The organism is Flavobacterium qiangtangense, from assembly GCF_042658345.1.
Classification (GTDB): domain Bacteria; phylum Bacteroidota; class Bacteroidia; order Flavobacteriales; family Flavobacteriaceae; genus Flavobacterium; species Flavobacterium qiangtangense.
The window spans coordinates 1-115,343 of sequence record NZ_JBHSQB010000004.1 but is presented as its reverse complement, the minus strand read 5'-3'; the positions used below and the strand labels follow the sequence as shown (position 1 = coordinate 115,343).

The following is a 115,343-nucleotide window of genomic DNA, read 5'->3' as shown; positions in this document are numbered from 1 at the left end:
ACCGTTCCTGGTTTCAGTAATGTGGAAGCTTTAGATTTGGTTTTGCAAGATAAAACAGGCGGAAAACTGGACAAATTTAGCGGTGTTTCTCAAGAGTTTATTGGCGAGTTAATGAAACGTCCAGAAATTGCCGTGGCATTTACTTCTTTCAAGGCTGATTATCCGCAATTGCAATTGGATATTGATGATGCAAAAGCAGATCAATTAGGCGTAAAAGTGAAAGATATTTTACAGACAATGCAGGCTTATTTTGGTAGCGCACAGGCTTCTGATTTCAACAGATTCGGGAAATATTATAGAGTTGTTGTTCAAGCTGATGTCAATGACAGAGCAGATCCTTCGGCTATTAATAATGTCTTCGTAAAAAATAAAAATAGCGAAATGGTTCCGATGAATACTTTGGTAAAACTAAAACGTATTTATGGTTCTGAAACTGCTTCGAGATATAATTTGTTTAACTCAATTTCGATTAATGCGATTCCAAAACCTGGTTTTAGTTCTGGTGATGCCATCAAAGCAATTGAAGAAGTTGCAGAAAAACAATTGCCAGCCGGTTACAGCTATGAATTTTCGGGACAAACGCGTGAAGAAATTGCTTCTGGAGGACAATCAGCAACGATTTTCCTACTGTGTTTGGTGTTCATTTATTTCTTGCTTGCCGCACAATATGAAAGTTATATTTTGCCTTTGGCGGTAATTTTATCAATCCCAACAGGAATCTTCGGAGTATTTGTAGCCATCGGATTAACTGGAATTGAAAACAATATTTATGTTCAAGTTGCGCTCGTGATGCTTATCGGATTGCTCGCCAAAAATGCGATTTTGATTGTAGAGTTTGCCGTCCAAAAACGAAAATCGGGACAATCTTTGGTAAAAGCTTCTATCGATGCGGCGAAATTACGTTTACGACCAATTATCATGACGTCGCTGGCTTTTGTTGTCGGCTTAGTTCCTATGATGAGCGCCACCGGACCATCAGCTCAAGGTAACCATTCAATCAGTATTGGTGCTGCCGGCGGTATGATTTCTGGAGTAATTCTCGGACTATTTATCATCCCGGTTTTATTTATCGTTTTCCAATTCTTACAAGAAAAATTCAGCGGAAAACCAATCGCTGTCGTTAATAACGAAAAAAAATTAGCGGCTTAATTATCTCAAAAAATGAAAAAACACATCAATAAATATGTAGCTGTTTTGGTACTAATTACCACACTGACAGCTTGTAAAGTCTCTAAAGATATTGAGACGCCAAAAGACGCATTCCCTGAAAATTTCAGGGATGTGACTTACAATGATTCGACGAGTGTTGCTGATTTAAGTTGGAAAGAATTCATCACAGAAACTTCCCTTCAAAAATTAATCGACAGCGCCGTGACTCGAAATTTTGACTTGCTTACTGCTCAAAAAAATATTGAACAAGCGCAATGGCAATTGACACAGGCAAAATGGGGAAATATTCCTGAGCTGAATCTTCAAGTTGCTGCAACTTCAAATAGACCTTCAGATAATAGTTTGAACGGTTTGAGCACCAGCAGTTTCCTAGGAAAAAAACACATCGAAGATTACAATGCCGTTCTCGGACTTTCTTGGGAAGCAGACATTTGGGGCAAAATCAGAAGCAGAAAACAAAGCGCTTTAGCCGAATATTTACAATCGGAAGAAGCTAAAAAAGGTTTGCAAACTACAATTGTTGCCAATGTTTCAAAAGGGTATTACAACTTGCTGATGTTGGACGCGCAATTGGCTATCGCAAAGAAAAACTTGACATTAAATGACAGCACAATTTTCGTAATCAATTTGCAATTTGAATCTGGCCAAGTCACTTCGTTAGCGCAACAGCAAGCCGAAGCACAACAGGCAATTGCCGCACAATTAATTCCAGAATTGGAACAAAATATTGCCATTCAAGAAAATGCTTTGAGCGTAATTACAGGAAGTTTTCCAAGCAAAAAAGAACGAAATACAACCTTAAATGCAATTGGTTTACACGAAGATTTGAAAGCCGGAATTCCAGCTTCTTTGGTAAGCAGACGACCTGACGTGAAAAATGCAGAATTGGCTTTAAGAGCTTCAAATGCAAAAGTCGGGATTGCAAAAGCATCGATGTATCCGGCCTTAAATATTACAGCTTCCGGCGGTTTGAACTCCTTTGAATCAAGCAATTGGTTCAATATGCCGGCTTCCTTATTTGGAACCGTGGCCGGAAGCTTAACCCAACCTTTATTGCAAAAAAGAAGATTGAAAAGCCAGTATGAAATTGCCAAAATCGAAAGAGAAAAAGCGGTAATTAATTTCAGAAAGTCGGTATTGGTGGCCGTTGGCGAAGTTTCAGATGCTTTGGTAAAAATCGAAAAACTGAAAGAACAGCAAACAGTCGCTTCAAGAAGAGTGGCAATTTTGCAAAAAGCAATAAAAAACTCAGATATGCTTTTCAAAAACGGAATGGCAACGTATCTGGAAGTCATCGTGGCGCAAGGAAATTTGTTGCAAAGCGAACTAGAACTGGCCACTTTAAAACGTTCACAATTAGAATCAGATATTGAATTATACCGAGCTTTAGGCGGCGGTTGGAAATAAAAATAAAAGATTGTTTTAGATTTTGTTTTGTTTCTTAAATCAATTGCCCGAAATCAAGTACGGCAATTGATTTTTTTTTCAAAAGAATCTCAACCATTCAATTTATAAACTAAATTTATAAAGATTTAATACAACACAAATTTTAGAAGCAAAACTATATAATATTTATTCTGTGAAAATTTGTGAAATCTGTGTTTAATAACTTTAAAGTATGCAAGATACCTTTTTCTTTCAAGCAATGATTTATCTGGCCGGGGCCGTAATTATGGTTCCGATTGCAAAACGTTTGGGACTTGGTTCCGTACTCGGATATTTGATTGCAGGAGTTGTAATTGGCCCAGCCTTTTTACAGCTTGTCGGCACCGAAAGTCATGATATAATGCACTTCGCAGAGTTTGGAGTTGTGATGATGTTGTTTGTAATCGGCCTCGAATTAGAACCTTCCCGACTTTGGCGCATGCGAAAAAGAATCGCTGGAATGGGCGGTTTGCAGGTTTTGGGAACTACGTTAATTGTGTCCATAATTGCAATGATTTTAGGTTTGGATTGGAAAACCTCTTTGGTTTTAGGAATGATTATTTCCATGTCTTCCACGGCAATTGTAATGCAGACTTTGGTCGAAAAAGGCTGGATGAAAACCGTTGCCGGAAGAAGTTCTTTTGCGGTTTTGTTGTTTCAAGATATTGCGATAATTCCAATGCTGGCACTGTTTCCTTTATTGGCAAATCCAGAATTGAAAGCCGTTTCGACAACCATTGTGAGCAAAACTTTTATGGATAATTTCCCGCAGTGGATTCAGGCAATTTTGACCTTATCTTCGATTTTAATTGTTGTTCTTACGGGAAAATACCTTCTCCGTCCTATTTTTAATATGATGGCGCGAACCAAAATGAACGAAATGTTCACGGCGACGGCTTTATTGTTAATTGTAGGAATTGCGGTTTTGATGACATCCGTAGGATTAAGTCCAGCTTTGGGAGCATTTTTGGCAGGCGTTTTATTGGCGAATAGCGAATATCGACACCAACTTGAAATCGCGATTGACCCATTCAAAGGATTGTTACTAGGATTATTTTTTATCTCCGTAGGAAGTTCGATTGACTTCGAATTATTACTTTCAAATCCAATGCTGATTTTAAGTTTGGTCATCGGATTAATGGCTATCAAAATCTTCGTGCTTTATATTTTAGGAAAATCGTTTAAAGTGGGTTATTCCCAAAATTTCATCTTTAGTTTTGGGTTAAGCCAAGTCGGAGAATTTGCTTTTGTATTGTTGAGTTTTTCGTTCCAAGAAAATATTTTAAGCAAGGAAATTACTGATTTGATGATGGCGGTTACGGCAATTAGTATGGCTTTTACACCACTTTTGATGATGTTCAACGAGAAAGTTTTACTGACTTCAAAATGTTCGATGGCACCAGATGACGACCGTGATGAAAACGACGTGGAAGAAGAACACAACTCCGTAATTATTGCTGGTTATGGCCATTTTGGAAATACAATTGGACGATTTTTGAGAGCCAATAATGTTTCAACAACCGTTTTAGACAATAACAGCGACAACGTAAATACACTCCGAAAATTAGGCTTCAAAGTTTATTACGGAGACGCGACGCGCCACGATTTATTGGAAATTGCCGGCGCAAAAGAAGCACAGATTGTGGTCATCGCAATTGGTGACAGAGACGAACGCATGCTGATGATTGAAATGGTTAAAAAGCACTTTCCGCATCTTTATATTTTGGTACGTTCAGAAAACCGAGACGATGCTTATGACCAGATGAACGCTGGAATTATGCACATTTACCGAGAAACTTTGGACACAAGTCTGCGTGTTGGAATTGATGTTTTAAAGCTCTTGGGTCACGATAATTATGAAGCGACAAAATCAGCGCAGACATTCTTCCACCACGATGAAAAAACGCTGAAATATCTGGCGAGTATGAAAAATGACGATAATTATATTGAAGCTGTCAGAGAAAAAATTGAGGAACTAGAACAGTTAATTATTGCTGATAAAGAAGTTATTGCGATTGAAAATGGAGAAAATAACGCGGTGGCTTAATTTATTCCGATTTTGTTGTCAATGCAATCAATATAGATGCAATTTTTCAAGAAAATTTTGTTACCCAGCATTCCTGTCATTCCCGAAAATTTCATCATCAGATATTGTTTTTCGGAAAAACCTTCGACATAAGTTACTTCGTTCAGTGGAATTTCTTTGCTATTCAAAAGTAGTTTATTTTTACAATTTGCAGTGTAAGACGTGAGTGTATTTTCCCAAGATTTGGCTTTTTCAACGACAACTTTTGAATTTGGAGATTTTAGTTGCTTCCAAATTTCTTTATTGGTCAATAATTCATAAGCACTTGTTCCTGAATCATATATAAACTTTTCCTCATTTCCATTTAAAAATGCTTTTATAATTATTTTTCGCTTTTTGAATTTAAAATCTGAAAGATTATTCTTGAATTCTTTTGGTTTTTCTAAAAGATTGAAAGCAACTTGACTTCCTTTTAGATTAATCGCCGTATTTCTATCTTCAAGGATATCAGCTCCAATCGTGCCAATTATTTTGATGGAATCATTCTCTTCATCTAACTTATCATTATTAAACAACTTGAATTTATCCGAAGAAATTTGGGTATTTCCTATTTGAAAAGAAGTTTTCGCTCTGTTATTTTTGACTGAAATTCCTTTGATATTCTTAATCGAATTTGAATAAAACAGCGTGTACGGAGAGCCAGTGTCAAACTGCATGTAATATTTTGAACTGTCGTCAGGAAATTTTACTGGAATTAATAATACATTTTTGTCAGTTCCCAACCAAGTGATTGGAACCCGCCCGCTTTCATTTTTTACAGTTAAATAATTGTCTTCTGGCGTAAATTTTTGGTCAAAATACAAATAACCTCCAACCACTATCAAAATGATTAACGCAATTATTGCGATTGCAATCTTTTTAAAAATCTTCATGTTTTTTTTCTGCAAGATTCGGGTTTAAAAACCAATTTTCGCACAAAAATACTGCGTCAATTTTACGACAGTTTTATGACATTTGTTACAAGAAACTGTATTTCAACTTAATAGCCAAGTCGTTTTTCTGATTCAAACTATTTCCGTTTATTAAAACAACGAGAAGCTTTAGGCAAATAAAAAGAATCAACGGAATAAGAAATAACGGAAATTTTACAGAAAAACTTTTTTGAATAAACGGACAAATAATCATGAATACCGAAAGAGTTGCTGTCAAAATAATTTGGATGCTGACGATGCTTTTGCCAAGTTCTTTATTAAAAGCATCTTTCGACTTGTAAGTCAAAATTAGCGGTAAAATAATTCCCGAAAAAGGAATAACAAGTCCTGATAATACCGAAAGATTGATCAGTTTTGCTCTATCGATATTTGTAGTTTCTTGGAAAATTAATAGCTCTTCGGGCTTTGTTTCTAAAGCTTTGGCAATTGCTTTCAGCGTAAAACCTTTTGGCGCATTTCCTGCTTCTAGACGCTGAATGGTACGCAGTGAAAGCCCCGATTTTTCAGAGAGTTCTGTTTGCGTCAAACCCTTTGATTCTCTTAAAACTTGAATCTTGTTTTTCATGTTTTAATTGCTTAACTCGGCAACTTATCCTTCAAAATTCCATATAAAAAAGTCCCGATTAAAGCGCCAATCAAAACGATTCCGATGCCGTAAAAACCTGCGCCAATCAAGATAAATATTGGTCCGGGACACGTTCCAATCATTCCCCAACCTAGTCCGAAAATAGTTCCTCCGATAATATAATTTTTGAAACCTTTTTCTTTGTCTGGAATAGAAATTGGAGTTCCGTCGAAACCTTTTATGTTATTTCTTTTGTAAATCTGAATTCCGATAACGCCTACGAAAATTGCGGTCATTATGATTCCGAACATGTGAAACGACTGAAATTGAAACATTTCATAAATTCTGTACCACGAAACGGCTTCTGATTTTGTCAAAACAATTCCGAAAACAATTCCGATAATTAGATATTTTATAAATTTCATAGCTTAAAAAATTAGAGGAAGTAAAAAGTGAGAAGCAATCAATCCGCCGATAAAAAAGCCAATTACGGCAATCAAAGATGGCAACTGAAGATTACTCATTCCGGTGATAGCGTGGCCTGAAGTGCAACCTCCGGCATATCGTGCGCCAAAACCAACCAACAATCCTCCGAATAACATAAACGCAAAAATCTTTGGAGTGAAAATATTTTCTGTCGAAGTAAATTTCTCAGGAAGCAGATTTCCGTTCACCGGCGTGTCGATTTTCATTTCTTGCAACTGCGAAATCGTCTGCGGATTAATCTGAACTCCAGAACCGTCGCTTAAATAATTCACGGCAATGAAACCGCCAATCATCGCTCCTAAAACTACTACTAAATTCCAACGCTGTGATTTCCAATCGAATCTAAAGAAATCTGAGAATTTTCCAGCTCCAGAAATTGTGCAAAGTGTTCTTAAATTTGATGACATTCCGAATGTTTTTCCGAAATAAATCAATGCCAACATTATTGCTCCAAGCAAAAATCCTGAAATATACCAAGGCCAAGTGCCGTAAAAACTATACATAATTATGAGTATTTGCGCAAAAATAAGAATTCGGTTTCAGCTGACGGTAATTTCCTTCATAAAATTAAGTTGTAATAAATATACAGTTTCCAATCAAGATAAATAATTAGCTGATTATGAATAATTTTTCAATCTTATTTCCTTTTGACTTGACGACTTTTAAACTTTTGACTTACTTCTGAAAATAAACCCTTATTTTTGGACGGAATTTATTACATACAATGAAAAAATTTGCGATTGAAATCAAGTGGGGAATCCGTTACACTTTTTGTTATTTGGCTTGGGCCATTTTTGAAAAAGTTTTGGGCATTTTCGGAGAAAATATGAGTTATTATATGTTGTCTTCGGTCTTATTTTATCTTTTTGCCAGCATTATTTATACCGTTGCCTTGAAAGAAAAAAAGACAAATTATTTCCAAAACAATATGGATTGGAAACAAGGAACTGCCACCGGACTTTATATGACGATTGTAATTGCGGTCTTGATGCCACTGACACAAGCGTGTTTGCATCAAGTAATTGCACCAGAATTTTTTGAAAATATGATTGCCGTTTCTAAAGATAAAGTTACTGCAGAAAACTACTTTAATTTGAAAAGTTACATAATGCAAACTGTGTTTTTTACGTTATCCGTTGGGATGGTGATTTCGGCAATTGTTTCGTATTTCATTCAGACTAAAAAGCAAAAATAAATAACCGCAGATTACTTCGTCCGTTCGCCATATGGTCTCGGGTCGCAGATTTTTTAAATCATTAGACGCTATTAAATTAAAATCTGCAAATCTGCGTTAGAAAAAATATACAAATGAAAATAAAATCTCTGTTACTTATTGTTTTTGCAGGAATCTTGATGGTTTCTTGCATCAGTGCGAAATCTACTTTAAAGAATGTGGACGAAAATGCGCCCGAACCAACTTTGACAAAAGAGGGCTGGTTTTTAATAACAGAATATGCCAAAGACAAAAAATACGGCTACGATAAAAATTATCCGATAAATGTCTTTTATAAAAATGTGAAGGATGAGGAAATCAACCAAAATCGATTTCTAGATGCGTTGACTGGTCCAAAAGGCGAAACAATTTCGTATAAAAAGTTGGAAAGCTGTTGTCCATTTCCTACTAAACGAGGGGAATCTGGCGCAGGATTTTTAGATATTTATGAGGTTACTTATCCGGGATTAAAAAAACCTATAAAATTATATTTTAATATTTATGAAAAGGGATATTTATTTGTCCCTAAGGGATTTGGATTGAAGAAATAAAATTTTTAAATATTTGAAGAGTTACATTTCTGTTGCGTTTTTTTATATAAAATGTAAGAAAAATTAATTATTTGGAATACATATTTTATTATATTCGTTGAATAATATTTGGCAAGGTTTCGAGTAAACATTTAGTTTATGGTGAAAGTTTGCTCTTCTTTGTTTAAAATTTAATTTAAAAGCAATTTTTAGAAAAACAAAAATGGAAGATAATACAGAAATTATAGATTGGTATCTAAAACATAAATCTTTATATCGCACACTTGCAAAAAAAGTAGAAAGTATAATCGTTGAACTACTTGAACTTGGAGGTAATGAATATCACGCTACAAGTAGCAGGGAAAAAGATGTGGAGAGTTTTTCAAAAAAAATTATTAGGAAAGAATATTCTAATCCAAAAATTGAAATGACGGATCTATCAGGAGTAAGAATTATCACATATGTTGAATCACAAATAGAACCGATAAGAAGAATTATTGAAGATAACTTCAATATAGATTGGGAAAAAAGTTCAGATAAAAGTGAAGATCTAGGAATTGATAAAGTTGGCTATAAGTCTGTTCATTATGTGGGCCAACTGAAAGAAAACAGATTAGAACTTCCTGAATATCAACGTTTAAGAGATTTGTTTTTCGAAATTCAGATTCGTACAATTTTACAACATGCCTGGGCAGAAATTGAGCATGATAGAAATTATAAATTTAGTGGTGTTTTGCCGAAGAAAATTCAAAGACGTTTTATGCTATTAGCGGGACTTCTCGAAAGCGCAGACTCTGAATTTAATTCTATATCTATTGCAATAGATGGAATAAGTGACAACGTAAATAAAGAAACCAAAAAAGGTAATCTAGATATTTTAATAAATTCAACAACATTGAAAGAATATCTTAGAATAAAGTTTTCTAAACTTGGTGATATATTAGAACATAATTTTATTTCAAACAAAAGAGAAATCTTAATTATCAATGAACTTGAAAAATTTGGATGGAAAAAATTGGAAGATATTGACAAAAATATCCCCGACAACTTCATCGAAAATATTAAAAAAAATGTGACAGGTACAAACTACAATGGAATTACTACATGGCTAATGATTATAAATAATCCTGATAAATTTTTTCATGAAGTTTGGGATAAAGACCATTGGTCCGTATTAAGTTTACAAACCAAAGAATTTTTAGAAAAAATTTATTCAATTCAATTAAATAAATATTTTCCTGGAACCTAACATCCAAGAAGAGTTTGCTTGAATTTGGGCTAAAGCCAACATATTGATCGCGTCAATTAAGTTTATATGCTAATTATTCCGAAACATTTGTTAGGCAATGTGCCCCAGCTGGCGCGAGCGTCTCGCTCGTGTCAAAAAAACAAAATATTTTTTGAATTATCACGAGTAAGAAAGTTTAAAAAAAAGCCTTTAGTTTCTCAAATAGCCCCGATTGGCAGCAGTAGCCTTTTCTTCCGTTTTCGGAGAAAAGCAACTGCAAAAAGCGGGAAAATGGTTCGCTGATAAATCACTGTCCGTTCGCTTCTTAAACTTTTCACAGAAAATATCTTTAGATTGAATTTATTCGTAAATTTGCAGCTTCAAAACAACACTTATGAATTTACAAGATATTCCACAAATTAAACATTTAGACAGTAAGAACTTTTTTCTTTTGGCAGGTCCGTGTGCGATTGAAGGTGAAGAAATGGCTTTGAGAATTGCTGAAAGATTGGTTGAAGTTACTGACAAATTACATATTCCTTACGTTTTTAAAGGCTCTTTCAAGAAAGCAAATCGTTCAAGAATCGACAGCTTTTCTGGAATTGGTGATGAAAAAGCATTAAAAATCTTGAGAAAAGTATCAGAAACTTTTGGAGTTCCAACGGTTACTGACATTCACACAAACGAAGATGCGGCGATGGCGGCAGAATATGTTGACGTGCTTCAGATTCCTGCGTTTTTGGTTCGCCAAACTGACTTGGTTGTTGCTGCTGCAAATACCGGAAAAGTCGTGAACTTGAAAAAAGGACAATTTATGAGTCCGGAAAGTATGAAACATGCGGTTCAAAAAGTTTTGGATTGCAATAATGAAAAAGTAATGGTAACCGATCGCGGAACGATGTTTGGCTACCAAGATATGATTGTGGATTTCAGAGGAATTCCAACAATGCAACAATATGCTTCGACAGTTCTTGACGTGACGCATTCATTGCAACAGCCAAATCAAACTGCTGGCGTGACTGGCGGAAGACCTGATATGATTGAGACTGTAGCCAAAGCTGGAATTGCTGTGGGTGTTGACGGAATCTTCATCGAAACACATTTTGATCCGGCAAATGCAAAAAGTGACGGCGCTAACATGCTTGACCTCAAATATTTTGAAGGTTTAATGACGAAGCTTGTTGCCATCAGACAAACCGTAAATAATTTCTAATACAAATAAATACCCCTCGCTTTGAAACACCCATTTTTAATGGCTGTACTAACTTTTTGTGCTTTTTCACAGTACACCTTTGCCCAAGAAACGGCAACGACTCCTGAAAAATACACTGCCCACAATAAAGGAAAATTCTTTGTTACTTGGGGCGGAAATAGGGCAAATTATACCAAATCTGATATTCATTTTAAAGGCGACGATTACAACATCACGATACACGACGTGAAAGCTGAAGACAAGCCAAAAGGATACCATATTGACTATTTGAATCCGGCGAGAATGACGATTCCGCAGACGAATTTGAAATTTGGCTATTTTATTACTGATCATTATAATATTACAATTGGCGTGGATCACATGAAATATGTGATGAATCAAAACCAAATTGCCAATGTTTCTGGAAATATAAATCTTCCTGCGAGTGAGGAAAGTTCTATTTACAACGGAACTTACAACAATACTCCTACTGAAATGACAAAGGATTTCCTGCAATTTGAACACACTGACGGTTTAAATTATATTCACACTCAGATTAACCGCGTGGACGACATTTCAAAATGGTTCAGCCTTCCAAACACTGATAAATTTCAGATCAATTTAACCGAAGGAATTGGTGGCGGATTGCTTTATCCAAAGACAAATACAACGCTTTTAGGCAAAGACAGACACGACGAATTTCACGTTTCTGGTTATGGAATTTCTGCGCAGGCCGGAATCAACTTTACCTTTTTCAAGCACTTTTTTATACAAGGTGAATTGAAAGGTGGTTATATCGATATGCAAGATATTAAAACCACGAAAAGTGATGCCGACAGCGCTTCACAGCATTTTGCTTTCTTAGAAAGAATTATTTCTGTAGGCGGAATTTTCAGACTTTAAGAAGTTTAAATCCAAATAATAAAAAATCCTTCGAAATTTTCGAGGGATTTTTTTTGCCATTACATTTTAATTCATTTACTTTGCTATTCAAAGTACTTTTTTATGGAAGCGAATAAATATCTTAATGACATTTCAGAAATCAAGAATATGATGAACCGTTCTTCGCGTTTTATTTCGCTGAGCGGTATTTCTGGAATCTTGGCCGGAATCTACTCTTTAATTGGTGCTTGGTTGGCTTACAACACAATTTATTCTGATACGCTTTTAATGGGAAGCTACCGAAATTTAGTTGTCACGCAAGAATCTATATACAAGCTTTTGGCTATCGCAACAAGCGTAGTTTTTTTGTCATTGATTACCGGAATTTTCTTCAGCTATAGAAAAGCACAAAAACAAAACGAGAAATTTTGGGATTCGTCTTCAAAGAGATTGATCATTAATTTTATGATTCCGATGGTAACAGGAGGAATTTTCATTTTGTTTTTAATCGAGAAGGAAATCCTGGGATTGGTTGCCCCTCTTACACTTTTGTTTTATGGGTTGGCTTGCGTAAACGCCAGCAAGTACACACTTGGAGGCGTTCGCTATCTCGGAATTACAATGATTGTGTTAGGATTGATTTCCACAAAATTCATTGGATACGGACTATTATTCTGGGCTTTAGGTTTTGGATTCTGCCATATTTTTTACGGCGCCGTGATGTATTTTAAGTATGAGAAAGAATGATTTCTAGATTATAGAATTAAATTTGCATCACTTAAAAACAACAAATGAAAAACATCATCCAAAATATAAATAAAGCCTTTGACCACAGAATCAGACTGGGAATAATGTCTGTGCTGATGGTCAATGAATCAGCCGATTTTAATATGCTGAAAGAACTTTTGGGTGTCACCGATGGAAACTTGGCAAGCCACACGAAAGCCTTAGAATCAGAAAATTATATTTCCATCGAAAAGCAATTCATTGGCAAAAAGCCGAACACCAAATACATTGCCACAAAGGACGGAAAAAAAGCCTTTAAGGAACACATCGAAGCTCTTGAAAAATTGATTCAGAAAAGCTAGCGCCTTTTTTTTATCTATTAACTTTGAAAAACAAAGTACTTTTAAATATAAAATTATGAAAGATTTATTCATCGAAAAATTGTACGAAATCAGCAAAAAGCCGTACCAAAAATTCTTCAAGAAAAACCAACCTTGGAATATTTCTCAGCAAGAATTTCTTCAATATCCGCAGGAAACACTTGGCTTTCATCTTGGCTGTTTTCTCCTAAAGCATAATTTCGATATTCAGCCAAAACTTGAAGATCACGACGTCATTCACGTGCTAACAAACACCGGGATTTCTGTCCCAGAAGAAATTGGGATGCAATATTATTTATACGGAAACGGCAAGCGAAGCCTTTATTTATATATGGTTATGCTCACCGGAACACTTTTTTATCCTTCAAAAATAAAGTATTTCAAGAACCAATATTTGCGCGGTCAAGACGCGTTGCAGTTTCATTATCTCGACTATTCAAAAATGCTTTTGGTTCCGGTTAAAACAATTCAAGACGCTTTTAAAATTAATTAACTTTCTAAATATCAATCAAATGGAAAATCAAAATTCTTTCTTTCAGTCTGCTACCGCCAAGGTAATTATGGTGGGACTTCTCACGCTGGTTTTATTAATTCCGCTATCTTTTGTACAGCGATTAATTTCAGAACGCGCCGAGCGAAAACAAGAAGTTATCAAAGAAATAACTTCCAAATGGGGCGAAAGCGTGTTGCTTTATGGCCCAATTATCAAAGTGCCTTATCTTGTCCGCACGCCCATTTCAAAATCATCTGAATTTACTACAGAAACGCACTACGCCTACTTTTTTCCAGATGAATTAGACAGCAAAATCAATGTCAACACCACAGAAAAACAACGCAATAATTATGACGCCGTAGTATTTTCTTCCGAAATGAAATTTAAAGGTAATTTCTCGATGCCTTCCTTTTCAACCCAAAACATTTTGCCCGAAAATATTCTTTGGAATAAATCGTCTATCATCATCAATACCAGTAATTTAAAAAGTATAAAAGATGGAATGAAGATTAACCTGGCCGGCAAAACTTTAGATTTTAACACGTCTGAAAATAACGCCAGTTCGCTTTCGCAGTTAGAAACCCAGCCCATCAATTTAAGCGATTATTTCAGCGGAGAAAAAGCTTCCTTCAACTTTAATGTTTCTTACAACGGAAGCCAACAATTGATGCTGATTCCCATCGCCAAAACAAATGCAGCCAACATAAAATCCAACTGGAAATCACCAAAATTCTCCGGATTTTTTCTCCCAAATGGCGACGAAAAGAAAACAAACGCCTCTGGTTTTGAAGCCAACTGGAAAATCCTGGAATTCAATCGTCCGTTTGCGCAGAGTTATTTCGGAGTGCTTCCAAACCTTGAAAAATACGCTTTCGGCGTTGATTTCATCATTCCGGTTGACGAATATCAAAAAAACGAACGCGCTTCAAAATATGGTTTCTTGGTCATCGGCCTCACATTTCTCATCTTTTTCGTCATCCAATCCATCAGCAAAATCAGCATCCACATCTTCAATTACACAATGATTGGACTCGCGCTCATCATGTTTTACACGCTTTTAATCGCAATCACAGAACATTCCACGTTTTTAACCGCCTATTTAATCGCCGGAACTTCCGTGGTCGTCATGATCACGCTCTACTCCATTTCACTCTTAAAACACAGAAAATTCCCACTGCTCATCGCCTTTTCGCTCACCGCACTTTACACTTTCATCTTCGTCATCATCCAACTAGAAAACTACGCGCTTTTGGTGGGAAGCATCGGATTGTTCCTTATTTTAGGCTTAATCATGTACTTCTCCCGAAAAATAGATTGGAACAATTTAAAAAACTAGCTTTAAATTTGAAGCGAAAGGTCAGTCCTTTATCAGCCATCCATTTTCCTGCTGGTCGGCACTATCTTTCATTTTTATAAAGAAAAAAATGAAAGGATAGTCGCCACCATCAGGGCTATCAGACTAACTTTTTTGACTACTTTTAAACTTCAGAACAAATGCGCATAAAAAAAACCTGATATAAGACTATCAGGTTTTTGTGTTTTATTTCAGTAACCTTTTTGTTCGATTATTAAAGATGCTTATAAAATTTACAAGTTTTCCAGCGCCCGAACACGTAAAACAAAAATTTAATACCGTAACATCAACATTGTTAAGCAATTCTTTAGAGACCTTCTCGCCTCCACAACCATCATATCCGCCAGTTGCTTTAATCAAGATCGGATTGCCCTCCAGATAAAAGGCCAATGCCATTTGGTCGATTTGCAAATCTAGCCACTTAATTTCTTCCTCACCCAAATTTAGCTCACGTTGAAATTCATAAACCATTTTCAGCTGTGAAATTGAATTCATTTTAAAGCCTAAAAAATCACCCTTTGGTTTAGAAACTTCGTCAATAGAAAAATTCTTCGGAGTGTAATTTAACAGATTGTTAAAAATAGTATATCTATCGTCCGCAACGTCCTGAGATTTGACCGTAATTGTTACTAGTGAAAACAAAAATACTAATAGATAGTTTCTCAAAATTTGCAGGCTTTTTAATTCAACAATTCTCTAACCGTAATATAATTATCCTCTTCCATTTTCCAAGAATCACCTTTTACTTTAATCGTTTCGCCAATTTTCACGGCACGATATTGTTTTGGATCTTTTAAATTTGGAATGCTGATTGTAGCAAAATAAATTCCGTCTTCTGTGGTCAAGATTGCTGTGTAGCCGTCTTTTCCTTGGTTGATTTCCTTCACTTCTCCTTCCACCGAAATGATGCTCTCTTTTTCCTCTTCTTTGCTTTCTTCAGTTGCTTCAGGCGTTCTCACTTTCACAACTTCAGTTCCGTCTTCGGTAACTGTTGCTTTTTTATTTGAATTGCAACTTGCCATTGCGGTGATTGCAACGACCAAAATCAAGCTTCTATATACTTTTTTCATATTATTTTGTCTGATTATTATTTTCTATAAAGTTAGAAATTCATTTCTACAAGCCAAAGAAAAACCGCAGATTCGCAGATTAAATAATTGTAATCAGCAAATCTGCGGTTTCTTTATTTTTCAGAAATTTATTCTCCATCCACAAACGCTTGCAGGTATTTGAATCTTTCGGTCAATTTTCCGTTTTCTGTGATTTTTGCGCGTTGCAAGATTCCGTCTTTATCTCCGTTAAAAAATGATGGAATTACGTGTTCCATAAACATTTCGCCAAATCCTTCGCTGGCATCTTTTGGCAATTCGCACGGCAAATTATCCACAGACATCACCACGATCGCACCCGGATGAAAAACGTCAACTTCTTTGTGTTCGCTTGGCAAATACCCAAAAAGTGGTTCTGCGATCGTCGAAGCCTTTATAGTGGACGCAATTGGTCCGTCAACATCGCAAGAAATGTCGGCCACCACTTTTATGTTATTGTCTTTTGATTTTAACATTTCTTGAGTCAAAATTACCGGTGCGCCGTTTCCATAAAAATGTCCGGCCATATAGATATCGGCCACTTTTGTAAATCTTTCAAAATCAGAAGTATATTGTTCAGGATTTTGGTAGAAATCTTCCTTGGTGCTCTCGCTTCCGTCGATTCTTTTGTTGTAATCCAAGACGTCGATTTGAACATAAACTGGTCCGTCGTATTTTTTAGACAGAAAATTTTCAACCGAAACTTCCTTGATTTTCATCGCGTCTAAAATTTCTTTTGCTCCCATTCCTACTTTTCCGTTTCCGGTCAAGACAATTTTTATTGGTGGCAAAACTGGTCTTTTTAATTTTGAAATCAGTTCCTCTCGGTTAGAAAGTGTTTCCGCTTTTGGAAGCGTAAACAATTCAAATTTGATCCCAAAAGCTCTGATTCCGTTGTAAGCGCCAACGATTCCGGCATATCTTCCAAAACCAATCAAACGTCTGTTGTCTTTGTCAACAATGGTTTCGTGATCGTATAAATCGATATTTTTTTCAAGAATTGCCTTTAAAAGTTTCCTGTTGTGCAACTGCTTTTTGATGGTATGTGAGAAGAAAAAATATTTTTTATTGGGAATCAAAGCTTCCACCGGAACTTCTTTTACTCCAAATAAAACATCGCAATCTGAAACATCATCGGTAACTTCGAGTCCGTTTTGCTTGTATTCTTCGTCCGTAAAAACCCTAATCTCAGAAGATTCTACTTTTATCTGCGCTTCCGGATGTTTTTTAATGAGTCTTGATGCTTCGTCTGGCGTGAAAACTACGCGTCTGTCTGGTGGATTTTTTCTTTCTTTAATAATTCCGAATTTCATAATCTTTTTAAGAAATTAGTTTGTGGTAGTTTAATAGTAGTTAGTTTGCATTACGATTATTGCATTAATTTAACAAAATTAAATTTTAAAGCATTTTGTTATCACTACAACGTTGTAATTTGTTCCAAATATAACTTTTACTTGAAAGTCGTGCAAGCCTTTTCTTAAATTATTTATAAAACAAAAGACCTGATTTATCATTTTGAAGACCAGTATCTTATCAAAAAATAGTAATGATTCCTCACAATAAGTTCGTTTTTATTATGTTAAAGTACCATACAAAACTTATCTGTTTTTTTATATTTGCTTTATAACTACCACTATCAATGACTTTCCACAAATATATATACATTCCGCTTTTGGCAACCACCTTGTTTTTAAGCTCGTGCCAGGAAAAGGAAAAACATCTTGCCTCTAACGATACTGAAAATGCCGATTCTGACGCTCTTTCTGCGTATAAAATCAAAGCAAAAAAATTAAATCCAGATTATATTCTGGCCAAACAAAAAAGCTTGGACCTTTTTTTCGAGAAAAACTGGCCCAATAATTCGATGAACGGAGGCTTTTTAGTCGCAAAAAACGGACAGATTATCTATGAAAAATATGAGGGGAATTCTAATTTTTCAAAAGATGAAAAGATCGATCAAAACACGCCGATTCACATTGCGTCTGTTTCAAAAGTGCTTACGGCAACGGCAGTGCTTCGTTTGATTGACAGAGAAAAATTGACTTTAGAAGATAAAGTGAGTTCGATTCTGCCTGCTTTTCCTTACGAAGAAATTACGATCAAAATGCTTTTGAATCACAGAAGTGGCCTTCCGAATTATGCTTATTTTGCTGATGATACGAAGATTTGGCCTCGAGCGAAAATGTTGCACAATCAAGATATTTTGGATCTTTTGGCAAAGCATAAATTTGGGCTGTATTTTAAACCCGATAGAAAATTTGGGTATTGCAATACCAACTATGCCATTTTGGCTTTAGTGATCGAAAAAGTGACCGGAAAGAGCTACCGCACGGCGATGCAGGAAATGATTTTTGAACCGCTTGGCATGAAAAACACCTTTATTTTTGACTATGAAAAAGATAAAGAAACAGCGAGCCAATCTTATAAGGGAAATAAAATCTTGTATGAAAATAACCATCTCGACGATGTTTATGGCGACAAAAATATCTACTCGACGCCAAGAGATTTGCTGAAATTTGACATGGCGACGTATTCTGATAAATTCTTAAATTCTGTTTTGGTCAGCGAGGCTTTTAAAGGTTACAGCTATGAACACAAGGGCACAAAAAACTATGGCCTTGGGATCAGAATGCTGGAATGGGAAACGGGTGAAAAATTGTTTTATCACAACGGTTGGTGGCATGGAAATACCTCTTCTTACGTGAAATTAAAAACGGATACTGTTGCTATTTTCGCATTGTCGAATAAGTATACTTTGAAAACTTATAAAGTCTGGAAACTGGCGCCTTTGTTTGGGAAATATCCAATAAAATTAGACAAAGACGATGTGGCCAATTAAGGACTTGCAATTGCGAATAATTTGATTACTTTTGTGGCATACAATTTGCGTTATAAGCAAAAAGTTCTTTTAAATAATGGGGTCGACTGGTTTTGACAGCAAGTCGAATTGAAAAGTAAGCACGTCGAGAACTGGGACAATTCTCGTAACTAAATGGTCCTAACACTTTTACACGGCGAAAATAACTACGCTCTAGCTGCATAATCTGAATTATAGTAAGATTAGCCTTGTTCCTACCAGGTAGGAAAGCAAGATTCTCCTTGAAAGCCTTGGTTTGTGGCGTTCTTTAAAGGGGAACCGTAAAAATAAACCTAGAAATAGTTAAGCTTTGGGACTGTTTTGACACTAAAGAAGATAAGCGTCAAGTGGCTGTTTCTGGCCAAGCTTGATGACGAAAATTTAATCAGGAAATAAACGCGTAGAAATCTTTTTAGTTGCTTGTTTGGACGGGAGTTCGACTCTCCCCGACTCCACAGAAAAAGGGAAAAATCATTTAATTGATTTTTTCCTTTTTTTTTTAAAACTATTCTTTTAAACCTCAGCCTATTTTATCAAATGGATCTGATTTCAAGAAAAAAAGTCCGGACTTGCCGGACTTTAATTTAACTACTTCTTTTTTTTACTTCCTGCTGTAAGTATCCTCAGCAATAATGTTACAATGAAGCTTGCCAACGCTCCTACCATACCCAGTAATACCGTCCTTAAAATATCCTCTGAGGTTAAGTTTGGAAGTGCGCTCAGCACTGTTCCAGCGATTGTTCCTGAGCGCAATGCACTATAACTTTCCATCAGCTTTTACTATTTTTCTTCTCGGTGATGCTTTCTTGGTGCCGTTAGTTTCTGCTTCTATGGTAACTTGGCTAACTGCAGCGATCACACTACCAGCGACCGCCAAATACCCAGCAACGGATAACACCAAAGTTGGCAGTACTATTGGCGTACCCAATAACGCACTGCTAACGGCAAACAATATCAGACCGAATGTTCGCAACGACTTAAAAAATTTCGGGGTTGGCTTTGTAGCCCTATCAATTATGTTCATATTCTCAATTTTAAAAATTATACAATATCAATTATTTGACTAGATACCGCTGACGCTTACGATGCTCAATGCATTGTAGGCTCCATTTTTCAGTGGGTACATCTCTGTGTTGACAAGCTGGTAGAACTCAATGCCGATAACGGCAAATAGTACTTTGGTGCTTGCCGCCGTAACATTGTTTTCCAAAACAATCTGTTGAGTAATCGGGCCATCCAAAGGAAGAATGTCTGATTCTGCCATCTGCGTCACTGATGTCTGCGCCTCAAAATCTACTTCAGTTCCGGCGGTACGCAATTTAAAATGCGTGCTTCCTCCTGGCGCGTTTATCATATCTCTCGCCACGAACGGTTCGAAATTCACACTGACCAGACCTGTCACACGGTCTATATTTGCAACATAAGGAGCAAATAACGTTGTAGAGAGTACACCGCCTGCGTTAAACTCAAAACCCGTTAGCAATTCTGCCTCCCCATCAATGACATTTCGCAGCACCCTGATACTTACCAGATCTGCCTGAATTACTTTTATCATCGCTTTTGTCAACCTGCTGACCATCCTGCTGTCTGAAGCATTCAACAGCAACGTTCTGATCGCATTTCGAAGCACCTTGCCGGCTTTTCCAGCTCTGCCGAATTCCATTCCGTTTTCTCTGGTTCGCTGATATGCTGGATCGTTTGCGATTCTACTAGGATCTACTCCCCCTTTTTCTCGAGCGATATAACCGTCTTTTGATTTATAAAAAGTAATATCCCCGATAGTACCTTTTAACTTGATAATTCCTTTTTGCCTTGCCATGTGTTTTAAACTTTAGATTTGTTAAAAAATGTTTCCATCACTTTCGTTGCAACTATCTGTGGATGTGGCACAAAGATTCAATAGTTACCACGACATTTGCAACAGGCATGGGAGCAGACGACCGCTTAAGTTCTTTTTCTTCCTTTTTTGTGCACTTATTTTGACCTATTTCACTTAAATTTCTTCTGCCTTTTTTAACCGACTTCTGAACACCTTCTGAACTGCATGATCGAAAAAGTACCAAGTTTGCATTTTAAAAATCAAAGTACCCCATGAAAAAAAGACATTCCCGATTGTGTCTTTATCCTAAAGACATCCAGCTCGTTACCGGACTTTCCTATAAGCAATCTCGCCTTTATCTTCAAAAGTTAAAGTTTCATTACCGGAAGGAAAAACAACAGTATGTTTCTATTGCAGAGTTCTGCTCTTACGCCGGACTTTCGCTAGAAGAAGTGCTTGATTGCATCGGCGAGTAGCCAGCCTCAATTGTTTTTACATCACTACTTACTGTTTTAAAAAAAATGAAAAAATTTGCTATGTCTTTCAAATTTTTATGGCTAAAATCTTTCTGCCTATTTCGTGCATCATCCATGCATCATCTATGCATCATCTGCGCTTCAACCCTACTTCATCTCGAAGGCTACTCAATTTCTTATTTTAGGCTTCTTTTTTTTAGGTTTTTCCTTGCATTCAAGACCGTGCTTCATTAACATTTTTATTTTCCAAAATTTGAGACTATAAATTCCAGAATTACGCCCACCACCCTATTCTGCGGTTTGGTAAATTTTCTAGGTTTGCCTTGCGTGACAAACTAACTAATGGTATCTCAAATGATCACTCGGCCATGGCAATAGAAAAAAATCCCACGTCGTACCACTCTATCGGACAAATGTTTTATGAACTATCTGTTGGCAACACCTCCTACCGACTATTATCGCAAGGAAATGACCCTGCATTTGAAACATTAGCTGGTGAGTTAAATAGTCTTGCATTGAGATTGGAAAAACTTTTTAGAACAGATCTTGTGCGTGTTTCCCACACTCCATATCAACACCTTTCCCAAATTATTTTACTACTTGACAAAGAGTTTAATATTGTTACTATGAACAAAGACGCTCTTGAAATTCTCCGCTATTCGAAAGAAGCTCTTTCTGGTGCTAATTTTAAAAAAGTGCTTGCGGAACAAGATCATCCGTTTTGGCTACATCTAGAAAAAAAGCTGATGGCAATAGATTCGTATTATACCACAGCTAACCTTCTTTTACTTACGCAAGACGTAAAAATATATCCAGTTTTCTGTACGCTCTCAAAACTCGCCTCGGACGAGCTTACAATTATCACGACGCTTAAAAACAATTTTGAGCGTTTTCATATTTCTGAATTACAAATAGACTCAGTGAATCCAAACCATAATGAGCTGGAGCTACTTCAAAAATTACACACTTATATCATTGAAAATTTAGAGCATCCACTGCCCCCGCTTCGCGAACTGGCCAACTTATTTGGAAGCGAAGAACATCGCCTAAAAACTGGTTTCAGAAATCATTACCAAAAGAGCATTTATAATTTTTATCATGAGGCAAGACTACAAAAAGCGCATTCAATGATTCAAAATACAAACCTGCCTTTGAAAGAAATACCCTATTTGACCGGGTTTCAGTCTTACCTGAATTTTTACAAAGCTTTTAAGAAATTGTTTGGCTATACGCCAAGTAGCTTGTCCCGACCGGATGCTACTCCGGAAGAACTTTCAGCAGACTCTTTTTAGACTATCGAATTTCTAGAATTGCATAGTTTATTGATTTATTATTTTCCAATTTTACTCTATCCAATACTTGCGACCATGAATGCAACAATTAAAAATAGCGCTATACAACTGATTGCTTACCTTTATGCTTTTCTCTTTATTTATGCCGCCTTTAGCAAACTTTTAGACTATGACAATTTCATTGTTCAACTTGGGCAATCTCCTATCGTAAGCTCGTTTGCTCTTGTCTTATCTATCTTAGTACCATTCGCGGAACTTTTACTATCATTAGGACTTTTTATAAAACGTTTTCGGCTTTTTGCACTTTATTCTTCGATGACGTTAATGGTCTTGTTTACCGCTTATATATTTATCATCTTAAATTACAGCACTTATGTTCCGTGTGCCTGCGGTGGTGTACTGGAGAAAATGAATTGGCAACAGCACTTCGTTTTTAACCTGCTTTTTGTATTTATGGGAGCAGTTGCTATCACTATAAACTCTTTGAAATGGCACACATTTGCGGTTGTTTTTGGCTGTATGGTTTCCGGCTCGTTATCGATGTACCTACTTTATACAATATCTGAAACGGCGATGAAATACCAAAATTCGTTTGTCAGACGATTTCCGCCTCATTTGGTTGACCCGCTAAATACTGCTGAACTAAAATTTAATTCTTATTATTTTGCCGGCGCAACAGATGGCATTCTATATCTGGGGAACACGACCGCACCGCTTCTCGTTACCTTACTAGACAGCACGCTTCAATTTATTGGGACGAAAACCATTGCCGTTTCTCCTGAAAATCCAAAAATGTTCCGACCTCAAATTAAAATCGCGGGTTCTCATTTTTATCTTTACGAAGGATCTGCTCCTTACCTCTATCGAGGAAACACGAATGACTGGAAAGCCTCGTTAAAGTTGAATGATGGCTATTTTTTTTCACAGCTACAACCATTAGATTCTAGTAAAGTAGTATTGCGTTACAATGACCCAGAAACCGCCGCAAATATTATTGGCATGGTTGACCTTTCAGACTTCCAAAATAACGTCTTGCGACCTGATCTTCTTGAAAAGCAATTGGATGGCACCTTTGACACTGACGGTATGATTTTAACCGACCTCCAGAACAAGAGCGCACAGTATGTCTATTATTACCGTAATGCCTATGTAAGCACTACCGAATATTTACAGATCAAGAGCATTGGAAAAACCATCGATACGATAAGCCATCCCGATCTCAAGGTCGTCAGCCTGAAAAATTCTGGTACTAAGACGTTCGCCAAAATGCCACTTCTTGTCAATCGAATTGCTTCCTCAGATGCCGGCTGGCTTTTTGTCAATTCTCAACTAATGGGTTACTATGAACCCGAGGCTATGTGGCAAACGTCAAGTATTATTGACATTTATAACATAGAAACCAACGCTTACCTGTCAAGTTTTTATCTTGATCGCTTTGATGGACAGCAACCAAAAAGTTTTATGGTAATCGGCACTAATGTTTATGTTTTGGGTGGTACCCAAATTACACGTTATCTATTTCGAAAAACACTTGCTCAAGGAAGCGAGTAAAAATATACATGGCCAGTATCAGGGGATGATCGAAAACCTGTGATAGAGTAGATCCCAATTTAAATCACTTTTATTATGAACAACAATTTTTTAAAAACAGCAAGCCTTCCTTTCGCGGTAGCGATTTTAGGCATCGCAGGAGCGTTTACTACGACTTCCATGAGCAGTTCAAAAGTTTTAGCAAACCAACAAGGGCACCAATTTATTTCTGCTTCAGTACCTTGTAAAGAGGTTAAAATGTGCCAGACTGAAAATAATGGCATCCTATGTAGAGTTAACGACGCGGATCTTTCGAGTCCCGTACTAAAAGGTAAGATCACGCCATCTGCTGCATCTTGTCCTGTTACACTTTATAGAATCCAGTAACACAGAAAAAGCCGTTTCGAGTGAAACGGCTTTTTTACTTGTCCTTTTTAAAATTTAATAGGTTCACCCCATTTTGGCTTTTCTTCTCCTTTGAGAAAGTGATTGAACCATTCCATTGTCTTCTGTGTTAAATCTTTCTGATTGTGCTTTTCGCTCATGGCGTGCAATTCTTTTTCATACACTACTAAAGTGCATTGCTTTTTAAGATTACGCAGGGCAACAAATAATTCCAATGACTGCGAGGGATTTACCTGCCCATCGTTCTCTCCTACCCACATCAGCAGTGGCGTCTGTATGTTCGTCGCAAAACGAAGTGGTGAATTCTGCATGTAGCTATCCCAGTTTTCATAAGGCGACACCCCCATCCGAGGCTGGTCAGTTGTATAGCGCCAAGAATCAAAGAGCATATCGTTACCGTTCACTGAAAAATAGCCGCTTATAAAATCTGACATGCCCGAGCCTGCCACCGCTGCCGAAAAAATAGTGGTCTTTGTAATTATAAAATTGGTTTCGAACCCTCCAAACGAAGCTCCCATCAATCCTATCTTTTCCGTATTTATCGACGCTATGGTGATTGCTTTTTCTACCGCTGCAGTTACACAATCTACTGCCGAGACACCTGCTTTTCCTTTTTTATAGTGTATATCTGGACATAGCACAAAATAACCGCTTGCTGTCATCAATGATGGGTTAAAGCCAATCGGGCTGTACAATGACGGATTAATATAATCCATCAGTCGGTGCGACTGCTTTTCATACACATATACAATCATAGGGTATTTTTTGTACTGATCATAGTCGTTCGGATAGTACACTATTCCCTGCATTTGCTTTCCTTCGGCGTCATGATACTGCAATCGTTCAGCTTTTCCCCACTTATAGTTATTTTGCTGCTGGTTGCTTGTCATGACTGTGTTATCCTGTCGATGCTTAACGTCCCTAACTATCAACCGTGGGGCGTTCTCGTAGTCTTCTTCGACAAATCTAAAATACTTTCTGTCTTTTGAGAATGCAAGCCGTGTATTTTTCTTATTTGATAATATCAATGTGTCTATTTTTTGATCACGCATTTCGAAAAATCCCGTCTTAGTATTGTCAATTGCGCGGCCATATAAGATTACAGGATTTTCAATTGCTACCACTGCTGCCTTTTGGAAATGAAATTCAGTTTCATTATCAACTTTATAAAAGCGATATTCCATGCCACTTTCCCTGCCTTTTGTAAGCCTTTTTTTCTTTGCTGTTGCAGGGATATATTTCCAAATGTCGTTTTGATCATAATACAACATCGATTTGTCTCCCGGTGCCCAAAAAGTAGGGCCTGCGGGTGGGTGCCATCCTGTGCTGTCGTAATCTTTACGTTTAAAATTAGCCTGACTGTCCTTACTTATGCAGATGTGCCTGCCCGATCGAATCTCGTATTGCCACCAATTACCTTCCAAAAAATAGGCAATGTATTTTCCCGCTGGCGAAATTTCCAAACCTTGTTCACTACCTGTGAAATCTTTTAAGATCAACTTACGTTGACCACTCTCAATGTCTACTATGTAAATATTTCGGTTCGGTTCGTGTTCCATTGTGGGGTTGTTCTCAAAATAATCGTAAGTGAGTGCATAGTTTTCACTCCCCGTCAAAATAACCACTTCCGTATTTTTATCACTGATTACCTTTATTTCTCTTTTGGCGGGCATCCAAACTGAAAAAAGAAATTCTCCTTCGTCTAACTTCATTTTCGTTCTTGGAAACGACTCGCTATCGAAACTGTTCCAAATTTGCACACCCGACTGGCCTCTAAATACTTTTTTATTCTTGTGCCTCAAGCTTACGAACACCCGTTTTCCATCCGCTGCTATTCTTAAATCCTTTCCAAAAACTGGCGCCAATTCCATTCCGTCCGTCATTTCAGCGACGCTTTCATTACTAATACTAAGCCCTTTTTTTAAAATTGCATCGTAGTAAAAAATCTTCTCCGGAATCCGAAATGCCGCGCTATCTTGTTTTATTGAGGCGAATGCTACTGAGTTGCCCTCTGGACTTATGGAAAATGCGTCAAATGCATTTTCGCCAACGGCGATCGGCTTACCAACTGTCATATCTTGCCCCAAGGCAGTGTAAAAAACTTCATACCTCCCATCAACTTCCTTACAATAAGCGAGGAAATCAGCATTTTCAGAAAGCGCATAATCGGTAATCCTATCGTCACTCCATACATTCACGCCATTTTTTTTCAAAACGGCTATTGTCTTAATGTTCCCAATTTCCTGTTCCACGAACAGTAAAGAGCCTTCATTTATCGGCTGAAAATCTGACACACTTGGCACTTGTTTAGAGCGACCTTCTTGCAGTGAAGTGATGCTGAGGGATTTATCCGGCAAAATACAGGCGAAGGTTTTTTCGTCTACGAACCTTCCCTGTCTTGCTCTTGGGAAGCAGTATTTTATTTCATTTTCGGTGCTTTTTACGAACAATGTATCTGTGCTATATTCATACTCCAAACGGTATGCCACCCAATTGCCTCTCGTTGCTATTCCAGTGGGTTGCATTGTATGCCATTTGTCAAAGTCATCGACTGAAAGTATTTTCTTCGTTTGCGCCTGAGCCAGCGTGGCAATTGCCATCATCAGCCACAATACCGCTTTTCTACAGTTTGTCTTTCCCTGCTTTTTCATGCTCTGTTTGTTTTAATAACCTTCATTTTGAGGTTGCAGGTTTTGATTTAACATCAGTTCTGATTCTGGCAACGGAAAGAGCGCGTTGAAAACATTCCAACCCGGCTTTATGGCATTCAAGACTTGATTTAACTTTTCTGTTCTTTTTAAATCGAAAAAACGGTGGCCGAATTCTGTAAATAATTCCACTCGACGCTCTCTTAACACCGCTTCCAAGATTTCGTCTTGTGTCTGTGCTGCGGTATCGCCTAATCCTGCCTTTTGTCTTATGACGTTGAGGTCGTCGATGGCATTGCTCAATTCACCCTGCCTTGCCCTTGCTTCGCTGCGAATCAAATAAAGCTCTGCCACTCGCAATACTTTTGAAAACTCTGTTTGTGTCATCTCGCCTTCGCCAGCCTTGTATTTAGAAGCTTTGTAATGTACCATCGTGCCGTCTGTGATTTCCTCTATCCACAAATTCCTCCTCTGATCGCCGGGCTCAAAAGCATTTATGATGCCCAAATTCAAGGCATTGTCAACTGGCGGATTGGTTATAAAATTAAATGTGAGCGCCTCTAATGTATTTCCCGGACTGTATCCAGCCGAAAACTGAAAAACCGTACCCGTCGATCCTATCAGAAATGTTTCTGAAAGGCTGTCATCTAAACCGTATGTGCTTTCTTCCAGCAACACCGCGGAAGCTTGATCGGCAGCTTCTGCCCAACTTTCTTGATATAGGCAAATTCTTGCGAGCAATGCATGTGCAGCAAAACGATTTGCGCGGGTGCGGTTTGTCACCACATACTCGGCGGGCAACAGTGCCACCGCCTCGAGCAAATCCTGCTTTGCATTTTGATAAATCTCAGAAACACTTTTTTTGTATGCCGTGCGGTTTATGTTATAATCTGTTGTTGTGATATAAGGCACATTGCCGTATGTGTTTGCTAGGTAGAAATGAAGGATTGCGCGAATGAAAAGCGCCTCTCCTTTAATTTGATTTCGTTCAGCGGTTAACAAGCTTTCTGAATGCTCCACGCCATAAATGACTGCATTTGCTCCATATATTTGATTGTATGTGCTATTCCACATGTTTTTTACCGTGGCAGCGTCTGGAAGGAGACCGTTAGAATGGTATAAAAATCCGTCTTCGCTTGTTGTAGCGTAGTAATCGAGCTCATCTGCATATAAACCTAAGCCATATGAGAGACCCGTTTTGGAACCACTCAGCATTCCGGCGTCACGCATCTTAGCATATACTTCGGCGAGCGCGGCCGTGGCCGTGCTCTTGTCTTCAAATACTAAAGGTGTTGAAAGTTGTGAATCTGGTACCTCAACTTCCACGAACGAATCGCATCCCGAACAGTAAAATAACAACATCATCAGGCACAGGCAACATAAGATCGTTGCCTGAATGCGTTTCAAAATAATCTTTTTTTTGTTTTTCATATTGTTTGCTTTTTAAGTTAAAAGGAAAGCCCGATGCCGGCGGTAATCGTACGCATTGGTGGCAGGTATCCTCCGTTTGTAAATTCGGGATCACCTCCTTTGAAGCGTGTCCATGTTAAAAGGTTCTGAGCTTGCACTGTAAGTTGGCATGCCACACCCGTTGTTTTTTGTACTGGCATCTCCCATACAATCGATACATTTTTTAAGCGTATAAAAGAGGCATCGCCCACTATTGCATCGCTGGCGCCGTATTTGGCACTGGCCATTACGGCATCGGAATTGAAACCAGCGGTATAGATTTGGGTGCTTCCCGTTGCACCGCCCAAAATAGTATGGTCTAACACTGCGGTAGCTTGGTTGCGCATGTCGCCGCCAAATCCCATACTGCGCGAGAAGTCACGGTTTTGTTGTTTTACAAACTGAAATAGAAAATCTAGACGAAGCTTTTTATATCTAAATTCATTCTGGAATCCTCCATAATATTTTGGCGAAAAATTAGCAACTGCGGTCTTATCTAGATAATTGACGGTACCGTCACCATTGGCATCTGTAAATTGATACAGTCCCGTTTGCGGATTTATTCCCTCGTAATGATATAATTTTTGAATGTTCAATGATTCGCCTAATTGGTATTTTTCTGCATAAGTTGAACCTTCCAACCCCGGAAAAGAAATGAGCCTATTTTTTGAAAACGTCAAGTTGAAAGAGGTCGTCCAACTGAAATCCGCTGATTCGATATTTGCTGTACGGAATGTACACTCCAGACCTGTATTGCGCACGGTTGCATCTAGGTTTGCCTGAACTGTCTGAAAACCTGTCGTTCCCGGCAACGGAATACCTGTCAACTGATTGGCTGACAGATTGCGATAGTAGGCGATGGTTAACATTATCTTGTCTTTAAAGAGGCCAAGCTCTAGACCAGCTTCTAATTTTTCATTGGTTTCCCATGCAAAATTTGGATTGTAAAGGCGGCTAGGCTGTAACCCCACCATTCCGTTATAAGACGTACCGGAACTGCTGTATGTATCACGGTATTGGTAATTTCCTATCTGGTCGCTTCCCGTAAGGCCGTAGCTTCCTCTAAGCTTTCCGAAACTCAGTAGGCTTTGGTCTGAGAATAACTTCTCTTTGTGAAACAGCCATGCCAAGCCTATCGCACCGAAATTGGCAAACTGCCTGCCTGGACCAAAACGACTGGAACCGTCGCGCCTGCCCGTCAAATTTAAAATCAGCTTGTTATTAAAGACGTAGTTCGCTCGTGCAAAAAAAGCTTGGTATCGGTATTCTGATTTATCGCTTCCCATTGTGATGGTCTGCGAGGCGGCCGCGAGATTTCCTATCAGACTGTTGCTTGAAAATCCGACGCCCAATTGTACCAGTGATTCCCCCTGCTGCGATTGAAAAGTGCCACCTCCCAGTATGTCGATACGGTGCCTTTTGTATTCTTTTTGCCAGCGCAACTGAGGTTCAATGATCCAAGAATTTCTACTTGCCCGGGTTACTCCTATGTATGAACCTTCTGGCCCAATGCCCATAGCGGGCATGTACATTGTGGACGGATTTAAATTTCGTTCTGTCAATTCGGTGGCGGTGTACCCCAAGCCTACCGATGCTTCCCAACCTTCTGCTATCGCATAGGCCAATTTTAAATTTGAGAGCAGATCGTCGGTGTTTGAGACGTACGTTCCCAGTATGTTACGCAACGGGTTGTTGAACGTACTGTTCTCCCAGTTGAGGTTGCCGCCTGCATCATAGAGTGCGGGTGCATTTGGCGCTAAACCAATTGCTTCTGTGGTAAAATCTGTACCAGGCAGGTTATTGTCTTGTCTTGTCAGTCCTGCTGCAAAGGCCAGCTTTATTTTGCTGTCGGCACTCTCATGGCTTAGGCTGGCTTTTACATTCCCTGTCTTGTATTTAAAATTTCCTTCGAAGACAGTGGACTGTTCTGAAAAACCTCCGCTGATCAAAAAGGAAGTGTGCTCGCTTCCGCCGCCTATCGAAGTGTTCACGGTGCTAAATTCTGCCATACCACCTAACAGCGTTTGCTGCCAGTCAGTATACCTGTTCTGATCCCATGTTCCGTTCACGTCGTAGGCATATTCAGGATATTCGGTGATGCCGTCGTTTGCAAAGGCCTCGCGACGCATGGCCAAGTATTGTTGGGTATTCATCAATTTCATGAAACGCGTGGCTCGCCCGGCGCCTCTTGTAAAACGAGCGCTAAACGCCGTCTTGCCTCCTTTTGCTTTTTTTGTGGTGATCAGCACCACTCCATTTTCCCCACGGGAGCCGTAGATGGCTGTTGCATCAGCATCCTTCAATACTTCGATGCTGGCAATCTGTTCTGGTGGGATGCTGTTTAAGGGACTTGGCTTTCCTGCCAACACACCGGAAGTAAATCCGTCGGTCAGGGATTCTGAGTCGTAAGGCACGCCGTCTATGATGTACATCGGGCGGTTGCCATCTGCTCTCAAGCTGTTCTGCCCTCTGATCTGAATTTCGAAACCGCCACCAGGCGTGCCGGTGTTTTGGGTGATGCTTACTCCTGCCATTCGCCCCTGCATTGTGGCCAAAACATTGGCTACCGGTTGGTTTTTAATATCGTCTGCGGTAATGCGCGCGATGTTCCCTGTTCGCTCGCTTTCCTTCACTGAATAATACCCTGCATTTACTGTCACTTCTTGCAGTGTTTGGACATTTGAAATTAGCGTGGCATTTACGATCGATCCGTTGGCCGTGAGCTCTTGATTGGCATAGCCGAGAAACGTAAAAACAAGTACGTCACCCTTTGAAGCATTGATCACATAACGCCCCTCGGCATCGGTCAATGTCATTGTCGCAGTCCCTTTAACGGCCACCGACACACCTGCAAGTGGTCCTGACGCATCTGTGACCGCGCCTGTTACCTGACGCTGTAAAAAGACATTGTTTATTGCAGCGATGCCCAAAGGGCTGTGCGCGAAGGCGCTCCGGGTGTTGCTGAGGGTGCACCCGACAAGTACGTAGCAGAAAATGCGGTGCCCGTACCCAAATAATGAATGGTTTTTCATAATTTTGGAATTGGTTATTAGTTAGTAACTGTAATCACGGTTCCCTGTGAATTTTGCCGATGCAGCAGGGGACTTTTTTTCATAATGGGTGCAAGGTTTTGGGTTTTAGGTCCAAGGCTTGCGGTGCGTAGTTGATTTTACATAGGCTATATATTTAGATTTTTAGACCCCTTAGATTGTTAGACTTCTTTGACTGTTAGATTTCTTTAAAATATTAGCTTCTTTGACTGTTAGACTTCTTAGATTTAGATTTTAGTTTAGTAATGCTATTGCCTTTCGACTTTTGACCTTGGACTTTTGACTTTAGTATTTCATACATTCCTCACACACCATCCGTGCTTTATCCCTCCACCATCATCCAATCATCCAACATTCGAACAATCGAATCAGCTAATTCGCCAATTAACTAATTTTCTAATTATCGCTCCCCTACACCCTATACCCAAAACCCTATACCTCTCAAAAAACAACGCACCCGCGCCCGCCTATTAACTAACCCAAACTTTCTATCTCTAAAAACTATCCGGCACAGCGCAGGCGATTGTAATATAATAACGTCATCGCGTGGAATAGCTTGTCCCGAACCTTCGGCAAAGCGATCTCATCGAATCATCAAAGAATTCAACAATCGAATTATAGAACAACCCGACTGCGAAAAAAAAAAAAAAGGAAGTGTCGCTTGAACAAGCTGAAGTAGTGCCTTTTCTCAATTCTCAATACTCTGTACTAAAATCTAGAAAATAAAAAAGCGTGGGTACTCAGCTTACTGCGCCGATGGTACTGGTATACCTTGCAACAATAAGTGAGCCCACGCCATAGAGCGTGAGCATCATACTTATCATCTCGTTGCTAAAATTACCAGTTTTACGGCGCGAGATTCAAAGCGAATGCTTCAAATATTTTATATGAAGAATCGCAAAATTACATTTAATCTATAATTTATATTACAAACATAATTAAAAAAAACAATACGGTATGATATAACATACCATTATTTTTTCCAATAAGTATGACTTTTAGCATTATCTAACGTAAATGCTGTGACTGAGAAAGAAAAATTAGGAGAAGAAGTGAGAAAACTGCGTGAAAAAATACCTAGTTCAGATTATAACAAGGATTACATTTCACAACAAGAATTAGCGGATAATAATATCGGCTTAACAAAACATTTTATCGGTACAATTGAACGAGGCGAAGCTAATCCAACTCTGGAAAAATTGGTTTATTTAGGAAAATCTCTTAATCTTAAAACCATCAATATCTTAAATATTGAAATCAATATTGATAAATTCATTAAAGAGAATAAAAAGAAAAGTAAATAAAGTAACTCTTAGGCACTAAGATGTGATTACATCATTTTTTAGATAATAAATTCTTCTTTTATAGTATTCAATTCCGGAATCACACACTACAACATTTTAAAAATTCTATAATTATACCGACTTTTAAATTCATCAAGCAAACCAAACCTTGATGGTTGGTATTATGGAATGGTATGAAATTTTGGGTTTAGTAATTTTATGGGTCTTAGGTTTAATTATTTCTATTAAAATTTCTGAATGGAGAAAGAATTACTTTCATAATGACGTGAAAGTTAGGAAGAAATGAACAGAAAATATTTAATATAGTTAATAAAGCGAAATTTCATTTCTCATATTAAAAAGTAGGTCTCCTAGATTCCTATCTTTTTCCTGAAGAACAGCAATATTAATTCGTCGGTCGATTAATAACACCAAATAATCTTTCAAATAATGAAAATCATTACCATCTTTCTCTAAATAAGTCAACAACGCTTTAGATACTGTGTCAATGATTGCATCTTTAAACTTGCTAATAGTTTCAGTAGAAATACCGATAAGTGATAATTTTTTATCAACTTCAATTTCTTCTTCAGAAGTAGGTAGTCCGCCAAATCCTATCGCTTTTTGATATTTAGATAAGATAAATGTGCTCTTCAATAAATCAGAAGAATTACAGGCTAAAATGAAAATTTTTTGAGCTTCAAAAATTTTCATTTCTTCACGACTTGCTAACGATTTTTTTTCATATAAAGGAAGATTTTCACCACCATAAATCTTATCATCCCTACCGTGTCCTAAAAATAATATATTAGAACCTTTAGCTATATTTGATATAGTTCTTTTGGCTATCTCATACGATTCGTCAGTTGCGTGAATTTCAATCAAATTAAATTTGATAGCTTTTGAATTCAAAAAATCAATAATTCCATACAAAAATTTTGTAGATGGGTCTACTGAAATTATTATATGTATCATTCGTTATTTAAATTATTTAAATCTATTAGATGCGCTACTGTTAATTCAACAAGACTTTTTTGGAATTCAATACCATTCGGTAAATCTTTATCGATTTCATTGGCTATCTCTGATAGTTTTTTCCCTTTGAACTTAGGGTATACACTTGTGAATGTTTCCTCACCGTGTTTTTCTAAATAACTAACCAAATGCTCTTTAAAATAAAAATTCTTTTGCTGAGCTGTAAAAAGCTGAGTTAATTCATCAGGAATTCTTGTCCTATCGATAAAATCATCAATCTTTAGCTTTATAAGTTTTTTAACTTGTTCGGGAGTACTAAATGTTTTTGCAACCTTATCCTGCTCAGCGGAATACAAACAAAATTTTGCCCTTCTTAATCTATATTTTTTTGAAGTGCATTCATTCTTAATCCATTTTAATAATTCGAACCCATCAAGATTAGCATCTTTAAAATCATAGTCTGAAGCAACTATATCATAACTTTCATTTACTAAATTTTCAGTAATATAAGATTGAATTTTTGATTTATCAAGTATTGCATGTCCCGAATTTTCATCTTTAGTTTTAAAATCATCATTTAAATGCAAGAATGTCTCATTTAGATCGAACCCTAAACGTTTTAGTTTTTTTCTCAAATTATCAATCTGAGAATCTAATTTATTATCATCAATGTAAAGAAGTCGTTTTATACTCATAAAGAATTAAAAGTTATTTTGAATGTTGCGCCAGATAATGAAATATTATTTCCAATAAACTCTATTTCAGACCCCATTTCATTTAACAAATTTTTTGTATAATAAAGGCCAATTCCAGATCCGCTTAATCCAGTTGGAGGAATATCCCTGACAGATAGCTCAAAAATTCGTTTTGGATCAGGTTCAAATTTATCTGATAACCCTTTTCCATTGTCAGAAATATAAAGTACCATTTGTCGGTTATTAATCTTTTCAAATTCAAGTTTAATAATATTCGCCCCCCATTTTACAGAATTGCTAAGTAAATTATCAATTATTATGGACATATTCAAAACACTTAAATTTTTAATAAGATGAGCACCATTAGTCACGAAATTAAATTTCAGTTTATCTGAAAATGTATCGCCATACAGTTCTATATATTCATCTATATATTTGACTATATCAACTTCTTTAGTTTCAATATCTTCTTTTAAATCTGCTCTCGTAACAAATTCTGCCATTTTAAGTGATCTTTCAGCGCTAATTTTAAGAAAACCTAATCTTTTTATTAAATCTTGAATCTCAAAATCATTTTCCGTCAGATCATCTATTATATTTTCTATACCGTCCCTAATATCAATATTATTAATCTTTATTGTATGTATTAGTCCATCTGCATCTGGACTTAAAGTTCTTCTGGTTGCTAACAAATAAAGATTTTTTTCTTTCTCAATAGATAAATCTCTTTCTGCCTTTGTAACTTTTTCTTTATAAGAGTCTGCTGTTTTTTCTGCTTCTTCTTTCTGTAATTTTATATTTTCAAGTTGTCTTTTTAGATCTTCAATTATACTTGTCTGACTTTCAATGATTTCTTTATAAGATTGAAGTTCCGCTATAGCTTTAGTCGTAGCATCACTAGTATTGTATCTTGATAAATCATTTATTTGCTTTTCTAAATCCTTATTAGTTGTTGCTTTCCTTTGTAAAATGCGATTTAATATATCTCCATCAATTTTTTTATTTTCAAAGTCCGAAATTAATTGTTCAAATTCTCTTTCCGCATTTAACCTTTCTTCATTGATTTTATCTAAAATAAGATTTTCATTAATATAAAGTTCGATTACGCTATCCGCTTTTGCAGCAATAATAGAATGAATACTTTCGTAAACTCTCCTTTTTTTTGTCACATCATCCTCTCTATATTTTAAGTCATCTTCATTAGTTTCTCCAGAAATAATCTTTTTTTCGATTTCACTAATTTTGTTTCTATCTTCTTCTGGTATACTATCCCAGTCTAGACCATCTACTACATATTTTTCTAATCTTCTGAAAATTTTAAAAAAATAGCCCGCTTTTGTTTCAGTAAGTTTTTTATAGCTTTCATTCTTAACGATACCTTCTCGGCTTGAGATTACTTTAAAAGCATTTTCATGGTCTAAAATTTCAATTCTTCCAACCAATTCCCTCTGACTAAGAAATCGATTATAACCTTGGCTTTTCCTTTGTTCAAGATTTAACCAATCATCTCCTGATTCTCCATAAGGCGGAACACGAAAACCATTTAGAAAAACGTAAATAGAACCATAATCCACTGATCTGATTCCCATTTGCTTTGTAAAAAAAGCTTTCGTATAAGGGTTTAAATAATAGAGAATTACTTTTATATCTTTAATTTCGGGAAAAAAAACATTTTTCTCTTTAATCCAAAAAACCGTCTGCCCTTTGTCTTTCAATTCTGTATAGATGACTGTACCATTATCTATAATTCTACTTTCAATACTAGTCGCTTTAAAATCTAACTTATCAAAAATTGTGTTTTCAACTTTTCCAATGAATTTATCACTGCTATCTTTTGCAATATTCTCTACAATAAATTCAGGCGCATCGAGATAAATGCCAAAATCGTTATTTTCAAATGCTTGATTAGGATTAATTAATTTTTCTAAATATTTTTTTAATTCGGTTAGTTTATCTGTATTCCAATAGGTTCCTTTACTATCTTTAATTTCATAAACCCAATTGCTACGTAACTTAATTATTTCTAATAAAACTCCATGTTCAAAGGCTTCTATGTTTCGTAAAATTAAATCTTCCTTTGATAAAGTTTCAAGTTCTAATTCTATACTTTGAATTTCTGCAGTATTGTCATCAATTTCAAATTTTTTCCAATCAATTTTCAAAAGCAGATAATGATTTGTATTTTTCTTTTTTGTATATAGGTTTAGGTATTCACCCAATCTATCACAAGAAAATCTTCCAACCCCCTTTGCTCCAGCCATCATCCTATTATGCTGCCTATTATTTGTTTTTTTTTCAGAATAGGCAATATTCAACCATTTATTTTGGATATCATCTAAGTTCATTCCTACTCCTGTATCTTTGATGATAAGTCTAGATGTTAAGTCAGAAAATGATAATACCTTTTTATCATCGTTGTTTTTTAAATTAAAATATTGCACCTCTACTTTTTTAGCATCAGCGTCAAATGAATTTTTAACTAATTCTAAAATAGCAATATTATCGTCATTGATAAGGTCTTTACCAATTATACTTTTTAGTTGAATATTAGTTTTGAAATGCAAATTTTTATTTTCTTCCATTAAACTATAAGTTGTTTTAAGACTAATCCGCTCTGTTCTCCAAATAATGGCGGGATAGCGTTTCCAATTTGCGAATATCTAGGAACTTCTTGAGTTCTTCTTTTGCCTCCAGTAGTATATTTACCTCTAAACTGATACCAATCATTAAACGATTGGATTCTTGCATATTCCCTAACTGTAAAAATGCGAGGCTCACTGTAGTGAATGTAGTCATCAGGAAGCGTAGTGATTGTGGCAGTTGGAGTTTGTCCAGAAAGCGGAATTACTGTTCTTTTCTTTAGATTAAACAACTCTTTAATTTCATCTGATAAGGTTTTGTTTTTTTCAGCGTTGTTTAAGATATATTCAAACTTTTCTAGTGTAGGATTGGAGTGTTTTGCAAATCTATGACTATCCGGTATTGTTGTTTCATCTATACCTTTTCTCAATAGCTTTTGATAATTTGAAGCAGCATTTCCATAAAGACCTGCTTTAAAACTGGCAGTATCTGGGGATTGGACTTCTTTACCTTGCCTCAATAAATCTGAAATTGCCTCTTCTAGATTTGTAGTAACTCCAATTTTCTTATTTATTAAAAATGATTCTTTGTTAGTTTCTAATGTTTTAAAAAAAGAAGTTGCTCTCATTTTTTTTACACCAGCTTCCTTTTTAATACCAACTAAGATAAATCGCGTTCTTTTCTGTGGAATTCCATATAATGAAAAATCAATCAATTTTCCATATACGTCATAACCAGGGAAATCATTTGTTCTGGTACGCAAAGCTTTCAATACATATTCAGAGTAAGCCTTGCCTTTACTTTTGTTTTTATCAAACTTTTGCGTAAATCCCTTAACATTTTCAAAAAATATAACTTTAGGCTGAACCAATCTGATAAAGCTTATGTAAGATTTTATAAGCTTGTTCCTTTCGTCCGTTTCCTGTCTTTTTCCGGCAGTTGAAAACCCTTGACATGGTGGCCCCCCGGCAACTAAATCTACCTTGCCTCGCAAATCTTTTAATTGGGGTTCGAAATTTTTTAGCACATAATTAATATCATGCTCTTTAGTGGGAAGCCAATCTGGCCAATCAAAATGATTATTATTTTGAATTAAATTATGACTTAGGGTTTGAAAAGCATCTATGTTTTTTTCAATAGCAAACAGACCTTTCCACAAACCCGTATTATATAATCCCAAAGAAAGTCCTCCGCAACCTGCGAATAAATCAATGTATAAGGATTTACCTGTATTCATAATATTTTTTTTCCATTTACACAAAAATATACAAAAGAAAATAATTAGACTGTTTTAGTAAGAAAAAAATCGCTTAATGTACAAAAAATTAAATTAAATGATGTGACATGAAATTGTTTCATATTTTTATTAGCTGAACTTTTATCTTTAAAAACGTAACTATAAAATTATGAACTGGCAAACTGACAAAGAAATTATTACACAGAAATACTTTGAATTGATTAATTTCAATAACCTCCATTTATTTGGAATTTTAAAAGACCATATTGAAACTGCAAGGCCCATTCTCCCACTTATTGAGTTTGTTATTTCTCGTTTAGAAACTGTTGTTTTTCTAGCTACTGACAATCGGCTATGGGACGCAGATATAGTAATGCGATCAGCATTAGAAACGTTTACAAAATTTCTTTTTATTACAAAAGCCAATCCTGAAGAACAGGCCAAGAGAATTCAGGAATATTGGTATGAGCTTCCAGAAATTGCTTCAATAAAACTTTCTGATCAGGCTCGCCGTAATCTAGAATTTGCGGGTGATAGTGAAATTCAGAGGTTGTCCAATCTACCCTTGATACTTTCAGAAGAAGATGAAAAAGCACTTCGCGAAAAATGGACTAAGTCAAATAGGCAGCGATTGGAACAAAAATGGTCTTTTTCTGAAATGATACTATGGATTTCAAAATCTGATGATAAAAGATTGCTGGAAGCATATATTACATTAACCCACACTTATAGAATGGGAAGTCATATAATGCATGGTGACGAAACGGGTGTCTCAATTATAAAGGAACGTGAAGGTCGATTTCCTGAAGAGCGGCAAAAGGCAGAAACTGGTCATTACTTGAGAATGTTCAGTGACTGCCTATCTTATTGCTGTATTGTGGGCATGGATTCAATGGTATTCATAAATATGCCCGAAGAAGTGGAATTTTTCTTTAAAAACGCACAAAGATTAAATGAAATCGAAGCACTTTTACAAAAATATGAAGGACAAGTATTTGAAGACCCTGATTATGATAAATACAGATAAATCTGTTATTGAGGAAAATATAAAGGATTGATGTTTTAATTTTTTAAAAAAAATTGACAATATAACAATTATACCATCTGTTATATTGTAAATAAATTAGTACATTGCAAAAACTAAATCATGTTTATGCAATTTCGTTTACTCGCTGTTCGGCCCATAGAGGACCCTAAAAGCAAATATAGTAAGACCTTAAAATTAAATACATTTTATAGCTTTTATTCTGCATTCAATTATGAAGAATACATTGACGATTCTAATGAAGTAATAAAATATGACGAGACAAAAGAAATTGATCTTTATTCTTTTGATAATACAAACGTAAATGTTAGTGCTATAGTAGGAAAAAATGGTACTGGTAAAAGTACTTTAGTAGAATTATTCTATGGACTAATTTTTTTGTTATCCAAACAGGTAGGACTAATTGATGAAAAAACTGTTAAAGAATCGCATAAATTTACGGATGACGAAATGATTCAATATCAAAATGATGTTATTGAACTTAACAAATTAAAATTGCAGGTTTATTATCAGTTAGGAAGTTCTATTTTTAGATTAACAAAAAAACGAAATGTTGAAATACATAAATTTGATCTACAAGCTGATGGCAATTATAAACTTTCTAAACGAGTTAAAGCATCTAAGGATTTTGTAAAAAAGCATTTTTTTTACTCAGTTGCAACAAATTATTCGTTATATGCATTAAACACAAATGAATGTGGCCTCTGGCTTAAGCCATTGTTTCATAAAAATGATGCTTATCAAACACCTCTTGTTTTAAATCCCATGCGGACACAAGGTGATATAGACATAAACAGAGTTACATACCTATCCAAGAATAGACTACTTGCAAATCTATTATCACCAATCCCTTCACAAATAAAAAAAGAGGACAGCTTGCGATCTCTTGTTAACGGCAAAGTAGCTGATTAGCTGACATTTCAAGTCGATGAATCAAAGTTTCAAAGATGGAACCCTACAAAAAGAATAATTGAATTCAAGCTTGATTATATAGAGAAATATCCTGATCAAATTACCCAAATTGTAAACGCGTTTGCTATTACTGAAAGAGATAAGAAAAATAAGGAGGTTTATCTAAGATTTTTACAGAAGTCTAGTCATCTTGAAAAATTAACATTAGAATACATCCTACGCAAAACCGAAAAGATTGGAAGAACTTATAATTATAAGGGAATAAACAAAAAGGAATTTACTTTAGGGAGGCCACGACTTCTCACCACACTACTGAAAGAACTTTCTGAAGACTATAGTCATGTAACATTTAAAATCCGTCAGGCAATAAACTTTTTACGTTATCATCCTAATTTAAAATATAGTAGCCTTAGTTCACCCATGCAGATTGATTCGTTATCATACGATTTACAACAATTCGTGACACACTTAAAGGATAGAAAAATGAGAGATAGAATAGCAGATTCTAAAATCAAGGAGAAAAAAGGCGAAGATAGATATATAGAGGATTTCTTGATTGATGTAGAATATTTTAATCTCATAAATTTCCTTCCGCCTTCCTTTTTATCATTTGATATCCATTTCGAAACCGAAGGAAGCTACTTACAGCTTAGTTCTGGCGAAAGACAAAAGGTATATACTGTAAGCTCTGTGATTTATCATTTGGTAAACTTAAATTCCGTAGAAAAAAATAAAATAAAATATGATTATATCAATTTAATTTTTGATGAAATCGAATTGTATTTTCATCCAGAATTCCAGCGAACATTCTTGAGTGAACTTTTACATTATATACAAAGATCTGGAATAAATTTATCTGGATTAAATATTTTATTTATAACTCACTCCCCGTTTATTCTTTCTGATATTCCTAAAGATAATATTTTATTTCTAGAGAAAAAAAAGGACGCAAGATATGCAGAACCTACAAAAATAGAAACAAATACTTTTGCAGCAAACATTCATGAATTGCTTGCTGGAGGTTTTTTTATGGACCATACAAAAGGTGCAATAGCTACTCAAAAAATTGAGGAACTAGTGATTTTTCATAATGAAGTAAAAATTTCACTGGATAAAAAAGAAAAGTTATCTTTTCTCAAAATAGATTACAAAGAGAAGCAAAAGTATTTTAGTCGAATGGTATCATGTATTGGGGAAGAATATTTGCGAGAAATTTTAGAAAATCAAATATTAGATATTGAGAAGATGCTTGACATTGAATCGCCAGATAAATTAAATCATGAAATTTTATTACTAAAACAAAAAATCGATTTTTTAGAACAAAGAAAAAAAATGTTGAAATGATAAAAATGAATTTCCCTACCGATATTATTGCTAGAAAGGCTTTGGAACAACATTTTTATAATTCATTGCGCGGAGCATTTGAAGAAACAGCAATTAATAATCTCTTAATCGGTGCAATATACAATGGAATTCAACTTGATTTGAAAAGCATACTGACAGCTTCATTTGATGAATTATTTAATATTTCAGAAACCATAAAAACGTTTTTCATAGGAAATATTGCACGATATCAAGATTTTTGCAATCATTTTAATTATGACGATTTTAGGCATTTGCTCTATAATTTTTTTATTGAGGAGGACATAAAAAACAATATCGATTTATGTACTTGTTACTACTGTAATATTGATTTTATAAATACTTATGATAACCGAGCGACATATATTAATAAAGTTGATTTTTTAAATAGGGCAAGTCAAGATGAATTAAATCAGATTCCCGGAATTTCAAATAAAACTTCCGTATTAATAATCAATCAACGAGTGATAAGTCCAATAAAAGACCTAAGCTTAAGTTTTATGACTGAAGGAAAAAGTAAGAAAATTTTGAATTTCAAATTGCAACACCCTAAAGGAATTTTTACTCTGGACCACTTCTTTCCGCAACATTCTTTTAAAACTATTTCAATATCATTATACAATCTAATACCGAGTTGCGGACCGTGCAATTCAAGATTTAAGCATGCGGCAAATTTCCAAATTGGAAAAAACACAACATATATGTCGCCATCATCGAACAATTATGTATTGGGCGAATTTCAGGTTTTTGGATTGTTACTTAGACCCGGGAAGAATATTAGCAATGTAAAGAATGTCAATGATATATATTTAACGTATGAAGATTATCTATTCGGTCAGGAGGAGTTTTTGGAAATTTTTAATATTCCTGCGAGATATAGTTTTCACAAGAAAGAAGCAGTCAAGCTAATTCTCAAATTTCAAAGGTATCCTCAGAGCAATATCGATGAAATCGAGAGGTCCCTAAAAAAATCAGTCGATAGAAAAACAATTATGAAAGATTTATTTGGTTCAGATTTATTTGATGAGATTTCAAGCAATCAACCATTAGCTAAATTAAGAAGAGATATCGCGAATCAAATTGGTCTGACTGAACAATTAAATTCCTAGTAAAAAATATTCATGTAATAATTGACAATAAATTGAAATATGGTAAAATTAGACTTTAAAATCAGAGGTATTTGCTATCAAGGTTCTCAGTGAGAGCAAGCATTTGAAGAACATTTTTGTAGAAGGCGAATTAGAAGAGAATTCAGTTCTTTCCAAAATGGAAACAACTACTGCTTCAGATGACAAGTCTTAATGCGTATCATCTTATTTGGCATGGAGTACCATTCCTTTGGTCAGCTCAATCGAACCTTCCATTTTTTGCATGTTTTTCTTAAATTTGACAGTACCATCCGCACGCTCTTCATAAATTGCGCCATTTTCGATATACATGATAGTAAGGCCTAAATATTTAGAATGTCGTATAGCCATACTCGCTGCCTTTTCGCCAGCCTCAACTAGCGACTTGGTCTGCTTGTGGTCTTTTGAAAATACAGGCTTTTTTGCACTCATAATCTGAAATATCTTTGTAGTATTAGCTATCTGCGAAGTTAATGAATTTCTTTCTAATAAGCTGTTAAAGTATTTTTAACCTAAAATCGCAATGTCTTGGCGATTGCTTTTAGGTGGAGCTCTTGAACAAATCTGAAGGACTGCGGCCAATCGTATCCCGGCCTTCTGGATCTGTTTTTCAATCGTCTTTTTGCTTTCTGTCACATAAGCATCAGAAACTTTCGCATTTTTAGAGTCATATACCTGTGGCAATAGTGCTCGGGATTCGTTGCTCCACTGCAAATTACAGTGAATTGACCACCCGATTCCAGTTTAAAGTGAGCAGCTAATTCCAGTTCAAAGTGACCATGCAATTCGCCTGACAACTCAATTCTGTGTGCATTATGGATGAGCCGATCCAGAATTGCATCGGCAATGGTTTTCTCCCCAATGATGTGATACCAGCCCTGAACCGGTATCTGGGATGTTACTATAATTGATCCGTTTTTATGTCTGTCTTCGATTACTATTTTTTCGCCGTACTTAATTGAAGAAACAATTTTATCCCCGACAAATCCCCAATGTAAAGTCAGCTCAAGCCTCATTGAAACTTCAATGTTACTTTCTATTATTGCGCTGAGGTCTTTAAGCCTTAATTTCCCTAAAGAAATATATTTAAGTTACAATTCGTAACATTAATAGCTGTCTGAATTTAAATATAATCTAATTAAAATTGCAAGACTCAAGCTAATATCAAAAGTGAAAACTTGCATTACTTAACTTATTAATTTATGAGTTAAGATTCTACTTATTTACTTCCATTCGTCACGCTCTATCTCTAAAATTTTTTGCAAGGATTATGGCAGTAATATTGTATGCAATTCTGAAATTACCACTATGCAATTCTGGAATTACACTTTACTTCATTTGCCTGTTTTGCGTACGATGCTACATTTGCGTTACCTAATGCAAATCAACTGATGCCATGGAAAACTTTGTAAAAAATCTTGTTTCAGAGCTTGAACAAAAATTAAAAGATGATGCGAACTTGCATGTTAACTTTTTAAAATATGCGGAATCGGCAGTTTTACATTCTATCCATCAATTGGAAAAGCTAAAGAGTTTTGCACTGCGTTACAAGTTTGTTGACAAAGCTTCAGAAATTGCTTTTTTTAAAATACACAAACCTGCCCTATCCAGCTATCTGATTTACTACAGCGCTCTTTATAATCTGGAAATCAATGTGCCTTTAGGCGGGCTGAAATGTGTAAAAAAATTTTATATCGCCGAACTCGACAAACTTCATCATTTTTTTGCGGATAACAGCGCCTTTTACCGTTACTATCGTGCTGAAAGCTGCTATAATGATGAACTCTATTTTCTGCGGGGAAAACATGAAAACGTAGCGACTTTTGACAGCTTCTATTTTCAAGCCGATCTGCGATTCTGCACGTCGCATGACTTTAAGGTAGCGCTTATTTTGGCTAATGCGAAGCTCAAAACTTATATCGAACAAAAGCTTTCTTCACTGGATGCCGTTAAAAAATCTGACGTTGATGGGATGGGACAACAAACTTTAAAATGGACCGGGTCAAAAGTTGGATTAATTGAGCTTATTTATGCGCTTCATACGGAGGGCGTTCTCAACTATGGGCGTTGCGAACTAAAACAGACCGTGGCTTATTTTGAAAAGATATTTGATGTGGAAGTAGGACAATTTCACCGGACGTTCTATGAGATTTGTTCTAGAAAAACGGAGCGCTCTAAGTTTTTAAATTCTTTGAAGGACAATCTTCTTAAACGGATTGATGAGGCTGATGGAATGTAAATGAAAAAGGCTGTTCTAATTGAACAGCCTCTTTTAAATGTATTGGATTATTTCAATCTTTCATTTTCTATTATACCGATAGCTACAGTCAGCAGGACGGCGCCCTGGGCACCATCATTGATTCCTGAAGTTGTGCCGATAATACTGCCGACAAGGAGATACCAATCTGGATCGTGGTTCTTTTTCGGTCTTTTTCTCTCATGTGCTGCTGCATACCGAACGATCGAAGAAATGGTCAGCAGTGCTTTTTTATCTGCCTTTGAGATTGAGGCGTCACTGTTTGTTTCTGCTTCGTATTCGATAATAAAATTATATATGCTATAGTAATCGTCGTCTGTCGAAAAGTCTAAAATGCCGCTCAAAAAGTTACTTAGTTTTGTTTTTGCTGTATTCGACAGATTTGTGGTGTTGATCACCGAAGTTAAGTCTGTTATATCGTAATCCAATAATTGCTGTAATTCAACGGTCTCCAAAGCGTCTATTGAGGTTCCCGAAAGCTCGCTGAAACTTACATTTGTATTTGCTATTGAATCGACCAGTTCGGCGACTGCATTTATTTCTTGACTTTGGCAGCCTATTGCGTAATAAGAGTCAAGCAATTCGGAATACACCTTTCCGGCGCTGTCAAATTCATTATTACTGTTAGCTATGGTTTCGACGGTACGTGCTGCAGAAACTTTTAATATCAGATTATCCTCATTAGCGCTATCGCTCGTGCACGACGTTGCGGCTGAAATGCCCAATACTATTATTAGGCTACTTTTTATAAGTTGAAAATTACTTGTCATTTTTGTGTATTTAACTCGTTCTGTAAAATCATCTTTTCCGTGTCGCGATTGGAATCGATACTAATTGGAAGGTTAACTGTTCCGCTGAATTCGAGGACGAAATTATATCACTGCCTCAGTGCTGGCAAGTGGTGTTCTATGCAATTCTGGAATTTATTAGCATACATTCCAGAAACCAAATACCTTATTTTTGCTTTTAGTGTACTTCGAGTTATTTAAAAATTTAGTACTTTTATTACATAACCCCCTGTCCTATCCTATAGGTCGCGAAAATACCAGCCTATGTTATTAAGAACTTGTCTGCCGCTTTTGCTATTGCCTTTCACTGCTATGTGGGCGCAACATTATGAAGATTTTCGCGATTCTCTTCACGATTCCTCCGCCGATTTTAGAACACGGTGCGAAAAAGCCGCAACTCCGAAACTAGCCTTAGCTATCGCAAAAATGTGGCTGGCGAATGCCAAGCGTGACCGAAATTATATTGCCCAGTCGGACGCCTATCAATGGTTGCTGTACAGTTCTGATAAAACAGAAGACCGATTTGCTTACTCTGATAGCGTGATCTATGCCTCTAAAAAAACAGGACAAAATGAAAAGATCGGCGCCTCTTATCTCACCCGAGGCAGTCTTTTTTATAATGAAAAAAAACATATACAAGCTTTAGATCATTTTTTGATCGCCGACCAATATATTGCCCGATGCGAAAATCCCTATCTCAGCAATAAATTAAAATATGCAATCGCGCAGACGAAAAAATATTTGGGTTTTGACCACGAAGCAATTGCGCTGTTTAAAGAATGCGCCGCCTACTTTGAAGATGAGAACGATCGTGCATACCTTAATACCATCCACAATTTGGCCATGTGTTACACCAATATAGGCGACAATCGACTGTGCACCGCCTACACACAAATTGGGCTTACTGCAAGCCTAGACTATGAAGATTCGGAAATGCATTCTTATTTTATGAATGCGGAAGGGGTCAATCAATATTTTTTAAACAATTATGATGCTTCGCTACGCCTTCTGCAAAGCAGCCTACCAATGCTCTTAAAGAAAAAAGATTTTGCCAATGAAATTAGGACGCTATTCTATATGGGTAAAGCGAACCACGCGCTTGGCAATACCGCTATTGCCTTTGACTTTTTTGACCTGGTTGACAAACAGATGCGGCTGAAACAATACATTCGTCCCGACCTGCGGGAAAATTTTGAACTCTTAATCGACCGTTATCGAAGCAAAAAGAATCTGGAAAAGGAATTGTATTATGTCAATGGGCTGATCGCTGCCGACAGTGCCCTATTTGCCGACTTCAAATACCTTTCTCAAAAGATTGAAAAAAACTATGATACTAAGGCACTGCAACAAGAAAAAAGTAGGCTCGAACATACATTATTCTTGACAAAAACGATCTATGTGGCTGCTTTTCTATTGCTACTAACGATCTTATTTTTTATTGTTAGGCACTACCGAATCAAAGTCAATAAATTAAAATTGACGTTTGAACGCATTTTTAATGAAACTGCTACCAAAGAGCATGATATTCTGCTGAAAAAGGAGCTTAATATTGCGCCAGAAGTTATTGACGAATTATTGAAAAACTTAAAGAAGTTTGAGGAAAAGAAAAAATATCTGGAACGGGACTTGGGCCAGATAAGACTTGCAGATATCCTGCATTCAAACATCAAATATGTGCGGCAGGTTATTTTTCAATACAGAGGAAAAAAAACTTTTACATATATCAATGATTTGAAGATTGACCATATCGTGCTACTACTCAAGAATGAAAAACGATTTCGGAAATATACTAACCAAGCGCTAGCAGATGAGGCCGGATTTGGCTCTGTTCAAAATTTCACGAAAGCATTTGCCGCGCGTACTGGAACAACGCCTGGTCATTTTATACAGGAGCTTGTTATAGAAATTGAGGGTGGGAATTGAAAACAGTTCGTGCTCTATATGTTTTGGTTATTCTGTAGCTCCCGTTGCAAATTCGCATTAGCTATATTTGAGTAACAAGAACGGTTGGATCATCTTTGATATTACTATAACGCTCTTAATATCTATAAATTGGATGATGAATATTGAAATATGGAGAAAAATGCTAGACTTATCCAGCGATTTGCTTTTCGTAAATAACGGTACTTTGACAACAGCTCCGGTTGTGATGACTTATGACGCCATCATAAGTATAGGCAAGATTGTCTAAAGAAGGGGCCAATGCCCCAGAATTTAAAATCCCAGATCGCTGCAGCTGTGTGATGTTTCCGTTCCTGTCATACGAAAGCGCCTCATTGTATCTGTCATTGCCAGCGGAGCTGAAAAATTTGGCTTCTTTCAGCCTGTCAAGGTTGTCATGGCTGTAATTATAGTTTTTCAGGCTGGTGTCTGTATTGGCAGTCTTCCATGAGGATTGGCTGATGGCGCCGCTGTATAAAGCCGTGCCGCCAGCTGTAGGGTTGCTATATTTGTTTTCATACGCAAAAAGGTCATTTCCCATTGTTGAAGGGTCATTGTTTTTGCCCAACCATCCCCAGATATACATTCGTTGCTGGCAATGTGATTCCATCAGAATTGAAATTTTAAGTATCGTAATAGTTTTTTTGAACCGTTGTTGTAAATGTGAGATTTTTCTATATCTTGGCAGCCAAAAAATCAATCATTTAAAACCTAACTAATTTAAAACATGAAGAAAATTATTCTTTTGGCTTTTGTAGCCTGCTCGTTGAACAGCCACGCCCAACTGCTGGGAAAATTGAAAGAAAAGGCAGCCGGAAAAAATAAATTAGAACTTTTTACAGAAGAAAAGCTCGATTTTCCACAATACCAAAATCATATCGGTCAAGTTTGCTTTTCAACCGAAGAATTTGAGCGCACGCTTCCCGAGGACAAATACATTAAGACCTATAACCTTGGAGATAAATTATCTATCCGATCTTTTATGGCCAACTCTCCTGCCAATAGCGCCATGCTACAGCAAGCAGAAAGCGGTAAGAAACCAAAAGAAATTAACGCAAACAAAAGTTCTTTTGAGCGTTGCAAGATTGCTTATATCTTATACGTTGACGGAAAAATGGTTTCCGGAACAAGCCATGCAGAAACTTTTGAGAAGGCCAATATGACAGGATTGGCAACGAGTAGAGCGGACTTAAATGATGGTACAGAGAAGAATTTCTTCGGTGAAAACATGTATAGAGCGCTTCTTGAAAAGCCTGAATTTTTGACTCCTGGTAACCACAAGCTAAAAATCGAGCTTGTACCTGTTATTATGGGTGATTCAGAAGGGTTCGAATATAAGCCAATTGCCGTAGGTGAAATTGATATGGTAGTTCCAAAGGAAATCAAGGTGACACCAGCGGACTGTTTCCCTAAGAGCGCTATGAACGATCCAAAATTGGAGGCTGAAGTGCTGAAAGCCTGCAAAGCATTTTTTAAAGAGAATGCAGGTAACGCGTTGAAAGCAATATTGCCATTTGATGATATTTTTATCGTAAGAGGCGATTACAATGCAATTATTAAAAAATCATTTATGGCTGCTGTCGTTTGTAAAAATAGCAAAGGCGAAGTTTGGTATGAATACTATGTATTTGACAAGATGTATGATGGCTCTAAATACCTTCCTGCGGTGGTTAGCAAGGAGATTTCTGTAAATGGAAAAACTCCTCCAAACGGGAAAAACGTCAACCCTGGATGCCTTAAGTTTTTGAAGTAGTCCAATAAATAAACTTAAATACTAAAAGTCCAAGTTTCAGATTTAATAATCTAGAATTTGGACTTTTTAATTATTAGCAAAAAGCAACGGTATTTTTTTTTACCCTCTTAAAAATCTTACAATATTTTTCTATATTTGAGAAATTTACAATAATTGCGAACAATAAAAATGACACTAGAACCAACTGAGTTTTATGGCAACTAAGCGCTGTTTGCACCAATAAAATAAATTTAAACAAATCTGAAAATAATCAAAAGTCGAATAAAATAATAGCTTAAAAAAAAGGAAACATGACTTATAAAGAAATTTTCGTTCGGCTGAAAGACGATTTTGCACATAATAATGTCGAATTATTAGAAGAGTTAACGAAATCTCCACTACAGATTCCAGAATTGGAAGAAATGATCTTGGCAAAATCCATGACCGATACCGAAGCCAACGTTCGAAAAGCAGCTACTAAATTTATCGAAAAAAACGGCAGCGAAATCCACAAAACAATTCTCATTAATTTTCCAAAAAAGCGATATGACCAACGCAAAGTAGCCGACAATTTTAAAAACGAAATTGAATTATATAAACAATTTTCAGAATTTAATTTAACCCTATTTTCAAAGTATCTGTATCTTTTTGGTTCCTTTTTTAGAGACGCCCAAGATTATTTTCTGGAAAATGCGACTTCAGAACAATTGCATTATTTTTTCCGAAATAATTTCTACAAGAAGTACGATGGCGACAAAGTTTCTCTTTTCATGGGAACGCAGTACACCATAAATGCAAATGTTGCGCAAGAATTATGGAACGCAACTAAAGATTTATCAGAAAATATTACTTCAATCGATTTCAGCACAAAAGGACTAATTTCGATGGAAGATGTTCCGCAAATGCCAAATATTTACAAACTGGCATTCCGATGTGAAATGGAACAATTTCCAGTCGGAATATTTAACCTCGAATCACTGGAAAAGCTAACTTTTGGAGGTAACCTGGACGAAATTCCAAACGGAATCCATAAGTTGAAAAAATTGACTTCTTTATCGATAAACGCACCTTTGAAAGAATTACCCGCTGGTATTTTTCAACTGACAAATCTGGAAGAATTGTATTTATGGAATACAGAAATCACCGAAATTACTCCAGAAATCAGTGCTTTGGTAAATCTGAAAACGCTCCATATCGAAGATTCTAATACCAAACTGAGAATCATTCCGAAGGCAATTTATGAACTTCCAAAATTGAACGACATTTATAAAAAAATGATCCGTGTTGATTTTGAAGCGCGAAACGAATACGAAAAAGTCTTCTTCGAATTTGAACATTATATTAAGGCTTTTGATAAAATTCCGTTAGTACAAAAGTACCTCAACAATTTCAGGGAAGGAAATATGGATAAATTTCCCGAAGTTTTATTTGCCACGATAAAGTGTTATTATGACGATGAACATGGCTTAAAAATATATCATTTTTATGACGATATCCGAAAATCAAAAGCTCCAGATACTATTTTGGAAGTCAACGAAGCGATCAAAAAATTCAAGTTTATTGATGAACGCACCACAGAAATTCAATTAAATGATTTAAAGAAAAAAGTAGCCAATTTTGATTGGTTTGACAACTCTCTTTTCTTCGAACTGATTACAGAAATGGTCGATTATACCAACAAATTGTATCCGTTTGAGAAATGGTAAAATAGTGCTTCTCTCCTATTTCCAAGTACTAAAATCATTAATCCAAATTTCATAAATAAAAATGGATTCAACTTTCGGAATAAGAAATCTTGCAAACAAAACCCATACGATTCAGATTCACTTCTGATTTTAATTGTCTTTTTCAGGATTATAAGTAAGCAAGAAAAGAAACACACCGCTAAATTTGGATTTATATAAATTAATCGACGAATTGCTTTAAAACCAAACCGATTCAAACACGACAATATGGACAAAAAAACAATAATGGATCTCATCGAAACTTGGGACGCCGACAACATCAAAACGGCAATGGTCGCCTTAAAAAAGGACAAGTCACTTGAAGAAGAAATCTGTGAATATTATAAATATGCATTAGACGTTATTTTTGGGTCGACATTGAAATCATTGGTTAAATTTCCTGAAAAACTGGACAAAAAAGATCATTTTGATAAATTTATGTACATCAGAAAACTTCCGGAAGGCATGCCATCATTCATTACCATATTAAAATTTAATGCGGTACGTCGCATAGATAGTTGGCGCAATTCTCATTATAAAAAGGAGTTGCATATCGATTGGTTTCCCAAAAATATGGCTGCGCTCAAACAAGTGACAGAACTCCATCTGGAATATCAACAGTATGATGAACTTCCTGAAAGAATTGGAGAATTAGAGAATCTTGAAGTACTGAATCTACTTGACAATAACCTGAAATCGCTTCCGAAGTCGTTCGAAAACTTAAAGAAATTACGCATTTTAAATGTAAGAGAAAATTATAGTCTGAATGAAATTCCGGATTTGTCAAAATTTCCCAACCTTGAGGAAGTTGATTTTAATTACACTATGATCGATTCACTTCCAGATGGCTTCTTCGACTTAAAAAACCTAAAAAAAATTGTGACCCTTTCCTCTCCTTTGGATAAGAATATGGACGTAATGCGTAAGATTTTTAAAACATTTCCGAATGCCGAAATACATAGCAATGCGAAGAAAGCAATTGAACTTGAAGATAAGTCAGATGCAGGCGAATTCGCTGGAAAAGAGCAAATCAAAATAAGTGATTGGAATATTAACAAGCTTCCTGCGGCGTTGTTTTTGGCTGATGCTGTCAAATCGCTTAGTATTAACTGCAACAGTTTATCTGAAATTGCCGATGAATTTGATAAGCTTCAAACGGTTGAAAAACTGGAACTCAGCGTAGGTTATGATGAAATCGATTTTCCGGCAAGTATTTACAAACTCAAAAAATTAAAGGAATTGCGTCTTAAAGGCGGATTTCATAATCTTCCCGAAGGCATAGATGCGCTAGAATCACTCGAGATTTTGGAAATTGACAATAATAGTATCAAAAAACTGCCAAAGTCATTCGCTAATCTGAAAAATGTCAAAGAAATCGAATTAAAACACGTGAACTATGACATTTTCTCTCTCATTTCGGATTTTGAAAATCTTGAAAGCCTTGTTATGGAGTATCACAATTATCCGTTCGAATTCGAGAAATCACTTTCGGGGTTGACAAAATGGCGCACGTTCAAGATAAATACATGCGTACCGATAGGAGAAGCTCTTTATAAATTGCCTCAGAACATTGAAAAGATGGAGTTGAAGAACAATGTCAGTCAGTTTGACCACAAGCTTTCGTTGGGGAAAATTATCAACCATTTTACAAGCTTGAAGGAATTAGATATAGACGAATTCAATCTTTCAGATGTGTCTGAAGCGATTCTTCCAAACACGAATCTTACCAAATTGGATCTTGATTACGTAAAAATCGCCCACTTGCCAGATTCGTTCTCAAACCTTCAAGCTTTGACCAATTTTAGTATGTATGGCGACGGTCATGAGTCATTAAATGCTTCAGTTTACGAATGCAGCGAACTAAAATTTCTGCGTTTGGGCAAATCTAAGTTTGAGGTTATTCCGTCCGGCATCAGCAAGTTGCAGAAATTGGATTGGCTCGGTTTCGAATATGGAAACATCATCCAATTTCCCGAAGATATTTATGAGATGAAAAACCTCAAGAAAATCGCGATGGAGAATTGCCCGTTATTAAAAGATAAAGAATGGAAAGCGCTCATCAAAAAGAAAATAAAAGGAATAAAGATCGTCAAAGCTTGGTATGATTGAGTAAAATCCTTTCAAATAGTCAGAAATAAAAATCGCGGATCAAGCGTAAATTCAATGAATTGAAATCGGGTAAGCAATTGGTAAAATATAATTTGTTTACTAGCAATAAACAAATATTAAATTTTTAAAAACGAGTCATATGTTTATTATCTGGAGAGGAAAAGGGATTTATGTCCTGTTGATTTTTGGAGCAATTCTGTTCGCTTATTACCTGTTGCTTGCAGAAAAAGGCAACGAGAAAATATTTCAAGGTTATGCCGCAGAATCAGCGTTTATTGGTACTGGAATTCTTTGTTTCCTGCTAGCCAGACGCTGGAAATCAAAAGAAGGCGGCGTTTATTTTGATCCTGCAAAAAATAAAGACATTACTATCCGACCGGGACATTCGCTTTTTTACATAAATGTCTATTACTGGGCGTTTATCCTGACCGCACTGGGGTTTGTCAGTTTATACAATCATTAAAATAAAAATAATCGCTCAAAAATCTTACACTAAAACAAATGACAGATTTAAATTTTATTGCAACAGCACCACATAACGTGATCAGAATTAAAAAGGACACGCGCATTTATCTTTACTTGATGACAGCATCCCTAGTAATCATGGGAATCGCCAGATCATTTTATCCGCACTACACCGCCGTTTATATGTATGTGAAAAGCCGTGAGAAAGTCACACTCGGCTGGCCAGCAACACTTTTTGCAATTGCCACTTTCATGCTGATTGCTTTTGGGTTGTTTTTAATGTATCATCTTTTAAGGCAGGACCTGAAAAAACCAGCATTAGGTGTAACCGATCAGGGACTTTTCGTGAACCAGCAAATTCTAAAAAATGCGTTAATTCCTTGGAATAATATTGAAAAAACCGAATTGCGCGGCCATATTTCCGATCCGGTTTTGCGCATCTTTTTTAAGGACATTGATTTAGTATTGGAAAGCCAATTCTTTATTCTGAAGTCAATTGCCAAATCATCACTTAAAGCAAATCAAAGTATCGGAATTACAAAAAAGGAAGCGAATGGCGACCTCATCAATATTTTTAAGCTGATAGATGAAAAAGGCGTCCCGGCACTAAATCTTATGGCTGGTGTAAAAACGGAGTAAAGGTCAAGTTAGAATATTAATTTAAAAATCAAATTAAAAAGGATAGAAGAAAGAATGCAAATAAAAAAAGTGTCCTTAAAAGTATCCTATATTTTGACAAGAAAGTTTAAAACCCGATTTAGTTAAATGCGGGAAAACCGCAACCGAATCGCGCACTCCTCCTCTTATTTTTGCAAAAACTTCATTTTGCAATGGAACCAAAATACTTAAAACTTTTGAAAAAGCTCTTGCAGGCTGAAGGAAAAGATGCTGAAGAAATTTGCGGAACAATTTTAATGACAAAACTTGAGCTTCCGCATTTTTCACCGTCGCTTGTGTCGATGTTAGAGGTTTACTATAAAAGCATCGCCTCTGAATACTGCACTCATAAAACAGACTACAACAAATCTAAATTAGAAAAAATTATAAGCGAAATCGAAGGATTGCTTTTTTGATAAGAGAAAGAGGCAAATAGTTTATAACTCTTTTATGTTCAAATTTCCTATCTAAATAAAATTCAATTAAACGCAAAAAGCCTATACATATCATATAGGCTCTAAACATTATTTTTAATTTTAAATTAGGGCTGTCCCGCTCCCCCTGATGCGCCATATATTTGTCCGTTTGCATAACTGGCATCACTTGCTGCAAGTTGCACATAGATTGATGCTAGTTCTGCGGGCTGTCCAGGTCGCCCGAGCGGTGTGTCTCCGCCAAATTTCACAAGTTTTTCCATCGTAGCGCCTCCGCTGACCTGTAATGGAGTCCATATCGGCCCAGGAGCTACGCCATTCACCCTGATACCTTTCGGTCCGAGCTGTTTTGCCAATGATTTTATATAATTGGTAGTTGCTGCCTTGGTCTGCGCATAATCATACAAGTCTTCACTGGGATCATAGGCCTGTTGCGAACTCGTGCCGATTATGCAAGTGCCAGGTTTCAAATGGGGAAGCGCCGCCTTTATAATCCAGAAAGGTGCATAAATATTGGTTTTCATGGTGGCATCAAAATCATCTGACGTAATATCCAGTATTGATTTTTGCGTTTGTTGCCTTGCCGCATTATTGACAACAATATCGAGACCGCCCAATCCTTTCACGGCTTCTTCCACAAGCTTTTTACAGAACGCCTCGTCGCGAAGGTCTCCGGGAATTGCAATCGCTTTTCTTCCTACCGCTTTTATCAATTGCACCACTTCTTTTGCATCTTCTTCTTCGGCAGGAAGATAATTGATCGCCACGTCAGCACCTTCTCTGGCATATGCTATCGCGGCAGCCCTGCCCATGCCAGAATCGCCTCCTGTAATCAAGGCCTTGCGTCCTTTAAGCCGCCCTGAGCCTTTATAGCTTATTTCACCGTGATCTGGTCGCGGATCCATTTTACCAGCGAGCCCCGGCCAAGGCTATGTTTGTTCCTTAAATGGCGGTTTTACATATTTTGACGTAGGATCTTCAAGTCCTGATGCTCCGTAAGAACCACTGTTGTCAAGACCACTTCCTATTGCAGGGCTGACTACCGCGGTGGCCAAAATTGCGCCCATGCCACCAATTGCTTTCCTGCGACTCATATTGTTATCGTTACTCATATTAATTGCATTTTTAAAAATCTTTTTCTTTCATTCTGTAGAATTACGCCCACGGATCAAGAACTACCTTCACGCATCCATCCTCTTTTTTGTCAAAAATGTCATAGCCGTGAGCGATTTCTGTTAACGGTAATCTGTGGGTGATAATATCGTCCAGCTTCACCTTTCCGTCAGTAACATATTTCATTAGCTTATCAATATGCTTGTGCGCCGGCGCCTGTCCTCCTTTCATGATAATTCCCTTGTCAAAAAACTGTCCGATTGGAAAATTGTCATAGGTCGTAGGATAAACTCCCAAGACTGAAACAATCCCACCACGACGCACCGCGCTCATACAGGCTTCCAGCACTTTTACAGATCCTTTCTCAAAGTTGACCACTGCCTTTGCCTTGTCTAATAAACTTCTTTCAGGCTCAAATCCCACAGCATCAACGCAAACGTCAGCACCACGCCCCTGAGTTTTCTCACGGATTTGCTCAACTACACCTTTAGGTCCGTCTTCCCAAAGAACAGTTTCGCAATTGGCAGTCGCTTTCGCTTTATCCAAACGATATTGCAATGTATCGACCACAATTACTCTCGCCGCTCCGCGAAGCCAAGCGCTTTTTGCTGCCATGATTCCTACTGGTCCAGAGCCAAAAATCGCTACCGTTTCGCCACCTTTTACTTCTCCCCAATCGATTCCGGTATATCCGGTAGGGAAAATATCGGTAAGAAACAGCGCCTGCTCATCGGTCAAGCTGTCTGGCACTATTCGCGGACCAAAATTTGCATAAGGTACTCTCACATATTGCGCCTGTCCGCCGTCATAACCTCCATAAAGATCGGTATAACCAAAAAGTGCCCCACCTTTTTGCGTCAGCAATCCGCCTTCTGGACCGTAATGGTCTGGATTGCTATTTTCGCAATGTCCTGGTAATTCATGGTTGCAGAAAAAGCAGGAACCACAGGCAACAGGAAATGGCACGACCACTCTGTCGCCAGGCTTTAAATGCGTTACTCCTTTTCCCACCTCTTCAATGATTCCCATGAATTCGTGGCCAAGAACCATTGGTCTGGGTTGTGGAATTCCTCCGGAAAAGATATGCAGATCAGAGCCGCAGATCGCCGTAGATGTTACCTTTAATATGATGTCATCCTGATTTTCAATCGTTGGATCATCAATGTTGTCGCAGGTTATTTTTCCTGGTCCGTGTATTACCGCTGCTTTCATATAACTGTTTTTTAAGTTTCTATTTTCGTTTTAAAAATTCTAATTTTGAATCAAATCAGGCACTTACATAAAATTATAAATACTTTTGCCAAGCGGGTTACATCATTTTTATGAGGATTTATAAAATTGGTTTGACTTGAGCCTTTTTGGAATCTTATAATTATCTCCTACTTAATTTTTGCTGGTTCAATTAAAATATAGCTTCAACCTTATATTTTAGATTTTCTAGAAACATCGGTCAATACCACCGTTGCCGTGGCTAAAGCAACAAGTGCTGCGTGAAACAGCAAAGCCTTTTTATCCTTTTGGATTGCTCTGTGAAATCCCAGCAGGCCGACCAGACCCAAGTTGAAATAGTCTATTTTATAGTGTGTCTTAAACGAAACCAAAGGCAAAATACCTGCTCCATGATTAGTAACCGCATTGTAAATTCCAAGACTCGATCCAAGAATTGAATATAGATTTTGCGCTTTTTTGTCCATGTCCATCGTTTTTGGAACGACAAATAGTGACGCGATGATTCCGTAATCGATAATTCCGTGAGCCAGTGGCGTGATTGGTTTTTCCATCTTGCTTTAATTAATGTCGAAATTCTATACTTTTTCGATAACTATTTACGGCTTGGCCGGCTGAAAAACTGCAAGCTGCATCGAAAAATTTTTGGAAGGCACATTATTACCTTCGGCAATTTCGCTGAAGTTTGCGTTCATTATCCAAGTTTCAGCGCCGGCCATTGTTGCCGTGGACGGATAGGCAAACCGGTCTTCAGAAGAAGTCGTTTCTGAAACTGTTGCCGACGCCCAATTATCGCTGCTCACAATCTTAAATACTTTATTGACGCCACCGTTTTGCACCATTGTCAACGTCTTGCCGTCATTCATTATCATACCATCGGCTCCTGGGAAAAATTGATTGATCTTAACTTTCGAAGCTTTTGACTGGTCTGTAATTGGAATTTTAATCAAACTTCCGCTTCCATTGTTGGCCACAAGAAGATAGCCTCCGTCATTGTAAACGATTCCATTTGGACCAACTCCCGCTGCCCTCAAAAGTTCATTTTGGGAGAAAACGGATGCTTTTCCAGATGTATCGACTTTATAAACTGCGTTCGAAAAACTGTCGGTGATGTATGTATTTGCATTGGAATCGAAAGCCAAATCGTTAGGGAAATGCTCGCCTGGAACTAACTTTGAAAGATCAATATCCGAAATCTTTTTTCCGGTTTTTACGTCAAGAACCAGCAGTCTGGCTTCTTTCTTTTTAGTCGCTTCGGTACTGAACTTGCTGTAATTTGCATCTCCCGCACACACAAAAAGTCGTTTTCCATCGGGATGCACTTTCACTCCGTAAGTTGATTTTAGTGATTTATCTGAATAAAATTCTGTGTATTTTCCTTCTCTGGTTACTTTTCCAACTGTTCCCAATCTTGCTGAAGTCACAAAAAATGAATTGGAGGCCTTGTGGTAGGCAACACCTTCGGGATAAGTTTCTGGCGCTTCAAACACGATGCGTTTTGTGGGCTGTTGTGCCCATCCCGAGGCGCAGATCAGCAATATAATTAGCTTTTTCATAAGTATCAGATTTGTTTGATTAAGTAGATAATTCCGTTGGCATCATCAGATATATAAACGTGGCCTTTTGAAGTAATAGCAACGCCAGCGGGTCTTCCGAAGCGTTCATTTCCGATTAGAAATCCGCTTAAAAAATCCTCAGAGCCATCAGGATTTCCTTTCGAGTCAAACTTAATTCGTTCCACTTTATAGCCAGACGGCTTCAGTCTGTTCCATGATCCGTGCCAGCAGACCAGCGCATCGCCTTTCATCGGACCGTTTTCAAAAAATGTAAACGCAATCGGCGCGCTGTGTGCTGCAAATTCCATAATTGCAGGTTGTGTATCTTTCGCCCAGCCTTCCTTAGTGTTTCCGACTGGATCTTCACGGCTTTCGTCAACAACTCGTTTTCCGTAAGCAAAAGGAAATCCATAATTGCCTCCCATACTAATTTTATTCAGCTCTTCTGGAGGCCATTCGTCGCCTTTTGCGTCGCCACCGTTGTCAACGCCCCACATTTCTTTTGTCTTTGGATGCCAGTCGAATCCGATGGTATTTCGCAAGCCAGACGCATATACTTTTCGTTCCCAAGTTTGAGGATCCACCTGAAGCATGGTTGCCGTTTCTTTATCGCTCTCCTTGCAATCATTGCACACGCTTCCCACGGAAATGTAGAGTTTTCCGTCAGGGCCAAAATCCATCGTGCGATTGGGGTGTTGCCCTCCGCTGGGAAGGTCTTTTATCAACGTATCTGCTACTTTTGCTAGCGTTCCGTCGGTGTTTATAGTGTAGCGAAGTACCTTATTATTGTTGCACAGGTACATCTTGCCGTCCTTTGAAGTTATGCCGTGAACTCCAGGAAAATCAGCTACTCTTACCATGTCATCAAACAATCCGTCGCCGTTATTATCTTTTAAGAGCAAAACATCTCCGGCATCGCGTCTGGTTACATAAAGCTGTCCGTTGCTTCCGGCATAAAGCATTCGTGGTTTGCCCAATCCTTTCGCTGCAGTTTCTACTTTCCAACCTTTGGGAACTTTTAATCCGGATGCCAGTTCAGAACTGTATTCCAACTGCGTTGGATAATTGGTAATTGTAGTCTTTTCAGTGTTTTCCTTTCTGGGAATTCCTTTCTGTGCATTTGCCCAAGTTCCGAAAAGGAGAAGCAAGACGCATACCTTTGGTAGTAATTTTTTCATAAACTAAACTTTATAATTTTGGATACAACTCTGATTAACAACAATCTGGCTGTATTTCTAAATTACTATTAGTTTATCTTAATTCCTTATAACTTTACTTTGAGATTTTATATTATTTGGCAGGCTCAGCTATTCCAGCAGAAATGATCTTGAAGCTTCATTTTATTACAAGCATTGCGAACTAATTCCGAAATGTATCTTTTTTACATTTGCAGAAATTTTTACTCCGATTGCTTCGCTCTCAATTTTGGTTTGTTTTGAATTTTAAAAATAATTTTAAACCAGTAAAAATCTTACAATATTTTTTCTATATTTGGGAAATTTTTAACAAATCAACAAACACCAAAACTATTAATTTATGAGATCGGCACGTTTATTATTACTTATTTTAGGACTTTCTTTAACTGTTTGCCAAGCGCAAGATATTGAAAAACAAAAAGCAAAACTCAAATTATTTGAAGAAGAGAAACTTACTGGCGAATTCGCTAATCTTCAGCAAAAATATGCTGGGAAAGTTTTGTTTTCTAATGCAGTAACCACAAGAGAAATACCAGAATCAAGCTATATAAACAGCTACACTTTTGGAGATAAGCTTTCATTTAGAGCTTTTTTTTCGCACTCCATTTTAAACAGCATGTTGTTGCAAATGATTGACAAAGGATCTAAAGCGAAAGACCTGAACAATAATGGAACTTGGTTTCCAAAATACCTAGCCGTCTTGTACCTTGATGGTAACAGAATCACCAATACAAGCTACGCAATCAGCTTTGGCGATAAGGAAACACATTCTGACCTGTCACAAAGAGGAACTTTGAACGATGATCAAAGCGACCTCGATTTTGGAAAAACGCTTTACAAGGACTTAAAAACTAGGATAGAACTCTTGACACCTGGAAAGCACATGCTAAAAATTGAGTACGTACCGTACTTCAACTTTGGAACGGCCACCGATGTAGAATTTAAGCCCGTAGCGTCTGGTGAAATTGAGATGATCGTGAAAAATCAAAAAATAGACCTAAATGACCCAGAGGTTTGTTTGCCAACAGCACAAATGACCGACAAAGCTTTAGACGCTAAAATTTTAAAAGCTTTCAAAGCAAAAGGATTTAAAGCAGAAGCTAAAAAAGTAAGGATTACTTCAAAGAAATGGAACATCCAAAGAAATGAATTTGGTATCATCTTGAGAAGATATGTTGAAGCTTATATCGGATACACAAAAAATGGAAAATGCTATTACGATGTATATAATTTTAATCAAGATTATGACGGTAATGCTTATCAATCTGAAGTTTATCTTATGGGAGAAGGTATTGGAACAGAAAGAGAAAGAAGTTGCGAGTGCTTAAAATAGGTCTTGTTTTTTCAAGTGACTTCGTAATTAATTTGTAAACTGAAACCATAATCTCGTATGAATAAATTCTTTAAAGTTGGTTGTCTTCTAATTTTATTTTTGGCTTTATTGGGAATTGCAGGCGTTTTCTTGGCAAATCGGCATGATGGCCCCACGCAATCAATTGCATTTCTGAATACTTCTGACGTGACGCGCTCCGTTACTTTTGAAAAAATAGAAAAAACTGGAAAACTAGCTGCCACTTACACAATCAACCGCGATATTAAGCCAAATCAAGAAATTATTGAAAAAGTGCCTGCCGGAAATTACAAAATAAGCATTTGGAATCAAGATAAAAGCCTGTTTAAGTCAACCGATTTTAAAGTAATTCTTGACGATCCAAAAGTTTCGAGCTATCAATTGTACCGCCTTGATATTGCAACAGATAAAATATATGTAATTGTCAACCTTAATGCGCTTTATGAAGGAAATTCCCTTGCTAATCATATGGCCAGTGCTGCTGGCACCAAACAGGAAAGGCTGAAAATTGAAATGCTATTCGATGGAGGTCGTCCATTTCAGGTTCCTGAAACTTATACGTCGCGAACTTTTATCGATATTAACGATGATCTGCCGAGTGAAATTAAATTTGGAGAAATGGTATATGGTCTATTCGAGTTTTCAAAAACCATTTCTAAAGATAAAGTTGAAGCTGCAATTTATGCGAAACTGCTCAAAAAAGTAAAATAAAAAGTCAGAAAGAAATATTATATTTCTATTTGAAAATTAATTTAATAAGACCTAACCCCTAAAAGTTATAATATGAATTCAGAGAAAATTATTTATAAATTAGATAATAATGGTGACAAGGAAACGTCGCTAAAAACTACAGCCAACGATGTCTTGGCGAAATTAAAAAATCAATTTGGACACGAATACGATGTAACTGCGAACGAATTTGGCATTTTCGACAAAGATTGGTCGCACGAAATCAAAGTTAGAAAAGGCAATAAAATTGGAGCCGAAGTTGGATTTAAATGGGAACAATCGCAACCCGAAGTTTTAACATTGGAAGTCGATGAATCTTCAAAAATGGGGTCTCAGATAACTTATGGCATACTATTAATATTTGTTGCAGTCGGGGCTTATCTGGCTTACAACGATATGGCGCCACTTGAATTTCTCCCTGGAAAAAAGATAGCTGGTGGTTTGGGAGGACTTATTGCAATAATTCCAGGAATGATCGTAGTATCAATTGCAAAATCACTCTTCCTGAAAAATGAAAAAGCACAAAATGTGCAACTTTTAAATGACGTTAGACAAGCGGTCAGCAAATAAATTGCATGAAGCAAAATAGCGGGTGTAATTCATTATCACTTACTCCCGCTATTTTTATTGTAAATTAGCTCCAAACTTAAATTTTCACATTTTTTTTTCCAACTTATGAAAAACAAAATTGGCTTTAACCTTTTCTTTGCATTAATTTCTTTTCCCGTCGGAATGGCGCTATTTAGAGAAATTGACTTCAAAACTTATTCATTTGCAAATCCGGCATTAGGAGTAATTTATCTTATTACATTCATCGGAACAATTTATCTGACTTTTAAGCATCGGAACAATTTATCTGACTTTTAAGAAAAAGCAAACAAAATCTAACTAGCAACTATTCTTCTGAAGAATACCCTAAAAATAAAAACTCCGTTATTTCTAACGGAGCCTTTTCACAAAGAATAAAAAATATAAAAACTAACTTTAACTTTAAGATTCTTGTTTTTTATTTTGCTTTTTTGAACTCGAAATAATTTAGATTGAAACCGCCTTTTTCGAATTTCATTCTTAGTTTGTTGGTTCCTTTTTTCAAAACAATATTTTTTGCTGTTATTGTTTTCCAAATGTCTTTTCCTCCAGTTTTTGGAAGTTCGATTGTGCCCAAAACATTTCCTGTTTCATCTTCAATCGTCATTTTTCCTGTTTCACCAGCATTTGAATAACGAATATCAACATTAAAATTTGTAGAATTTGTATTTACTGTATATTGCAACCACTCGCCTGTTTCGATAAACCCTATAGAAAATCCTATGCTTTGTTTATCACTGCATTTTTCAATATCAACGCCGTCATTTCGCATCTTGTCGCCTTTGTTCCATGCGTCAAATTTTCCGGTAACGGTTTTGTAATTAACAACGTCATTGTCTTTATAGGCAAATCCGTTTGTACCCAAATCATAGTGAACGGCGTGAATTATTCCCGGAAGAATGTTATTTTTATACGGTTTTGTTTCATCGGTTTGTACTTGCCTGAACATTGCGTCAATCACGTCTGGCTTTACCGTAACATTCTCTATTTTATAATTTTCAGCCAATTGCATCAACGCTTTTTTTGCGAAAGCAGGAGTTGGTTTTTCGCCTCCATTTTTCCAATATTCCAAAAGTTTCTGATATTCTGAATTCATGGTTACAGAAGTCACTCCTGCAATATTTTCCACTTTTTTCATCGGCCAAAAAGCCCATCCGATATTATTTTTTTCTAAAAGTGAAATCGATTCTTTGAACCAAACGTTAGAGTTTTCGCCACCTTCGCCCATCCAAATTGGAACGTTGTGTTCTTCTCGCAAATTCACAATATCTTGAATGGAAGCCTGGTCGTTATAATTCCAATATTTGTGAAAACTAAGTGCCATATTTTTGTCCCAAAGCGGGAAAATTCCGTTATAATTATTTCCCCAACAATTTCCTTCAATAATTACCAAATGGTTTTTATCTACGGTTCTGATCGCCTTTGTAATTTCTAATTGCAATGCTCTTAACGGTGCATTTAATTTTTCATCACAGCCGTTTTTATTGGTTCCGGAGAAATTCCAATTCGGTTCGTTGATGATATCATAACCGCCAATCCACTTTTTGTCTTTGTATCTTTTGGCTAATTTTACCCAAAAAGCAACCATCTTTTTCTTGTTCGCTTCACTTTCCCAAAGCGATGGTTTTGTGGTGTCATAATCAGAAATATTGGCGTCCATTCCTTGGCCTCCGGGCGCGGCATGAAGATCTAAAATAAGGTACATTTCGTTTGCCTCGCACCATTTTAAAAGATCATCTGTCATTTTAAAACCTTCGTCTAGCCAAGTATTTTCTCCAGAAACTGACTCTTTTTCGATGGGAAGCGTGTACAAATTATAATGCATCGGAAGCCTTACCGAATTAAATCCCCAAGCTTTCAACGAATCAATATCTCTTTTTGTGATTCCGTTTTTTAAATAGGCTTTGTAAAATTCTTCGGTATCTTTTTTGCCAATTAATTCCTCGATTTTGTTCTTTATCGTAAATTGAGTTCCAGCAAAACCGTCAGTTTTCAACATGTAACCTTCTTGAACCATCCAGCCACCAACGCCCAAACCTCTTAGAATTATATTATTTCCTGAACCGTCAACAATTTTTTGTCCGTCTTGATGTAAAAAATCTTGACCAAACATTGAAATTGAACAGATTGCAAAAAGTGATGTTATTACTTTTTTCATATTAATAAACTAGCGTTTGAATGGCATGCGCCGGAATATTTACTTCGGCTTTTGACTCGTCAATGATCAAATTATATCTGATTGCGTCATCGCTTTGGTTCATCACAACTGTCACCATTTTTCCGTCTTTATTATAAAACGATGTGCTTGCCAATTGGCTTCGGCTCACGGCTGTACTCACACGTTTAGCTTCAGGACGGATAAATTTAGAAAAGTGTCCGATGTAATAAAATGACGGTGTGTAAATTAAATTTCCGGTTGTTGTATCAGCGTGCAACGGTGCAAAACAGAAATTTCCAACGTGATTCGGACCTCCATTTTGGTCTAAAAGAATATTCCAATCCGTCCAAGCTACGGTTCCGTTATTGAAATCGTTTATCATGTTAAGGCCATATCTTTCGCCATTTGCCCAAAATTGATATTTTTTGGCATCAAAAACTTCGACGCAACCTTCAGTAAACATTAGATTTTTATCAGGATACGCTTCATAAACTTGTCTCACATTATCAAACATTGGTTTGCCACCGTTCCAAGTTTCATACCAATGGAAACCCATTCCCCAAACATATTTTGACGCTTCTTTATCAGAATAAATTACATTTGCTCGTTGCGCCATCAAATCGCGATTGTGATCCCAAACAACTATTTTTTTATCTAAAAGTCCGTTTTTTTCCATAGTTGGACCAAGAAAGTTTTTTACAAAATCTCTTTCATCTTCCGCGGTAAAAATGCAAGATTCCCATTTTTGAACAGCCATTGGTTCGTTTTGAACTGTGATTCCCCAAATTGGCATACCTTCTTTTTCATAAGCATTGATGAATTTTGTGTAGTAATTTGCCCAAGATTGGTAATATTCTGGCAATAATTTTCCGCCCTTTAGCATATTTTTAGTGTCTTTCATAAACGCTGGCGGACTCCACGGACTTGCATACAACGGAATTTTTCCCGCAGTTTTTAAAGCTTCCTTTATCAACGGAATTCTAAATTTCTTATCGTGATCAATGTTGAATGATTTTAAATCTTTGTCGTTTTCTTTGATATAAGTATAACTTCCGCTACTAAAATCAGAGCTGTGAATGGTCGTTCTGATCAAAGAATAGCCGATACCTTTGTCTTTATCATAATAAGCGTTGACAAATTCTTTCTGTTTTTCTTTAGAAAGTTTAGCAAAAACTTCGGCACTTGCATCGGTGATCGCGCCACCAATTCCCATGAAAGTTTGAAAGGTATTATTTGGATTTACAAAAACCGAAGCTTCTGTTTCAAGAGGTTGTTTTGAAGATTTGAATTCTAAATTATCTGTCTGCTTTAATCTCAAATCAGTATTTTCGGCGGTAGTGAAGACTGTAATTTTTTTGCCTTGCGCTTTGAAATTTTCTGTTTTCGATTGTTGTGCAAAAGATGTCAATGCGAACATCAACACCAAAGTTGTAATTGTGTATTTTTTCATTATATATTAAATTATGCATGTCCGAAGACATAGTTTTGGCTTTAAAATCATTGTAATTGAGAATAGAAAATAGCCTATAATTTCAACAAAAACAGGCTACTTTTACTAACTCAACTTTAACAAATTATATTTATTCTGCAATTCCTCGAAGTTCTACGGCTGAAACCTTGATTCCTGTTGTTCCCAAGTTTGCGCCACCAGATTTTATTACGATATAAATAATTCCGGTAGTTGGAAATGAAATTATTGCGCCTGAACCAGTGCAACCTATTTCAGAAAGTTTTCCGTTAAAAGCAGTATTTCCGCAACCGTTCCAAGTACTTAATCCAATTCTTGTTCCGCCAGCGCTGTAATCTTGATTTTGAACGGGCGCCACATCCGAAGCTAAAACTTCAAACCAAGTGTCAGTTGCGCCAGAACCTTGAACAACCATATCCAATTTATACTGGCGATTTGCCTGCACTTCCACGGCTTGATAAATCGCTTGTTGCGCATTTGAGCTTCCTGTAACGGTCGCGCTTCCTTGAGCAAACGCCCAGTTTGTCGCCGTTCCGCTAATGTTTAAAACTTGCCAAGCACCTTGCCCATCAGGAAATTTTCCGTCGATAAGAATATTTCCGGCCACCGGATCAGATGTTTCTACAATGATTTCTTGCGTAGAATTATTGGCAACACCGCCTCTTCCAATTGCGGAATGCGTGACTGTATAAGTTCCTGCGTCTGGAAGAAAAATGTTTTTTACAACGCCAATTTGGCCTTGATTTGGAACTCCGTCAATGATCCATTTTGATTGGATAATATTTGTTGTTTTTCCTTGTAAATTAAATTTATTTGGAGATGTTGGATCTTGAGAAACCGTGAAAGTTGCATCTACATTTGAGTCAGAAAGACCGTTTCCGAGATCAGTTTCATCTGGCGTACAAGCTGTAAATCCTGCAAAAACAGAAGCTACAAAAAATAAAGAACACCATTTTTTTATAGTTGATTTCATGAATTATTGCTTTAAAAATTAATAATTTGGATTTTGTACAATGATTGTATTGCTCAGTTCTAACAGTGGAATCGGAAGTATTTCATGCTTTCCAGCCACAAATCCTCTTGAACTTAAAACAGTGGCTGCTCGACCAGTTCTTACCAAATCATACCAGCGATGACCTTCTCCTGCCAATTCTAATCGTCTTTCTCTAAAAATATTTTCTTCGTTTGCAGGAATCGAAGGCATATTTGCTCGTGTTCTTACTGCGTCAAGCAATGCTTGTGCACGTGCTATGTCGCCGCCACCTCTTACAATTGCTTCGGCTTCCATCAAATAAGTATCTGCCAATCTGATTTCGTATGTATTTTGATTCCAATTTAATTCAAATGCGCCCGCGCCAACATTTCTGTTTCTTTCTCTTCCTGCAAATTTTTTCAGAAAATAACCAGTGTCCATATATCCTGGCTCGTAATCAGCATTTCCGTCAAGAACCAATTGCTTTAAGTTTAAAATAGTTGCGTCTTTTCGAGTGTCTGAATCTGTGAAAGTATTGAATAAATCTTCTGTCATCGGATTAAACCCATATCCTGGTACAAAATCTTCAGCAGCAATTGTATCAAGTCTTTCATAATTCCTTGGACCCACCATTTGATTTAAAATGTTTCCTTCTGAACCAGCAACATTTCCCCAATCAGACCATTTTCCACCTTTGGTATGAACGATTTCAATGATTGATTCCGAATTAAATTTATTATCAACGTTCCACAAATCTGCGTAATTATCGAGAAGTTTATTGCCAAATTGAGTTGTAGTTCCCGGAGTTCCGTTTACAATCGCCAATTGTTCTGCCGCTTCTGTAAACTTGTTTTGCCACAAATACACTTTTCCTAAAAGCGCTCTGGCTCCTGCTTGAGTCATTCGTCCGCCTTCTGTATTTGTTGAAACTGTTGCAGGAAGCACTGGAATTGCTGCCAAAAGATCAGCTTCAATTTGCTCAAAAACCAATTCTGGCGCCACTTGCGGAATTGTGTAATAATCTGCGGCCGCAACCGGTGCTGTAATCAACGGAATATTTTTGAACATTCGAACCAAATCAAAATAAAAATAAGCTCTTAAAGTTCTAGTTTCGGCTGTAAAACGATCAATTTTGTCTTGGCTCATTGGCACATTTGGCAATTTTGTCAGCAAAATATTTGCTCTAAAAACCCCTGAGTAAGCTTTTGCCCAAAATTCTCCTTGCGGTCCCTGATTTGGATTCAGCGTATAATTTGACCAAACTTGAAGTTCATTGGTATCTGTTGAAGAACCGCCGCCGGCATAAAAATCATCTGAAGCGGCGTTTAATCCTGCCATTCTTCCCACAAAAGTTTCCCATCCAACGACATCATAAACCGCGGTTAATCCTGCAAACGCTTCAATTTCATTAGAATAATATTCGTCTTCAAGGAAAATTCCGTTTCCGTCAACATCTAAAAATTCTTCACTGCAAGATGCCATTACGGCAATTCCTGCGAATAAAACCATTGTTCTTTTAATTGCTTTCAATTTCATAATAAATATCTTTAACTATTAAAATTCTAAATTAACGCCAAACATAAAGCTCCTGGCTTGTGGATATTGGCCTCTGTCAATGCTTAAAGCGCCTCCTCCAATTTCTGGATCGTATCCTGTATATTTTGTAAACGTGAAAAGATTTTCACCTGTAACATACAATCTTACGTTTTGAATCTTCGCTTTTGTAGTAATTTCTTTTGGAATTGTATATCCAAGTTGTACCATTTTAATTCTAAAATAATCGCCGTCTTGCAAGTAGAAATCAGAGAATTTTGAGAAATTTCCGTTTGGATCATTTTCCACAATTCTTGGATAAGAGTTTGAAGTTCCTTCACCCGTCCAACGGTTTAAAGCGGCAGTTTGGTAATTTGCATTTGCAAGATCCAATCTTCTCAATCCTTGGAAAATTTGGTTTCCGGCAACACCCTGACCTAAAATAGACAGGCTGAAGTTTTTGTAATCAATGTTTACAGTAAGACCATACGTCCAGTCTGGCGTTGGGTTTCCGATATAACTTCTGTCATTTGCGTCAATTTTTCCATCTCCATTCAAATCTTTAAAACGGAAATCTCCGGGAGCTGCATTTGGCTGAATTAATGTGCCAGACTCACCAACATAAGCGTCAACTTCTGCTTGGTTTTGAAAAATTCCGGCAGTTGAATATCCATAAAATTCATTGAATGCGTGGCCCGGCTGAATTCTTAAAATAGAGCCTAAAGTTTGGAAACCATCGCTGTCTTGAAAGCTAACCAATCCTAATTCTTTCACTTCATTTTTCAAATAAGTTGCGTTTCCACTAACTGAAAAATTTACCTGCCCGATTTTTTTGCTGTAGCCTAATTCAACTTCAAAACCGCTATTGTTCATCTTTCCGATGTTTACATAAGGATCGCTGATTGTTCCCAGATAATCTGGAATTCTTTGCTGGCGCAATAAATTGTCTGTAACTTTTTTATACCAATCAAATGTGATTGTAAAATCGTTAAATAACCTTGCTTCAAACCCAATGTTGGTCTGACTTGTTTCCTCCCATTGAAGATCTGGATTTGAAGGTTGATTCGGACTGTAACCCACAACGCTCGTTGCAGAATTTCCGTAAGTATAATTTCTTCCCGGGCCAACACTTGAAACAAATGCAAAATCAGGGATGGCATCACTACCAACCGTTCCGTATCCACCTCTAATTTTTAAGGTATTTAGCGTTTTGCTTTCTTTCCAAAACGATTCGTTAGTCACAACCCAACCTGCAGACATTGAAGGGAAAATTCCGTACTTATTGTTTCCACCAAATCTTGAAGATCCGTCGCGTCTGATAATTCCTGTAAACAAATATTTTTCGTTGAAATCATAATTTACACGTCCAAAAAGTGACGTAATTCTGTGTTGCACGCCTCTGTATGCGGAAGAATTGATGTCAGCCTGCGGATGTGAGCCTGGGAAAGCGGCGTCATCAAAATTGTAATAAGGAATATTGAAATACGTCACACTGCTTCCTTGGGCTATATTATCGACATAACTTCCTTGTCCCGCCAAAACATTAAAATTGTGTTTTTCAATGCTTTTTGTATAAGAAAGCGTGTTTTCAATATTCCAACCAAATCCTCTATTGTTTGAAGTACTAATGTTATTTTGTATCGTTTTTGTTGATGAATTCAAATAATACACCGGCGTAAAACTATCACTTCCCCAATATGCTAATTTTCCTCCAAGAGTTGTGCGGAACTTCAATCCAGAAATCGGTTGAACTTCTAAAAAAGCATTTCCAACGAAATTATCAGACCATCCATAATTTCCTTGTCTTGTCTTGATATAAGCTAATGGATTGGTAATTTCATTTTGTACATCTTGCGAAATTCCATACGGATTTCCGTTTTGATCCCTGATTATTCCTGGCTGGGTGTATAAAGGAGAACCGGCCACAGCAGGATCTGTAATTACCAACGGCGTGATTGGATCAAGGTTTAAAGCAGAACTCAACGGTCCGCCATACTCACTATTTGTGTTTCCTATACCTTGGTTTTTTTCGTTTGAGTATCCAACAGTTTGCCCAAAAGTGAACCAATCTGAAATTTTGTGGTTAGAGTTAATCCTGATGTTTTTTCTCTTATATTTTGAAATTTCTGTAGCAACAATACCTTCTTGTTCCAATAACCCGAAAGATACATAGTAAGTAGATTTTGAACTACCGCCACTCAAACTGATTTCGTGACCTTGGCGTTGCGCTTGATTGTTAAAAATCGCGTCTTGCCAATCGGTTCCTTTTCCAAGCGATGCTGGATCATTGAACAAAATATTGCCACCTGCAGCGACAGAAGATTCGTTTCTTAACGTTGCATATTGCTCCGCATTTAAAAGATCTAATTTTCTCGCCGGAGCTGAAAAACCAGAAAAACCATTGTAATTTACTTTTAAAGAACCTTCTTGTCCTTTTTTTGTAGTTACTAAAATTACACCGGCTGCAGCTCTTGTTCCATAAATAGCCTGCGAAGCTGCATCTTTTAAAACCTCAATCGATTGAATGTCAGATTGATTTAAAAAACCAATACCGCCAGCGTCAACAATAACGCCATCAATTACCCAAAGTGGATCGTTGTTCCCAAACGAAGTGGTTCCACGAACTCTGATTGTTGAACTAGAACCCGGCTGACCAGAGTTTCCTGTAACCATAACTCCTGATGTTCTTCCCTGAAGCGCTTGCTCAATTCTTGTAATTGGAAGGTTTTCAATATCCTTTGCTTTTACGCTTGAAATTGCTCCTGTTACAACACTCTTTTTTTGAGTTCCATAACCAACGACCACAACTTCTTCAAGATTTCTTGTATCAACTTTCATTGAAACATTAATCTGTGTTCGACTATTTATCGTTTGTTCGGTAGTTGTGTATCCAACATAATTGTAAACCAAAACGGAGTTTGGCGATGCGCTAATAGTATAATTTCCATCTAAATCAGATGTCGCACCACTGGAAGTACCTTTCACCAAAACCGAAACTCCCGGAAGTGGCAGTCCCGATTCGTCGACAATAGTTCCTCTAATACTTATTTCTTGTGCATTTGTAGCAATTGAAAGTAGTAATGAAAAACAAAAAAAGAGTAGTTTTTTTAATTTCATATTTCTGAATTTTTTGCTTGTTAAATTATTAATTCAGCACAATATTAAACTTTAAATTTTAGTATTGTCAAAATATATTCCTTACAAAAACACATCAAAAATATTTTTTAAACTTTACAAAAACACATCAAATAAATCATATATAATTAAATATCAATATTTTAATTTCAAATTAAAATTGTTACGAAAACGTTAACTTAAAAAAACATACCTTACATTTACATCTCGAAACAAATTTCCCAATAGAAACCAATGACGTGTTCTAAAATCGATACATTTTGATAACAAAATATTATAAACCAATTGCAACGACAGTGCTACTTCTGTGCTTTTTATTTGCAAATTCACAGATAAAAAATATCGGTCTGCCAGAAATTAAGAATTTCAAAAAATCTGATTATGACGGCGGCACACAAAACTGGGGCATTGAGCAAGATAAAGATGGAAATATCTATTTTGCTAATAATGTAGGACTTCTGCAATTTGACGGTTCTTCTTGGAACAAATTTGTTTTGCCAAATAATTCATCAGTCCGTGCTTTAAAAATTGGTAATAATGGGGAAATATTTGTGGGTGGTTATAACGAATTTGGTTATTTTAAACCAAATGAAAAAGGCAAATTTGTTTACACTTCCATTTCAAAACTTATTAATGAAAACAACCGGAAACTAATAGATTTCACTTGGAAAATACACATTTTAAAAGACGAGATTATCTTCCAATCATTCGGAAATATTTATATCTACAAAGACAAAAAGCTTAAAATTGTCGAAGCTCCCAACCGATTTCAGTTTTCCTTTCTAGTCAATGGCAAGCTTTATATTCAAGATATTTCTTCGGGATTGTTGACGTATTCTGACGGGAAGCTTTCCGCTTTAAAAGATTCACAAATTTTCAATAATACCGAAATTTGGGGAATTGTTGAAATGCCGAATAAAAAAATTTTGATAACAACATTAGATAAAGGAGTATTTATTATTGAAAATAATTCGATAAATTCTTGGGAATCTGAAGCTAATCTATTTATTAAAAAAAACAGTTCTCTCGGAATGACGATTATTAAAACGGATTTTATAGTGATCAATTCCGTTTTAGATGGTATGATAATTTGCAACGAAAAAGGACAAATTATTCAGCATATCAACAGAAAAAAAGGACTTCAAAACAATACAATTTTGGCATCTTATGTCGATAGCGACAACAATTTATGGTTAGGTCTCGATAACGGAATTGCCTTTGTAAATGAAAATTCTCCGTTTACCTATTTTGGCTTTAGCTATGATTTGAGCACTGTTTATTCTTCGGTGGTCTTTGGCGGAAATCTCTATGTTGCTACAAATCAAGGAGTTTTTTACCATAGTTGGGATATTCCTTTTAAGGAAGATTCTTTCACATTGGTACAAGGAACGACGGGCCAAGCTTGGAATCTTCAAATAATTGACGATATATTGATTTGTTCCCACAATCGTGGCGCCTTTCAAATTTCTGGAAATAAAGTTGTAAAAACCTTGGATACAAAAGGATATTGGGGATTTAAAAAAATTCCGGATAACCCAAATTACTTGATTGGATCAAATTACAATGGCTTTGCAATCTTTGAAAAATCGGGTTCAGAGTGGAATTATAAAAACCAAATTGAAGGCTTCACAAAATCTGCGAGCACTTTTGAAGTTGAGCCAAAAAGCGTCTGGCTTAAAAAAGACCAATTTGTTTATCAAATGCGGTTTAGCACTGACTTTAAGAAGTTTAATTATGTGAAAACATATGAAAATTTAGATAAATCTTTAAACGGAATTAGAAGCATTCAAAAATTACAAAATACGCTGTACTTTCAAACCAAAAATCGCTTTTTTAAATATTCAAACGAGAATGATTCTTTTACTGAAGATACAAATATGAGCTCTCGCTTTAAGAATCTTCCTATAATTAATTACTGTTTTGAAGATAATTCTGGAAACATTTGCTATTCTTTTGGCGAATCCATCGGAATTTTATTGAAAACGGACAGCGGAGAATATAAAAATATTGGCTCTCCGTTTTCAAATCTTACCGGAAATTTGGTCCAAAATTATGAATCCGTAAATTCAATAAACGACCGAAATATGTTTATTGGCCTTACGGAAGGTTTGGCACATTATGATCCAAAGCTTCAAACAATTGCTTCAAAGCCAAAGGTTTTTGTCAGAAGTTTTTCCTTTCCTGGCGATACAATAAATGTTGGAAATCTTACGGAGAAAAAGGAAATTTCGGTTCCTTACAAATCAAATAGCGTGACTTTCAAATTTTCATCTCCTTCTTATGAGAATTTAGAAAATGTTCAGTTTTCCTATAAATTAGAAGGTTTTGATGAAAATTGGAGCAATTGGACAACCATTTCCATTAAAGAATACACGAATTTACGAGAAGGAAATTATGAAATGAAAGTGAAAGTTAGAAACAGTTTTGGGATTGAATCTGATCCTGCAGTTTTCAAATTCAGTATTTCTCCCCCATTTTATCGACATTTTTTAGCATACTTTTTTTATTTGTGCCTGATTGGACTCGCCATTTTTTTAATTCGCCAAAGAATTAAAATGAAAATCCGTAAAAATAAATATTATGAAACCATAGAACACCGACGACTTTATCTGGAAAGAGAAGCGAAAATTAAGCAAGAGCAATTTGAACTTGAAAAAGAAATTGAACGTTTAAATAATGAAAAGCTGAAGATTAAGATTTTGGCCAAAGACAAGGAATTGGTCAATAATTCTCTTCAAGTCGTGAAAAAAAATAAGATCTTAAACGGAATTATTCACAAGCTAAAAGATATTGATAGCGACGTTTTAGACGATTCCACAAAAACGCAATTCTCTAAACTCAATAAAAGCATCGTTAAAGAAGTAAACGCCGATAAAAGCTGGAAAGATCTTGAAAAACACATTAAAAATGTACATTTTGATTTCTTGAAAAGACTAAAGGAAAAACATCCAACGATATCGCCACGAGAACTCGATTTATCGACTTATTTGCTGATGAATATGTCAACTAAAGAAATTGCCGAAATCATGAATATTTCAAACGGTGGCGTTGAACTTGCGCGTTATCGGCTACGCAAAAAATTGGGCCTAAATAAGAAAGAAAATCTTATCGGTTTTTTAATGAGTATTTGATAAAATGCTTTCCAACGCCTATGTAAAATTACTTGCGAGATTTAAGAACTTTTTCTACATCTTGTAATCTAAATCCCTTTGCCTGGAGCAATATCAAATAGTGAAAAAGCAAATCTGCACTTTCATTTAAAAATAAATTGTCATCATTATCTTTCGCCTCAATTACAACTTCCACGGCTTCTTCGCCCACTTTTTGAGCAATTTTATTGATGCCTTTTTCAAACAGCGAAGCCACATAACTTTTTTCCGTAGGATTTTTTTTTCGGTCTTCAATTGTTTGTTCCAATTCAGATAAAAATCCATAAGAAGCTTCATTTTTTTCATTCCAGCAAGTATCGCTTCCGGTGTGGCAAACGTTTCCAAATGGATTTACTTTTATCAACAGCGAATCATTATCACAGTCAATTTTGATGTCCACAACTTCCAAGAAATTCCCGCTTTCTTCGCCCTTTGTCCAAAGCCGGTTTTTACTTCTGCTAAAAAAAGTCACTTTATTTAATTCTAAAGTTTTTGCATAAGCTTCTTCATTCAAATAACCCAGCATCAGTACATTTTTGGTTTCAAAATCCTGAATAATCGCAGGAACCAAACCGTCTTTATTTTTATTAAAATCTATTTTCATAATCGTATTGCTATATTTTTTTGCGTTAATTCTCTTTTCAAATCCATAATTTTTATTTCTCCAAAATGGAAAACACTCGCCGCCAAAGCCGCATCTGCCATTCCAATCGTGAAAACATCAGCAAAATCACTAATTTTCCCCGCACCGCCAGAAGCAATTATCGGCACATTTACGGTTTGTGAAAGTTGGCGAAGCGCTTCATTTGCAAAGCCATTTTTTGTGCCGTCGTTGTCCATCGAAGTGAACAAAATTTCACCCGCACCAAGATTTTCAGCTTCTTTTGCCCAATCGAATAAATCCAAATCGGTGGACAGTTTTCCTCCAACCAAATGCACTTTCCAAAAACCATTGATTTCTTTCGCATCAATCGCCACGACAATACATTGGCTTCCAAAATGTAATGCCAAATCAGAAATCAGCTTCGGATTTTTAACCGCCGAAGAATTGATAGAAACTTTGTCAGCGCCATTTTTCAGAAGCATTTCAACATCCTGCAACGACGAAATTCCACCGCCGACAGTAAACGGAATATTGATTTCTTTTGCTACTTCACGAACCAAATTTCCTAATGTTTTTCGCCTTTCTTCCGTAGCTGAAATATCTAGAAAAACCAATTCGTCCGCACCATTTTCAGAATAATTATAAGCCAATTCCACAGGATTTCCAGCATCTCTCAAATCTAAAAAATTGACGCCTTTCACGGTTCTTCCGTCTTTAATATCAAGACACGGAATGATTCTTTTCGTAATCATATTTTGTTAATTATAAAGTTTTGCAATTGCTTCAAGCTTATTTTTCCTTCATAAATCGCTTTCCCGATGATCACGCCTTCGCAACCCAAAAGCTGTAATTTTGGTAATTCTTCAAAGCTTGAAACACCGCCCGAAGCAATCAGATTTATATCAGGAAAAGCGGCCACTATTTTTTCATAAAGCGAAAAAGAAGGTCCTTCAAGCATCCCGTCTTTTGAAATATCAGTGCAGATTATAGTTTCGATTCCAAAGTTTTGATACTTTTTAATAAAAGGAAGCAAATCTAAATCAGAAGTTTCCTGCCAACCCGAAATGGCAATTTTTTCGTTATCAACATCAGCTCCCAAAATAATTTTAGAGCCATATTTTGAAATCCATTCTTGAAATAAATCTGGATTTTTGACCGCAATACTTCCTCCCGTGATTTGACTGGCGCCAGAATTAAAAGCAATTTCCAAATCTGCATTTGTTTTTAGGCCACCGCCAAAATCAATTTTGAGGTTTGTATTTTCAGAAATTTGTTCCAAAATTTTATAATTCACAATTTGCCCAGATTTTGCTCCGTCAAGATCCACCAAATGCAAATATTGGATGCCATTTGCTTCAAATTCCTTTGCAATTTCCAACGGTTTTTCATTGTAAATTTTCTTGGTGGCATAATTGCCTTTGGTCAATCTGACGCACTTTCCGTCAATGATATCAATAGCTGGAATGATTCTCATAATTCAATTTTTAAAAAGTTCCCAAGTATTTTTTCTCCCGTTTTACCGCTTTTTTCAGGATGAAATTGAACTCCGAAGAAATTATCTTTTTGCAAAGCCGAAGCATATTCTAATCCATAATTGGTTGTGGCAATCGTATTTTCTATTTTTTCTGCGTAAAAACTATGCACCAAATACACATACTCTTTTTCAGAAATTCCATCAAACAATGGCGACTGAAGATTGTAAATCGTGTTCCAACCCATTTGCGGAATTTTATGGTCAGCCGGAAATTTCTTGACAGCAACATCAAAAATTCCCAAACCAATCGTATTTCCTTCTTCAGAAGAATTGCAAAGCAGCTGCATTCCAAGGCAGATTCCCAAAACCGGCTGTTTCAAACTCGGAATAATTTGGTCTAAACCGCTTTCGCGTAATTTTTTCATAGCCGAATTCGCCGCACCAACTCCTGGAAAAATAACTTTGTCGGCGCTCAAAATAAATTCAGGATCAGCACTTAAAATTCCTTCAAAACCCAACCGATTCAAGGCAAATAGAACGCTTTGCACATTTCCTGCGCCATAATCTATAATTGCAATTTTCATAACATTCCTTTTGTTGATGGCAAAATCATTTTCTCGGTGTCGCGTTTTACCGCCATTTTGATTGCTTTGGCGAACGCCTTAAAAATTGCTTCGATTTTGTGGTGTTCGTTGGTGCCTTCGGCCTTGATATTTAAGTTGGCTTTGGCTCCGTCGCTGAACGATTTGAAAAAGTGGTAGAACATTTCTGTCGGCATTTTTCCAATCATTTCTCGCTTGAAATCGGCTTCCCAAACAAGCCAATTTCTTCCTCCAAAATCTAATGCAACTTGCGCCAAACAATCGTCCATCGGAAGACAAAAACCATAACGTTCAATGCCTAATTTGTCACTTAAAGCTTTTGCAAAAACTTCGCCCAAAGCAATTGCCGTGTCTTCAATCGTGTGGTGTTCATCAACTTCCAAATCACCTTTTACGCTGATACTCAAATCCATTTGTCCGTGTCTGGCGAGCTGGTCAAGCATGTGGTCAAAGAATGAAATTCCGGTAGAAATGTTGCTTTTTCCAGTTCCGTCTAAATTAATTTCGATGGAAATATCAGTTTCATTTGTCTTTCTTTCAATAGAAGCGACACGTTCCTGAAGCTTTAAAAATTCGTAAATTTTTTTCCAATTTAAAGGTTTTAAAGCGATAGTTTCTTCCAATTCTAAAGCCGTAAAAAGTGTTTCTGTTCGACCTAAATTTTCATCGCCATTCAAGAAAATAGCTTTAGATTTCAGATTTTTAGCCAAAGCCACATCGGTAAATCGATCGCCGATTACAAAGGAATTTTCCAAGTCATAATCTGGATTTTTGATGTATTTTCCAAGCATTCCAAGTCCAGGTTTTCTTGTTTCAAGATTTTCGTAAGGAAAACTTCGATCGATCAAAATGTCTTTGAAAATAATTCCTTCGTTTTCAAAAGCTTTTATAATTAAATTCTGGCAAGGCCAAAAAGTAGCTTCCGGAAAGCTGTCGGTTCCCAAACCATCTTGATTGGTAATCATAACCAATTCAAAATCAAGCTCTTTGCTTATTTTGGATAAATAATAAAAAACTTCGGGATAAAATTCTAATTTGTTTAAGTCATCTAATTGATAATCAGAAGGTTCTTTGACCAAAGTTCCGTCGCGATCAATGAATAATATTTTTTGATTTTTCATAATGATTTCAGTGTTTCAAGCAATTGTTGGTTTTCATTCTCAGTTCCAATTGTAATTCTCAGGCAGTTTTCGCATAATTCTTGACCAGATCGATTCCGAACCACAATGCCTTTTTTCAATAGTTGGTCGTACCGTTTTTTAGAATTATCGACTTTGATCAAAATAAAATTTGCATCTGAATTGTAAATTTTTTCGATGAATTGTATTGTATTTAAAGCAACAATCATTTTTTTTCTTTCTGATAAAATCACTTCGATTTCTTGCAAAACAGCATCATAATTTTCAATTCGTTCCAAAGCTTTTTCTTGCGACATTTTGTTGATATTGTAAGGTGGTTTTATTTTGTCTAAAACGCTAATGATTTCTGGATTTGCGTATAAAATTCCCAAGCGAATTCCGGCCAAACCATACGCTTTTGATAATGTCTGAAGTATAATTAAATTCGGAAATTCATCTATTTTTTTCAACCAACTTTCTTTACTAGAAAAATCAATATAAGCTTCGTCAATTACGATTAATCCCGAAAAATTTTTTAGCAAAATTTCAATTTTATCTTCCGAAAAAGTATTCCCTGTCGGATTATTTGGCGAACATAGAAACAAGATTTTTGTGGTTTCATCTGTAGCTCTTAAAATCAAATCCACGTTTGGCTCAAAATCATTTTGCAACACAATTTCTTTGTTTTCAATCGCATTCAAATTGGCCAAAACGCTGTACATTCCATAAGTTGGTGGTAAAGTAATTACCGAATCTTGATTTGGTTCGCAGAAAGCTCTGAAAAGCAAATCCAGTAATTCATCGCTTCCGTTGCCAAGAATTATTTGATTTTCCCGAATATCTTTCAATTCAGAAAGTACTTTTTTTAGGTTTTTCTGCTTCGGATCTGGATAACGGTTCAGTCCATTTTCAAACGGATTTTCATTCGCGTCCAAAAAAATTAAATCGCTTTCAAAATCCTTGAATTCGTCACGAGCAGAAGAATAAGATTCCATTGCCCGAACATTTTTTCTGACTAATTTATTGATGTCAAAAGTTTTCATTTCGTTGCATTTTGAAGTTCATTTAATCGCAAAGTCACCGCATTTTTGTGTGCTTGCAAACCTTCGGCTTCAGCCATAATTTCAATCGCTTTTCCGATATTTTGGATTCCTTCGGAAGTAATTTTTTGGAAAGTCATTGATTTTAAAAAACTATCCAGATTTACGCCTTCATAATTTTTTGCAAAACCATTTGTGGGCAAGGTGTGATTGGTTCCCGAAGCATAGTCTCCGGCACTTTCTGGCGCATAATTTCCGATGAAAACCGAACCTGCATTTTGGATTCCGTTGATGAAAAAGTTTTCGTTTTTAGCACAAATTATAAAATGTTCTGGCGCATATTCGTTGATTAATTCCAAAGCAATTTCATCGGTTTGAACCAAAATTAATTTGGAATTAGCAATCGCTTTTTGGGCAATTTCAAGGCGTGGCAAAACTTTGATCTGCTTCTTAATTTCAACAGAAACAGTATCGATAATTTGTTGCGAAGTGGAAACTAAAATCACTTGGCTGTCGCTTCCGTGCTCAGCTTGGCTTAATAAATCGGCGGCTACAAAACTTGGGTTTGCCGATTCATCGGCGAAAACCAAAAGTTCTGAAGGTCCGGCAGGCATATCGATTGCGACTCCGAATTTTGTAGCAAATTGCTTGGCAACAGTCACGAATTGGTTTCCTGGACCAAATATTTTATACACTTTTTCAATCGTTTCTGTTCCAAAAGTCATTGCGGCAATTGCCTGAATTCCTCCGATTTTTAAAATTTTCGTTACACCACACAATGATGCTGCATACAAAATTGCTGGATTTATTTTCCCAGATTTGTCAGGCGGCGAACACAACGTAATTTCTTGACAACCGGCAATTTTTGCAGGAATCGCAAGCATTAAAACTGTCGAAAAAAGTGGCGCCGAACCGCCCGGAATGTACAATCCGATTTTTTGGATCGCTCTTTTTTCTTTCCAGCAAAAAACGCCTTTTGTAGTTTCTACTTCAATTTTTTCTGTTTTTTGAGCTTCGTGAAAGCGTTCGATATTTGATTTGGCCAAACTAATTGCACTTTTCAATTCACTCGGAATTTGGTCAATGGCTTCAGCTATTTCTTCCTTTGAAACTTCAAAAGATTTTAGATTTACGCCGTCAAATAAATTGCTGTATTTTGAAACTGCAACATCGCTTTTTGCTTGAATTTCCTTAAAAATGGAAGCCACAGTTTGTTCGATATCTTCATAAAAATTTGTTGGTCTTTTTACTAAATCTGTCCACGTTCTTTTGTCTGGATTTTTGATGCTTTTCATTGTATTTCTTTAAAATTATAAAACCATTTTTTCAATTGGGCAAACCAAAATCCCTTCGGCGCCAGCTTCTTTTAATTGGTCGATTACTTCCCAAAATTGATTTTCATTGATGACAGAATGCAGACTGCTCCAGCCTTTTTCAGCCAATGGCATTACCGTGGGACTTTTTAAAACAGGAAGAATTTTGCTGATGCTTTCTATCTTTTCATTGGGAACATTCATCAAAATATATTTTGAATTCCGAGCTTTTAAAACCGATTGAATTCTGAATTGGAGCTTGTTTAAAATCAATTGATTTTCTGCAGCAATTTGGTCGGAAACGGCAAGAACGGCTTCACTTTTTAAAATTACGGCCACTTCTTTCAGATTGTTTTTAAACAAAGTGCTTCCGCTGGAAACGATATCAACTATCGCGTCAGAAAGACCGATATTCGGAGCAATTTCTACTGAACCAGAAATCTGGTGCAATTCGACGTTGATATTTTTTGATAGGAAAAAGTCTAAAACTGTTTTGGGATAAGAAGTCGCGATTCGCATTCCTTCTAAATCTTCCAAAGTAGAAAAAGGAAAAGTTTTTGGAACAGCAACCGAAACTTTGCACTTAGAAAAGCCCAATTTTTCGATGATTTTAATGTCGTTCCCTTTCTCTACTAAAAGATTGTCGCCAACAATGGCAATGTCCACGACGCCGTCAATAAGGTATTGCGGAATGTCAGCATTTCGAAGAAATAAAACTTCGAGAGGAAAATTTGAAGCTTGCGCTTTTAGTTGCTCGTTTCCATTTTCTATCGAAATACCGCAGTCTTTCAGGATTTTCAGGCTGTCTTCGTTGAGTCTTCCTGATTTTTGGATTGCTAATTTTAAGGTGCTCATTTTTTTAAGATTTTGAATGAGTACACCAAATTTTTACAAATAAAAAACCCGTTTGATGTACTCAAACGGGTTTAGAATATGATGAATTACTTACATACCATTAACACTTCGCTTGAGCGGAGAAATGGATATGATGATGTAATTGATTTGTAAACATGATTTTTATTTGAAACAAATGTAGTTTAAAAATCTATTCAAAAACTATTTTTTTGAATAGATTAACGTTGCAATTTTAAAATTTAATTTTTGTTTAAAAAATAATCTAGAAAAATTTCATCAGATTAATTGAATTTCAAACCTCTAAACTTCCGTCGCGAAAACCGTTCAAAATTTTTCGCATATAAAACAATCGCTCTTTTTCAGAATAGTTGTAAATATAAAAAGCTTGTTGAACAATCTCGAAATTTAATACATTTCTCAGACCGCAACTGTATCCATAATGGTACATTTCTTCAGTCATATTTTTTGGCCGGTTCATCAAAACTTCTTTTAGTTTTTCAAATTTCATTTACACGTTTTTAATATATTATTAAATTTGAAGGACAATAAAAAAGAGACGCAAATGGCTCACGTCTCTTTTTACTTCAATAATTTATATAGTACAAGCCCCCCGACTCGCTGACGCAATTTCTAAAATTCTTTAAAAACTACGCTTATATAGTTCTCACATGGAGTTACATAATTTGGGTATTAGATTTTTTACTTTTGCTAAAAATTTTATTTGCTTAAAGCTTGAGAAATTCGCAATATAAATTCGTGATTTACGTTATTTTTGCTGATATATGAAAAAGCAAGAATACGCAATCGTTGATATTGAAACTACCGGAGGTAATGCGCGAAATAGTCGGATGACCGAGATTGCAATAATTATTCACGATGGAATTCATGTTTTAAATCGATGGGAATCTCTTATCGATCCACAACAAAATATTCCGGCATATATTACCGCGCTTACCGGAATAAGTAACGAAACGGTATCTGGATCGCCTATTTTTGACGATATTGCGAAGACTGTTTTTGAACTTTTAGAAAACAGGATTTTTGTTGCTCATAATGTCAACTTTGATTACTCATTCGTTCACCATGAGCTTGTTGCATCTGGTTATGACTGGACTGCACGAAAACTTTGCACAGTCAGAGCATCGAGAAAAATCAAACCTGGACTGAGTTCGTATAGTCTGGGAAATCTCTGTCAATCACTATCGATTAACGTAAAAAATCGTCACCGTGCCGGAGGAGATGCCGATGCAACTGCCTTACTTTTCGCAAAACTTGTGGAATGGGATTCTGATGGTATTTTGCAAAAAATGGTCAAGAAAACCGCTCAAGACCAACAACTTCCTCCAAATTTACCTCCACAAGATTTTGAACGGCTGCCGAACTGCGCAGGCGTTTATTATTTTCATGATTCAACAGGCAAAACTGTTTATGTTGGAAAAGCAATCAATATTAAAAAACGAGTAGCCTCTCATTTTTCGGGGAATAGTAGCTCGCCACAGCGTCAAAATTTTCTTAAAGATATTTGCAGTATTTCGTTTGAAGAGTGCGCAACAGAATTGATAGCATTACTTCTTGAATGTTCAGAAATTCAAAAACTTTGGCCAACATATAATCGGGCACTCAAACGTTTTGAAGCCAAATTTGGTCTATATCATTATGAAGCAAGAAATGGTTATCGATATTTGGCCGTAGGAAAACTTTCAAAATTTCAGTCGTGCGTACAGGAATTTAACCGAGAAATTGAAGCCATGGAAGTTCTGCGACTTTTATCAAAAGATTTTGAAATAGATACCAGATTTTGCAGTTTCGGAAAGCCTATTGCTGGAGATTTCATTCGGCAGCTCTTTGACGTGGCGCTTCCAGATATGCAATCACATAATGAAAAAGTAGAGCAAGCAATTCAACAACTGAATAGCAATAATCAAACGTTTGCCATAATTGATACAGGAAGAAATCCTCAAGAAAAAAGTTGTATTTGGGTCGAAAATGGTAAGTTTTATGGAATGGGCTATATTTCAACCGACACCGTTATTTCTGATTTAACGGAGTTTAAAGAATTTGTCTCGCCTTACAAAAGCAACCATTATATCATGCAACTAATAAGCAGTTTCGTTGCTAAATATCCTCAAAAAGTTAGAATAGTTTCAGCATTAAAAAACTAAATTTGATCTGAAGATTACTCAGCTAATTACAACCAAACTTGGACACAAAAAAGCGTTTTTTAAACGTAGCCACTTCCATCGTCTTTCCCCAGTCTGCTGAAAGTCAAGCTTGAAAATATCGTAAATGCTGCCAAACAAATAAATGTGTAATGAAACGGCTGTGTGAGGTTCATTCCAATTGCATCTGATTGAAAAAAAGACAGCACTAAGCTTGCAACAGATACACCAAAGCTCACAGAAAGTTGTTGCATAATCACCAACATTGTGTTACCGCCACTTTTAGTGTTTTCGTCAAGATCAACGAGCGTGATGGTGTTCATCGCAGACATTTGTATAGAAGTGAAGAATCCATAAAAAACCATTAAAATAATGTAGTAAACAAGTGGCGTATCTCGTTCTACAAAACCTAAAATAACCAATACTAATCCGAGTAAAACGGTATTGCTAATTAATATTGTTCGATAACCTAGAGCTTTGATGATACGCACCATAAAAGGTTTTATCGCAACATTCGCCAATGCAGAAGGCAATAAAAGTAATCCGGCGGTTGACGCTGAATAACCAAAGCCAGTTTGCAACATTAATGGTAACAAAAGTGGCAATCCTCCAATTCCCAACCTTGTAATTAGGCTTCCGGCTAATCCAATTCTCAGTGTTTTTATATTGAGCAATCTTAAATCGATGATGGGCTTTTCCGTTTTCTTGTAGTGGATAAAATAAATGACTGCAAGCAGATTAAAAAGTAATAAACCGCCCAAGATTGCCATCCAATGTGTAAGACCTGTACTGATTAATTCGAGTACCATCGTTATGACGATCAATGCAAGACTAAAATACATAAGTCCTCTGAAATCAAACCTACCAACTGCTTTTTTAAAATTTGGCATGACACGTTTTGCCAGCGAAATACCAATTAGACCAATTGGAACATTTACCAAAAATATCCAATGCCAAGAAAAATTATCTGAAAGAAATCCGCCTAAACTCGGACCCACAACCATTCCCAAGAGCCCAAAAACCGTTATAAAATTCATGGTTTTTAAAAGTTCGTTTTTGGGATATTGATATAAAATTGCCAAACGTGCGATTGGAACCATCATTGAAGCACCGATTGCCTGAAGAACACGAGAAAGATTAAAAGTAAAAAGATCTACTGAAAGTGCGCAACATAGCGAACCTGCGACAAATAATCCAACGGCGATCATAAACATGTTTCTTGTTCCAAATTTGTCAGCGAGCCAACCAGAAAGCGGAATAAAAAGTGCCAAAGTCAGCGCATAAGTGACGATGACAGAATGCATTTCTGTTGGAGAATATTTCATATCTCTGGCTATAACCGGCAGTGAAGTGTTGAGAATCGTGCCGTCAAGCGATTGAATAAACATCGCCACCGCGGTGACCCAAGGTAACAATCGCGTAGCATTTTTTTCTTTCCTTTTCTTCTCTAACTTTTTTTGTTCCTTTTCTATATTTGGCATGAATTTACACTATTAACGTCTTGCTTATATAAGCCATTTTCAAAGAAGTTGATTACATCAAAGATACTTACTTATATTAAGGTAATAAAAAATCATATGTTGAGATTAATTATTCAACGATTGTTTTTACTTCAATTTACAAATTTTCAGGCGTTCAGAAAATAAAAAATGACGCCACTTTATAATGGCGTCATTTTTAACAAATTATATATTCCTTCTGTATATTAAGTTAGGTTACTTCCAGCCTCCGCCTAAATCTTTATAAACGTGAACCGCCGCATTCAGCTGCTCTTTTTTTGTTTCGACCAATTCTAATTTTGCCTCCAAGGCATCTCTTTGAGTCATCAAAACTTCAAAATAATCAACTCTTGCAGATTTAAACAAATCATTTGAAACATCGATCGATTTGTTTAAGGCCGCAACTTGCTGTGATTTTAGATCATATCCTTTTTGCAGGTTTTCAATTTTAGAAAGCTGTGTTGCAACCTCAAAATAAGCGTTCAAAACAGTACGATCATAATTGTATAAAGCTTGAAGCTGTCTTGCATTGGCACTTGAAAATTCGGCTTTAATAGCATTTCTGTTGATTAATGGCGCGGCCAAATCTCCTGCTAAGGAATACAAAAGCGATTCAGGAAATGTCAATAAATACGAAGGTTTAAACGCTTGAATTCCGAATGCTGCAGAAATATCAAGTGAAGGATAAAATTCAGCACGAGCCACTTTTACATCTAATTTTGCAGCAACTAATTCTAATTCTGCTTTTTTGATATCGGGACGATTTGCCAACAACTGCGATGGAATTCCAGAATTTACCACCGCCGGAAGCAATTCGGTAAAATTAGCATGGTCGCGTTTGATTTCTTGCGGATAACGACCTAATAAAAAGTTGATTTTATTTTCCGTTTCCTTAATTTGCTGTAAGATTTCAAACTCCAAGCTTTTTGAAGTCAACACTTCGGCTTGAAATTTCTGAACACCTAATTCTGTAGCTCTTGCCGCTTGTTTTTGCACTTTCACAATTTCCAAAGCATTGGTTTGCAAGGCAATATTTTGTTTCACGATTTCCAGTTGCGTGTCTAAAGCCAATAACTCATAGTAAGAATCAGCGACTTCGGCAATTAAACTTGTGATTACAAAATTTTTACCCTCCACGGATGCCAAATATCTGTTTACAGCCGCTTTTTTTGAATTGCGTAGTTTTTTCCAGATATCGACTTCCCAATTGGCATAAGCTCCGATGGTGTAATCTTGCAAAGGATCTGGCGTTTCGATTCCCGGTTTGATTTCGGTAGAAGCATCACCCGCACCTTGGCTCGTGTAACGACCTACTTTTTCAATTCCGGCGCCAGCACGAACACCAACTGTTGGCGATAACGCACCTTTTCGAACTCTGATATCATTTTTTGCAATTTCAATTTCCTGCAACGTGATATTTAATTCTTGATTGTTTTTCAAGGCAACATCAATCAGATCTACAAGATTTTGGTCTTTAAAAAACTCTTTCCATTTTAAGTCGGAAATATTCGTAGAATCTTTAGCTGTTCCGTTTCCAAAATTTTCTGGAACCGGAGCACTTGCATTCAATGTTGCAGTTGCTGGCGCTTTACAACCAACAATTGCAAGGCAAAGGCTCAATGCAATGATGTATTGATATAATTTGATTTTATACATGATTGTTGTCAATTTCTTCTGTTAATGGATTTTCTTCTTCATGTTTCACAAGCTTGTGTTTTTCTGCGATTTTGGCAAAAATGTAGTACAATCCCGGAATTACAAATACACCGCAAATCGTTCCGATAAGCATACCTCCTGCCGCTGCAGTTCCGATAGTTCTGTTACCAATTTTACCTGGTCCTGTCGCAAAAGCAAGCGGTAATAATCCGGCGATGAACGCAAAAGAAGTCATCAAAATTGGACGGAAACGTGCTTTTGCGCCTTCCATTGCCGCTTCAAGAACTGATTTTCCTGCAGCGTGCCTTTGGATCGCAAATTCTACAATCAATACCGCATTTTTACCTAATAAACCGATTAACATTACCATTGCAACCTGCGAATAGATATTATTTTCAAGTCCGGTTAATTTCAATAAAAGGAATGCTCCAAAAATACCCGCTGGCAAAGAAAATATTACGGATAACGGTAAAATGAAACTTTCATACTGCGCTGCAAGTACCAAATAAACAAACACCAAACAGATTAAATAAACCCAGATAGCTTGGTTTCCTTGCGCCACCTGATCGGCAGAAATACCCGCCCAATCGATGTCATAACCTCTTGGCAATTTTGCTGCAGCAACTTCTTGGATTACTTTAATTGCTGTTCCAGAACTGTAGCCCATTGCTGGTCCACCGCTGATTTCGGTAGAAGTGTACATATTATGTCTGGTAATTTCTGAAAGTCCATACACTTTTTCAAGTTTCATGAAAGCAGAATATGGCACCATTTCGTCACGGTCATTTTTTACATATAATTTCAAAATATCGTCTGGCTGTGCACGGTATTCTGGCGAAGCTTGAACAATTACTTTGTAATTAATTCCGTACTTGATGAAGCTAATTTCATAATTACTTCCCACAAGTGTTGACAGCGTATTCATGGCATTTTCAGTCGAAACTCCTTTTTGCTGCGCCAAATCATTGTCCACTTTCATCATATATTGCGGAAAACTCGCGCTGAAGAAACTGAAAACTCCGGTCAATTCAGGACGTTTTTTCAATTCTTCCACAAAATCTTTATTGACTTCTTCGAGTTTTTTAAAATCAGTCGTTCCTGTTTTGTCTAACAAACGAAGCTCAAATCCTCCTGCCGCACCATATCCTGGAACTGCCGGCGGTTGGAAAAACTCGATGTTCGCTCCTGGAATATCTTTAGATTTTTCTTCTAATTCTTTCATGATGTCCACCACAGAATTTTGTCTTTCGTCCCAATCTTTAAGATTGATCAAGCAAGTTCCAGCATTGGCTCCCGTTCCTTCAGTCAAGATTTCATAACCTGCCAAAGATGAAACTGATTTCACACCTTCGACCGTTTCGGCAATTTTCTGTAATCTTTCTGCAATTTCATTCGTTCTTTCTAATGAAGAACCTGGTGGCGTTTGGATAATTGCATAAAACATACCTTGATCCTCATTCGGTATAAATCCTGATGGAACTGTACTGCTGATCAACCAAGTTCCTGCGCAGAATCCGGCAAGAGCGATAAATGTAACTGCTTTTCTATTTATAATTTTACCTAAAACATTTTGATATTTTCCTTGGGCGAGGTCAAATTTGTTGTTAAACCAATCGATAAAACGATTTATCGGCGTTTTCTTTTTAGGTTTTCCATGCGTATTTTTCAGCATCATTGCACAAAGCGCCGGCGTCAAAGTCAAGGCCACAATACCAGATAGGATAATTGCCGTTGCCATTGTAATTGAAAATTGTCTGTAAAAAACACCAACCGGACCCGACATAAATGCTACCGGAACGAATACTGCTGCCATCAAAAACGTAATTGCGATGATCGCTCCAGCAATTTCGTGCATTGCTTTTTTGGTCGCTTTATAAGCCGAAAGATGTTCTTCTTCCATTTTAGCATGAACGGCTTCGATGACCACAATCGCATCATCGACGACGACTCCAATGGCCAAAACCAAGGCAAAAAGTGTAATCAAGTTCAATGAAATGTCAAAAAATTGCATGAAAAGAAAAGTTCCTACTAATGAAACCGGAACCGCAATTGCCGGAATTACCGTAGATCTCCAGTCTCCCAAGAAAAGGAAAACGACTAATCCTACCAAGATAAAGGCTTCGACCAAAGTGTGAATTACTTTTTCAATGGAAGCATCCAAGAATTTTGAAACGTCATACGAAATTTCATAATCCATACCTTTTGGAAATTTCTTTTTGATGGTTTCTAATTTTGCTTTTACATCGCCAATTACTTGGTTCGCGTTACTTCCGAAGGATTGCTTTAAGACAATCGCAGCCGAAGGTTTTCCGTTCAAATTAGAATAAATGTCATACATCGAACTTCCAAATTCTACTTTGGCAACGTCTTTCAAACGCAAAAGTTCTCCGTTGGCATTTGACCGAACTACGATATTTTCATATTGTTCTTTAGTAGTAAATCTTCCAGAATATTTTAAAACATACTCAAATGCTTGCGAGCGTTTTCCTGAACTTTCGCCTGTTTTTCCTGGAGAAGCTTCCAAACTTTGGCTAGATAATGCTTCCATTACTTCATCCGTAGAAATTTTATAAGCCAACATTCTATCGGGTTTCAACCAAATTCGCATCGCATATTCTCTGGTTCCCAAAATATCTCCAGAACCAACTCCATTGACCCTTTTTAATTCAGAAAGCACGTTGATATCGGCATAATTGTAAAGAAACTTCATGTCGGTATTTTTGTCCTTGCTGTAAAGATTCACATACATCAACATACTCGGAACCTCGCGCGTGATTTTCACACCTTCACGAATTACCAACGGAGGCAATTTATTGGTGACGGAAGCCACACGGTTTTGAACGTTGATCGCCGCTAAATTGGGATCTGTACCTAAATTAAATACGATTTGGATACTCGCTTCACCGTCATTTCCGGCATCAGAAGTCATGTATTTCATCCCAGGAACTCCGTTTAAAGCTCTTTCCAAAGGAATAATTACCGATTTAATCATCAATTCTCCGTTAGAACCCGGATAATCTACCGTCACATTGACAATTGGAGGTGAAATGGACGGAAATTGCGTGATCGGCAAATTCATCACCGACAATACGCCTAAAAACACAATAACAAGCGATATAACTATCGAAAGAACAGGTCTTTGAATAAATTTATTAAACATCTTTTTATTTTTTATGAGTTAGACCTATTCTGCTTTTAGACGCAAATGATTTAGCACTTCTTGTGGTGCTTGATACTCATATTTGATCTTGTCATTTTCTTTGACTTTCTGAACGCCTTCTAATAAAATTTTATCGTTTTCAGAAAGGCCACTGCTGATCACATATAAGTCTGGAAGTTCGCCAGTTGTAGTGATTTCTTTTGAAGAAACTACTCCGTCTTTATCCACCACAAAAACATATTTTTTATCTTGGATTTCGTAAGTAGCTTTCTGCGGAATTATAATCGCATTCTTAAGCGGAACCATCATTTGAACTTGGCCCGTTTCACCATTTCTAAGCAATTTATCAGTATTTGGGAATCTCGCTCTGAAGGCAATATTTCCGGTTTCATTGTTAAATTCACTTTCGATAACTTCCACAATACCTTGCTCTTTAAAAGTCTGTCCGTCAGCTAAAACCAAATTAATTTTTGTAGTTGCGCGATCTTTTACATTTGTTTGATATTGCAAATATTCTGGTTCAGAAACGTTAAAATAGGCAAACATCTGGCTGTTATCAGAAAGGCTTGTCAGTAATTCTCCTTCGTCAATAAGGCTTCCGATTTTTAAAGGAATTCTATCGATTGTTCCTGCAAAAGGTGCTCTAATTTCAGTAAACGATAAATGCAATTTCGCCAAGGCTACTTCAGCTCTTGCTGCTTGAACTTTTGCCTGAGCAACGGCCTGTTCGTTTCGAGAAACCACATTTTTATCAGCTAAAATTTTGGTATTTTGCAACTCGATTTCCGATGCTTTTTGTTCGGCTTGCGCTTTTAATAATTCTGCCTCATAGAACTTTGGCATAATTTTAAATAAAAGTTGTCCAGCTTTTACAAACTGACCTTCATCAACATAAATTTCTTGTAAAAACCCTTTTTCTTGGGCACGAATTTCAATGTTTCGAACAGATTTGATCTGCGACACATACTCTTTTGTAAAAGTGGTATCAATTTTTACAGGATTAGTCACTGCAAATTTTTCAACTTCTTCTTTTTCTTCTTTTTTAGTTGTGCAACTTACAAGGCACAACAAGGCTAAAACGCCCGTTAAAACGACTTTTTTCATCAGGATATAAGAATGGAATTTAAGCGATTGAATGCTTGGAATGCAATGATTCCGTTAGATGTAAATAAACATCAGAAGCCATAAAATGCAGATCCGCCTTACCAGAAAAGTAAAATAAATACAATAAAAGGATAGACATGATCGCGCGCTAGGCAACCAGATGCATGTCGTTTATCACAACCTCAATACCCTTTGGGTAATATAAATTGGATTTGATTGGCCACAAAATGGCGCGAAGATTTTAAAATTCTTATGCGATTGATTAATAAGTAATTGGCAAGCAAGAGTCAAATACCAATTAGTTAAATCGCTATAATTACTTGTGAAAATTTTTGTTGGAAGTTCCCCATCAATATCAGTACCAGAATGATCCTCGTCTCCACCTAAATCGGCTTCCTCGATTAACGAATTTCCAGAATCATGATTTGTGATCTTTGCATGATATTTTTTACCAAAGCTCTGCGAAGTAGGATTATAAACTTGGTGTGTTGCTGCAATAAGATGTTGCCCTCCGCCAAAGAGGAACAAACAAATAAATAAGAAAAGTACAGCTAGCTTTTTCATTTGGGGTCAAAAGTAAATAAAATATTAAGAGAAAAAAATATTTTTTGCTATGCTTTAACAAGTAATATTAACTAAAACGTTGTAGCTTTTTCGAAAAATTGAAATTTATTTTTAATTTCTTGAAAAAAGCCATCTAAAAATGTTTAGACAGCTTTTTTTATAACCTAAGTTTTACTCTTGAATCAAATTCAATTTGCTGTTTTTTCGGCTGTAGCCAAAATAAATTGCAAGACCTATTAACAACCAAATAAAGAAATAAATCCAGTTCCAGACGCTTAATTCGGCCATCATATATAGACAGCAAACCAAGCCTAAAAGCGGAATTAGCGATAAATTCTGTCTCCACGACCAAACTGTCAATCCGATTAAAACTATTAAGAAAATATACATTGGAATTTTGTGTTTGAATAATGAAAAGCCCGTTTCATATTTCAATGATTTATCAATTGGAAGCGATTCTACCACTTCTATATATTTATCTTCATTATTATGGTATTCGCTTAGAATTTGCTCTAAATCGCTGGTTTTATTTGTAAAAACATTTTCCTTGTCATTGGCAATTAAAAACTGGTACACTTCAGCCGTTTGCTCTTTGTTTAGAGAGGTTACGATAGAAGCCGGTTCATTGACTTGCGGTGCATTATTTACGAAATTCATCGTGTTTTCTTTGTTGTAAGCAAAAGAATAAACTAGACCGGCAATTAATAAAACGGGAACAATATATTTTGAATTGATGTAAGGCGTTTTAAATTTCCCACGCGGAATATTTGGCTTGTTTTGCAACACTAAAACTCCGGCGCAAACTAATACAAATGCAAACAAAGTTCCGATACTGCACAAATCGGTTACCATTGTCAAGTTTAAAAATAACGCAGGAATTGCCACTACAAATCCGGTTACAATCGTGGCAAATGAAGGCGTCTTGAATCTTGGGTGAACCGTAGAAAATTTCTTCGGAAGCAAACCGTCACGGCTCATGCTCATCCAAATTCTTGGCTGTCCCATTTGAAAGACCAACAGTACGCTCGCCATAGCAACCACGGCACTTACCGCAATAATTCCCGACATCCATTTTAAGTCCAAAGCATCAAAAACAAATGCCAATGGATCACCAACATTTAATAATTTATAGTTTACCATTCCGGTTAAAACCAAGGCAATTGCAATGTATAAAATGGTACAGATAATAATCGCCCACATCATTCCTTTTGGTAAATCTTTCTGCGGATCTTTACATTCTTCGGCAGTTGTGGAAATAGCGTCAAACCCGATATACGCAAAGAAAACAGCTGAAACTCCTTTTAAAACGCCTCCTACTCCATTTGGCGCAAACGGGTCCCAATTGTCAGTATCTACGTAGAAAACTCCAACAGCGATAACCAATAATATGATACACAATTTGACAACAACCATCAAGTTGCTGGCATTTCGAGATTCTTTCATTCCTCTGTAAACCAGCGCGGTAATCAATACAATAATAAACAAAGCTGGCAAATCTGCTACAAAATGAAACGAACCAATTACAGGCGAAGTCGTCCAAGCGGTGTACGCATCTTGCAAACTTGCGTCTAAATTTTCAAAGGATTTTCCGCCTTGCATTAAAGCTGTCGCGTCTGTAAATCCGTTTGAAGCGGTCAAATAATCCATCTGAATCCACTGCGGGAGATGAATTCCGCCACTTTCAAGCAATCCTGTAAAATAATCGCTCCAGGAAATGGCGACGGTAATGTTTCCAATGGCGTATTCCATAATTAATGCCCAGCCAATTATCCAAGCGATTAATTCGCCAAAAGCTACGTAAGAATAAGTGTAAGCGCTTCCTGAAACTGGAACCATCGAAGCAAATTCCGCGTAAGCGAAAGCGGCAAAACTACAAGCCAAAGCGGTGAATAAGAATAAGAAAATTACGGCAGGACCTCCGTCAGAGCTTGCTTTTCCTATTGTGCTGAAAATTCCGGCACCAACGATAGCCGCAATCCCAAAAGCCGTTAAATCTCTCGCCGTTAAATGTTTACCTAAAGAATTATGTCCGTCAGCTTCATTTTTTTCAACTTGTCTTAAAATATCTTGAACTGTTTTTTTTCTGAATAAATTTGAAAAACTCATAAGTTGACGTACGTATTTGATTAACCGTGTGAAGAATCGTTTTTTGTGTATAGTTTTTAACTAAAAACAAATATATAAAACCAAACTTAATTATATGATTTATGAAAAAGAAAATTGATAAAAGTAAGAAATCAGTAATATTAATTCTACAAAATTATGTAATTATCAGATAATCACTTTTAATAGTTTTAAACTATCACAAAATAAATATTTATAATTAATTCTTATATGCAAAAACACTTTCTATGTAGTAAGTTTGCATTAGAAAAAAATAACTTTTAAACCATATACTTATGTCATTAGTAGGAAAAAAATTCCCAAGCATCGCAGTTGACGCCATCTCTGAAATGGGAGACAATTTGAAAATCAACATTTTTGAAGAAGCAGTAAACAACAACAAAAAAGTGCTTTTGTTCTGGTATCCAAAAGATTTTACTTTTGTTTGCCCAACAGAATTACACGCTTTTCAAGCTGCTTTGCCAGAATTTGAAAAAAGAAACACAATCGTTATCGGAGCTTCTTGCGACACAAACGAAGTTCACTTTGCTTGGTTAAATACTCCAAAAAAAAATGGTGGAATTGAAGGTGTAACTTACCCAATCTTAGCAGATACAAACCGTAATCTTTCTAACATTCTTGGAATTTTAGACATCGATTCTACAGAATACAGCGAAGAAACAGATTCAGTAATCATCGAAGGTTCAAACGTGACTTTCAGAGCAACTTACTTGATTGACGAAACTGGAAAAATCTTCCACGAAAGCGTAAACGACATGCCATTAGGTAGAAACGTAGCAGAATACTTGAGATTAGTTGACGCTTACACGCACGTTCAAACTAAAGGTGAAGTTTGTCCAGCAAACTGGGAAGAAGGAAAAGACGCGATGGAAGCTACAAGAGAAGGTGTTGCTTCTTACTTGAATAACTAAATAATAAATTGATTGTTCGATTTTTCGACACTTCGAAGCTTCGAAAATCGAATTATCGAACAATCTTTTTTAAACAAAAAAACTATGTTAATCGATTTAAACGAAGATACATTACAAGATTTGGTGAATGCCAATGAAAAAGTAGTGGTTCAATATTCTGCATCTTGGTGTGGAAACTGCCGTATTATGAAGCCGAAATTTAAAAAATTGGCTACAGAAACAGAAAACGTAACCTTTGTTTTGGTTGACGCAGAAAATTCTCCAGAATCAAGAAAATTGGCCAACGTTTCAAACTTGCCAACTTTTGCGACTTTTGTACACGGAAAATTAGTGAACCAAACGCAAACAAACAAAGCAGAAGTTTTATCAGAATTGGTAAATGAAATAGCTTAAATTAAGATTGTTCGATTATTCGATTGTTGGATTTTCGAACCATCGAATAATCGGAAATCTAAAAATCTAAAAAATGAAATTACCCGTTATAAAACATCTGACTCAATTTATTGAGGAAAACGACCAAGATTATATCATTGAAACGATTGAGGTTTTGGAAGCTTTGACTGAAGTTCCGTCATTAAAAGATGAAGAGCTTGATGTTATTGGAGAATTGATTTCCAATATGTATGGCGCACTTGAAGTCAACAAAATGATTAAGGATGGAACTGATAAAAAAGAAGCGCTGAATAATTTTATGAAGCGAGTTCTTGGTTCTATTGACAAATAAATCCCCCTTTTTGCTTTATAAACGCTCTCGATTTCGAGGGCGTTTTTTGTTTTAAACAACAATCTTATATGTTTTTTTGCCTAATGTGGTAATTTATCCAAACATATAATGCATATAAGCTAATTTTGTAATAACAATTACTCAGAGAAAATGCACTTCTACATAAAAAATATGGTTTGCAACCGATGCAAAACTGCGGTTCAAAACGAGTTCGAGAAAATCGGGGTTCACCCTATTGCTGTAGAATTAGGCGAAGTGGAAACTGCTGAAGAAATTACGCAACAGCATTTATCCGAATTAGAAAATTCCTTGAAACATATTGGTTTTGAATTAATTGACGACAAAAAAAGCCGTTTGATTGAACAAATTAAAACCGAAATCATCCGCTTGGTGCATCATTCTGAGGAAATTGAAAACACAAATCTTTCTACTATTCTTTCGGATAAACTGCGTTATGAATACAACTATTTAAGCAATCTTTTCTCTGAAGTTGAAGGAACTACGATTGAAAAATATTTTATTTCCCAAAGAATTGAGAAAGTCAAAGAACTTTTGGTTTATGACGAATTATCTCTTTCAGAAATCGCAAACCAATTGGGTTACAGTAGCACGGCTTATTTATCGAGCCAATTCAAGAAGATCACCGGCCTCACTCCCACTTTTTACAAATCTTTGAAGGAAACCAAACGCAGAAATATCGACGAACTGTAAAAATTGATATTCTTTTCATAAATTTCATAATAGCGCTTTCGCGGAAGTGAGCGACCTTTGTATCATACAAAATCAACACTTAAAATTATGAAACATACCTATAAAATATCCGGAATGACTTGCGACGGATGCATTGCAAAAGTCTCTTTTTTACTAAAGAAAAATCCGGATGTAAAAAACGTGGATATTGATTTGGAACAAGGCGAAGCTTCCATTGAAATGGAAAAACATATTCTAACATCTGAATTGCAATCGGCTTTAAAAGACTATCCAAAATATCAACTTTCAGAAAAAAATGTGACGATGAATCACAATGTTTTTGAAACTGCGGAAGCTGAAAAAAGAACTTGGTTTCAGACTTATAAACCAATCGTTTTAATATTCTCATACATTTTAGCAATCTCTTTAATCGCTGGATTTTCCGAAGGTTTTTTCAATTACATGACTGGAATGCGAATCTTTATGGCGGGGTTTTTCCTGACTTTTTCTTTCTTTAAAATGTTAGATTTAAAAGGTTTTGCAGAAAGTTATGCGATGTATGATGTGGTGGCCCAAAAATTCAAAAGCTGGGGTTACATTTATGCCTTTTTAGAATTGGCTTTAGGTTTGGCTTTCGCCCTAAATTTTGAACCTTACTTAACAAATATTGTAACATTAATTGTAATGACTGTCAGTATCATCGGGGTTTTACAAAGTGTTTTGAACAAAAAGAAAATCCAATGCGCTTGTCTTGGAGCCGTTTTTAATCTTCCGATGAGCACTGTTACAATTATCGAAGACGGATTGATGATTTTGATGAGTTTGGCGATGTTAGTTTTGATGTAAATTTTTTAGCAAATTATTTTTTTAACCACGAATTCACGAATTTTTTCTCAAAAACTGAAAAAAAATTGGTGAATTCGTGGCTAATCTTTTTAAATCGAATATTAAAGAGTTTTTCAGTTTTCCTCAAATTCACAAATATATTTTTCATACTTTTGAAGCTTATAAAAAATTTAAAAATGGCAACAGTAACATTAGGAGGAAATCCAGTAAAAACAAGTGGTGAATTACCAAAAGTTGGTTCAAAAGCACCAGATTTCAAATTGGTAAATAAAGATTTGGGAGTAGTTTCTCTTTCTGATTTTGCAGGAAAAAGATTGGTTTTGAATATTTTCCCAAGTGTTGACACATCTACTTGCGCTTCTTCCGTTAGAAATTTCAACGCAAAAGCAAGTGAATTGCAAAATACAACTGTGCTATGTATTTCAAGAGATTTGCCTTTCGCTCAAAAACGTTTTTGTGGTGCTGAAGGTTTAGAAAACGTAGTAAATCTTTCTGATTTTAAAGACGGAAGCTTTGGAAAAGACTATGGTTTAGAAATTTCAGACAGCGCTTTAGCAGGTTTGCACTCAAGAGTCGTGATTGTTGTTGACGAAAACGGAAACGTGATTCACACAGAACAAGTGGGTGAAATTGCAAACGAGCCAAATTATGAAAGCGCTTTAGCCGTTCTATAATTATTTTTAAATGAAGACAGACCATTCATTTGTTACCGGAAGATTGAAAAGTTTTAAGTACGCCGTTCTTGGCGCATACAAACTTATCACGACCGAACACAGTATAATGGTGCAATTTTCACTCGGGATTTTAGTTACCATCGCTGGATTTTACTTCAATATTTCAAAAACCGAATGGCTGTTTCAAACAATGGCAATCGGTTTAGTTTTGAGTATCGAAGGATTAAACACCGCTGTTGAAAAAATCGCCGACTTCATTCATCCAAATTTTCACGATAAAATCGGCTTTATAAAAGATATTGCTGCCGGCGCTGTATTTTTCGCAGCGCTTGTCGCAATTGCAGTTGGCCTTATTATATATATTCCAATAATTCAGAAACTGTAAAAATTTTATTTATTTTTACACATAATCAGCACTAATTGAATGGCAAAAACGACTAAAAAAGAAACGGCAAGCAAGACAGATTCTCAACCAAAAGAGAAAAAACCATTGAAATTAACCAGACAGCACAAAGTAATTATTGGCGCTCTATTGGTGTTATTTTCAGTTGCGTTATTGCTAGCTTTTATTTCCTTTTTCATCTATGGACAATATGACCAAAGTGCTGTAGATTATTTGGCAGATAGAACGGTTTCAGTCCAAAATTGGCTAGGAAAATTTGGTGCTTATCTTGCTGATTTATTTTTGTACCAAGGCTTTGGAGTTGCTTCCTTTTTAATAGTACGATTATTTTTCTTGACCGGAATTTATCTGGTTTTAGATTTACCTGTAAGAAAATTAAAAAATACCTGGTTTTGGGATTTGTTTGCCATCATCATAATTTCTATTTTATTCGGATTCTTTGCTGATTTCTTGCCTGAATTAGGCGGTGTTATCGGTTTTGAAATGAACCTTTTTATCCAAGATTACTTAGGAAAAGTAGGAACTTTATTGGTATTAATTTTCGGATTAATTATCTATTTAATTTTTAAAATCAAAATTTCTCCTGACGGAATCAAGAATTATTTTGAAACTAAAAAGCGTGAAGCAGAAGAAAGAGCTTTGGCCGATTCAATCGCAGCGCCAGTTGCCGTTCAAGAAATTACAGAAGATTTACTGGAAGAAGATGAAGATGTTGTTCGAGCCAATTTAAGCAAGGATTTTTATGATGAAGACGAAGAAGAAATTGACGAACCAACGCTGAAACCGATTTCGCAATTTGAATTAAATAAAGAAGCGCTGAAACCAACGATTAGTAATTCTTCTTCAATTAAAATGGAACCGGTTATTAAAGCGCCAATCGCTCCGATCGTTCCACCGGTTACCTCCATTCCATTGGCGGTTCATCCTCACGTACCAGAAATTATTGAGACAAATGATGATGCTTTTGTCATTGAAAAATTTGCGGATGAAGATACTGTCGTAGAAAATCTTTCGGCTAAATTAGTTGCTGATTTTGGAGAATTTGACCCAACTTTAGATTTATCCAATTTCAAATTTCCTACTTTAGATTTATTGAAAGAATATTCTACCGGAGGAATCACGATCAACCAAGAAGAATTAGAAGAAAACAAAAACCGAATCGTAGAAACTTTACGAAATTATAAGATCGAAATTGCCCAAATCAAGGCAACTGTTGGTCCGTCGGTAACTTTATATGAAATTGTTCCTGAAGCGGGAATTAGAATTTCAAAAATCAAGAGCTTGGAAGATGATATTGCGTTGTCTCTTTCAGCTTTAGGAATTCGTATTATCGCGCCAATTCCTGGAAAAGGAACGATTGGTATTGAGGTTCCGAATAAAAATCCAACAATGGTTTCTATGAAATCGGTTATCGGTTCTGCAAAATTTCAAGAAGCAGAAATGGAACTTCCGATTGCTTTAGGGAAAACAATTTCGAACGAAACCTTTGTAGTCGATTTGGCTAAAATGCCTCACCTTTTGATGGCTGGAGCTACCGGTCAAGGAAAATCGGTTGGTTTAAATGCGGTTTTGACTTCTTTATTGTATAAAAAACATCCGGCGGAAGTAAAGTTTGTTTTGGTTGACCCAAAGAAAGTGGAATTGACACTTTTTAATAAAATCGAAAGACATTATTTGGCCAAACTTCCTGATACTGACGAAGCGATTATTACTGATAACGCAAAAGTAATCAACACATTAAACTCGCTTTGCGTGGAAATGGACAATCGTTATACTTTATTAAAAGACGCGATGGTTCGTAATATTAAAGAGTACAACGAAAAATTCAAGACTCGAAAATTAAATCCAGAGAACGGACACCGTTTTCTACCTTATATTGTATTGGTTGTCGATGAGTTTGCTGATTTGATTATGACCGCAGGAAAAGAAGTCGAGCTTCCCATTGCACGTTTGGCGCAGTTGGCGAGAGCGATTGGAATTCACTTGATTATCGCAACGCAAAGACCTTCGGTAAATGTAATTACAGGTATGATCAAGGCGAATTTCCCTGCGAGAATTGCTTTTAGGGTAACTTCAAAAATTGACTCTCGAACTATTTTAGACACTTCTGGAGCCGATCAATTGATTGGTCGAGGAGATTTACTTTATACGAATGGAAACGACGTGGTTCGTGTTCAGTGCGCTTTCGTGGATACGCCTGAAGTGGAAAAAATCACAGAATTCATTGGAAATCAGAAAGCATATCCAAATGCTTACTTGCTTCCAGAATATGTTGGAGAAGATAATGGCATTAAACTTGATGTAGATATTTCTGAAAGAGATTCTATGTTCAGGGAAGCTGCCGAAATTATTGTTAATGCACAGCAAGGTTCGGCATCCTTATTGCAACGTAAGTTGAAATTGGGTTACAACCGCGCTGGAAGATTGATTGATCAATTGGAAGCCGCCGGAATTGTTGGCCCATTTGAGGGAAGTAAAGCCAGAAGTGTGAACATTCCTGACTTGGTGTCTCTTGACCAATTTTTTAACAATGAGCAAAACAACTAAAATGAAAAGTTTTTTACAAATTATCGCAATTCTATTCTTAAGCTTCAATCTTCAAGCCCAAAACAGCCAAAAAGCAAAAGCATTACTGGACGAAGTTTCGGCAAAAGTAAAAAGCTACAGCAATATTTCGATTGATTTCAAATATTCAATGACCAATCAAAAAGAAAATTTGAATCAAGAAAGTAAAGGTTCAGTCGTAATGCAAGGAAACAAATATGTCCTTAATTTTATGGGCGTTACAAAGATTTATGACGGAAAAAAAATCTATAATATTGTTCCGGAAGACGAAGAAATTAGCATTTCTAAATTTGATGAAAGTAAAGATGATTCAGTAACTCCTTCAAAAATGCTTACTTTTTTCAATAGCGGTTACAAATATTCTTGGGATATTGTGCAAAACGTGAGAGGCAGAAAAATTCAGTATATCAAATTGGTTCCGTCAAACGCGAAAGACGATCGAAAAGAGATACTTTTAGGCATTGATGTCAACACAAAACACATCTATAATTTGATGGAAATGGGAAAAGATGGTTCAAAAACCACAATCACTGTTAATTCTTTTAAAACCAATCAGCCTTTATCAAAAAATCAATTTACCTTTGCGGAAAGTAAATACCCGAATTATTATATCAACAAATTAGATTAATTCAATAGGTGAAAATTCTTGACCGCTACATTCTAACTTCCTTTCTGCAAACTCTTGTAACAGTTTTTGTAATCTTATTTTTCATTTTTGTATTGCAAGCCGTTTGGGTTTTCATTGCAGAATTAGCCGGGAAAGATCTTGATATTCTGCTGATTGCAAAATTTCTTTTATTTTATTCACCAAAAATGATGCCGATGGTTTTACCGCTGTCGATTCTTTTGGCTTCAATCATGACTTTTGGAAGTTTTGCCGAAAACTATGAATTTGCAGCGATGAAATCTTCTGGAATTTCATTGCAACGAGCTATGAAAAGTTTGATTCTTTTTATTGCTTTATTGAGCGTTTTGGCATTTTTTTTTGCTAACAATGTGATTCCTGCTTCAGAATATAAATTTTTAAATCTCCGTAAAGATATTGTTCAAACTAAGCCAGCTATGGCGATTGCCGAAGGTCAATTCAGTGACATTGGTGAATATAATATTAAGGTAAACAAAAAATCTGGAGAAAAAGGTGAGAAACTAGAAGGAATTACAATTCACAAAAAAGCAGTTAACGGCACCGGAAACAATATTGTAATCAAGGCGAAAAACGGAATTTTGGTTAACAGTGAAGATTCTAGTTTGTTGCAAATGATTCTCTACAACGGAAATTATTATGAAAATATAATTCCGAAAAAATATGAAGAGCGAGCAAAAGTTCCTTTCATAAAAGCCTCTTTCAAAAAAGACATCATTAATATTGATTTGTCTAAATTAAATACTGCACAGGACGACGGCGAGATTGCCAATACCAATGCGATGCTAAATGTTAGTGAATTGACTTTTACGTTAGATTCACTCCACAAAAATTTCGACAAAGATTTGCTTTCATTTGCTGATAACGTTTATCAAAGAACAGGCATTACCAGTTTTCCTAAACCTACCGTTAAGAAAAAAGATTCCATTGTTCAGGATTTGATAAAATTAGTTCCAAGCGTTGAACAGTCAAAAGTTTTTGAAGTAGCGAATAGTAATGTATCTAGTTCAAAATTTTCGATTGATTCTGTGAAACTTGAGATGGAAGGAAAACAAAAAAACATCAACAACCACTGGCTGGCGCTTTATGAAAAATTTGTAATTGCTTTCGCCTGTATGCTTATGTTTTTTATCGGAGCACCACTCGGAGCCATCATCAGAAAAGGTGGTCTTGGACTTCCAATCGTGTTTGCCGTATTGATTTTTATCACTTTTCACTTTATCAATACTTTTGGAAAAAAAGTGGCTCAAGAAAACGGAATCCCTCCTTTTTTAGGATCTTGGATGTCGTCAATTATACTTTCGCCTTTCGCAGTATTACTAACTTATCGCGCCACAAACGATATCGGACTAATAAATATGGACGTAATTTTGACTCCGATCACCAAAGGATTTCAAAAATTATTTAAAAAGAAAAACAACACCCCTACATAATGTCAACACAAACTTTCACACAACTAAATACAATTGAAGAAGCAATTGAAGACATTCGCCAAGGAAAAGTAATCATCGTTGTTGATGATGAAGATCGTGAAAACGAAGGCGATTTTATTTCGGCTGCAGAAAAAGTAACTCCAGAAATGATCAACTTTATGGCCACTCACGGTCGTGGATTGATTTGCGCACCTTTAACGGAAGCGCGTTGCAAAGAATTGGAATTAAATTTAATGGTTACCAATAATACCGTTTTACACGAAACGCAATTTACCGTTTCTGTAGACTTAATTGGTCACGGATGTACAACCGGAATTTCTGTTCATGATCGTGCCAAAACCATTCAGTTTTTGGTTGACGACAATACAAAACCAGAAGATTTGGGACGTCCAGGACATATTTTCCCATTGCGTGCTAAACAAGGTGGAGTCTTGAGAAGAACTGGCCACACAGAAGCTTCCATTGACTTGGCAAGACTTGCTGGATTTAAACCTGCTGGAATTTTGGTAGAGATTTTGAACGAAGACGGATCGATGGCTCGCCTACCTCAACTGATGGAAGTGGCCAAAAAATTCGACTTGAAAATTGTTTCCATCGAAGATTTAGTTGCTTACAGAATGCAACACGATAGTTTGATCCAAAAAAAGGAGGATTTTGAAATCCAAACTCGTTTTGGAAATTTCAGATTGAGAGCTTACGTTCAAACGACGAATAAACAAGTTCATATTGCCTTAACAAAAGGAAGCTGGAATGCGGGAGATTCTGTTTTGACAAGAATCAATTCTACGCAAGTAAATAATGACATTTTAGGCACTTTGACAAGCAATGCTGACGACAAGCTTGAAAAAATGTTCAATCGAATTAACGAAGAAGGAAAAGGAGCAATTTTATTCATTAACCAAGAAGTTTTACCTTCAGAACTGTTGAACCGTGTTACCGAATTGAAATCTTTGCAAGAAAAAGGAGTTTCAAAAGCGCCACAAATTAAGATGGATGTAAAAGATTTTGGTATCGGAGCTCAAATTTTGCACGATATTGATATTACAAAAATCAGATTATTATCAAATTCAGAGCAAGAAAAACGTGTTGGAATGATTGGTTATGGCCTTGAAATTACTGAAAACGTTAGCTTCTAGAAAAAAAATAGAAAAATATTTTATTCCTAAATATAAGTAAATGAAATGATTAAAAATCATTCAGAAAAAAAGTTGCATTTTTAGGGATAAAATATTTTGATAATCAAAAAAGGGTGTTATATTTGCACTCGCAATCAGGTACTGAAAGCGACATATTGGAGAAATGGCAGAGCGGTCGAATGCGGCAGTCTTGAAAACTGTTGACTGTAACAGGTCCGGGGGTTCGAATCCCTCTTTCTCCGCTGAATAGAGTTTCAAAGGAAACTTTAAATATCAGAAACCCTTTAAACATCATAGTTTAAAGGGTTTTTTCATTTTATGAGTGTATCAAAGGACACATATTTTATCATACTTCAGTTACCCTATAGGTACACCTATTCAATTTCTGGAAAATAGGTGTACTAGATTTAAAATATCCCATGGGAATCCCATGAAAATCTTAGGGTTTACTTACGTTTTTTAGTCAGTTTGTTTATTAATAACTAAAACTAAAAAATTATGATCAAGATTAATTATTACCTCAAGACCGACAAGGTAAAATTGAATGGTGAGTCTCCTATCTTTGCCAAAGTTACCTTGGAAAACAAAGTAATATCATTTAGTACGGGCAAAAGTATTTCTCATGAGAGATGGACTCAGACCAACAGGTTAAATGGCTCACTAAAATTAGAAAAGGAAAGGATGCTTAGGTCAAGCCTTGACCTATTCAAAGATAAGATCGAAAAAGGCTACTATGGACTATACAGAATAAATGATAAAACCTCGCTGGAAGAATTAAAACAGGTTATCACTGGAAAGTCAGTTGACAACACAATTTTTCTTCTACCCCTTTTTGAAAAACACAATGTATTTTTCCAGTTAAAAGTTGAATCAAATGAAAGATCCAGCGCATCTCTTCAAAAATATCAACGTTCAAAAGACCTTATCGCTTCATTTATAAAGGCAAAATACGGTTTAAAAGACATTGACGTAGCAAAAATCAATAGTGCCTTTATATATAATCTCGAATCATTTCTAAAATATGAAAGTGAATTTAAGGGCAAAATTGGCATAAAAAATAATTCCGTTGTAAAATATTTTAAGAATTTTAAAACTGTTTTCAATCATGCAATCAAAATGGGAATGGTCGAAAAAAATCCATTTGACTGTTATACAGGAAAACTAAATATTCAAGAAGCTACGTTTCTTAGCCAAGCAGAATTAGATAAGATTGAAAATAAAGTATTTAAAGTCGAAAGACTGGAAAGGGTAAAAAATATATTTTTATTCAGTTGTTATACTGGATATGCGCCTATCGACGCCTGCAATCTTACTGAAGAAAATTTAATTGAGGATGGAAACAAAAATATGTGGATAAAGGCAAATCGCGCAAAGACCGGAACCAAAGCAAATGTACCCCTCCTGCCATCAAGTAAACGCATAATCGATAAATATTCAGGTCAACAGTGTGGATTGATCCCGAAACTGTCAAATCAAAAAATGAACGCTTATCTGAAGGAAATTGCAGATTTGTGTGGAATAAATAAGCATCTCACCTGGTATGTCTCCAGACACACTTTTGCGACAACCGTTACGCTTGGTAATGGAATTAAAATTGAAAATGTTTCGGCTATGATGGGACATTCAAGTATTAAACAAACCCAGCACTATGCAAAAGTTCTTGATACAAATATCATGGAAGACATGGGAAAGTTGATACTAAAATATAAATAGTATACTAACAATAACTGTTTTAAAATAATGGCTAACTTAGTTTAAATATCTAAAAGCTAAGTTATGCCGTTACCTAACACAATTTACCAAAACTTAAATGACTTCCTCAAGCCAAAAATAAATTTTTCAACTAAATTCAATGAATATATTTATAACGATAAATGGATTCTAGAAATCGATAAAGACTATTTTAATACAGCGGTCTACGATTTAATATCAGATGTGAATGACCATTTAATTCAGGGAAAAAACAACAGAAAATTTCTAATGGAAATTCTTCAAATAGCGGAATTAAAGTACCAATGGTTCAATGATCACTCCTTACGCGACCTGAAAACGATAAGCCACGTCAGGCCTACCATTCGAGAAGTTGATTACAATCTTCCTAGCAATCCAATTCCATTAAATTTTGGCATCGCAGACCTAATAGACAGTTCTGATGCATTTATAGAATATGAAAAAAAAAATTCCGACTTCACTCAACATATTGAATCATTTCAAAATATAACAAATAATTATGAAGACCCTTTAGACTTTGAGAAAACCAAAGTTCTATTTGCGTTGGCTCTTTTGTATAAATCTCTAAATAAAATTAATTGGTATATTGAGAGCTTGTTGATGGATTTAGAGTATCTAGATTTTTCAGATTTTGATTTTGAAGAAATTTTAGTAAAGCATGAAATTGCAGTTCTTAATACTAACGATAAAAATCATCAAAAATGCTTTACAAATTTATCTAAGACTGATGTCGCAAATTTATTTAATATACTAATGGAGGAAGACATAATTTTCATGGAGAAAAATGGCAGAAAAGATGAAATAGCGTTAAAAAAATTTATAGAAAAAAACTTTACTTATCGCGCTGAACCTGGCAATTATAAAGCTATCAATCGAATTAATAAAGAGTTTGGATATGTAACTCTTTCAGAGCACATAGAACGAACGCAATTACCGTTTTTAGAAGATATGATTGCTAAGCTAACTTCAAGAAAACTGAAAGTTGAACACCATATTGAAAGATATAAAAGATCAACTAAAAAATAAATCCCATGAAGATCCCATGAAATTACTTCAGATTTAAGGATTTTCTAAATTAATTTGTTTTCAGAAAATTTAAAATCGTACATCATGGACAATCACTTTGAAGAACTAAATATTCCGACGTTAGGGAGTATCAAAAAGCTATTAGATCCAATCTATTCTAGGTTAGATATAATTCAAGAAAACATAAACAAAGAAATTACAAAACCTAATAAGGGAAAATTTTATAGAAATAATGACTTAAAAAATCTATTTGGGCTATCAAGCAATACAATCATAAAGTACCGCGATACCGGTGTTCTGCCATATACTAGGTTAGGAGACATCTATCTTTATGAAATTGTAGTAATTGATAAGATTTTAATTAATAACGCTATTTCTCTCTAAGATGGAAACAAATAAACGAAAGGATCTTTTAACTGGAGAAGAATTTATCCCGAAAAAGGTAAGTCAACAATTTGCAACCCCTCAAAATCGAATCAAATTTTACAACAGAAAGGCTAGTCTTGAAAAACAAAAAAGAGCAATTTATGACAAACCATTATTAACAAATTATAGAATATTATTAGATATGATGGAAAATAAAACTTCCGTAATATACAAGAAGGATTTTATGCTGGGGAAAGGATTCGATTTTAGAATTTTTAATCACTTCATGCCTATTAGCGGAATTAACTACCCATCTATCAATGAATTTACACTAATAATAGAAAAAGATAACCCCGATATAAAAATAATTAAGAATGATTGATATAACTACAATTGACTGGGATAATAATTTCTCAGCCACTCCTGAAATAGTAATAGAGAATAAAAAACTAAAAGCTTCCAATTGGATACTATTTTCACTTACTATTATAGTTGTAATTGGTTGCTACATTTATGTAGATAATTTGAATAATAGTAAGTCGAAAAGCATTTATGAAAATTAATAACCGTTATTAAAAAAAATATTGGATATTTAAAAACATAAATAGAATTATAAATCGAACCAAAGAAAACAATGCTTTTTAACAGAGATCTTAAATAATGTATTTTAAAGGATTAGTATGCATAAAATTTGCCTTTCGTTGATGACAATCATTTTTTTAGCGTCATGCAAATATAAATTAGATAGCACTCAAAATTTTCAGGTTGAAAAATACAATTTAAAAGTTGAGTTGCCCAATGACTTTATTTCCGACAGTAAAGAGAAAACAAAAGCTTTTTACGAAGACGGCATAGACCCTATAATTTATCGTTCATTATGGTTTCCAAATATTTAATACAAATTTACCACTAAACAAAAACACCAACAACGTGACTTTTCAACATTTCTTGAATGATATTTACGAGACGATTTTAAAACGAAGAGCTGGTACGATAAATATGGTTTACTTATCTTCATGGAATCAAAACACTAATAAACATGAACACTCACATTCCGAACTTTAACGGATTTCCAACTGACAATTCATCCAGCACCAACTTCAAATACGACCTGATTGCATCCAAGATGATGACTAGAATACAAAACCGTCAGAGGCGTTTGGTTCCAGCTCCGAGCGTTGGAATTGTGTTCAGCATTAGTGGTGATTCTTGGACTTGAAGTTAGATGGATTTGGAAAAGGTTTTAAACTAAAAAAACAACCCGAAGATTGTCAATCACCAGCACATCTGGATATTTTATAATAAATTTAATTTTTCAAATAAAACCCTATTTCTTTCTTTAGAATCATTTAAGATTTTATCGAAACTTAAAACTTCAACATACATGTTGTAATTGTCATTAAAGAAAAAATATCCATCGCCACTAGCTAAAAGTTTATAACCACTATCTTTTGCATATCGTTTCATTTTTTTCGTTAAATCACATTTTATATATGCGTAAATGGGCATGTTCGCTCGTATGTCAAATTCTCTTTGGTTTTTATCTTTTACTTCACCTTCTATTATTTCTCTCGCATATCTATTAACCTGTGGAATAGGATTTTCGTCATCTCAATAATCATCTCGCATTGGTCTTTTAAACTCTATCAAAACAATTGAATCATAAGGCTTATTATCATTTGAAAACACAAATTGGAAAAAATGGTCGAATTGACCACCCAATTCCAGTTCAAATTGACCAGCTGATTCCAGTTGAAAGTGACCACCTAAAAAGCGACCGCTTTTTTCATGCTGTTAGCCCTTAAATTCGTTTAAAAAATGACGGATTATGGCCTATAAAGTAACAGACATGAGTAAAATTAGAAAAGTAATCAAGTTACATTGCAGTGGCAAGAGCAAGCTCTTTATCAGCAATTATCTCTCGCTTTCCAGAAATACCGTTAATGATTGAAAAGTTGGAGAAAGAAATTGGGGATTTACGGGGAGTTGAAAGACAATCATCTAAAATTAATAAATAAATTCTTCAGTTTGAATTGATTTTTTTTTAATGGTTACGGAAAACCGTAAAGATGGTGTTTTCAAAGAATATAATTTTGAATAAACTTTAAAATGTGTAATCATGAAAACAAAATTAGCATTCACTCTCTTCTTTGCTTCAATTTTACTAATGTCTTGCGAATCTTCTAAACTTAAAAACGACGCTGAAAAACAAACAAAAGAATTTTTTACCGCCTTAAAAAACGGAGACGAAAAGAAAATGGCTGAGTTATATAAAGACATTGCAAACTTCGACAGCTACTTCAAGTCTGACTCTGTAAAGATTAATTCGGTAAACATAAAGGATGAAGTTATCACGGTTTCCACTCACAACAGATTTATAAATGGTTTCGGAAAATTATCTGAAAAAGACATTTCTTTAATTTTTAAGAAAGATTCTATTGGACAGCTTAAATTATATGATTCCAAAGGTTTGACTGAATTTGACGAAAAAGATGAGTACATTTTTGGAGTCAAAGTTGGTTGCATAAACAAAAAAATCGACACAACTGACCAACAGATTTTTAAAGCTATTAAAAAGTCTAATATAGTAATGATAGACAAAGCACTCGACGTTTATCTTGACCTTAAAAGTGAAATTGCCGTAACAAACTGGAGTTGGGAATCTGGCTATGGTGGTTCTGCTTCCGGAAAAGCAATTGTAAAAAACAATTCAATATTTTCTGTTCCAAACTTAAAATACAAAATTACCTACAAAACAAGTTCAGGGGTTGAAGTAACTACAGATGACGGATATGTTAGTTATTATCCTTTGGATGCTGGTTCAAATAAATCATTTACTTTTTATACAAGCTACGCCGGTAACGCTTCAAGAGCATCCATTGAACTAATTTTTGAAGAAGATTTGATATTTAAATACTTAGCAAAAAAAACTTGGACAGGAAATGAATGTGAAGAATATTTTAAAGAAAATCCAGACAAGCTAAAAGAACTTAAATAAGAATTTAAAAAAAGAAATGGAAAGTAAAAATGTTTAGTCCTATTACGGAAAACCGTAATTTATGTGTTTTATAAAAGTTTAGGTTTGCTCCAATCTTTACCGGTAATCTAAAAAATATAGGAAAAGTTTTAAATTTCAGAATTATTTCTATATTTACCGCTCCAAAACCACCCTAAGCGCTGATTGCCCAGTTAAAAATTAACCAATTAATTTTTCAGATATGGCGAGAGCTTACTTATTATTCGTTTTTTTGTTTTCGTTGTCATTAGCCGCTCAAGAATCTAAGCTGATCGCTTCTAGCTGTCACGCTGATGGAAGGCGTTGTACTGGGAGCTCCTATTGTACTGCATGCTCAAACTGTAGCGGATGCGCACATTGCAACTCCGGAGGAAGTTGCGGGGTTTGTTCAAGTTACTCTGCTCCAAAAACCGTCTACTCAAAACCCGCAAAAAAAATAAAGTTTCCACTGCTAAAAGCAAATCTCTTTACTCAAATTCCAGAAAACCTGTTGCAAAAAAATCGTCATCGGTGACATCAACACGTTTCTATACAGCACCGAAAGCAGAAGTTAGTGCAACCGTCTACGTGATATCGGAAATATTAAATTTAAGGGAAGGTCCAGGGACCGAATATGCTGTCATTGAAACTCTTGACAAAGGAGATGAAATGGTGATTTTGGGCCACGATGGTGACTGGGTTCAAGTTATTGTTGACGTCTCTAAAAATGTCGGTTATGTTAAAGCGATTTTTGTAAAATAAATGATCTTTAATGCATTTCAACTTACGAATTTGAAAATTATTAGCTGAATAGGAAGTGTCGGATTGAACAACACTATTGTGAGTGGAATTTTAATTATATCTGGATTGATTATGGGTTGTGCGAATAAAGGTTATAACGAGAGAAAATAATTTAAATAAATTCATCATACCAAGCCATCCAATTGGACTGATACGTATGGTTTAATAGTACCAATCGATAAGTTAGCAATTATATTGAGAGTAGACCCAACAAATATTAAACTTAAAATAATATGGAAATAAAATTAGACGGTTCTAAATTGAATTTTAGAGTAAATTATCAAAAAGTTTTTCAGAATCTATTTGACTTCAACTTGGGCTCAACAGTTACCGAAATAATAAACATTGATTCAACAAAAGAATCTGCAGCTTTTGCATTACTATTTAATGTTGCACATAAAACTAACATAACATTATCAAAAGAATTAGATCAAGAAAAAATAAATAAAACACAAAACTTGGTTGATATTTATAGTGAAGTTGAGAGTGAATTACTGCTGTTCCTAAACGAGAGAGTGTTATTGAATAAAGATTTCTTTGACAATATTATTCAATTCAATCCCGGGTATCTTACCAAATCGTATAATCTTTTCACAAAATATCTTACATTAATCGAAATTGAAATCCCTGCGAATTATAACTATTTGTATTACGTCGCCTTTAGAAAAAATCTTTTGGAGGAATACAGTGATTTGAAAGAAAAATATAATATTTTGGCTGATTTTTTTGACAATCCTGTTTCCGATGCAAACGATTCATTCAATAAACTAATTTCTCATTATGAGGATATTGAAAAAAATTTTACTTCTAAACTTCAATCCGGTGTTGAAGAGTCCAGCGAAACTTTAAAAGATCTTTATGTTGCCCCCTTTTTTAAAATTCACAACAAAAATTTTAAACAAGAATGTTCTCATGATTTTGATGCCCTTGAAGAAGAAACTGATATAAATATTTTTTTAAATAATTTCGTACTGAAAAACGAATTGCCAAAAAGTCTACGAGAAAATTATAATATGATATTTATCCTCGGTCAACCTGGACAAGGCAAAACCTCATTGTGCTACAAACTAATTTTTGATATATTAAACAAAAAAAATGGCCTACCAGAAATTCCATTTTTTTTTATAAAAATAAGAGATTTGCATGCAAAGGACTTTGTCAACGATACATTTATAACAATAAATAAAGCAATTCAACAGAAGATTGACTTTAATGTTGATAAGTGCTTGCTTATATTAGATGGACTTGACGAAGCGTATATGAGTGGTGGATTAACTGATAATGATTTAAAAAATCTGTATGAACGTTTAAATAAGACTTCGAGACATAATAAAAATTTGAAGATAATCCTTACATCAAGACTAAACTATCTTAATGCGAATGACCCAAGTATAGAGGGAAGTTTAGTTTTGAAAATTGATATACTCGATAAAACTCAGATAAAAGAATATTTGAAAAAATTTAAAAAATTCTATCCGCAAAATATATTAGTAGAGCGTGTAGATGAAATTTTAGAAGATAAAAGATACGAGCATATTGGAGAACTATTACAACAGCCAGTTCTTATGTATTTTATTGCTCTAACAAACATCGATATTGAAGAAAACGATTCAAAAGCAAAAATTTATAATAAAATTTTCGATTCTCTAGCAAAAAGAAGTTGGGATAAAAATGGACAGTTAAGTCACATAAAAACTGAACTACGATCTAACCATGAGAAATATAGTAAATATCTAAGACAATATATCAGAAGCTTGGCATTTGAAATCTATCAATCTCCATATTTGCACATTACCTTGAATAAATTAATTTCGTTGGATTCTACACAAGAATTCATTAAAAAATGTTTCAACGAAAGTATTGCAAGTGACACTGAAGCAATTAAAGACGTTAGCAAATATCTATTGGTGAGTTTTTATTTCCAAGCGTCGCATAAAAGTCAAGATGGTGATGCAGCAATAGAGTTTTTTCATAATTCTTTATGGGAATATTTAACTGCCGAATTTATGTGGGAAGAAAATAAGCGTATTATTTTAACCAAGGAAGAAGATGGCGATTTTTTGCCGGTAAGAATAGAAGAATATTTTGACACACTAAGCAAACTTGTAGGAAATAAAGAATTTAAATCTGAGGTCAGACGTAATTTAGAGAACATAATATCAATAGAAAATTCTAAAACGAAAATTGACATCTTTAGTCAAACTAAGGATGTATTTTACAAGTTACTACAGAGAGAAATGCTATTATCATACGACTGGAAAGTTGAAAAACTGAGTATTAAGGAAAAAATTCATAACATATTTGAACTAGCTTGGACGCTATTCTATTGGAATAACGATAGTTCTGAAAATCGCATAGAAACAAACTCAGAATTTAACGAGTTTTTTTTCGATTCAAGGTCAAGCTTTTATTTTAGTTACACTATAAAAAATATAAATTTTTATGGATCTTATTTCCACGAACAATATTTGACACAATGTTTTGTTCAAAATGTGGATTTTGACTATGAAGGAATTATCGAAAATTTCAACCTCCATTCTTGTATACTTAATAACGTTAAACTCATAAATTATTATGAAGTCCACAGAGTAACAAATAATAATTTTGAAAATGTAACTTTAGATCGAATAACATTTTCAAACGATTTTGAAATTAAAGGAAATATTTTTAAGGATGTAAAAATTCTTCATAGTCAGGTTCCCGAAAAAAATTGGTTAGAAAGAATTATTAAAAATAATACAGTCGATGAGGAATTTACCAAAAAGCATAAAATCACAATAAAAAATAGTACTGATGGAAATGGAAAAAAAACGGAAGTTTATTACATCGAGTTTAAAGAATAAGAAGAGTTGCTAATCGCCTGTAACCTCAATCGCGGAGTTTTCGGTAAAATGAAGTTTTATTTTCACGAAGAAATTATATCTTAGCAGAGAGAGCTCAGTTCGCTTGGATCCGCGACTGCGCAAAGCGGCAGAGCGTTATAAGTAAGTTTAATACGAATTTGCAAAATATTTAATATGGAAAATAAAGACAAAATCTTTCGTAAGAATCCAAAACTAGATCATTTACTTGGATATTTTGGCGATATGCAAGTTCCAACAAAGCAAGAAACTTATCAACCAACTGATGTAATAGAAATGGATAAAAATGGTGTGGAAACAATATTGAGAAATTTTTATGTTAAGCGACCAAATTCGCAATCTGTAAAGATTTTTAAAGATTATTTGCATTCTATTGCAAAGAAAGAATTCAATGATGAAAATATAATAAAAATGCCGAACGATGTCCAAGTTCACTTATCAATTTCAGTTTTAAAAGATAGGTATCATCAAGTTGAAGTTGATAATTTAGCTAAAACAGTACTTGACAGTTTGAAAACAATCGCTTTTGATGATGATTGTCAAGTTTCATCTTTGATTGTTGACAAACATATTATGGAAGTAAATAGTATTCTTATAGCAATTACCAAAATTACTGATGAAAGAAAAGGAATGCAATTTAGTTGGTAATAAAACATGCTTATAACAGCCACCACAACTGATTTAGTCATTTGGCTTAATGGAAAGTTAGTTTATAAATAAATTTGTTATACATATCCGGCTAATTTGGACTGGTATGTAAGAATTTGTAGTACATATTAATAAGTTGTGTGCAAGTTTAAAGATGTTTACGTTTATAAAAAATCTGAATAGAAATTTTTATGACAATTAATTGGGAAGAGATTAAATGGATATTTAAGCCTGATGGCGCATATCGAGATATTTACGTAGAAAACGTCAGTATTCAAGAGTGGAAAATATTGGTGGATTATTTAAATAATAATCATATCATTAAATTTGGTCCAACTGGAAAAAATAAAATCATAAATAAAATTGAAAAAAAATATGTTTGTGAATTATTAATTGATGAAGCTAAAGAATTAGAATGTCGAACAGCTTCCATACTTATAGAAAAAATAATTATAAACACACATTTTTTTTATGACAAAGAAATCGAATTCGACATTGATCCAATAGAAATTAATTCGGCAAATGCTTTTAAAAACATTATCAATTTTATGAATGATATAAGCAAAATTTTGGGTAGAAAGGTGATTTTAACAGGAGAATTTCCGCTTGTAGAAGTTGATTTTAAAAATGAAATTTTAAAAGCCTTAACTGAAAAAGAAGCTGAAAAGTTATGGAAATAAAGCTTTAAAAATTGAAAAAACCTACACACAACAGCGGTTCCTATGTAAAGCATCCGTAAGTTATCAACAACTTTGAATTAGGTTTATATGTAATTTTTTCTCGATTTCAATCTTCCGTAACAGGGCTTGTTGGTAAAATCGGCTGCTAACTTTTGTCTGCCGG

General features: G+C 35.8%; 105 protein-coding genes, 1 tRNA gene, 1 other RNA gene and 1 pseudogene (1 of these 108 running past the window's edge). 60 read left to right on the top strand and 48 right to left on the bottom strand.

Annotation, left to right across the window (positions count from 1 at the left end):
- The 3 genes from ACFPVY_RS03595 to ACFPVY_RS03585 form a co-directional block, all read left to right on the top strand.
- Positions 1 to 1,149, top strand: the 3' end of a protein-coding gene (locus tag ACFPVY_RS03595; protein ID WP_379790379.1) for an efflux RND transporter permease subunit. The gene continues 2,025 nt to the left of window position 1, outside the view; the window shows 1,149 of its 3,174 coding nt (coding positions 2,026-3,174); its start codon lies off the left edge, out of view; it ends in the stop codon at positions 1,147 to 1,149.
- Positions 1,150 to 1,161: 12 nt separating this feature from the next.
- The gene (locus ACFPVY_RS03590) at positions 1,162 to 2,577 is read left to right on the top strand and encodes a TolC family protein (RefSeq protein ID WP_379790378.1); all 1,416 of its coding nucleotides are present in this window, start codon (positions 1,162 to 1,164) and stop codon (positions 2,575 to 2,577) included.
- Between the two features lie 211 nt (positions 2,578 to 2,788).
- Positions 2,789 to 4,642, top strand: coding sequence for a monovalent cation:proton antiporter-2 (CPA2) family protein (locus ACFPVY_RS03585; protein WP_379790377.1), 1,854 nt, complete (start codon positions 2,789 to 2,791; stop codon positions 4,640 to 4,642).
- Here the strand turns inward: ACFPVY_RS03585 and ACFPVY_RS03580 are convergent.
- From ACFPVY_RS03580 to ACFPVY_RS03565, 4 genes are all read right to left on the bottom strand, one after another.
- Positions 4,639 to 5,553, bottom strand: coding sequence for a hypothetical protein (locus ACFPVY_RS03580; RefSeq protein ID WP_379790376.1), 915 nt, complete (start codon positions 5,551 to 5,553; stop codon positions 4,639 to 4,641). The two genes, ACFPVY_RS03585 and ACFPVY_RS03580, sit on opposite strands and share 4 nt — an antisense overlap.
- Before the next feature lie 85 nt (positions 5,554 to 5,638).
- Positions 5,639 to 6,178, bottom strand: coding sequence for a helix-turn-helix domain-containing protein (locus tag ACFPVY_RS03575; protein WP_379790374.1), 540 nt, complete (start codon positions 6,176 to 6,178; stop codon positions 5,639 to 5,641).
- A gap of 11 nt (positions 6,179 to 6,189) precedes the next feature.
- Complete coding sequence (locus ACFPVY_RS03570; RefSeq protein ID WP_379790373.1) at positions 6,190 to 6,603, bottom strand: DUF6691 family protein; 414 nt, start codon at positions 6,601 to 6,603, stop codon at positions 6,190 to 6,192.
- A gap of 3 nt (positions 6,604 to 6,606) precedes the next feature.
- Positions 6,607 to 7,167 (bottom strand): YeeE/YedE family protein, encoded by a 561-nt coding sequence (locus ACFPVY_RS03565; protein ID WP_379790372.1) that lies wholly within the window; start codon positions 7,165 to 7,167, stop codon positions 6,607 to 6,609.
- A gap of 221 nt (positions 7,168 to 7,388) precedes the next feature.
- Between ACFPVY_RS03565 and ACFPVY_RS03560 the strand changes: the two genes are divergently transcribed.
- From ACFPVY_RS03560 to creD, 9 genes are all read left to right on the top strand, one after another.
- On the top strand, positions 7,389 to 7,859 hold the full coding sequence (locus ACFPVY_RS03560; RefSeq protein ID WP_379790371.1) for a DUF4199 domain-containing protein: 471 nt from the start codon (positions 7,389 to 7,391) through the stop codon (positions 7,857 to 7,859).
- Between the two features lie 113 nt (positions 7,860 to 7,972).
- Positions 7,973 to 8,428, top strand: a complete 456-nt coding sequence (locus ACFPVY_RS03555; protein WP_379790370.1) for a 2-dehydro-3-deoxyphosphooctonate aldolase — start codon at positions 7,973 to 7,975, stop codon at positions 8,426 to 8,428.
- Positions 8,429 to 8,630: 202 nt separating this feature from the next.
- Positions 8,631 to 9,656, top strand: coding sequence for a GTP pyrophosphokinase (locus ACFPVY_RS03550; protein ID WP_379790369.1), 1,026 nt, complete (start codon positions 8,631 to 8,633; stop codon positions 9,654 to 9,656).
- 373 nt (positions 9,657 to 10,029) lie between these two features.
- Complete coding sequence (gene kdsA / locus ACFPVY_RS03545) at positions 10,030 to 10,848, top strand: 3-deoxy-8-phosphooctulonate synthase (protein ID WP_379790368.1); 819 nt, start codon at positions 10,030 to 10,032, stop codon at positions 10,846 to 10,848.
- A 39-nt stretch (positions 10,849 to 10,887) separates the two neighbouring features.
- Positions 10,888 to 11,730 (top strand): hypothetical protein, encoded by an 843-nt coding sequence (locus ACFPVY_RS03540; protein ID WP_379790367.1) that lies wholly within the window; start codon positions 10,888 to 10,890, stop codon positions 11,728 to 11,730.
- A gap of 102 nt (positions 11,731 to 11,832) precedes the next feature.
- On the top strand, positions 11,833 to 12,456 hold the full coding sequence (locus tag ACFPVY_RS03535) for a hypothetical protein (RefSeq protein ID WP_379790365.1): 624 nt from the start codon (positions 11,833 to 11,835) through the stop codon (positions 12,454 to 12,456).
- 44 nt (positions 12,457 to 12,500) lie between these two features.
- On the top strand, positions 12,501 to 12,797 hold the full coding sequence (locus ACFPVY_RS03530; RefSeq protein WP_379790364.1) for a winged helix-turn-helix domain-containing protein: 297 nt from the start codon (positions 12,501 to 12,503) through the stop codon (positions 12,795 to 12,797).
- Positions 12,798 to 12,852: 55 nt separating this feature from the next.
- Positions 12,853 to 13,308: a hypothetical protein gene (locus ACFPVY_RS03525; protein WP_379790363.1), complete on the top strand. Its 456-nt coding sequence runs from the start codon at positions 12,853 to 12,855 to the stop codon at positions 13,306 to 13,308.
- A 19-nt stretch (positions 13,309 to 13,327) separates the two neighbouring features.
- The gene (creD, locus tag ACFPVY_RS03520) at positions 13,328 to 14,644 is read left to right on the top strand and encodes a cell envelope integrity protein CreD (protein ID WP_379790362.1); all 1,317 of its coding nucleotides are present in this window, start codon (positions 13,328 to 13,330) and stop codon (positions 14,642 to 14,644) included.
- A gap of 204 nt (positions 14,645 to 14,848) precedes the next feature.
- Here the strand turns inward: creD and ACFPVY_RS03515 are convergent, their stop codons facing one another.
- From ACFPVY_RS03515 to ACFPVY_RS03505, 3 genes are all read right to left on the bottom strand, one after another.
- A complete protein-coding gene (locus tag ACFPVY_RS03515) occupies positions 14,849 to 15,304 on the bottom strand; it encodes a hypothetical protein (RefSeq protein WP_379790361.1) in 456 nt (151 codons plus the stop codon).
- Positions 15,305 to 15,342: 38 nt separating this feature from the next.
- Positions 15,343 to 15,732, bottom strand: coding sequence for a hypothetical protein (locus ACFPVY_RS03510; protein ID WP_379790360.1), 390 nt, complete (start codon positions 15,730 to 15,732; stop codon positions 15,343 to 15,345).
- Between the two features lie 128 nt (positions 15,733 to 15,860).
- Positions 15,861 to 17,063, bottom strand: a complete 1,203-nt coding sequence (locus ACFPVY_RS03505) for an NAD(P)-dependent oxidoreductase (RefSeq protein WP_379790358.1) — start codon at positions 17,061 to 17,063, stop codon at positions 15,861 to 15,863.
- A 326-nt stretch (positions 17,064 to 17,389) separates the two neighbouring features.
- Here ACFPVY_RS03505 and ACFPVY_RS03500 point away from each other — a divergent pair, with 326 nt between their 5' ends.
- Positions 17,390 to 18,589: a serine hydrolase domain-containing protein gene (locus tag ACFPVY_RS03500; RefSeq protein WP_379790357.1), complete on the top strand. Its 1,200-nt coding sequence runs from the start codon at positions 17,390 to 17,392 to the stop codon at positions 18,587 to 18,589.
- A gap of 78 nt (positions 18,590 to 18,667) precedes the next feature.
- Positions 18,668 to 19,065: a transfer-messenger RNA gene (gene ssrA, locus ACFPVY_RS03495) on the top strand.
- 299 nt (positions 19,066 to 19,364) lie between these two features.
- Here the strand turns inward: ssrA and ACFPVY_RS03490 are convergent.
- A complete protein-coding gene (locus tag ACFPVY_RS03490; RefSeq protein WP_379790356.1) occupies positions 19,365 to 19,631 on the bottom strand; it encodes a hypothetical protein in 267 nt (88 codons plus the stop codon).
- A gap of 39 nt (positions 19,632 to 19,670) precedes the next feature.
- A complete protein-coding gene (locus ACFPVY_RS03485; RefSeq protein ID WP_379790355.1) occupies positions 19,671 to 20,426 on the bottom strand; it encodes a hypothetical protein in 756 nt (251 codons plus the stop codon).
- 844 nt (positions 20,427 to 21,270) lie between these two features.
- Here ACFPVY_RS03485 and ACFPVY_RS03480 point away from each other — a divergent pair.
- The 3 genes from ACFPVY_RS03480 (at position 21,271) to ACFPVY_RS03470 (ending at position 24,111) form a co-directional block, all read left to right on the top strand.
- Entirely contained in the window at positions 21,271 to 22,194 is a 924-nt protein-coding gene (locus ACFPVY_RS03480) for a helix-turn-helix domain-containing protein (RefSeq protein ID WP_379790354.1), read from the top strand.
- A 75-nt stretch (positions 22,195 to 22,269) separates the two neighbouring features.
- Entirely contained in the window at positions 22,270 to 23,745 is a 1,476-nt protein-coding gene (locus tag ACFPVY_RS03475) for a MauE/DoxX family redox-associated membrane protein (RefSeq protein WP_379790352.1), read from the top strand.
- Positions 23,746 to 23,820: 75 nt separating this feature from the next.
- Positions 23,821 to 24,111 (top strand): hypothetical protein, encoded by a 291-nt coding sequence (locus ACFPVY_RS03470; protein ID WP_379790351.1) that lies wholly within the window; start codon positions 23,821 to 23,823, stop codon positions 24,109 to 24,111.
- 47 nt (positions 24,112 to 24,158) lie between these two features.
- On the opposite strand, the gene ACFPVY_RS03465 is transcribed toward ACFPVY_RS03470, so the two are convergent.
- Genes ACFPVY_RS03465 through ACFPVY_RS03455 form a run of 3 tightly spaced genes read right to left on the bottom strand, consistent with a single transcriptional unit; the run spans position 24,159 to position 31,258 of the window.
- The gene (locus ACFPVY_RS03465; protein ID WP_379790350.1) at positions 24,159 to 26,780 is read right to left on the bottom strand and encodes a S9 family peptidase; all 2,622 of its coding nucleotides are present in this window, start codon (positions 26,778 to 26,780) and stop codon (positions 24,159 to 24,161) included.
- Between the two features lie 12 nt (positions 26,781 to 26,792).
- A complete protein-coding gene (locus ACFPVY_RS03460) occupies positions 26,793 to 28,208 on the bottom strand; it encodes a RagB/SusD family nutrient uptake outer membrane protein (protein WP_379790349.1) in 1,416 nt (471 codons plus the stop codon).
- Positions 28,209 to 28,225: 17 nt separating this feature from the next.
- The gene (locus tag ACFPVY_RS03455) at positions 28,226 to 31,258 is read right to left on the bottom strand and encodes a SusC/RagA family TonB-linked outer membrane protein (RefSeq protein ID WP_379790348.1); all 3,033 of its coding nucleotides are present in this window, start codon (positions 31,256 to 31,258) and stop codon (positions 28,226 to 28,228) included.
- 1,040 nt (positions 31,259 to 32,298) lie between these two features.
- Here ACFPVY_RS03455 and ACFPVY_RS03450 point away from each other — a divergent pair.
- Positions 32,299 to 32,580: a helix-turn-helix domain-containing protein gene (locus ACFPVY_RS03450; protein ID WP_296151156.1), complete on the top strand. Its 282-nt coding sequence runs from the start codon at positions 32,299 to 32,301 to the stop codon at positions 32,578 to 32,580.
- Positions 32,581 to 32,886: 306 nt separating this feature from the next.
- Here ACFPVY_RS03450 and ACFPVY_RS03445 read toward each other — a convergent pair whose 3' ends face one another.
- The 4 genes from ACFPVY_RS03445 to ACFPVY_RS03430 are packed head-to-tail and all read right to left on the bottom strand — an operon-like array spanning position 32,887 to position 38,046.
- Positions 32,887 to 33,534, bottom strand: coding sequence for a hypothetical protein (locus tag ACFPVY_RS03445; protein ID WP_379790346.1), 648 nt, complete (start codon positions 33,532 to 33,534; stop codon positions 32,887 to 32,889).
- Complete coding sequence (locus ACFPVY_RS03440; RefSeq protein ID WP_379790345.1) at positions 33,531 to 34,229, bottom strand: hypothetical protein; 699 nt, start codon at positions 34,227 to 34,229, stop codon at positions 33,531 to 33,533. Before ACFPVY_RS03440 ends, ACFPVY_RS03445 begins: the two co-directional genes overlap by 4 nt.
- Positions 34,226 to 36,811 (bottom strand): ATP-binding protein, encoded by a 2,586-nt coding sequence (locus tag ACFPVY_RS03435; RefSeq protein WP_379790343.1) that lies wholly within the window; start codon positions 36,809 to 36,811, stop codon positions 34,226 to 34,228. Before ACFPVY_RS03435 ends, ACFPVY_RS03440 begins: the two co-directional genes overlap by 4 nt.
- Positions 36,811 to 38,046: a DNA cytosine methyltransferase gene (locus ACFPVY_RS03430; RefSeq protein ID WP_379790342.1), complete on the bottom strand. Its 1,236-nt coding sequence runs from the start codon at positions 38,044 to 38,046 to the stop codon at positions 36,811 to 36,813. Before ACFPVY_RS03430 ends, ACFPVY_RS03435 begins: the two co-directional genes overlap by 1 nt.
- Positions 38,047 to 38,215: 169 nt before the next feature.
- Here ACFPVY_RS03430 and ACFPVY_RS03425 point away from each other — a divergent pair, with 169 nt between their 5' ends.
- The 4 genes from ACFPVY_RS03425 to ACFPVY_RS03410 all read left to right on the top strand — a co-directional run bounded on the left by ACFPVY_RS03425 (position 38,216) and on the right by ACFPVY_RS03410 (position 42,474).
- The gene (locus ACFPVY_RS03425) at positions 38,216 to 39,073 is read left to right on the top strand and encodes a hypothetical protein (protein WP_379790341.1); all 858 of its coding nucleotides are present in this window, start codon (positions 38,216 to 38,218) and stop codon (positions 39,071 to 39,073) included.
- A 126-nt stretch (positions 39,074 to 39,199) separates the two neighbouring features.
- Positions 39,200 to 40,003 (top strand): ATP-binding cassette domain-containing protein, encoded by an 804-nt coding sequence (locus ACFPVY_RS03420; RefSeq protein ID WP_379790340.1) that lies wholly within the window; start codon positions 39,200 to 39,202, stop codon positions 40,001 to 40,003.
- Complete coding sequence (locus ACFPVY_RS03415; RefSeq protein ID WP_379790973.1) at positions 40,004 to 41,347, top strand: AAA family ATPase; 1,344 nt, start codon at positions 40,004 to 40,006, stop codon at positions 41,345 to 41,347. It begins immediately after the preceding gene.
- Positions 41,344 to 42,474 (top strand): ComEA family DNA-binding protein, encoded by a 1,131-nt coding sequence (locus tag ACFPVY_RS03410; protein ID WP_379790339.1) that lies wholly within the window; start codon positions 41,344 to 41,346, stop codon positions 42,472 to 42,474. The genes ACFPVY_RS03415 and ACFPVY_RS03410 overlap by 4 nt, the downstream gene beginning before the upstream one ends.
- A gap of 204 nt (positions 42,475 to 42,678) precedes the next feature.
- On the opposite strand, the gene ACFPVY_RS03405 is transcribed toward ACFPVY_RS03410, so the two are convergent.
- The 3 genes and pseudogenes from ACFPVY_RS03405 to ACFPVY_RS17870 form a co-directional block, all read right to left on the bottom strand.
- Entirely contained in the window at positions 42,679 to 42,924 is a 246-nt protein-coding gene (locus ACFPVY_RS03405; protein WP_379790338.1) for a hypothetical protein, read from the bottom strand.
- 75 nt (positions 42,925 to 42,999) lie between these two features.
- Positions 43,000 to 43,176: a hypothetical protein gene (locus ACFPVY_RS03400; RefSeq protein ID WP_379790337.1), complete on the bottom strand. Its 177-nt coding sequence runs from the start codon at positions 43,174 to 43,176 to the stop codon at positions 43,000 to 43,002.
- Positions 43,177 to 43,277: 101 nt separating this feature from the next.
- Positions 43,278 to 43,430 (bottom strand): annotated as a pseudogene (locus ACFPVY_RS17870) (ATP-binding protein); the annotation flags it as partial.
- 458 nt (positions 43,431 to 43,888) lie between these two features.
- On the opposite strand from ACFPVY_RS17870, the gene ACFPVY_RS03390 reads away from it, so the two are divergent.
- The gene (locus ACFPVY_RS03390) at positions 43,889 to 44,731 is read left to right on the top strand and encodes an RteC domain-containing protein (protein ID WP_379790335.1); all 843 of its coding nucleotides are present in this window, start codon (positions 43,889 to 43,891) and stop codon (positions 44,729 to 44,731) included.
- A gap of 47 nt (positions 44,732 to 44,778) precedes the next feature.
- On the opposite strand, the gene ACFPVY_RS03385 is transcribed toward ACFPVY_RS03390, so the two are convergent.
- Positions 44,779 to 45,474: a hypothetical protein gene (locus ACFPVY_RS03385; RefSeq protein ID WP_379790334.1), complete on the bottom strand. Its 696-nt coding sequence runs from the start codon at positions 45,472 to 45,474 to the stop codon at positions 44,779 to 44,781.
- A gap of 327 nt (positions 45,475 to 45,801) precedes the next feature.
- On the opposite strand from ACFPVY_RS03385, the gene ACFPVY_RS03380 reads away from it, so the two are divergent.
- Positions 45,802 to 47,460, top strand: a complete 1,659-nt coding sequence (locus ACFPVY_RS03380; protein WP_379790333.1) for a helix-turn-helix domain-containing protein — start codon at positions 45,802 to 45,804, stop codon at positions 47,458 to 47,460.
- Between the two features lie 169 nt (positions 47,461 to 47,629).
- Here the strand turns inward: ACFPVY_RS03380 and ACFPVY_RS03375 are convergent, their stop codons facing one another.
- Positions 47,630 to 48,088: a hypothetical protein gene (locus tag ACFPVY_RS03375; protein ID WP_379790332.1), complete on the bottom strand. Its 459-nt coding sequence runs from the start codon at positions 48,086 to 48,088 to the stop codon at positions 47,630 to 47,632.
- 117 nt (positions 48,089 to 48,205) lie between these two features.
- Here ACFPVY_RS03375 and ACFPVY_RS03370 point away from each other — a divergent pair, with 117 nt between their 5' ends.
- The 6 genes from ACFPVY_RS03370 (at position 48,206) to ACFPVY_RS03345 (ending at position 54,581) form a co-directional block, all read left to right on the top strand.
- A complete protein-coding gene (locus ACFPVY_RS03370; RefSeq protein ID WP_379790331.1) occupies positions 48,206 to 49,231 on the top strand; it encodes a hypothetical protein in 1,026 nt (341 codons plus the stop codon).
- Between the two features lie 290 nt (positions 49,232 to 49,521).
- Entirely contained in the window at positions 49,522 to 50,916 is a 1,395-nt protein-coding gene (locus ACFPVY_RS03365; protein ID WP_379790330.1) for a leucine-rich repeat domain-containing protein, read from the top strand.
- Between the two features lie 246 nt (positions 50,917 to 51,162).
- Complete coding sequence (locus ACFPVY_RS03360; RefSeq protein WP_379790329.1) at positions 51,163 to 53,043, top strand: leucine-rich repeat domain-containing protein; 1,881 nt, start codon at positions 51,163 to 51,165, stop codon at positions 53,041 to 53,043.
- Between the two features lie 139 nt (positions 53,044 to 53,182).
- On the top strand, positions 53,183 to 53,506 hold the full coding sequence (locus tag ACFPVY_RS03355; protein ID WP_379790328.1) for a hypothetical protein: 324 nt from the start codon (positions 53,183 to 53,185) through the stop codon (positions 53,504 to 53,506).
- A 38-nt stretch (positions 53,507 to 53,544) separates the two neighbouring features.
- The gene (locus ACFPVY_RS03350) at positions 53,545 to 54,147 is read left to right on the top strand and encodes an STM3941 family protein (RefSeq protein ID WP_379790327.1); all 603 of its coding nucleotides are present in this window, start codon (positions 53,545 to 53,547) and stop codon (positions 54,145 to 54,147) included.
- 191 nt (positions 54,148 to 54,338) lie between these two features.
- On the top strand, positions 54,339 to 54,581 hold the full coding sequence (locus tag ACFPVY_RS03345; protein ID WP_379790326.1) for a hypothetical protein: 243 nt from the start codon (positions 54,339 to 54,341) through the stop codon (positions 54,579 to 54,581).
- 125 nt (positions 54,582 to 54,706) lie between these two features.
- On the opposite strand, the gene ACFPVY_RS03340 is transcribed toward ACFPVY_RS03345, so the two are convergent.
- From ACFPVY_RS03340 to ACFPVY_RS03315, 6 genes are all read right to left on the bottom strand, one after another.
- The gene (locus ACFPVY_RS03340; RefSeq protein WP_379790325.1) at positions 54,707 to 55,504 is read right to left on the bottom strand and encodes an SDR family oxidoreductase; all 798 of its coding nucleotides are present in this window, start codon (positions 55,502 to 55,504) and stop codon (positions 54,707 to 54,709) included.
- A gap of 24 nt (positions 55,505 to 55,528) precedes the next feature.
- Positions 55,529 to 55,711 carry a hypothetical protein gene (locus ACFPVY_RS03335; protein WP_379790324.1) on the bottom strand — a complete coding sequence of 61 codons (183 nt, stop codon included), beginning with the start codon at positions 55,709 to 55,711 and terminating at the stop codon, positions 55,529 to 55,531.
- Between the two features lie 43 nt (positions 55,712 to 55,754).
- Positions 55,755 to 56,924 carry a zinc-dependent alcohol dehydrogenase gene (locus tag ACFPVY_RS03330; RefSeq protein WP_379790323.1) on the bottom strand — a complete coding sequence of 390 codons (1,170 nt, stop codon included), beginning with the start codon at positions 56,922 to 56,924 and terminating at the stop codon, positions 55,755 to 55,757.
- A 209-nt stretch (positions 56,925 to 57,133) separates the two neighbouring features.
- Complete coding sequence (locus tag ACFPVY_RS03325) at positions 57,134 to 57,493, bottom strand: hypothetical protein (RefSeq protein WP_379790321.1); 360 nt, start codon at positions 57,491 to 57,493, stop codon at positions 57,134 to 57,136.
- 45 nt (positions 57,494 to 57,538) lie between these two features.
- Complete coding sequence (locus ACFPVY_RS03320) at positions 57,539 to 58,495, bottom strand: gluconolaconase (RefSeq protein ID WP_379790320.1); 957 nt, start codon at positions 58,493 to 58,495, stop codon at positions 57,539 to 57,541.
- Between the two features lie 5 nt (positions 58,496 to 58,500).
- A complete protein-coding gene (locus ACFPVY_RS03315; RefSeq protein ID WP_379790319.1) occupies positions 58,501 to 59,673 on the bottom strand; it encodes a PQQ-dependent sugar dehydrogenase in 1,173 nt (390 codons plus the stop codon).
- A 358-nt stretch (positions 59,674 to 60,031) separates the two neighbouring features.
- Between ACFPVY_RS03315 and ACFPVY_RS03310 the strand changes: the two genes are divergently transcribed.
- The 4 genes from ACFPVY_RS03310 to ACFPVY_RS03295 all read left to right on the top strand — a co-directional run bounded on the left by ACFPVY_RS03310 (position 60,032) and on the right by ACFPVY_RS03295 (position 62,638).
- Entirely contained in the window at positions 60,032 to 61,024 is a 993-nt protein-coding gene (locus tag ACFPVY_RS03310; RefSeq protein WP_379790318.1) for a hypothetical protein, read from the top strand.
- A gap of 57 nt (positions 61,025 to 61,081) precedes the next feature.
- On the top strand, positions 61,082 to 61,753 hold the full coding sequence (locus tag ACFPVY_RS03305; protein WP_379790317.1) for a hypothetical protein: 672 nt from the start codon (positions 61,082 to 61,084) through the stop codon (positions 61,751 to 61,753).
- Positions 61,754 to 61,825: 72 nt separating this feature from the next.
- Entirely contained in the window at positions 61,826 to 62,341 is a 516-nt protein-coding gene (locus tag ACFPVY_RS03300; protein WP_379790316.1) for a hypothetical protein, read from the top strand.
- A gap of 105 nt (positions 62,342 to 62,446) precedes the next feature.
- Positions 62,447 to 62,638 carry a hypothetical protein gene (locus ACFPVY_RS03295; RefSeq protein ID WP_379790315.1) on the top strand — a complete coding sequence of 64 codons (192 nt, stop codon included), beginning with the start codon at positions 62,447 to 62,449 and terminating at the stop codon, positions 62,636 to 62,638.
- 139 nt (positions 62,639 to 62,777) lie between these two features.
- On the opposite strand, the gene ACFPVY_RS03290 is transcribed toward ACFPVY_RS03295, so the two are convergent.
- The 5 genes from ACFPVY_RS03290 to ACFPVY_RS03270 all read right to left on the bottom strand — a co-directional run bounded on the left by ACFPVY_RS03290 (position 62,778) and on the right by ACFPVY_RS03270 (position 71,608).
- Positions 62,778 to 64,517, bottom strand: a complete 1,740-nt coding sequence (locus tag ACFPVY_RS03290) for a cellulase family glycosylhydrolase (protein WP_379790314.1) — start codon at positions 64,515 to 64,517, stop codon at positions 62,778 to 62,780.
- A gap of 1 nt (position 64,518) precedes the next feature.
- Positions 64,519 to 65,967 carry a glycoside hydrolase family 30 protein gene (locus tag ACFPVY_RS03285; protein ID WP_379790313.1) on the bottom strand — a complete coding sequence of 483 codons (1,449 nt, stop codon included), beginning with the start codon at positions 65,965 to 65,967 and terminating at the stop codon, positions 64,519 to 64,521.
- A 130-nt stretch (positions 65,968 to 66,097) separates the two neighbouring features.
- Positions 66,098 to 66,958, bottom strand: coding sequence for a hypothetical protein (locus tag ACFPVY_RS03280; RefSeq protein WP_379790312.1), 861 nt, complete (start codon positions 66,956 to 66,958; stop codon positions 66,098 to 66,100).
- A gap of 18 nt (positions 66,959 to 66,976) precedes the next feature.
- Positions 66,977 to 68,494 carry a RagB/SusD family nutrient uptake outer membrane protein gene (locus tag ACFPVY_RS03275; protein ID WP_379790311.1) on the bottom strand — a complete coding sequence of 506 codons (1,518 nt, stop codon included), beginning with the start codon at positions 68,492 to 68,494 and terminating at the stop codon, positions 66,977 to 66,979.
- A gap of 18 nt (positions 68,495 to 68,512) precedes the next feature.
- Positions 68,513 to 71,608, bottom strand: a complete 3,096-nt coding sequence (locus tag ACFPVY_RS03270) for a SusC/RagA family TonB-linked outer membrane protein (RefSeq protein WP_379790310.1) — start codon at positions 71,606 to 71,608, stop codon at positions 68,513 to 68,515.
- A 278-nt stretch (positions 71,609 to 71,886) separates the two neighbouring features.
- Here ACFPVY_RS03270 and ACFPVY_RS03265 point away from each other — a divergent pair, with 278 nt between their 5' ends.
- Entirely contained in the window at positions 71,887 to 74,757 is a 2,871-nt protein-coding gene (locus ACFPVY_RS03265; RefSeq protein WP_379790309.1) for a helix-turn-helix and ligand-binding sensor domain-containing protein, read from the top strand.
- Positions 74,758 to 74,785: 28 nt separating this feature from the next.
- Here the strand turns inward: ACFPVY_RS03265 and hisIE are convergent, their stop codons facing one another.
- The 9 genes from hisIE to ACFPVY_RS03220 all read right to left on the bottom strand — a co-directional run bounded on the left by hisIE (position 74,786) and on the right by ACFPVY_RS03220 (position 82,289).
- The gene (gene hisIE, locus ACFPVY_RS03260; protein WP_379790308.1) at positions 74,786 to 75,379 is read right to left on the bottom strand and encodes a bifunctional phosphoribosyl-AMP cyclohydrolase/phosphoribosyl-ATP diphosphatase HisIE; all 594 of its coding nucleotides are present in this window, start codon (positions 75,377 to 75,379) and stop codon (positions 74,786 to 74,788) included.
- Entirely contained in the window at positions 75,376 to 76,131 is a 756-nt protein-coding gene (gene hisF, locus ACFPVY_RS03255; RefSeq protein ID WP_379790307.1) for an imidazole glycerol phosphate synthase subunit HisF, read from the bottom strand. Before hisF ends, hisIE begins: the two co-directional genes overlap by 4 nt.
- A complete protein-coding gene (gene hisA, locus ACFPVY_RS03250; protein ID WP_379790306.1) occupies positions 76,128 to 76,853 on the bottom strand; it encodes a 1-(5-phosphoribosyl)-5-[(5-phosphoribosylamino)methylideneamino]imidazole-4-carboxamide isomerase in 726 nt (241 codons plus the stop codon). Before hisA ends, hisF begins: the two co-directional genes overlap by 4 nt.
- Positions 76,850 to 77,437 carry an imidazole glycerol phosphate synthase subunit HisH gene (hisH, locus tag ACFPVY_RS03245; protein ID WP_379790305.1) on the bottom strand — a complete coding sequence of 196 codons (588 nt, stop codon included), beginning with the start codon at positions 77,435 to 77,437 and terminating at the stop codon, positions 76,850 to 76,852. Before hisH ends, hisA begins: the two co-directional genes overlap by 4 nt.
- Positions 77,434 to 78,576 carry a bifunctional histidinol-phosphatase/imidazoleglycerol-phosphate dehydratase HisB gene (gene hisB / locus ACFPVY_RS03240; RefSeq protein ID WP_379790304.1) on the bottom strand — a complete coding sequence of 381 codons (1,143 nt, stop codon included), beginning with the start codon at positions 78,574 to 78,576 and terminating at the stop codon, positions 77,434 to 77,436. The genes hisH and hisB overlap by 4 nt, the downstream gene beginning before the upstream one ends.
- Positions 78,573 to 79,616, bottom strand: a complete 1,044-nt coding sequence (gene hisC, locus ACFPVY_RS03235) for a histidinol-phosphate transaminase (protein ID WP_379790303.1) — start codon at positions 79,614 to 79,616, stop codon at positions 78,573 to 78,575. Before hisC ends, hisB begins: the two co-directional genes overlap by 4 nt.
- Positions 79,613 to 80,908: a histidinol dehydrogenase gene (hisD, locus tag ACFPVY_RS03230; protein ID WP_379790301.1), complete on the bottom strand. Its 1,296-nt coding sequence runs from the start codon at positions 80,906 to 80,908 to the stop codon at positions 79,613 to 79,615. Before hisD ends, hisC begins: the two co-directional genes overlap by 4 nt.
- Positions 80,909 to 80,923: 15 nt before the next feature.
- Positions 80,924 to 81,781: an ATP phosphoribosyltransferase gene (gene hisG, locus ACFPVY_RS03225; RefSeq protein ID WP_379790300.1), complete on the bottom strand. Its 858-nt coding sequence runs from the start codon at positions 81,779 to 81,781 to the stop codon at positions 80,924 to 80,926.
- 292 nt (positions 81,782 to 82,073) lie between these two features.
- Positions 82,074 to 82,289: a hypothetical protein gene (locus ACFPVY_RS03220; protein WP_379790299.1), complete on the bottom strand. Its 216-nt coding sequence runs from the start codon at positions 82,287 to 82,289 to the stop codon at positions 82,074 to 82,076.
- A gap of 274 nt (positions 82,290 to 82,563) precedes the next feature.
- On the opposite strand from ACFPVY_RS03220, the gene ACFPVY_RS03215 reads away from it, so the two are divergent.
- Positions 82,564 to 83,943: an exonuclease domain-containing protein gene (locus tag ACFPVY_RS03215; protein ID WP_379790298.1), complete on the top strand. Its 1,380-nt coding sequence runs from the start codon at positions 82,564 to 82,566 to the stop codon at positions 83,941 to 83,943.
- 59 nt (positions 83,944 to 84,002) lie between these two features.
- Here the strand turns inward: ACFPVY_RS03215 and ACFPVY_RS03210 are convergent, their stop codons facing one another.
- The 6 genes from ACFPVY_RS03210 to ACFPVY_RS03185 all read right to left on the bottom strand — a co-directional run bounded on the left by ACFPVY_RS03210 (position 84,003) and on the right by ACFPVY_RS03185 (position 94,029).
- Positions 84,003 to 85,421 carry an MFS transporter gene (locus ACFPVY_RS03210; protein ID WP_379790297.1) on the bottom strand — a complete coding sequence of 473 codons (1,419 nt, stop codon included), beginning with the start codon at positions 85,419 to 85,421 and terminating at the stop codon, positions 84,003 to 84,005.
- 234 nt (positions 85,422 to 85,655) lie between these two features.
- Positions 85,656 to 87,095, bottom strand: a complete 1,440-nt coding sequence (locus ACFPVY_RS03205; RefSeq protein ID WP_379790296.1) for a TolC family protein — start codon at positions 87,093 to 87,095, stop codon at positions 85,656 to 85,658.
- Positions 87,088 to 90,255 carry an efflux RND transporter permease subunit gene (locus tag ACFPVY_RS03200; protein WP_379790295.1) on the bottom strand — a complete coding sequence of 1,056 codons (3,168 nt, stop codon included), beginning with the start codon at positions 90,253 to 90,255 and terminating at the stop codon, positions 87,088 to 87,090. Before ACFPVY_RS03200 ends, ACFPVY_RS03205 begins: the two co-directional genes overlap by 8 nt.
- Positions 90,256 to 90,279: 24 nt before the next feature.
- Positions 90,280 to 91,359 carry an efflux RND transporter periplasmic adaptor subunit gene (locus tag ACFPVY_RS03195; RefSeq protein WP_379790294.1) on the bottom strand — a complete coding sequence of 360 codons (1,080 nt, stop codon included), beginning with the start codon at positions 91,357 to 91,359 and terminating at the stop codon, positions 90,280 to 90,282.
- Positions 91,360 to 91,533: 174 nt separating this feature from the next.
- A complete protein-coding gene (locus ACFPVY_RS03190; protein WP_379790293.1) occupies positions 91,534 to 91,923 on the bottom strand; it encodes a hypothetical protein in 390 nt (129 codons plus the stop codon).
- A gap of 171 nt (positions 91,924 to 92,094) precedes the next feature.
- Positions 92,095 to 94,029: an amino acid permease gene (locus tag ACFPVY_RS03185; RefSeq protein WP_379790292.1), complete on the bottom strand. Its 1,935-nt coding sequence runs from the start codon at positions 94,027 to 94,029 to the stop codon at positions 92,095 to 92,097.
- Positions 94,030 to 94,322: 293 nt separating this feature from the next.
- Between ACFPVY_RS03185 and ACFPVY_RS03180 the strand changes: the two genes are divergently transcribed.
- The 18 genes from ACFPVY_RS03180 to ACFPVY_RS03095 all read left to right on the top strand — a co-directional run bounded on the left by ACFPVY_RS03180 (position 94,323) and on the right by ACFPVY_RS03095 (position 108,414).
- Positions 94,323 to 94,958, top strand: coding sequence for a peroxiredoxin (locus ACFPVY_RS03180; protein ID WP_379790291.1), 636 nt, complete (start codon positions 94,323 to 94,325; stop codon positions 94,956 to 94,958).
- Between the two features lie 84 nt (positions 94,959 to 95,042).
- The gene (locus ACFPVY_RS03175) at positions 95,043 to 95,351 is read left to right on the top strand and encodes a thioredoxin family protein (protein WP_296148113.1); all 309 of its coding nucleotides are present in this window, start codon (positions 95,043 to 95,045) and stop codon (positions 95,349 to 95,351) included.
- Positions 95,352 to 95,424: 73 nt separating this feature from the next.
- Positions 95,425 to 95,682 carry a DUF6952 family protein gene (locus tag ACFPVY_RS03170; RefSeq protein WP_296148115.1) on the top strand — a complete coding sequence of 86 codons (258 nt, stop codon included), beginning with the start codon at positions 95,425 to 95,427 and terminating at the stop codon, positions 95,680 to 95,682.
- Between the two features lie 150 nt (positions 95,683 to 95,832).
- On the top strand, positions 95,833 to 96,393 hold the full coding sequence (locus ACFPVY_RS03165) for a helix-turn-helix domain-containing protein (protein ID WP_379790290.1): 561 nt from the start codon (positions 95,833 to 95,835) through the stop codon (positions 96,391 to 96,393).
- A gap of 87 nt (positions 96,394 to 96,480) precedes the next feature.
- Positions 96,481 to 97,218 carry a heavy-metal-associated domain-containing protein gene (locus tag ACFPVY_RS03160; RefSeq protein WP_379790289.1) on the top strand — a complete coding sequence of 246 codons (738 nt, stop codon included), beginning with the start codon at positions 96,481 to 96,483 and terminating at the stop codon, positions 97,216 to 97,218.
- Positions 97,219 to 97,394: 176 nt separating this feature from the next.
- Positions 97,395 to 97,892 carry a thiol peroxidase gene (gene tpx, locus ACFPVY_RS03155; RefSeq protein ID WP_379790288.1) on the top strand — a complete coding sequence of 166 codons (498 nt, stop codon included), beginning with the start codon at positions 97,395 to 97,397 and terminating at the stop codon, positions 97,890 to 97,892.
- Positions 97,893 to 97,902: 10 nt separating this feature from the next.
- Positions 97,903 to 98,277 carry a diacylglycerol kinase family protein gene (locus ACFPVY_RS03150; RefSeq protein WP_379790287.1) on the top strand — a complete coding sequence of 125 codons (375 nt, stop codon included), beginning with the start codon at positions 97,903 to 97,905 and terminating at the stop codon, positions 98,275 to 98,277.
- 39 nt (positions 98,278 to 98,316) lie between these two features.
- Positions 98,317 to 100,842 (top strand): DNA translocase FtsK, encoded by a 2,526-nt coding sequence (locus ACFPVY_RS03145; protein WP_379790286.1) that lies wholly within the window; start codon positions 98,317 to 98,319, stop codon positions 100,840 to 100,842.
- Between the two features lies 1 nt (position 100,843).
- Positions 100,844 to 101,488, top strand: a complete 645-nt coding sequence (gene lolA1 / locus ACFPVY_RS03140; protein ID WP_379790285.1) for an outer membrane lipoprotein periplasmic chaperone LolA1 — start codon at positions 100,844 to 100,846, stop codon at positions 101,486 to 101,488.
- Between the two features lie 8 nt (positions 101,489 to 101,496).
- Positions 101,497 to 102,936 (top strand): LptF/LptG family permease, encoded by a 1,440-nt coding sequence (locus ACFPVY_RS03135; protein WP_379790284.1) that lies wholly within the window; start codon positions 101,497 to 101,499, stop codon positions 102,934 to 102,936.
- Complete coding sequence (gene ribB, locus ACFPVY_RS03130) at positions 102,936 to 104,072, top strand: 3,4-dihydroxy-2-butanone-4-phosphate synthase (protein WP_379790283.1); 1,137 nt, start codon at positions 102,936 to 102,938, stop codon at positions 104,070 to 104,072. The genes ACFPVY_RS03135 and ribB overlap by 1 nt, the downstream gene beginning before the upstream one ends.
- Positions 104,073 to 104,229: 157 nt before the next feature.
- Positions 104,230 to 104,314, top strand: a tRNA-Ser gene (locus ACFPVY_RS03125).
- Positions 104,315 to 104,570: 256 nt separating this feature from the next.
- Positions 104,571 to 105,785 carry a site-specific integrase gene (locus tag ACFPVY_RS03120; protein WP_379790282.1) on the top strand — a complete coding sequence of 405 codons (1,215 nt, stop codon included), beginning with the start codon at positions 104,571 to 104,573 and terminating at the stop codon, positions 105,783 to 105,785.
- Between the two features lie 63 nt (positions 105,786 to 105,848).
- Entirely contained in the window at positions 105,849 to 106,829 is a 981-nt protein-coding gene (locus ACFPVY_RS03115) for a hypothetical protein (RefSeq protein ID WP_379790281.1), read from the top strand.
- Positions 106,830 to 106,913: 84 nt separating this feature from the next.
- Positions 106,914 to 107,213 (top strand): DNA-binding protein, encoded by a 300-nt coding sequence (locus ACFPVY_RS03110; RefSeq protein ID WP_379790280.1) that lies wholly within the window; start codon positions 106,914 to 106,916, stop codon positions 107,211 to 107,213.
- 1 nt (position 107,214) lies between these two features.
- Positions 107,215 to 107,577 carry a hypothetical protein gene (locus tag ACFPVY_RS03105; protein WP_379790279.1) on the top strand — a complete coding sequence of 121 codons (363 nt, stop codon included), beginning with the start codon at positions 107,215 to 107,217 and terminating at the stop codon, positions 107,575 to 107,577.
- A 319-nt stretch (positions 107,578 to 107,896) separates the two neighbouring features.
- Complete coding sequence (locus tag ACFPVY_RS03100) at positions 107,897 to 108,091, top strand: hypothetical protein (protein WP_379790278.1); 195 nt, start codon at positions 107,897 to 107,899, stop codon at positions 108,089 to 108,091.
- 143 nt (positions 108,092 to 108,234) lie between these two features.
- Complete coding sequence (locus ACFPVY_RS03095; RefSeq protein ID WP_379790277.1) at positions 108,235 to 108,414, top strand: hypothetical protein; 180 nt, start codon at positions 108,235 to 108,237, stop codon at positions 108,412 to 108,414.
- 77 nt (positions 108,415 to 108,491) lie between these two features.
- Here ACFPVY_RS03095 and ACFPVY_RS03090 read toward each other — a convergent pair whose 3' ends face one another.
- Complete coding sequence (locus tag ACFPVY_RS03090; protein ID WP_379790276.1) at positions 108,492 to 108,662, bottom strand: hypothetical protein; 171 nt, start codon at positions 108,660 to 108,662, stop codon at positions 108,492 to 108,494.
- 361 nt (positions 108,663 to 109,023) lie between these two features.
- Here ACFPVY_RS03090 and ACFPVY_RS03085 point away from each other — a divergent pair, with 361 nt between their 5' ends.
- The 6 genes from ACFPVY_RS03085 to ACFPVY_RS03060 all read left to right on the top strand — a co-directional run bounded on the left by ACFPVY_RS03085 (position 109,024) and on the right by ACFPVY_RS03060 (position 115,180).
- Complete coding sequence (locus ACFPVY_RS03085) at positions 109,024 to 109,146, top strand: hypothetical protein (protein ID WP_379790275.1); 123 nt, start codon at positions 109,024 to 109,026, stop codon at positions 109,144 to 109,146.
- A 168-nt stretch (positions 109,147 to 109,314) separates the two neighbouring features.
- Positions 109,315 to 110,193, top strand: a complete 879-nt coding sequence (locus ACFPVY_RS03080) for a hypothetical protein (RefSeq protein WP_379790274.1) — start codon at positions 109,315 to 109,317, stop codon at positions 110,191 to 110,193.
- A 366-nt stretch (positions 110,194 to 110,559) separates the two neighbouring features.
- A complete protein-coding gene (locus ACFPVY_RS03075) occupies positions 110,560 to 110,952 on the top strand; it encodes an SH3 domain-containing protein (protein WP_379790273.1) in 393 nt (130 codons plus the stop codon).
- A 272-nt stretch (positions 110,953 to 111,224) separates the two neighbouring features.
- Positions 111,225 to 113,834: an NACHT domain-containing protein gene (locus ACFPVY_RS03070; RefSeq protein ID WP_379790272.1), complete on the top strand. Its 2,610-nt coding sequence runs from the start codon at positions 111,225 to 111,227 to the stop codon at positions 113,832 to 113,834.
- 174 nt (positions 113,835 to 114,008) lie between these two features.
- On the top strand, positions 114,009 to 114,500 hold the full coding sequence (locus ACFPVY_RS03065) for a RusA family crossover junction endodeoxyribonuclease (RefSeq protein ID WP_379790271.1): 492 nt from the start codon (positions 114,009 to 114,011) through the stop codon (positions 114,498 to 114,500).
- A gap of 191 nt (positions 114,501 to 114,691) precedes the next feature.
- Positions 114,692 to 115,180, top strand: coding sequence for a hypothetical protein (locus ACFPVY_RS03060; protein ID WP_379790270.1), 489 nt, complete (start codon positions 114,692 to 114,694; stop codon positions 115,178 to 115,180).
- The last annotated feature ends 163 nt before the right edge of the window (positions 115,181 to 115,343 follow it).

Excerpts from the sequence above, each read along its gene's own strand:
- ACFPVY_RS03330 (WP_379790323.1), bottom strand. The coding sequence starts at position 56,924 with ATGAAAGCAGCGGTAATACACGGACCAGGAAAAATAACCTGCGACAAC.
- ACFPVY_RS03315 (WP_379790319.1), bottom strand. The coding sequence starts at position 59,673 with ATGAAAAAATTACTACCAAAGGTATGCGTCTTGCTTCTCCTTTTCGGA.
- ACFPVY_RS03115 (WP_379790281.1), top strand. The coding sequence starts at position 105,849 with ATGCCGTTACCTAACACAATTTACCAAAACTTAAATGACTTCCTCAAG.
- ACFPVY_RS03365 (WP_379790330.1), top strand. The coding sequence starts at position 49,522 with ATGACTTATAAAGAAATTTTCGTTCGGCTGAAAGACGATTTTGCACAT.
- ACFPVY_RS03480 (WP_379790354.1), top strand. The coding sequence starts at position 21,271 with ATGGCAATAGAAAAAAATCCCACGTCGTACCACTCTATCGGACAAATG.
- hisA (WP_379790306.1), bottom strand. The coding sequence starts at position 76,853 with ATGAGAATCATTCCAGCTATTGATATCATTGACGGAAAGTGCGTCAGA.
- ACFPVY_RS03430 (WP_379790342.1), bottom strand. The coding sequence starts at position 38,046 with ATGAATACAGGTAAATCCTTATACATTGATTTATTCGCAGGTTGCGGA.
- ACFPVY_RS03160 (WP_379790289.1), top strand. The coding sequence starts at position 96,481 with ATGAAACATACCTATAAAATATCCGGAATGACTTGCGACGGATGCATT.
- creD (WP_379790362.1), top strand. The coding sequence starts at position 13,328 with ATGGAAAATCAAAATTCTTTCTTTCAGTCTGCTACCGCCAAGGTAATT.
- ACFPVY_RS03420 (WP_379790340.1), top strand. The coding sequence starts at position 39,200 with ATGCAATTTCGTTTACTCGCTGTTCGGCCCATAGAGGACCCTAAAAGC.
- ACFPVY_RS03500 (WP_379790357.1), top strand. The coding sequence starts at position 17,390 with ATGACTTTCCACAAATATATATACATTCCGCTTTTGGCAACCACCTTG.
- ACFPVY_RS03290 (WP_379790314.1), bottom strand. The coding sequence starts at position 64,517 with ATGAAAAAAGTAATAACATCACTTTTTGCAATCTGTTCAATTTCAATG.
- ACFPVY_RS03435 (WP_379790343.1), bottom strand. The coding sequence starts at position 36,811 with ATGGAAGAAAATAAAAATTTGCATTTCAAAACTAATATTCAACTAAAA.
- ACFPVY_RS03095 (WP_379790277.1), top strand. The coding sequence starts at position 108,235 with ATGAACACTCACATTCCGAACTTTAACGGATTTCCAACTGACAATTCA.
- ACFPVY_RS03425 (WP_379790341.1), top strand. The coding sequence starts at position 38,216 with ATGAACTGGCAAACTGACAAAGAAATTATTACACAGAAATACTTTGAA.
- ACFPVY_RS03540 (WP_379790367.1), top strand. The coding sequence starts at position 10,888 with ATGGCTGTACTAACTTTTTGTGCTTTTTCACAGTACACCTTTGCCCAA.
- ACFPVY_RS03580 (WP_379790376.1), bottom strand. The coding sequence starts at position 5,553 with ATGAAGATTTTTAAAAAGATTGCAATCGCAATAATTGCGTTAATCATT.
- ACFPVY_RS03295 (WP_379790315.1), top strand. The coding sequence starts at position 62,447 with ATGAAAAACAAAATTGGCTTTAACCTTTTCTTTGCATTAATTTCTTTT.
- ACFPVY_RS03300 (WP_379790316.1), top strand. The coding sequence starts at position 61,826 with ATGAATTCAGAGAAAATTATTTATAAATTAGATAATAATGGTGACAAG.
- ACFPVY_RS03525 (WP_379790363.1), top strand. The coding sequence starts at position 12,853 with ATGAAAGATTTATTCATCGAAAAATTGTACGAAATCAGCAAAAAGCCG.
- hisD (WP_379790301.1), bottom strand. The coding sequence starts at position 80,908 with ATGAAAAGCATCAAAAATCCAGACAAAAGAACGTGGACAGATTTAGTA.
- ACFPVY_RS03390 (WP_379790335.1), top strand. The coding sequence starts at position 43,889 with ATGGAAAACTTTGTAAAAAATCTTGTTTCAGAGCTTGAACAAAAATTA.
- ACFPVY_RS03275 (WP_379790311.1), bottom strand. The coding sequence starts at position 68,494 with ATGAAATTGAAAGCAATTAAAAGAACAATGGTTTTATTCGCAGGAATT.
- ACFPVY_RS03105 (WP_379790279.1), top strand. The coding sequence starts at position 107,215 with ATGGAAACAAATAAACGAAAGGATCTTTTAACTGGAGAAGAATTTATC.
- ACFPVY_RS03215 (WP_379790298.1), top strand. The coding sequence starts at position 82,564 with ATGAAAAAGCAAGAATACGCAATCGTTGATATTGAAACTACCGGAGGT.
- ACFPVY_RS03410 (WP_379790339.1), top strand. The coding sequence starts at position 41,344 with ATGATAAAAATGAATTTCCCTACCGATATTATTGCTAGAAAGGCTTTG.
- ribB (WP_379790283.1), top strand. The coding sequence starts at position 102,936 with ATGTCAACACAAACTTTCACACAACTAAATACAATTGAAGAAGCAATT.
- ACFPVY_RS03325 (WP_379790321.1), bottom strand. The coding sequence starts at position 57,493 with ATGGAAAAACCAATCACGCCACTGGCTCACGGAATTATCGATTACGGA.
- ACFPVY_RS03370 (WP_379790331.1), top strand. The coding sequence starts at position 48,206 with ATGAAGAAAATTATTCTTTTGGCTTTTGTAGCCTGCTCGTTGAACAGC.
- hisIE (WP_379790308.1), bottom strand. The coding sequence starts at position 75,379 with ATGAAAATAGATTTTAATAAAAATAAAGACGGTTTGGTTCCTGCGATT.
- hisH (WP_379790305.1), bottom strand. The coding sequence starts at position 77,437 with ATGAAAATTGCAATTATAGATTATGGCGCAGGAAATGTGCAAAGCGTT.
- ACFPVY_RS03305 (WP_379790317.1), top strand. The coding sequence starts at position 61,082 with ATGAATAAATTCTTTAAAGTTGGTTGTCTTCTAATTTTATTTTTGGCT.
- ACFPVY_RS03490 (WP_379790356.1), bottom strand. The coding sequence starts at position 19,631 with ATGAACATAATTGATAGGGCTACAAAGCCAACCCCGAAATTTTTTAAG.
- tpx (WP_379790288.1), top strand. The coding sequence starts at position 97,395 with ATGGCAACAGTAACATTAGGAGGAAATCCAGTAAAAACAAGTGGTGAA.
- ACFPVY_RS03280 (WP_379790312.1), bottom strand. The coding sequence starts at position 66,958 with ATGAAATCAACTATAAAAAAATGGTGTTCTTTATTTTTTGTAGCTTCT.
- ACFPVY_RS03530 (WP_379790364.1), top strand. The coding sequence starts at position 12,501 with ATGAAAAACATCATCCAAAATATAAATAAAGCCTTTGACCACAGAATC.
- ACFPVY_RS03110 (WP_379790280.1), top strand. The coding sequence starts at position 106,914 with ATGGACAATCACTTTGAAGAACTAAATATTCCGACGTTAGGGAGTATC.
- ACFPVY_RS03060 (WP_379790270.1), top strand. The coding sequence starts at position 114,692 with ATGACAATTAATTGGGAAGAGATTAAATGGATATTTAAGCCTGATGGC.
- ACFPVY_RS03205 (WP_379790296.1), bottom strand. The coding sequence starts at position 87,095 with ATGTATAAAATCAAATTATATCAATACATCATTGCATTGAGCCTTTGC.
- ACFPVY_RS03090 (WP_379790276.1), bottom strand. The coding sequence starts at position 108,662 with ATGAAACGATATGCAAAAGATAGTGGTTATAAACTTTTAGCTAGTGGC.
- ACFPVY_RS03470 (WP_379790351.1), top strand. The coding sequence starts at position 23,821 with ATGAACAACAATTTTTTAAAAACAGCAAGCCTTCCTTTCGCGGTAGCG.
- ACFPVY_RS03170 (WP_296148115.1), top strand. The coding sequence starts at position 95,425 with ATGAAATTACCCGTTATAAAACATCTGACTCAATTTATTGAGGAAAAC.
- ACFPVY_RS03440 (WP_379790345.1), bottom strand. The coding sequence starts at position 34,229 with ATGAGTATAAAACGACTTCTTTACATTGATGATAATAAATTAGATTCT.
- ACFPVY_RS03085 (WP_379790275.1), top strand. The coding sequence starts at position 109,024 with ATGGCCTATAAAGTAACAGACATGAGTAAAATTAGAAAAGTAATCAAG.
- ACFPVY_RS03340 (WP_379790325.1), bottom strand. The coding sequence starts at position 55,504 with ATGGATCCGCGACCAGATCACGGTGAAATAAGCTATAAAGGCTCAGGG.
- ACFPVY_RS03475 (WP_379790352.1), top strand. The coding sequence starts at position 22,270 with ATGAATGCAACAATTAAAAATAGCGCTATACAACTGATTGCTTACCTT.
- ACFPVY_RS03350 (WP_379790327.1), top strand. The coding sequence starts at position 53,545 with ATGACAGATTTAAATTTTATTGCAACAGCACCACATAACGTGATCAGA.
- ACFPVY_RS03270 (WP_379790310.1), bottom strand. The coding sequence starts at position 71,608 with ATGAAATTAAAAAAACTACTCTTTTTTTGTTTTTCATTACTACTTTCA.
- ACFPVY_RS03065 (WP_379790271.1), top strand. The coding sequence starts at position 114,009 with ATGGAAAATAAAGACAAAATCTTTCGTAAGAATCCAAAACTAGATCAT.
- ACFPVY_RS03150 (WP_379790287.1), top strand. The coding sequence starts at position 97,903 with ATGAAGACAGACCATTCATTTGTTACCGGAAGATTGAAAAGTTTTAAG.
- ACFPVY_RS03535 (WP_379790365.1), top strand. The coding sequence starts at position 11,833 with ATGGAAGCGAATAAATATCTTAATGACATTTCAGAAATCAAGAATATG.
- ACFPVY_RS03210 (WP_379790297.1), bottom strand. The coding sequence starts at position 85,421 with ATGCCAAATATAGAAAAGGAACAAAAAAAGTTAGAGAAGAAAAGGAAA.
- ACFPVY_RS03310 (WP_379790318.1), top strand. The coding sequence starts at position 60,032 with ATGAGATCGGCACGTTTATTATTACTTATTTTAGGACTTTCTTTAACT.
- ACFPVY_RS03190 (WP_379790293.1), bottom strand. The coding sequence starts at position 91,923 with ATGAAAAAGCTAGCTGTACTTTTCTTATTTATTTGTTTGTTCCTCTTT.
- lolA1 (WP_379790285.1), top strand. The coding sequence starts at position 100,844 with ATGAAAAGTTTTTTACAAATTATCGCAATTCTATTCTTAAGCTTCAAT.
- ACFPVY_RS03180 (WP_379790291.1), top strand. The coding sequence starts at position 94,323 with ATGTCATTAGTAGGAAAAAAATTCCCAAGCATCGCAGTTGACGCCATC.
- ACFPVY_RS03380 (WP_379790333.1), top strand. The coding sequence starts at position 45,802 with ATGTTATTAAGAACTTGTCTGCCGCTTTTGCTATTGCCTTTCACTGCT.
- ACFPVY_RS03560 (WP_379790371.1), top strand. The coding sequence starts at position 7,389 with ATGAAAAAATTTGCGATTGAAATCAAGTGGGGAATCCGTTACACTTTT.
- ACFPVY_RS03510 (WP_379790360.1), bottom strand. The coding sequence starts at position 15,732 with ATGAAAAAAGTATATAGAAGCTTGATTTTGGTCGTTGCAATCACCGCA.
- ACFPVY_RS03075 (WP_379790273.1), top strand. The coding sequence starts at position 110,560 with ATGCGCACATTGCAACTCCGGAGGAAGTTGCGGGGTTTGTTCAAGTTA.
- ACFPVY_RS03220 (WP_379790299.1), bottom strand. The coding sequence starts at position 82,289 with ATGAAATTTGAAAAACTAAAAGAAGTTTTGATGAACCGGCCAAAAAAT.
- ACFPVY_RS03375 (WP_379790332.1), bottom strand. The coding sequence starts at position 48,088 with ATGGAATCACATTGCCAGCAACGAATGTATATCTGGGGATGGTTGGGC.
- ACFPVY_RS03185 (WP_379790292.1), bottom strand. The coding sequence starts at position 94,029 with ATGAGTTTTTCAAATTTATTCAGAAAAAAAACAGTTCAAGATATTTTA.
- ACFPVY_RS03405 (WP_379790338.1), bottom strand. The coding sequence starts at position 42,924 with ATGAGTGCAAAAAAGCCTGTATTTTCAAAAGACCACAAGCAGACCAAG.
- hisF (WP_379790307.1), bottom strand. The coding sequence starts at position 76,131 with ATGATTACGAAAAGAATCATTCCGTGTCTTGATATTAAAGACGGAAGA.
- ACFPVY_RS03565 (WP_379790372.1), bottom strand. The coding sequence starts at position 7,167 with ATGTATAGTTTTTACGGCACTTGGCCTTGGTATATTTCAGGATTTTTG.
- ACFPVY_RS03195 (WP_379790294.1), bottom strand. The coding sequence starts at position 91,359 with ATGAAAAAAGTCGTTTTAACGGGCGTTTTAGCCTTGTTGTGCCTTGTA.
- ACFPVY_RS03585 (WP_379790377.1), top strand. The coding sequence starts at position 2,789 with ATGCAAGATACCTTTTTCTTTCAAGCAATGATTTATCTGGCCGGGGCC.
- ACFPVY_RS03165 (WP_379790290.1), top strand. The coding sequence starts at position 95,833 with ATGCACTTCTACATAAAAAATATGGTTTGCAACCGATGCAAAACTGCG.
- ACFPVY_RS03550 (WP_379790369.1), top strand. The coding sequence starts at position 8,631 with ATGGAAGATAATACAGAAATTATAGATTGGTATCTAAAACATAAATCT.
- ACFPVY_RS03445 (WP_379790346.1), bottom strand. The coding sequence starts at position 33,534 with ATGATACATATAATAATTTCAGTAGACCCATCTACAAAATTTTTGTAT.
- ACFPVY_RS03145 (WP_379790286.1), top strand. The coding sequence starts at position 98,317 with ATGGCAAAAACGACTAAAAAAGAAACGGCAAGCAAGACAGATTCTCAA.
- hisC (WP_379790303.1), bottom strand. The coding sequence starts at position 79,616 with ATGAAAACTTTTGACATCAATAAATTAGTCAGAAAAAATGTTCGGGCA.
- ACFPVY_RS03505 (WP_379790358.1), bottom strand. The coding sequence starts at position 17,063 with ATGAAATTCGGAATTATTAAAGAAAGAAAAAATCCACCAGACAGACGC.
- ACFPVY_RS03460 (WP_379790349.1), bottom strand. The coding sequence starts at position 28,208 with ATGAAAAACAAAAAAAAGATTATTTTGAAACGCATTCAGGCAACGATC.
- ACFPVY_RS03070 (WP_379790272.1), top strand. The coding sequence starts at position 111,225 with ATGGAAATAAAATTAGACGGTTCTAAATTGAATTTTAGAGTAAATTAT.
- ACFPVY_RS03355 (WP_379790328.1), top strand. The coding sequence starts at position 53,183 with ATGTTTATTATCTGGAGAGGAAAAGGGATTTATGTCCTGTTGATTTTT.
- ACFPVY_RS03175 (WP_296148113.1), top strand. The coding sequence starts at position 95,043 with ATGTTAATCGATTTAAACGAAGATACATTACAAGATTTGGTGAATGCC.
- ACFPVY_RS03200 (WP_379790295.1), bottom strand. The coding sequence starts at position 90,255 with ATGTTTAATAAATTTATTCAAAGACCTGTTCTTTCGATAGTTATATCG.
- ACFPVY_RS03120 (WP_379790282.1), top strand. The coding sequence starts at position 104,571 with ATGATCAAGATTAATTATTACCTCAAGACCGACAAGGTAAAATTGAAT.
- hisB (WP_379790304.1), bottom strand. The coding sequence starts at position 78,576 with ATGAAAAATCAAAAAATATTATTCATTGATCGCGACGGAACTTTGGTC.
- ACFPVY_RS03485 (WP_379790355.1), bottom strand. The coding sequence starts at position 20,426 with ATGGCAAGGCAAAAAGGAATTATCAAGTTAAAAGGTACTATCGGGGAT.
- ACFPVY_RS03575 (WP_379790374.1), bottom strand. The coding sequence starts at position 6,178 with ATGAAAAACAAGATTCAAGTTTTAAGAGAATCAAAGGGTTTGACGCAA.
- ACFPVY_RS03285 (WP_379790313.1), bottom strand. The coding sequence starts at position 65,967 with ATGAAAAAATACACAATTACAACTTTGGTGTTGATGTTCGCATTGACA.
- ACFPVY_RS03335 (WP_379790324.1), bottom strand. The coding sequence starts at position 55,711 with ATGAGTAACGATAACAATATGAGTCGCAGGAAAGCAATTGGTGGCATG.
- ACFPVY_RS03320 (WP_379790320.1), bottom strand. The coding sequence starts at position 58,495 with ATGAAAAAGCTAATTATATTGCTGATCTGCGCCTCGGGATGGGCACAA.
- ACFPVY_RS03570 (WP_379790373.1), bottom strand. The coding sequence starts at position 6,603 with ATGAAATTTATAAAATATCTAATTATCGGAATTGTTTTCGGAATTGTT.
- ACFPVY_RS03555 (WP_379790370.1), top strand. The coding sequence starts at position 7,973 with ATGAAAATAAAATCTCTGTTACTTATTGTTTTTGCAGGAATCTTGATG.
- ACFPVY_RS03360 (WP_379790329.1), top strand. The coding sequence starts at position 51,163 with ATGGACAAAAAAACAATAATGGATCTCATCGAAACTTGGGACGCCGAC.
- ACFPVY_RS03465 (WP_379790350.1), bottom strand. The coding sequence starts at position 26,780 with ATGAAAAAGCAGGGAAAGACAAACTGTAGAAAAGCGGTATTGTGGCTG.
- ACFPVY_RS03345 (WP_379790326.1), top strand. The coding sequence starts at position 54,339 with ATGGAACCAAAATACTTAAAACTTTTGAAAAAGCTCTTGCAGGCTGAA.
- hisG (WP_379790300.1), bottom strand. The coding sequence starts at position 81,781 with ATGAGCACCTTAAAATTAGCAATCCAAAAATCAGGAAGACTCAACGAA.
- ACFPVY_RS03455 (WP_379790348.1), bottom strand. The coding sequence starts at position 31,258 with ATGAAAAACCATTCATTATTTGGGTACGGGCACCGCATTTTCTGCTAC.
- ACFPVY_RS03590 (WP_379790378.1), top strand. The coding sequence starts at position 1,162 with ATGAAAAAACACATCAATAAATATGTAGCTGTTTTGGTACTAATTACC.
- ACFPVY_RS03080 (WP_379790274.1), top strand. The coding sequence starts at position 109,315 with ATGAAAACAAAATTAGCATTCACTCTCTTCTTTGCTTCAATTTTACTA.
- kdsA (WP_379790368.1), top strand. The coding sequence starts at position 10,030 with ATGAATTTACAAGATATTCCACAAATTAAACATTTAGACAGTAAGAAC.